This window comes from Mycolicibacterium cosmeticum (genome assembly GCF_000613185.1).
In the GTDB taxonomy this organism is placed as follows: domain Bacteria; phylum Actinomycetota; class Actinomycetes; order Mycobacteriales; family Mycobacteriaceae; genus Mycobacterium; species Mycobacterium cosmeticum.
Genome location: NZ_CCBB010000001.1, coordinates 2,338,177 through 2,451,376, shown reverse-complemented (window position 1 = coordinate 2,451,376; position 113,200 = coordinate 2,338,177). Strand labels below are relative to the sequence as shown.

Here is a 113,200-nt window from a genome sequence, read left to right as displayed (position 1 = left end):
GGTACCGCGTCGTCCAATCCTTCAGCAGCGCAAAGAAACTGGCATCACCGATGGCTTTCCGCAGGGCGTGCAGCGTCAGCGCGCCCCGTTTGTACACGCGGTCGTCGAACATGTCGGCCGGCCCCGGATCGGTCAACAGCAGGTTCTGCGGGGAGTGCTGCAGGCGTTTGTGATACGAGCGGGCCCGCTCGTCGGCGCTGGGGCCGCCGGACTCCTCGGACCACAACCACTCGGCGTAACAGGCGAATCCCTCGTGCAGCCAGATATCACGCCAGCGGCGGGCCGTCACCGAATTGCCGAACCACTGGTGGGCCATCTCGTGGGCGATCAACCGCTCGCAGCTGCGCCTGCCATCACAATGGTTTGCACCGAAGATCGAAAGACCTTGGGCCTCAAGGGGTATTTCCAGATCATCGTCGGTGACCACGACGGTGTAGCCGTCGGCCAGCGGGTAGGGGCCGAACAGCCTGATGAACAGCTTCATCATCTCCGGCTGACGGCTGAAGTCGTGATCGAAGTTGCGGCGCAACCGGTCCGGTAGCACCGCGTACATCGACACCGGGCTCTTCTGCAGCCGCAGCCGTTCGTACATCCCGATCTGCAGGGTGATCAGGTACGTGGAGGTCGGCTCGGCGAGCTCGTAGGTCCAGATGTTCAGGCTGGCCCGGTTCTGCCGGGACACCAAGTCGCCGTTGGCGATCGCATAGTAGGGGTTGTCGGTGGCGATCTTGATGCGGAAGCTCGCCTTGGCGGCCGGATGGTCGTCACACGGGAACCAGGACGCCGCCCCGTTGGGCTGGCCGGCCACCAATGCACCGTTGGTGAGTTCCTCGAAACCCACCTCGCCCCAGACACTTCGGATGGGACGAGGGTTCCCGCCGTAGCGGACGGTGATGGTCATCGCCGCGCCGGCGGGCAGTTTGGCGGGCAGCGTGATGTGCAACTTGCCGTTCGAACATCGGAACTGGTCGGGCCGGCGCCCGTTGACGCCGACCTTCGTCACGCTCAGCGCGTCGGCCAGGTCGAGGGTGAAGGTGCGCAGCTCGGCCAATGTCACCGCGGTGATGGTGGCCGACCCGGTGAGCCGGTTGCTGGACACCTTGTACTCCAGGTCCAGTTCGTAACGCGACACCCGGTACCCGAAGTTGCCGTTGCCCGGAAGGTACGGATCGATGACCGGCGGACTGGAAGCGGCCGCCCCCGCCGTCTTCTTCGCGGCCTTCCTGGCGTTCGCCCTCATCCGTTCTTCTTCTTGCGCGAGGGATCCCACACCGCGATCGGATTGCCCTGCCAGCGGGTGGACGCCGGAACCTCGTCACCGCGCATCACCAGCGATGCCGGGCCGACGGTGGCGCCCGCACCGATCCGGCTGGCCGGCAGTGCCACGCAATGCGGCCCCAGGGTGGCGCCGGCATCCAGGATCACGGTGTCCATCCGCATGATCCTGTCGTGGAACAGGTGCGTCTGCACGACACAGCCGCGGTTGACGGTGCTGCCGGTGTCCAGGCGCACCAGGTCGGCCTCGGGCAGCCAGTACGTTTCGCACCACACCCCGCGGCCGATCTTTGCGCCGAGCCCGCGCAACCAGATGTTCATCACCGGTGTGCCGGTGGCCGCCCGCGCGAACCAGGGCGCCGCGACCGTCTCCACGAAGGTGTCCGACACCTCGTTGCGCCACACGAACGACGACCACAGCGGATGCTCGACGGCCCGGATGCGGCCGATCACAAGCCATTTGGCGATCACCGCGATACCACCGGCGACCGCCCCGGCGATCAGCAGCACCAGGCCGCCGGCCAGCGCGGCGACGCCGAACCCGTAGGCACCGGCCAGCGCCTGCAGCGCGCCGAGTACCGCCACCCCGATCGCGAACGTCACGATGACCGGGATGATGCGGCAGGTCTCGACCACCGAACGCATGATCTTCAACCGTGCCGACGGGTGGAAGGTGCGCATTGCGTCCGCGTCGGTGGGGTTGCGGCGCAACCGGATCGGCGGACTGCCCAGCCATGACGAGCCGGCCTTGGCCTTGTGCGGCGCGGCGGACAGCACGGCCACCAGACCGTCGTCGGGCACTCGGCGCCCGGGCTGAGTGATGCCGGAGTTACCCAGGAACGCGCGCTTGCCGATGGTGGCCCGCGCGACGTGGATCCAGCCGCCGCCCAACTCGTAGGAGGCGACCATGGTGTCGTCGGCCAGGAAGGCGCCGTCCTCGACGACGGTGAATTTCGGGGTCAGCAGGGCCGTCGAGATCTCGGTGCCCTTGCCGACCTTGGCGCCCAGCACCCGTAACCACCACGGCGTCAGCAGGCTGGCGTAGATCGGGAACAGGTAGTTGCGGGCGGCGTCCATCAGGCGCTCGGTGGCCCACAGTTGCCAGCCCACCCGGCTGCGCACCGGGTGGTAGCCCTCGGTCAGGCCGATCGAGAGCACCCGCACCCCGACGACGGTCAGTGCGGCGTAGGCGGCCATCGCCGCCAGTGCGGCCACCGGCGTCCAGAGCAGCGCCGGCACGATCGCCGCGGTGGGTGTGGAGGTGCCGCGGACCGCCCAGGCCAGCACGGCCAGCCCCGCCGCGACACCCGCCAAGGGCAAGGCCCCCAACAACATCGAGGTCACCGCGTAGACGGCCATCCACACCGTGGAACGCGGCGGCCGTTCGTCGGGCCAGGGGTGGCGGGCCTTGCCGGATTTCGCCGCGGGCGAGCCCTTCCAGTACTGCCCGTTCTTCACCTTGCCGACCACACCGGAACCCGGCGCCACGTCGGCGTTCTTCCCGACGCCGGCGCCGGGGAACAGGGTGGTGCGCGCGCCGATGGTGGCGTCGTTGCCGACGCTGATCGGCCCGACGTGGAACAGGTCACCGTCGATCCAGTGTCCGGTGAGATCGACCTCGGGTTCGATCGAAGCGCGGTGCCCGATGGTGAGCATGCCCGTGACTGGCGGCGCCGAATGCAGGTCGACGCCTTTGCCAACCGAATTGCCAAGGGCACGCGCGTAATACACCAGCCACGGGGCGCCGGCCTGATTCTCCGCGCCGCTGGCGTCGGCGAGCCGTTCGGCGAACCACACCCGCAGGTGCTCGGATCCGCCGCGCCGGTAGGTGCCCGGCTGCAGATTCGACAGCAGGGTGCGGGCCCCCAGCACCGCGATACCCATCCGGCCCAGCGGGGTGATGAAGATCAGGAAACCGGCCAGGACGATCCACCAGTTCAGGTGTACGGCCCAGGGCACCAGGTGCGTCGCGGCGGCGATGTTGTCGAGCACGGCCAGCCACACCACCCACTGCAGGGCGCTGAGGGTGGCCAGCGGAACCGACAGCACCACCTGGGCGAGCTGGGTGAGCAGCGGGGTGGGCGCCACAGTGCGGGTCTGCACCTGCGGCGGGGGAGCCAACTCGTCGAGATAGCCGGCCAGCGAACCCAGCCGGGGATGGTCATAGAGGTCGGCGACGGTCACCTGCGGGTAGCGGGCCCGCACCGCGGTCACCAGCTGGGCGGCCGACAGCGATCCACCGCCGAGTGCGAAGAAATCGGCCTCCGGCCCGTCGATCGTCGCGCCCAGCACGTCGCGCCACAGCCCGGCCAGCCAGCCGGTGGTGCCGGTGCCCAGATCGGGTTCGTCCTCGGCGGCGGCGCCGGGCGGTGGCCAGGGCAGCGCGTTGCGGTCGACCTTGCCCGAGGTGCGGGTGGGCAGTTCGTCGAGCAGCACCAGCCGGGGCACCAGCGCCGCGGGCAGTGCGGCGGCCAGTGCGGTGCGCGCGGCGGCCAGGTCGAACGCCGGGTCGGCGCTGGCGATATAACCGACCAGCAGGGGGGTGCCGCTGGCGGTTTTGCGGACCGCCGCCGCACCGCCGCTGACGCCGGGCAGATGCACCAGGGCGGCGTCGACCTCACCGAGTTCGATCCGGCGACCGCCCACCTTGACCTGATCGTCGGCGCGGCCCTGGAAGTACAGGCCGTCGGCTTCCAGCCGGACCAGGTCGCCGCTGCGGTACGCCCGGTCCCAGCCGAGGGTGGGCATCGGCGCGTATTTCTCGGCGTCCTTGTCCGGGTCCAGGTAGCGGGCCAGGCCCACCCCGCCGATCACCAGTTCGCCGACGTCGCCGTAACCGACCGGGGCGCCGTCCTTGTCGACGACCACCAGGTCCCAGCCGGGCAGCGGCAGCCCGATGCTGACGGGACCCTTCCCGTCCAGCGGTGCTGCGCAGGCGACGACGGTGGCCTCGGTGGGGCCGTAGGTGTTCCACACCTCGCGGCCGTCGACCGCCAGCCGCTCGGCCAGCTCAGGTGGGCACGCCTCGCCCCCGAAGATCAGCAGCCGGACCGCCTCCAGGGCCTCGGCCGGCCACAGCGCGGCCAGCGTGGGGACCGTCGAGACGACCGTGATGTCGCGGGACACCAGCCACGGCCCCAGGTCCATGCCGCTGCGCACCAGCGACCGCGGCGCCGGTACCAGGCAGGCGCCGTGCCGCCAGGCCAGCCACATCTCCTCACACGAGGCGTCGAAGGCCACCGACAACCCGGCCAGCACCCGGTCCCCGGGCCCCAGCGGATTGGACTGCAGGAACATCCGCGCCTCGGCGTCGACGAACGCCGCCGCGTTGCGGTGCGTCACCGCCACCCCCTTGGGGGTGCCGGTCGAGCCGGAGGTGAAGATGATCCAGGCGTCGTCCCTGGTCAGCGGGGCCGCGGCGCGCCAGCCGCGCGACGACCCGGGCCCGCGCACCAGGCCTTTCTCGGTGATCACCGCGACCACGTCGGCCTCGCCGAACACCAGGGCGGCGCGCTCGTCGGGGTCGTCGGCGTCCACCGGGACGTAGGCGGCACCGCTGGCCAGGGTGGCCAGGATGGCGGTGTAGAGGGCATAGCTGCCCGAGGGCATCCGGATGCCGATCCGGTCGCCGCGGCCGATGCCGCGGGCGGCCAGCCAGGCCACGCTCTCCTCGATATCGCCGATCAGCTCGGCGTAGGTCAGCTGGATCTCGCCGTCGTCGATGGCGGGGGCGTCGGGGTGGCGGCGCGCGGTGTCGTAGAGGATGTCGATCAGCGTGCGGGGCTCCGGTGCCGAGGACGACAAGAGGTACTGAGGGGGAATCACCGGGACCGGTTCCGCTGTCACCCGTACAAACTACTAAGCGTCGGTGACGGGCCGGTGACGGCGCACGGGCCGGGCCCATTCCCATTCGGTCTCGCTGATCGCAACCATGTGCACACGCGCGTCCCGCGTCTAGCGTGGCGCCGTGCGGCTATTTCTGGCAGACGAAGCGTGGAGCGAATTGACCTCCGGTGCCGAACCGGCGGTGCGGGTGGCGGCCTCGGACCTGGGTCAGGCCCGGCGGGCGAGGGCGCGGCTGCGCGGCGGGCCGGAGCGGGTCGCGGTGATCCTCGATATCGAGGTGGCGGTCGCCGGTGACGTGCGCGCGGCGTATGCGTCGCTGGACGGCAGGACGGCGGGCGTGCGCTACGCCGGCACCGTCGACGGCCTGGCCGGTCTGATCGCCGATATCGAATCGGCCGAGGTGGCCGACGGGGTGACGTTGATCGCGTCCGCATCCCCGCAGGACCTGCGCGGTCTCGGCGAGGACGTGTTGCGCCGGCTGGCCGAGCGGGGCCGCATCTCGGCCTGACCCAGGCCCATGTCCATTCAATTCACGCATCAGTACGTGCCAAATCGGTCTTGGACATGAATTGATTGGGGTCCTAGCGTTGGACGCGTGACCACCCAACTGACCGCCCGCCCGACCGGCCAGATGATCATCGCCGGGGTGCCCGTCGCCGGAACCGGCACCGAGGTCCGCGGTTTCAACCCGGCCACCGGCGAGACGCTGGAGCCCGCCTTCCACTACGGCGACGAGTCGCACGTCGACGCCGCGTGCGCCGCGGCCGCCGAGGCGTTCGGTCCTTACCGGGCCACCACCGCCGAGCAGCGCGCCCAATTCCTGGAGACGGTCGCCGCCGGCATCGAGGCGATCAAGGCCGAACTGGTGGCGCGCGCCGTCGCCGAGAGCGGCCTGCCCGAGGCCCGCATCACCGGCGAGGTGGGCCGCACCACCGGTCAGCTGCGCCTGTTCGCGGCGGTGCTGCGCGAGGGCAGTTGGAACGGCGCCCGCATCGACCCCGCCCAGCCCGATCGCAGCCCCCTGCCGCGCCCCGACATCCGCCAGCGCGCGGTGCCGCTCGGCCCGGTCGCGGTATTCGGCGCGAGCAACTTCCCGCTGGCGTTCTCGGTCGCCGGCGGTGACACCGCGTCCGCGCTGGCGGCCGGGTGCCCCGTGGTGGTCAAGGCGCACGACGCGCACCCGGGCACCTCCGAACTGGTCGGGGCGGCCATCACGCGCGCGGTGGCCCAGACCGGGATGCCCGCGGGCACCTTCTCCCTGCTGTTCGGCTCCGGACCCGGCCTGGGTACCGCGCTGGTCACCGATCCGCGGATCAAGGCCGTCGGATTCACCGGATCTCGTTACGCGGGAACGGCATTGGTGGCCGCGGCCGCGGCGCGCCCGGAACCCATCCCGGTGTACGCCGAGATGAGCGCCGTCAACCCGGTCTTCCTGCTCGAGGGTGCGCTGCGGGCACGCGGCGCCGAGATCGGCACGGCGTTCGTCGGCTCGCTGACCATGGGATCCGGACAGTTCTGCACCAATCCCGGGTTGGTGCTGGCCGTGGACGGCCCGGGGCTGGCGGACTTCCTGACCGCCGCGGAGTCCGCGCTCGTCGGGGTGGCGGCCACCCCGATGCTCACCCCCGGCATCGCCGCCGGCTACGCCAAGGGTGTGGCCACCCTGCGGGCCGAGTCCACCCTCGTGGCTCAGGGTCGGCCCGCCGACAATGAAACCTCCTGCCAGGCAGCGCTGTTCAGCGCCGATGCCCAGACCTTCCTGGCTTCGGAGGCGTTGCAGGCCGAGGTGTTCGGTGCCGCCAGCGTGCTGGTGCGCTGCGCCGACATCGACGAGATGGTGCGGGTGGCTGCCGCGCTGGAGGGGCAACTGACGGCCACCGTGCACGCCGAGGAGTCCGACTACGGTGTCGCGGCGAAACTGCTGCCCGTGCTGGAACTCAGGGCCGGGCGCATCTTGTTCAACGGCTGGCCCACCGGTGTCGAGGTCGGCTACGCCATGGTGCACGGCGGGCCGTACCCCGCCACCTCGGACGCGCGCACCACCTCGGTCGGTGCCCGCGCCATCGAGCGTTTCCTGCGTCCGGTGTGTTACCAGGACGTCCCATCGGCGTTGCTGCCCAGCGCCATTGCCGACGGCAACCCGGACCGCATCTGGCGCCGGGTCGACGGCCAACTGTCCCGCGACTGACCTCCCAACCCGATTCCGCTAGGAGTACACCCATGCTTGACGGCGTCCTGTTCTTTCCCGTCACCCCCTTCACCGGCACCGGCGAGGTGAACCTGGAGGCGCTCGCCGCGCACGTCGCCAAGGGTGTGGACGCCGGCCCCGGCGGTGTGTTCGTCGCTTGTGGCACAGGCGAATTCCATGCCCTGGAGGCCCAGGAGTTCGGCGGGGTGGTGCGCACCGCGGTGGCTGCCACCGCCGGCCGGGTTCCGGTGTACGCCGGCGCGGGCGGGTCGGTGGCCCAGGCCAAGGTCTTCGCGAAGACGGCCGCCGCCGCCGGCGCCGACGGCCTGCTGCTGCTGCCGCCGTATCTGGTCACCATGCCGCAGCAGGGCCTGATCGACTACACCCGCGAGGTCGCGGCCGCCACCGACCTGCCGGTCATCGTCTACAACCGGGGTAATGCCCGCTACACCGAGGAGTCCGCCGCGGAGGTGGCCCAGATCCCGAACGTGGTCGGATTCAAGGACGGCACCGGCGATGTCGACCGGGTGTCGCGCATCGTGCGGGCCGTCACCGACGTCCTCGCCCCGTCCGGCAAGGCCTTCCAGTTCTTCAACGGTCTGCCCACCGCCGAGGTGTCCCAGCAGGCCTACCGCGCCATCGGGGTGACGCTGTACTCGTCGGCCACCTTCGCCTTCGCCCCTGAGCTGGCACTGGCCTACTACCGGGCGCTGGAAGCCGGCGACGAGGAGGCGCTCGGGGCGTTGCAGCGGGAGTTCTTCCACCCGCTGGTGCGGCTGCGGGACACCGTGCCGGGTTACGCCGTGTCGCTGATCAAGGCCGGCGTGACGATGGAGGGCATCGACGCCGGGCCGGTGCGCCCGCCGCTGGTGATGCCCTCGGCCGAACACCTCACCGAACTGACCCAGATCATCAAAGCCGGTCGCGCGGTGCTGTGATGGCGCCCGCAGCCATCCGGATCACCGGAGCCCGCATCACCCCGGTCGCCTTCGTCGACCCGCCGCTGCTCAACACCGTGGGGGTGCACCAGCCCTACGCGCTGCGGGCGATCATCGAACTGATCACCGACGTCGGCCTGGTCGGCCTCGGCGAGACCTACGCCGATACCCGCCACCTGGCCCGGCTGAACGCGGCGGCCGAGGCGATCACCGGACTGGATGTGTTCGCGCTCAACGCCATCCGGTCCGCCATCGCCGACCGGCTGCGCGGTGACGACGCCGCCGTCGGCACCGCGGGGATGATCACCTCCGCCAGCGCCGTCGACCAGGTGTTCTCGCCGTTCGAGGTGGCGTGCCTGGATGTGCAAGGTCATGCCAGCGGCCGGCCGGTGGCCGATCTGCTCGGCGGCGCGGTGCGCGAGGCCGTGCCGTTCAGCGCGTACCTGTTCTACAAGTGGGCTTCCCATCCGGACCAGGAGCCCGATTCCTGGGGTGCGGCGCTCGACCCGGCCGGCCTGGTGGCGCAGGCCCGCCGCATGGTCGACGAATACGGTTTCACCGCAATCAAACTCAAGGGCGGGGTATTCCCACCCGAGGAGGAGATGGCGGCCATCGAGGAGTTGCACGCGGCCTTCCCGAACCACCCGCTGCGGCTGGACCCCAACGCCGCCTGGACCCCGCAGACCTCGATCAAGGTGGCCTCCGGGCTGGCCGGCATCCTGGAATACCTGGAGGACCCCACCCCCGGCATCGCGGGCATGGCCGAGGTCGCGGCGCAGGCCCCGATGCCACTGGCGACCAACATGTGCGTGGTGGCCTTCGACCAGCTGGCGCCCGCCGTCGCCGCGGGTGCGGTGAAAGTGGTGCTCTCCGACCACCATTACTGGGGTGGCCTGCAACGCTCCCGGTTGCTCGCCGGCATCTGCGACACCTTCGGGCTCGGCCTGTCCATGCACTCCAACTCGCACCTGGGCATCAGCCTGGCCGCGATGGTGCACCTGGCCGCCGCCACCCCGAACTTGACCTATGCCTGTGACACGCACTGGCCTTGGAAGAGCGAAGACGTGGTCAAGCCCGGGGTGCTGAGCATCCGGGACGGCAGCGTCGCCGTCCCGGTCACCCCGGGACTCGGCGTCGAACTCGACCCCGACGCCCTGGCCGCGCTGCACGAGCAGTACCTGCGGTGCGGCATCCGCGACCGCGACGACACCGGTTACATGCGCAGCATCGCCCCGGCGTTCGAGGCGGTCAGTCCACGCTGGTAGTCGTCCGCACGGCGGCGAACAGGTCGACCAGTACGTCGACGAGGTGGGCGCGTTCCACCTGGACGTCGCCCAGCAGGACGGCACCCACCGTGCTGATCATCCCGCCGACCAGGAATTGCGCGATCAGCCGGATATCGGTGGGCAGGCTGTCGGGCTCGAGCCCGGGATCACCACCGCTGGCGGCCGACGATGCCAGCATGCCGGCGAACCGGCGGGACTCGGCCAGGCTGCGCCGGCCCAGCGCCGGGGAGGCGGTGGCCTCCAGCACCAGGATTCGGCCCTTGCGCGGGTCGGCCAGGATCAGGTCGACCATCTCCTCCAGCACCGCCCGGATACGGGCGCGGTCATCGGCGGGTGCGCTGGCCAGCGCCGCCACCGAGCGCTGGGCGCCCTCTTCGATCACCTCGCCGTACACCGCGAGGTGCAGCGCCTCGATATCGGCGAAGCTCTCGTAGAAGTATCGGGGTGCCACCCCGGACAGTTCCGTCACGCCGCGCACCGTCGTTCCCGCGACGCCGCGGGTGCCCATCAGTTCCAGGCCGGCGGCCAGCAACCGGCTGCGGCGCTCGGCCACCCGGTCCGCGGCCTCCTGGCCGCCATAGCGCCGGCGGACGCGGGGTGCGCTGTCGGGCTTGGGATCGGACACCGAATCATCTTGACACAGACGCCCATCCGATTGGCCTGCAGACATTGGCCCTGCCCGTGCGGCGGCGCGCATAGACTGCAGCGATGTTCTCGTTGGCCCGGCTGTCCTGCTTCATCGCCGTCGCCGAGGAACTGCATTTCGGCCGCGCCGCCGAACGCCTGCACATGACCCAGCCCCCGCTGAGCCGGCAGATCCAGCAGCTGGAGGCCGAACTGGGGGTGCAGCTGATCGACCGCACCACCCGCTCGGTCACCCTCACGCCCGCGGGGATCGCGTTCCTGCCCGACGCCCGCCGCATCCTGCAGCTGGCCGAGAGTGCGGCCCTGACCGTCAAGCGGGTGCCGGCCGGCGACCTGGGCACCGTGGTTGTCGGATTCACCGCGGCCTCGGCCCATGCGGTGCTGCCGCGGCTGCTCGAACGCACCAGGGCCAAGCTGCCGGATGTGAAACTGGAACTGCGCGAGATGGTTTCGGCCGCCCAGATCGAGGGCCTGATGACCGGCGAGATCGATCTGGGGATGGCGCGGCCGCCGCTGAAGCGCCCCGGCATCGTGTCCCGGCCACTGCTGCACGAGCAGCTGGTGGCCGCGCTGCCCGCCGAGCACCCGCTGGTGGCTCAGGCCCGTCAGCTCACCCTCAACGACCTGGACGGCCAAGACGTCGTCATGTACTCGCCGATCGAGGCGCGGTACTTCAACGAGCTGCTCATCAGTGCCTTCACCATCGCCGGCGCCACGCCGCGGTACGTGCAGTTCGTGACCCAGGTGCACACCATGCTGGTGCTGGTGCGCTCGGGCATCGGGATCGCCCTGGTGCCGGCCTCGGCCGCGACGCTGCATCCCGAGGGCGTGGTGTTCCGGTCCATCGGTGCGTTCCGCGAGCGGCCGGTCGAACTCGACGCCGCCTGGCGACAGGACAGCACCAACCCGGCGCTGCTGCGGCTGCTCCGTGATGTGCTTCCGGCCCGCGAGTGGACCACCGACGACCTGGTGGAGCTGCACCCCTGAGGCCGGGCGTCAGACCCGCGCGCCCGGCTGCAGCACCGGTGTCACCAACCGCCCGGTGGCCAGGAACTCGTCCAGGTTGCGCAGCGTGAGCGCCTCCATCGCGGCCCGGGTCTGCACGGTGCCGCTGCCGACATGGGGCAGCAGCACGACGTTGTCCATGCGCAGCAACTCGACGGGAACATTCGGTTCGTCGACGAAGACGTCCAGACCCGCCCCGGCCAGCCGGCCTTGCTGCAACGCGGTCACCAGCGCGGCCTCGTCGACGACGCTGCCGCGCGCGATGTTGATCAGATAGCCCTCGGGCCCGAGGGCGTCCAGCACATCGGCACTCACCAGGCCACGGGTTCCGTCGCCGCCGGCCGCGGCCACCACCAGCACGTCGACATCGCGGGCCAAATCCACCGGCGTCGCGGCGTAGCGGTACGGCGAATCCGGCACCCGATGGCGGTTGTGGTAGCCGATGGTGCAGCCGAAAGCGCTGAGCCGCTTGGCAATTGCCCCGCCGATCCGGCCCATGCCGATGATCCCGACCCGGGTGTTGCTGACCTGCCGGGTCAGCGGGTAGTTGCCGTCGACGGTCCAGCGGCCGGCCCGCAGATAGCGGTCGGCGTCGGTGAACCGGCGCAGCACGTCGATCAGCAGACCGACGGCGGTGTCGGCGACGCAGTCGGTGAGCACGTCGGGCGTGTTGCTCACGCCGATCCCTGCCGCGGCCGCCGCATCGACATCGGTGGTGTCGTAGCCGACCCCGAAGTTGATCACCGCGCCCAGCGCCGGCAGCGCCGCCATCAGCGCGGCGTCCACCCCGGTGCGGCCCGAGGTCACCACCGCGGTCACGTCGGCACCGTGGGTGGCCAGGAACCCGGCGCGCTCTGCACCATCCGCGGAGGGCAGGACCAGGGCGTCGTACTTGGCCTGCAAGGTCTCGGCGAGCGAGTCCTTCAGCGGGCCGACCTGCAGGACGCGCGGCGTGGCCGGGACGGCGCGCGGCGCGGAATCTGGCCTCGAATCGGGCCTCGAATCGGGCATGGTCACTCCTTCGTCGGTCATCACGCTAAGGATGCCCGCGAATACCTGTCCAACACGGAAATAGCATGGGTTGATGCCGAACCGGCATAACATCCCGATTGCGCGCTGGCGCTGGGTATCAAACGCCCGACCGCATCGGGAAAACCGCAGTTCAACGGCCAAAAATCGGGTGTCGGGTGCGGTGCCGATGGGTGCCGGAAACGCCCGAAATGGCCCGTTTGGGCGGGCTTGACGGCGTTCAGAGGCCGCTCCTACGGTGTGTCTACCGTCACAGATTCCGTCCACATACATGGACGTCACACGGAACAGCCCACTACGGAACAGCCCATTTCCGAACCGGAGGACCAGATGGCCGCACCAGTGACGCCTGCCGTCGCTTCCCTCGCCGCAGCCGGCGTCGTTCTGCTGACCGGCGGCTGCACGGTGGCCAACACCGGTCACGGCGGGTACGACCCGAACACCTTGCGCCTGGTGATCTCCCAGGAACCACCCACGCTGGAGCCCTGCGAGAGCTCACTGACCTCCACCGGCATCGTGGTCCGCTCCAACATCACCGAGCCGCTGATCGAGCGCGACCCCACCACCGGCGGCCTGCAGCCCCTGCTGTCCACCGGGTGGCGCCAGGACACGCCCAACCGGTGGACCTTCACCATCCGCTCCGGGGTCACCTTCTCCAATGGAGCACCGTTCACCGCGGCCGACGCGGCCTTCGCCATCGACCGCGCCGTCAACTCGGACCTGGGCTGCAACGTCGACGGGTACGTGTTCGGCGACGAGAAACTCGAACTCGCCACACCCGACGACGCGACCCTGACCGTCACCACCGAGAAGCCGGATCCGATTCTGCCGCTCCGTATCTCGTTCGTCGAGATCGTGCCGCGCGGCACCAGCACCACCGAGAAGGTGCGCGAACCCATCGGTACCGGGCCCTACGTCATCGCCGGCTGGGATTACGGCCAGAAGCTCACCCTGAGCCGCAACGAACGCTACTGGGGCCCCGCACCGGCCTTCGCCCGCGCCGAATACCAGTGGCGCAGCGAAGGCAGCGTCCGCGCCGCCATGGTCACCAACGACGAGACCGACATCGCCACCGGCCTCGGCCCCGAGGACGGCGCGGGGGAGTTGGGGGTGGAGTTCCCCAACAACGAGACCACCGCGCTGCGCATCACCTGTACCGACGCTCCGCTCGACGACATCCGGGTGCGGCAGGCCATCAACTACACCGTCAACCGCACCGGCATCGTCAAGGCGCTCTTCCGGGGCATGGGTCAACCCGCCGCGCAATTGATCCCCGACGGCGTGGTCGGTCACAACGCGGACCTGGCGCCGTGGCCGCACGACGTCGAGAAGGCCAAACAGCTGGTGGCCGAGGCGAAAGCCGCCGGCGTACCGGTCGACCGGCAGATCCGGCTGATCGGGCGCACCGCGCAGTTCCCCAACATCACCGAGACCATGGAGGTGATCCAGAGCGAACTGACCGAGATCGGCCTCAATCCCCGCATCGAGATGATGGACACCGCGGGTCAGCTGCAGTACCAGTTGCGGCCGTTCCCGGCCGGCGCCGGCCCGTTCGTCGCGATGATCCAGCACGGCAACCAGGCCGGGGACGCGGCCTTCAGCGTGGACCAGTACATGCGCACCGACGGTGCCCAGAACGGTTGCGGCACCGAGGAGTTCGATCGAAAGATCGAGACCGCCGGGGAACTGACCGGTCCGCAACGCCAGGATGCCTACGCCAAGCTGTTCGCCGAGGAACCGGCCGAGGTGGCCCAGTTCGCCTACATCGCCCACATGACCGGCATCCTCGGCAAATCCCCGCGCGTCGACTACGCACCCAACTCGGCCACCGGTGACGAGATGCGCCTGGCCGAGATGACCAAGGCCGGCAACGGCTCTGACCAGTCCGACAGGAGCTGAGCCGACATGTTCTCCTTCGTCCGGCGCCGGATGTACACCAGCACCATCCCGCTGATCGTCGTGTTGTTGGGGGTGTTCCTGCTCGCCCGCCTCACCGGCGCTCCCACCAACCTCTACCTGCCCGAATCGGCCACCCAGGCCCAGCGGGCCGCGTTCGCGCAGGCGCACGGCTTCGACCAACCGCTGATCGTGCAGCTGGTGGACTACTTCAAAGGCGTGCTGCACCTGGACTTCGGCACCTCGTTACGCACCGGCGAATCCGCGTCGGAGATGGCCCTGCGTGCCTTCCCCGCCACCCTGCAGCTGGCGGTGACGACGATGGTGCTGGCGATCGTCGGTGCCGTGATCGTCGGCTGCTGGGCCGCGTACCGGCCGAACTCACTGGCCGACCGGTTCTCCAGCCTGCTGTCCATGACCGCCGCCAGCATCCCCGACTTCTGGTTCGCCATCACCGGGGTGTGGCTGTTCGCGGTCCTGCTCGGTGTGCTGCCGACCTCGGGCACCGACGCCGGCATGCTGTCCTGGATCCTGCCGATCGCCACCTTGATGATCCGCCCGCTGGGCGTGCTCACCCAGGTGGTGCGCGGGGCCATGGTCGCGGCCCTGTCGGCGCCCTACATCAGGTTGGCCCGCAGCAAGGGTGCCGGTGACTTCCGCGTGGTCACCCACCACGCGCTGCGTAACGCCGCGGCACCCGCGCTGACGGTGGCCGGTGACCTGGCCGTCGGCCTGATCAACGGAGCGGTGGTGGTCGAGGCGATCTTCGGCTGGCCGGGCATCGGCAAACTGATGATCGACGCGATCCTGCAGCGCGATTTCGCGGTGCTGCAGGCGGCGGTGCTGCTCACCGCGGTCAGCATCTTCCTGCTCAACATCCTCATCGACGCCTGCTACGCGCTGCTGGACGCTCGCGTACGGGAACCCGCGAAAGTGTAGGTCCATCACCATGACTCAGATCGACCTCGTCCCGGTCAAACCCGCCACCGCCATCGTCGGGCAGCCGGAAACCGAGCCCCGTGCGGCGCGGTCGTCGTGGCTGCGCCTGCTGGTCAACGACCGGGTCGCCACCGCCGCCGCGGTGGTGCTGGGCCTGGTGGTGCTCACCGCCGTCTTCGGCCCGATGATGGTGGGCGGCTTGGCCACTCATATCGACCTGGACAACTCGAACCAGCCGCCGTTCACCCTGGCACATGGTTGGGCCAACGTCCTGGGCACCGACCCGCTGGGCCGCAGCATGCTCGCCCGGCTGGTGGTGGCCTGTCGCACCACGCTGTCGGTCGCGATTCCCGCCGTCGTCATCTCCGCCGTGGTCGGCTCGGTGATCGGCATGTGGGCCGGCTACCACCGCGGCTGGCGGGAAACGCTGGCGATGCGGGTGGCCGACGTCATCATGAGCTTCCCGTCGCTGCTGCTGGCCGTCGTGGTGCTCTACGTCTTCTCGCCCAGTGCGGCCAATATCGTTCTGGTGCTGGCGATCACCCGCATCCCGGTGTACCTGCGTACCGCCCGCGCCGAATCCGCCGAACTGTCCAGCCGTGTCTTCGTCGACGCCGCACGGACATTCGGCGCCAGCGGATCGTCGATCATCGTCCGGCACGTGCTGCCGATCGTGCTGCCGACCCTGCTCACCGTCGCCACCCTGGACTTCTGCTACGTGATGCTGGCCGAGAGCTCGCTGAGCTTCCTGGGTATCGGCATCCAGCCGCCCGACGTCAGCTGGGGCCTGATGGTCTCGCAGGGCCGCACCTACCTGCACACCGCCTGGTGGCTGTCCTTCTTCCCCGGCCTGGCCATCGTCATCACCACCGTATCGGCCACCATCCTGGCCGCCTGGGCGCGGATCGCCACCGACCCCGGCCAGCGCTGGCGACTCACCGTGCCGTCCCGCTTCACCAAGACCGGAAAGGCCATCCGATGACCGTGCATCTGGACAGGGAACTCGGCGAACCGACCACCGCCGACCGCCGGGGCGCCGACCCGGCCCTGGAGGTCGACGGCCTGACCGTCGACATCCGCACCATCGCCGGCACCGTCCGCGCCGTCGACCACGTGTCGTTCACCGCGCGCCGGGGCGAAACCCTGGCGCTGCTCGGCGAATCCGGCTGCGGCAAGTCGATGACCGCCACCGCGCTGGTCGGGCTGCTGGAACCGGTCGCCGAAGTCACCGAAGGATCGGCCCGGCTGGCCGGGGTCGACCTGCTGGCCGTCGACCGCAAGGCCCGGCGCAAGCTGGCCGGGCCCGAGCTGGCCATCGTGTTCCAGGACGCGCTCACCGCGCTCAACCCGCTCTACACCGTCGGCACCCAACTGGCCGAACCGTTCCGCATCCACCACGGGATGAAAGCCAAGGAGGCCAGGCGCAAGGCCGTCGAGCTGATGGCCCGGGTCGGCATCCCGCAACCGGAGGAGCGGGTGAACGCGTACCCGCACCAGTTCTCCGGCGGTATGCGGCAGCGGTTGCTCATCGCGATGGCCGTCGCCCTGAACCCGCGGGTGCTGATCGCCGACGAACCCACCACCGCGCTCGATGTCACCGTGCAGGCGCAGATCATGGCACTGCTGAAAAGTCTTCGCGCCGAGTACGACATGGCCGTCGTGCTGATCACCCACGACCTGGCACTGGTGGCCGAGGAAGCCGACCGCGTCGCGGTGATGTACGCCGGCAACGTCGTCGAGACCGGGCCGGTGGCCGAGGTGTTCGCCGACCCCCAACACCCCTACACCAAGGGCCTGCTGGAATCGGTTCCGGTGAGCGCCGAACGCGGCGCCGAGCTGAAGTCCATCGGCGGGGCGCCCCCGGACCTGCATTCCATTCCGAAAGGGTGTGTGTACCAGGATCGCTGCCCCAAGGCGGCGGACGTGTGCCGGCAGACCCGGCCCGAACTGGCGGCCGTCACGGCCACCCGCACAACCGCCTGCCACTTCCCGGGGGAGACCGACCATGAGCGATGAACTGTTGTGCGTGCGCGGGCTGGCCAAGAGCTTCCGGGTGGCCGGCGGTAAGAAACTGCACGCGCTGGACGGGATCGACCTGGATCTGCGGCGCGGTGAAACCCTGGGCCTGGTCGGCGAATCCGGCTGCGGCAAATCCACCCTGGCCCGCACCCTGATGATGCTGGAGCGGCCGGACGCGGGCACCGTCAGCTTCGACGGCATCGACCCGTACGGCCTGCGCGGCAAGGACCTGCTGAAGTTCCGTCGCCGCATGCAGATGGTGTTCCAGGATCCGTACGCCTCGCTGAACTCCCGGATGACGGCGGCCGAGATCATCGCCGAACCGTGGCGCACACACAAGACGCTGTACCCGTCGCGCAAGGACCGCGACATGCGGGTGCGCGGGCTGCTGGACATGGTCGGGTTGGGACCCAAGGCGTTCGGCAAGTACCCGCAGGAGTTCTCCGGCGGTCAGCGTCAGCGGATCGGCATCGCGCGGGCCCTGGCGCTGAACCCCGACGTCATCATCTGCGACGAGCCGGTCTCCGCGCTGGACCTCTCGGTGCAGGCGCAGGTGCTCAACCTGCTCAACGACCTGCAGCGGGAACTGCAGATCTCCTATGTGTTCATCTCACACGACCTGTCCGTGGTACGGCACGTCGCCGACCGGGTCGCCGTGATGTACCTGGGCCGAATCATCGAAACCGGGCCGACCGAAGCGGTATTCGACAGCCCCGAACACCCCTACACGGCCGCCCTGATGTCGGCCGCGCCCAAGCTGCACGCCGAGCAGCGCGGTGAACGCATCCTGCTCACCGGCGAGGTGCCCTCACCGCTGAACCCGCCGTCCGGGTGCCGGTTCCGCACCCGCTGCGCGCACGCCACCGACATCTGTGCACAGCAGCGGCCACCGGTGTCGGACCTGCAGGGCGCCGGGCACGCGGTGGAGTGCCACCACCCGCTCGGGGCGTCAACCCGGCTGTCACACAGCGCATGAGCGAAGTGAGCGTGTCCGGTTACGCGGCCATCGCGATCGCGGTGTTGATCGCGTCCTGCCTGCAGGCCTCGATCGGCTTCGGGCTCGGCATGCTGGCCGCTCCCGTCGTCGCGTTGGTGGACCCGGCACTCATCCCCGGCACCCTGATCATGTTGGCGGCCATCGTCACCCTGATGGTGGTGGTGCGCGAGCGGACGGCGATCGACGTGAAGGGCACCGGCTGGGCGCTGGCCGGCCGGGTACCGGGCACCGTCGCCGGTGCGCTGATCCTCACCGCCATACCGCAACAGGCCCTGGCGATGCTGATCGCGGGCGTCGTGCTCGGCGGTGTCGCACTGACCAGCCTGGGCTGGATACCCGCGCCCCGGCGCCGCAACCTCGTGCTGGCCGGCGCCACCTCGGGGATGCTGGGCACGGCCACCTCGATCGGCGGCCCGCCGATGGCGCTGGTGTGGCAGCGCAACACCGGACCGCGGCTGCGCGGGACGATGTCCGGGTTCTTCCTGATCGGCTCGCTCATGTCGTTGACGATGCTGACGGTCACCGGCGCGGTGGACCGGCACACCCTGGTCATGTGCGCCATGCTGATACCGGCCACCGTGGCGGGATATGTGTTGTCCCGCTACGCGAACCGGCTGCTGAACCCACGCCGGCAGCGGTGGACGGCGATCACCGCCTCGGCCGTCGGAGCCGTCATCCTCGTCGTCCAGCAGATGGGACTGCTATGACCGAACACGCCGTGCGCAGGATCGCCCCGACCGGCGTGAAATCCGCCGCCCGCACCGTCGAACTGCTCGAGTTCCTGGCCGCCCGCCACGATCAGCCGGCCCGCATCCGGGAGGTCAGTGCCGCGCTCGACATGCCCCGCAGCAGCGCCCACGCGCTGCTGCGCACCCTGATCGCGCAGGGCTGGGTGCGGTGCGACGAGTCGGGCACGTTGTACAGCATCGGGATTCGGGCCCTGCTGGTCGGCACCAGTTACCTGGACACCGACCCGTACCTGCCGAGCATCACGCCCTTCCTGGACGAGCTGCGCGGCAGCTGGGACGAGACCTTCCACCTGGCCCGCCTGGACGGCTACGACGTCGTCTACCTGGCCACCCGGGAGTCCCGGCAGTACCAGCGCACCACCAACCGGGTCGGCAGGCGGCTGCCCGCGTACACGACGGCGCTGGGCAAGGCGCTGCTCGCCGAACGGGTCGGCGCCGAGCGCGACGCGCACATCCCGGCCGAGCTGACCCCCCTCACGGAGCGGACGGTGACCGACCGCGCCGTGTTGGACGAGGCGCTGGAGACGGCGCGAATCCGCGGTTACGCCACCGACGACGAGGAGAACACCGTCGGCGTGCGATGTTTCGCGGTGCCGCTGCGCTACAGCCGACCGGCCCAGGACGCGATCAGTGTCTCGGTCCCGGTCGCCCGCTTGACGGCCGAGCGGGAAGCCGGCCTCATCGAGGCACTGTGCGCGGCAGGCGACAAGGTGAGCCGGGTACTCCGGCCATTGGCAGAGAAGGTGAATTCATGAGTACCCACAAGACTCCCCACCGGACACCCACCGTCACCGCGATGCGGGTGGTCCCCATCGCCGGACACGACAGCATGCTGCTCAACCTCAGCGGCGCCCACGGGCCGTACTTCACCCGGAACCTGCTGATCCTCAAGGACTCCGAAGGCAACACCGGGGTGGGCGAGGTGCCGGGCGGGGCGGCCATCCAGCGCACCTTGGAGGATGCCCGCCCGCTCGTCGAGGGCCGCAGCATCGGGGACCACCACGCCGTGCTCGGGGATGTCCGCCGCGAGTTCGCCGGCCGGGACGCCGGTGGCCGCGGTGCCCAGACCTTCGACCTGCGGGTCACCGTGCACGCCGTCACCGCGATCGAATCCGCGCTGCTGGACCTGCTCGGCCAGTATCTCGGGGTGCCCGTCGCGGCCCTGCTGGGCGATGGCCAAGAGCGCAGCCGGGTGCAGGCGCTGGGGTACCTGTTCTTCGTCGGGGACCGCACCAGAACCGATCTGGCGTACCGCTCGGCCGCCGACGAGGCGCCGGGAGCCGACGAGTGGCTGCGCATCCGGCACGACGAGGCGATGACACCCGAGGCTGTGGTGCGGTTGGCCGAGGCGGCCCGCGACCGTTACGGTTTCCGGGATTTCAAACTGAAAGGTGGCGTGCTGCCCGCGGCCGAGGAGGCCAAGGCCGTGATCGCGTTGGCCGACCGGTTCCCGGATGCCCGGATCACCCTGGATCCCAACGGCGGCTGGCTGCTCGACGATGCCGTCACCACGTGCCGGGAGCTCACCGGGGTGTTGGCCTACGCCGAGGACCCGGTGGGGCCGGAAGGCGGCTTCTCCGGCCGCGAGGTGATGGCCGAGTTCAAACGCGCGACCGGGCTGCCGACGGCGACGAACATGATCGCCACCGACTGGCGTGAGATGGGGCATGCGATCCGGTCCGGTGCCGTGGACATCCCGCTGGCCGATCCGCACTTCTGGACCATGAGCGGGTCGGTGCGGGTGGCACAGCTGTGCGATGCGTGGGGTCTGACGTGGGGGTCGCACTCCAACAACCACTTCGACGTGTCGCTGGCGATGTTCACCCACGTCGCGGCCGCCGCGCCCGGCGCCATCACCGCGATCGACACGCATTGGATCTGGCAGGACGGTCAGCGCATCACCAAGGCGCCCTTCCCGATCGTCGACGGTTACCTCGATGTCCCGGACGCGCCCGGCCTCGGTGTCGAACTGGACGAGGATCGGGTGGCCGCCGCGCACGAGCTGTACCTCGCCGAGGGGCTGGGTGCGCGCGACGACGCGGTGGCCATGCAGTACCTGATCCCCGGCTGGACCTTCGACAGCAAACGCCCTGCCCTGCAACGGGGTATCTGACATGCAGATCCTGGTCACCGACCGCAATCTGGTACCGCACCGCGCCCGCTTCGAGGCCGCGCTGCCGACCGATGCGCGGGTCGTCTGGGGTGACGAGCACGCCCTGCGCACCGCGGAGGTCTACGTCGGCGGCCGGTTCACCGCCGAGATGGCTCGGGTGGCCGAGATGCTGCGGCTCATCCATGTGGCGGGAGCCGGCACCGACCGGGTCGACTTCACCGCCCTGGGCCCGGACATCCAGGTGGCCAATACCTTTCATCACGAACGCTCGATCGCCGAATACGTGCTCAGTGCCGCTATCACCCTGCGCCGGGATTTCCTGGCACAGGACCGGGCACTGCGGCGCGGGGTGTGGGCCACCTCGGTGTATGACGACACCATCGCACAACCGCCCACCGTGGCGGGGGCGCGGATCGGCTTCGTCGGCTTCGGGCACATCGGCCGGCGATCGTGGGAGTTGTTGCGCGCGTTGGGCTGCACCGGTGCGGCCGTCACCGGGTCGGGTCGGGTCGACCCGGCGCACGGTCTGGCCTGGGCGGCCGACACCGCGTCGTCGCTGGACCGGCTGATGGCCGAATCCGACGTGGTGGTGGTCTCGGCCCCGCTCAGCGCCGCGACCACCGGCATGATCGGTGCGGCGCAGCTGGCGGCGTTGGGTGCCGACGGTGTGCTGATCAACGTCGGCCGCGGCCCGCTGGTCGACGAGCACGCACTCTATGACGCGTTGCTACACCGCAGTATTCGGGCCGCGGCCATCGACGTGTGGTACCGGTACCCCGCGCCGGGCACGGATGGGTGCCCACCCGCCGGGCTGCCGTTCCACGAGCTGACCAACATCCTGATGACTCCGCACTCCTCCGGGGTCACCGCGGACACCTTCGCCGGCCGGGCCGACGATATCGCCGCCAACATCGGGCGCCTGGGCCGGGGCGAACCACTGCGCAACCTGGTGGCTCAGAGCGCGTCGTAGACCAACCGGAAATACCGGTCCGTGCGCGCCGACCCTTCCACGCCTGGACCCATCTTGTTCATCACGTAGGCGACGGTCGCCCGCCGGTCGGGATTCATGGTCTCCCACGAGCCGCCCCAACCACCCCAGAAGCAGATCTTCTCGTCCGGCACATAGGGAATCGTCTCCGGCTGGGGCAGCCCGAAGCCGAGACCCCAGCGCAGCCGATGACCGGCCAGCACCAGATCGGGTCCGTCGAGCTGCACCTCGAAGATCTTCTCGACCGTTTCCGGGCGCAGCAGGGTGACCCCGCCGACGGTGCCGCCGAGCGAGACCGCCGACAGGATCCTGGCCAGGGCCCTGGCGTTGGTGTGCCCGTTGACCGCGCCGATGTCGGCGGCCCGCCACGCCGCGGTGTTGGCGATCCTGGGATCGGGCGCCGGGCCGGTGAAGGTCTTCAACATCGGGACTGGCCACTGATCCATCGGCGGCAGGTCGAAAGGCTCGGTGGCCGGGATGATCTCGGCGATCCGCCCGTCATCGTCCGGGGACGCGCCGATCTGGAAGTCCGCCCCGAGCGGCCCGGCGATCTCGGCACGCACGAACTCCTTGAGCGGGCTGCCGGTGACCCTGCGCACCACCTCACCGATCAGGTGGCCGTAGGTCAGGGCGTGATAGCCCGACGCGGTACCCGGCTCCCACCACGGTGCCTGCGCCGCCAGTGCCGCGGTGGACTTCGTCCAGTCCAGGATGTCCTCCGGTACCACGGGCTGCTCCCAGCCCGACACCCCGGACGAATGGGTGAGCAGGTGACGGATCCGCACCTCCTGTTTTCCGTTGGCGGCGAACTCCGGCCAATGGTCGGCCACCCGGTCGTCGGCGTCGATCAGCCCACGGTCGATGAGCATCAGCGCGGCCAGGCTGGTGACGGTCTTCGTCGACGACCACACGTTGACGATGGTGTCGCGGGTCCACGGCGTGGTCCTGGCCGCGTCGGCGTGGCCGGCCCACACGTCGACCACCAGCTCACCGTCGATGTCGACGGCGATGGCGGCACCGACCTCGGCGCCGGTCTGTACCTCCTCGGCCAGGGCGTCGACGAGGTGGGCGAAACGGTCGTCCCAATGTCCGTGCACGGTCATCGGGTCATCATCCGCCCGATTCAGGCGCTGGCCGCCCAGATCTGGCGAACCTGTTGGCGCCCAAGCTCGGTCAAGTGGCCGAAGAGCCGCAGCCGGGCCATCCCACCGTCCGGGTAGATGTCCAGCCGGGCCTCGGTGACCGAACGATCGTCCTCGAGCAGGAAGCGGTGCCGGGTGTCGGGCTGCAGATCGGTGCGCGGCAGCACCTCGAACCAATCGCCCTCACCGCTGCGCCCCGACAGCCGGGCCCAGCCCGGCGCGTTACCGACGAAATAGCTGGTGTCCAGTTCCGCGGCCGCGAGCAGCCCCTCCCCGGCCAGCCGCACCTGCACCCAGTCGTTGCCGGCATCGCGGCGGCGCGACGTCTCCCAGCCCTCGCCCATGTGCCGCGGGGTGCCGGGCAGCAACAAATTGTTCGGCGAACTGTAGAACATGTTGGAACACGCCGTGATCCGGCCGCCGTTCTCCAGGGCGGCCAGGTCCAGCGGCAGGGCGGCGGCGAAACCGGGATCGAGCACACCCTGGCCGTGCACCCGGAACCGAGCGATACCGCCGTCGGGGTACATCGAGAGGCGCACATGCGTCCAGCGCCGAGTCGACTTGACCGGGAAGGGATTCCGGGTGTCCCCGTTGACCGCGGCGCGCTCCACGATGGTCGTCCACTCGGTCTTGTGCACCAGCTCCTCGACCGAGGGATGACCCGCCACGTTGGCGGCCTCGACCGAGATGTGCGGCGGGTAGTTCCCGGTGAACCATGCGGTGTCGACGACGACGCCGTGCACCAGGGCCGGCGCCCCGAGCCTGATGATGGCCGAATCGCACGAATCCGGGGTGGCCCCGCGGCGCCTGCGCGTCTCCCAGCCGTCGTAGATCTGGCCCTTGTGGCCGAAGGTGGCCGGCCGGTGTTCGGCGGCGGCCGGGGTGATCAGGTTCTCCTTCTCGGCGAACACCTCGTCGTTGGCCCAGAGCACGGCACCGCCCGCGGCGCGCGACGCCAGATCGGGGAAGGCCAGGAAGTGGGGAGGGGTGGCACTGCTCACCGGGCGAGCCTAATGCTCTTCGCGCGAGCGCTCATGCCCGACTACCAGTTGTCGAAACCGCCCTCCGGCCCGAGCATCCGCTCCAGCCGGGTCCGGTTGATCTTGGCGAGTTCGTTGCGCACCACCTTGCGCTCGGTCTCCACGTCGTGGTGCATGCGATCGGCGATCGTGGTGAGCACGTCGGGGGCACACAGGCCCGCGACGTACATCACGTAGTCGAAGCCGAACTTGTCGCTGTAGCGCTGCTCGGCTGCCCGCAGCGCGGACCGCTCCGCGTCATCGCAGGGCCGCACCGAACACGGGTAGGCCTGCAGGATCGCGTCGACCGACTGCTCGGACAGGCTGAACAGCAACGCGTCGGCCCGGCGGAACAAGGCGTCGTGATTCGGGTAGGGCCGTCCGGCGACGAGGTCCCCGGCCAGCGTCACACAGTGCACGCACTCGTACACCGCGTGCATGGCACGCCGCGGCGGCATGGCATTGAACGCTTCGAGGCCGATCCCCTGATGCATCAACACGCCTCCCATGATCGAAGGCGCAGGACACACCGGCGTTACCGCGTGTTACGGCGGTGCAAAATCAAGCCCCAGCGGACTCAGTGCGTCTTGAACCGCTCGATCGAGCGCTGCAGCTCGGCCACCGCGGCATCCCGTCCGGCCCAGTCGGCGGCCTTGACGAACTTGCCCGGCTCCAGGTCCTTGTAGTGCACGAAGAAGTGCTTGATGGCCTCGAGCTCGAACGGCGGCACGTCGGCCAGGTCCTGGATGTGATCCCAGCGCGGATCACCGGCGGGCACGCACAACAGCTTGTCGTCGCCGCCGGCCTCGTCGGTCATCTGGAACATCGCGACGGGCCGGGCCTCGACGATGACACCGGGGAACACCGACTCGGTCAGCAGCACCAGCGCGTCCAGCGGGTCGCCGTCCTCGCCGAGGGTGTTCTCGAAGAACCCGTAGTCGGTCGGGTAGCCGAACGAGGTGTAGAGGTAGCGGTCCAGCTTGACCCGTCCGGTCTCGTGATCCACCTCGTACTTGTTGCGCGATCCCTTGGGGATCTCGATGACGACGTCGAACTGCTCGCTCAAAGCTCCTCCATGGGGACGGATGACGGCGCGGGCGCCGCTGTCGCGACGCGGGTCCACCCTAGAGGTAGCGATACCCTGCTCTATATGCGGCCCGCTCGGTGGCGCCGATCCACCCACCTGGTGATCGGCCTGGTGGTACTGGTACTCGTGGCCGCCGTCGTCGGCGTCGCCGCGCTGGTGGCCTCCGGCGACATCGCCGCCCGCAACACCGACGCGATCCGGCCCCAACCCGCCCCGGCGTCGGCCGCCCCCGGCGTGCAGGCGCTGGGCAACGACACCGACGAGCCGTCGGCGGCCGGGCTGGCCGCCGCCCTGGCCGGTCCGCTGGCCGATCCGAACCTGGGCATGCTCACCGGACGGGTGACCGACGCCGGCACCGGGGCCGAGCTGTGGGCCCAGGGTGCGACGGTGCCGATGCTGCCCGCCTCGACCAACAAGGTGCTCACCACCGTGGCCGCATTGGCCACCCTGGACCGCGCCGCGACGCTGAGCACCACGGTGCTGGCGGGGCCCACGCCCGGTCTGGTGGTGCTGCGCGGCGGCGGCGACCCGACCCTGTCGGCGGCCCCGGCCGGCAAGCCCACCTGGTACAAGGGCGCCGCCCGCATCAGTGACCTGGCCGACCAGGTCAAACGCAGCGGCATCACGGTGACTGCCGTACAGGTCGACCTGTCCGCGTACAGCGGGCCCACCATGGCGCCGGGCTGGGATCCCGCCGATATCGACGGCGGCGATATCGCCCCGATGGAGTCGGTGATGCTCGACGGCGGCCGCACCCAGCCGGTGTCGGTCGATTCGCGGCGGTCGCTGACGCCCGGCCTGGACGCCGGCCGCGCGCTGGCCACCGCACTCGGCGTGGATCCGGCCACCGTCACGGTGTCCTCGGCGCCGATCCCGGACGCCAGGCAGCTCGCCTCGGTGACGTCGCCGCCGCTGCTGGAGCGGCTGCGGCAGATGATGAACGAATCCGACAACGTGATGGCCGAATCGACCGGCCGTGAGGTCGCCGCGGCGCTGGGCCGCCCGCAAAGTTTCGACGGCGCCGTGCAGGCGGTGCTGACCCAGTTGCGCAAGGTGGGTGTCGACACCACCGGCGCGGTGCTGGTGGATTCCAGCGGGCTGTCCCTGGACGACCGGCTGACCGCCGACACGCTGGACGGGGCCGTGGCCGCCGCGGTGAGTGGGGATCACCCCGAGCTGCGCCCGCTGCTGGACGTGCTGCCGATCGCCGGCGGCAGCGGCACACTGTCCAACCGGTACCTCGACACCGACGCCGGCAAGGCCGCCGCGGGCTGGCTGCGGGCCAAGACCGGCTCGCTGACCGCGGTGAACACGCTGGCCGGCATCGTCACCGACGTGAGCGGGCGGGTGCTGACCTTCGCGCTGATGTCCAACAATGCCGGCCCGACGGGACGGACGTCGCTGGACGCGCTGGCCGCGGTGCTGCGGTCGTGCGGGTGCGGCGGATGAGCCCTGACGCACGGCTGACCGTCGGCGGCGCCGTCGACTGGGAATTCGCCGCCACGGTCGGCGCCAAGCTGAGCCGGCCCGGCCCGGCCACCACCGACTACACCCGCGACCAGGCCATCGCCCAGCTCTCCGAATTATCAAGGCGCGCAGAGCTTCCCGTGCGTGAGGTGACCGGGCTGAACGAGGGTGCCGACATCGCGGAGGCCCGGGTGGTGGACCGCCCGGAGTGGGTGCGCGCGGCCACCGGCTCGATGCGGCTGATGACCGGCGGCACCGGCACCCCCGGCGGGTTCCTGACGTCGAAGATCACCGGGGCGCAGACCGGTGCGGTACTGGCCTTCGTCTCCTCCGGCATCCTCGGCCAGTACGACCCTTTTGGGGCGAATGGCGGGGAGCTGCTGCTCGTGTACCCGAATATCATTGCCGTGGAACGGCAATTGCGGGTGGACCCGACCGACTTCCGGCTGTGGGTGTGCCTGCACGAGGTGACCCACCGGGTGCAGTTCCGGGCCAACCCGTGGCTGCCCGGGCACATGTCGTCCGCATTGGCCACGCTCACCCAGGACGCCGGTGAACAGGTCGGCGAAGTGGTCGGCCGGCTCGCCGAGTACGTCAAGGGGCGGCGCAACGGTGAAGCCGCCGAACCGCATTCGGGCGGCGTGGTGGGCCTGCTGCGCGCCGTGCAGGCCGAACCGCAGCGCCAGGCGCTGGACCGGCTGCTGGTGCTGGGCACCCTGCTGGAGGGCCACGCCGAGCACGTGATGGACGCCGTCGGGCCCGCGGTGGTGCCGTCGGTGGCCACCATCCGCCGCCGGTTCGACGACCGGCGGCACCGCAGACAACCTCCGCTGCAACGGATCATCCGGGCCGTGCTGGGTTTCGACGCCAAGATGAGCCAGTACACCCGGGGCAAGGCGTTCGTCGACGAGGTGGTGGGCCGGGTCGGCATGGCACGGTTCAACACCATCTGGACCAGCGCCGAGACCCTGCCGCTGCCCACGGAAATCGAAGAGCCGCAACGGTGGATCGACCGGGTGCTGTAACACTCCTGCGCACCGCCGTCGGTGCGTTCGCGGCCGCACACGATGGCGAGCGTTGGTGCGTCGCGCTGTCCGGCGGCGCGGACTCGCTGGCGCTGACCGCCGTCGCCGCGACGCTGCGGCCCACCGTCGCGCTGATCGTCGACCACGGCCTGCAGCCCGATTCGGCCGAGATCGCCTGCGCCGCGCAGCGGCAGGCATTGGAGCTGGGATGCGTTGCGGCACAAGTACTCACCGTGACGGTCGGCACCGACGGCGGCCCCGAGGCGGCGGCCAGGACCGCACGCTACCGGGCGCTCGACGAGGCCCGCGCCGGAGCGCCCGTGCTGCTGGGACACACGCTGGACGACCAGGCCGAAACGGTGTTGCTCGGCCTGGGCCGCGGCTCGGGCGCGCGCTCGATCGCCGGGATGCGCGACTACGACGCCCCGTGGGGCCGCCCGCTGCTGACCGTGCGGCGCACGGTCACCAGGGCGGCGTGCGCCGAGCTGGGCCTGCTTCCGTGGGAAGACCCGCACAACACCGACCCGCGCTTCACCAGGGTGCGGCTGCGCACCGAGGTGCTGCCCCTGTTGGAGGAGGTGCTCGGGGGCGGCGTGGCCGACGCGTTGGCCCGGACCGCCGCGGCGCTGCGTGAGGATGCCGAGGCGCTGGACGCGCTGGCCGCCCGGGCCCTGGTCGAGGTGCGGCGCGGCGACGGCCTGGACGTCACCGGGCTGGGCGGCCTGCCCTCCGCGGTGCGCCGCCGGGTGATCAGGAGCTGGCTGCTCGACGGCGGCGCGCGGGACCTCACCAGCGCCCAGATCCACCGCGTCGACGCGTTGGTCACCGACTGGCGCGGTCAGGGCGGGGTGGCCGTCACGTCGCCGCTGCGGCGCGTCCGGCTGTTCGCCGCCCGTCGGGACGGGATGCTGACGATGCACACCGAACCGGTCTGATCCCGAGCCGACATTGGAACCGGGCGGGTTCACGTGGCACGCTGTGGGCGTGCCTGCGCATTCCGCCACCGAGTTGTATTCCGGTGACATCAAGTCGGTGCTGTACACCGAGGAGCAGATCCAGACGCGCACCGCCGAATTGGCGGCCAGCATCGCCGAGCACTACCGCGACCTCGTCGCCGGCGAAGACGACCTGCTGCTGGTCACGGTGCTCAAGGGCGCGGTGATGTTCGTCACCGACCTGGCCCGCGCCATCCCGCTGCCCACCCAGCTCGAATTCATGGCGGTCAGCTCCTACGGGTCGTCCACCTCGTCGTCGGGCGTGGTGCGCATCCTCAAGGACCTCGACCGCGATATCAACGACCGGCACGTGCTGATCGTCGAGGACATCGTCGACTCCGGCCTGACCCTGTCGTGGCTGCTGCGCAACCTGGCCACCCGGCGCCCGCGTTCGCTGCAGGTCTGCGCGTTGCTGCGCAAACCGGAGGCGGTGCGCGCGGACGTGGACATCTCGTTCATCGGCTTCGACATCCCCAACGAGTTCGTCGTCGGCTACGGGCTGGACTACGCCGAGCGCTACCGCGACCTGCCGTTCATCGGCACGCTGGAACCCAAGGTGTACGAGCACCCGTAACCGGCGCAGAATGCGGTGATGACCGAAACAGCCCAACGGATCTGCCCGCTCTGCGAAGCGACCTGCGGTCTGGTGCTGACCATCGAGGCAGGCCGCGTCACCCACGCCCGCGGCGACGCCGACGACGTGTTCAGCGCCGGATTCATCTGCCCCAAGGGGGCCAGCCTGCCCGGCCTGGACAACGATCCGGACCGGTTGAGCCGCCCGCTGATCCGCCGCGACGGCGAACTGGTCGAGGTCACCTGGGCCGAGGCGTTCGACGCGGTCGCCGCCGGGCTCGGCGATGTGCTGGCCGCGTACGGCGGGGCGTCGGTCGGGGTGTACCTGGGCAACCCGAACGCGCATACCGTCGCCGGAGCGCTGTACGCGCCGGTGATCGCGAAGGCGCTCGGCACCAAACAGGTGTTCTCCGCCAGCACGCTGGACCAGATGCCCAAACACGTCGCCCTCGGCTACCTGTTCGGCAGCCCCGTCGCCTTCACCGTGCCCGATATCGACCGCACCGACCACCTGGTGATCATCGGTGCCAACCCGATGGTGTCCAACGGTTCACTGGCCACCGCGGCGGACTTCCCCGGCAAGCTGCGCGCGCTGCGTAAACGCGGCGGCCGGCTCACCGTGATCGACCCGGCCCGCACCCGGACCGCCGCACTGGCCGACCGGCACATCGCGCCGCGCCCCGGCACCGATGCCGCGCTGCTGTTCGCGGTGGTGCACGTGTTGTTCGACGAGGGGCTCACCGATCTCGGCGCGATCGCGGATCTGGTCGACGGCGTCGACGAGGTGCGCAGCCTGGCCGCGGGATTCGCGCCGGAGACGGTGGCCGAGCACTGCGGGGTGTCCGCCACCGAGATCCGTGAATTGGCCCGCGAGATCGCGGCGGCGCCGTCCGCGGCGGTGTACGGCCGAATCGGAACCTCCACAGTCGAATTCGGCACGCTGGGCAGCTGGCTGGTCGACGTGGTCAACATCCTGACCGGGAACCTGGATCGGCCCGGCGGGGCGATGTTCCCGCTCGGGGCGACCGCCCCGGCGCCGAAGAAGCCCGGGCCCGGACGCGGCTTCGTCACGGGCCGCTGGCGCAGCCGGGTGTCCGGGCATCCCGAGGTGCTGTCGGAACTGCCCGCCACGGCGCTGGCCGAGGAGATCGACACCCCCGGCGACGGTCAACTCAAGGCGCTGATCACCGTCGCCGGAAACCCGGTGCTGTCCGCGCCCGACGGCGCGCGGCTGGACCGCGCGCTGGCCGGCATCGGGTTCATGGTGTCGATCGACCCCTACCTCAACGAGACCACCCGGCACGCCGACGTGATCCTGCCCCCGCCCCCACCGTCGGCCAGCCCGCATTTCGACTTCGCGCTGAACAACCTGGCGGTGCGCAACAACGTGCGCTACACCCCGCCGGTGTTGCCCGCGGCGGACGACAGGCCCGACGAGGCCGAGATCCTGTCCCGGATCGCCCTGATCGTGTTCGGGGTCGGCCCGCACGGTGACCCCGGCCTGGTCGACGACCAGGTCATCGCCGCAACGTTGGCCAAGGCCACCGCCGACCCGAACTCGCCCGTGCACGGCAGGCCGGTGGCGGAACTGACCGCCGCGCTGACCGGTTCCCGGGGTTACGAGCGCCGGCTGGACATGATGCTGCGCCTCGGACCCTACGGCGACGGTTTCGGAGCCGACCCGGACGGGCTGACGCTGACCCGGCTGCTGCAGGCGCCGCACGGTATCGACCTGGGTCCGCTGAAACCCCGGCTGGCACAAGTCATTTCGACCCCGTCGGGCAAGGTGGAGCTGGCGCCGGCGCCGCTGGTCGCCGACAGCGCCCGGCTGCGCGATTCGATCGGCCGGACCGCCGAGGCGTACGTGCTGATCGGCCGCAGGCATCTGCGCTCCAACAACAGCTGGATGCACAACGTGGCGACGCTGACCGGCGGCACCAACACCTGCACGCTGCAGGTACACCCCGACGACGCCGCCGAACTCGGCCTGACCGACGCGGCCAAGGTGCGCGGGCCCGGAGGGGAACTGATCGCCCCGGTCGAGCTGACCGCGGACATGCGCCGCGGCGTGGTGTCCCTGCCGCACGGCTGGGGCCACGACCGCGAGGGCACCCGGCTCGGTGTCGCCGCGGCCGCGCCCGGCGTGAACGTCAATCAGCTCAACGACGGTGCCGCGCTGGACCCGCTGTCGGGAACCGCCGTGCTCAACGGCATCCCGGTCGATATCGCGCCCGCCGGTTAGGTCAGCTCCCAGACCACCGTCACCGAGAACCCGACGGTCTGCTGCCCGGGCTCCAGCGGCACCGCCTCGGCCATCGCCGCGCGCGGCATCGGGGTGGGTGGCGGCGGTGGGGTGCCACCGGCCGGGACTTCGGAGATCGAAATGACCTTGCCCAGCGTGAGCCCGGACAGCTGCGCGTACTGATCGGCGCGGTCCTTGGCGTCGTTGAAGGCGCGTGCCCTGGCGTCCTTCACCAGCTGTGAGTCGTCCTCGATCGAGTAGTTGATCGAGTTGATCCGGGTGGCCTCACCGCCGGTATTGGCGATGAGCGCCAACACGTTCGACGCGGTGTCGATCTTGCGGATCTTGACGTCGATGGAGTTGCCGGCCCGATAGCCGGAGATGGTGGAGCCGTCGATGTTGTACTGCGGCTGCAGCGACACCTGCGACGTGCTGATGTCCTTCTTGTCGACACCGGCCCCGCCCAGCGCGGTGATCACCGCCTGCTGGCGCTGACTGGTCTGGTTCAGCGCCGCGGTGATATCGGGCGCGGTGGCCTCCATGGACGCCGATACGGTCAGCGTGTCGGGGGTGCCCTGCACCTTCCCGCTGCCGATCACCGTCACCTGCCGCGGCGCGTTCTCGCCCGCCTGCGGGGAGGCGGGTTTCGAGTCGCAGGCGGCGGCGCCGATGGCGAGAGCCGCGGCGATCGCGGTGAGACCGATCCGGACCTTTGCACGTCGTGCGAGGGGCATGTTCGCACCCTAGCGGCTGAAAGCAACTGTCCAGGTGAGGATTGCGCGGGGGCTCAGCGCACGCCGGCGAGGAACTCCAGCAGCACGGTGTTGACCTCGGCGGGGCGTTCCTGCTGCAGCCAGTGTCCGGCCCCGTCGAGCAGCACCTCGCGGTAGTCGCCGGCCACCACGTCGTGCACTCGGTGGCGCGGCGTGAAGCCGAGCACCGGATCGCCGCTGCCGGCCAGGAACAGCACCGGCACGGTGATGGTGGGTGCCGGGGTGGTCTCGGTCAGCTCCCAGTTGCGGTCGAAGTTGCGGTACCAGTTCAGCGGCCCGGTGAACCCGGTTCGCTCGAAGGCCGTCACATACCGGTCGAATTCGTCGGCGCCGATCCACTCGGGCAGCGGCGGCAGGGGGTCGGCCGCGAGGTCGGTGGCGGGCGCGGTGAAGCCCTGCATCGCGAACATGCGGGTCATGGTGTCGCGGATGTCGCGGCCCAGCTGCGCGTCGGCGACGCCCGGCTCCTGGAAATGCAGGATGTAGAAGAAGCCGTCGCCCACCAGCCTGCGCCAGATCCGGGTGGGCGGCTCCGTCGCCCGTGGCACCGGCGGCACACTCAGCGCGGCAACCGCCGTCACCCGCTCCGGGTGCAGCAGCGCGAAATTGCACACGACCGGTGAACCCCAGTCGTGGCCCACCATGACCGCCCGCTCGGCGCCGACGTCGTCGAGCAGACCCGCCAGATCTCCGGTCAGCGCCGCGATGTCGTAGTCGCCGACCGCGGGCGGGCGCGACGACCCGCCGTAGCCGCGCTGGTCGGGGGCGATGACGTGATAGCCGGCGGCGGCCAGGGCCGGTATCTGATGCCGCCACGAGTACGCCAGCTCGGGGAAGCCGTGGGCCAGCAGCACCACCGGCGCACCCCGCTCGCCGGCCTCGGTGATCCGCAGCGTCACACCATTGGTGTCCACTGACCGCTCGATCGGTGTCAGCACGCAGCCAGCCAAGCACACGGGTGGCCGAAAAGGTGCGTTTGATCCCACGGCGGGAACTGCCGATCGTTGGTCTAGCGGTAGCCTGAAAGTTCTCAACTGCGCACATTGGAAGGACCGGGCCGGCCATCGCGCCGGCGGAAGACATCGATGAACCGTAAAAACGTGATCCGCACAGTCACCGCGATCGCGGTCGTGCTGCTGCTGGGTTGGTCCTTCTTCTACTTCAGCGATGACACCCGCGGATACAAACCCGTCGACACCTCGGTGGCGATGGCGCAGATCAGTGCAGACAATGTCAAGAGCGCCCAGATCGACGACCGTGAGCAGCAGCTGCGCCTCGAGTTGAAATCCGGCAACGGTGACACCGAGAACAGCGACAAGATCATCACCAAGTACCCGACCGGGTACGGGGTCGACCTGTTCAATGCGCTGACCGCCAAGAATGCCAAGACCAACACCGTGGTCAACCAGGGCAGTGTGCTGGGCTCCCTGCTCATCTACCTGCTGCCGCTGTTGCTACTGGTCGGCCTGTTCGTGATGTTCTCCCGCATGCAGACCGGCGGCCGGATGGGCTTCGGTTTCGGCAAGTCGAAAGCCAAGCAGTTGGGCAAGGACATGCCCAAGACCACGTTCGCCGACGTCGCGGGCGCCGACGAGGCGGTCGAAGAGCTCTACGAGATCAAGGACTTCCTGCAGAACCCGAGCCGCTATCAGGCGCTCGGCGCCAAGATCCCGCGGGGCGTGCTGCTGTTCGGCCCGCCGGGCACCGGTAAGACCCTGCTGGCCCGGGCCGTGGCCGGCGAGGCCGGTGTGCCCTTCTTCACGATCTCGGGCTCGGATTTCGTCGAGATGTTCGTCGGCGTCGGCGCCTCCCGGGTCCGTGACCTCTTCGAGCAGGCCAAGCAGAACAGCCCGTGCATCATCTTCGTCGACGAGATCGACGCCGTCGGCCGGCAGCGTGGCGCCGGCATGGGCGGTGGCCACGACGAACGCGAGCAGACGCTCAACCAGCTGCTCGTCGAGATGGACGGCTTCGGTGACCGCCAGGGCGTCATCCTGATCGCCGCCACCAACCGGCCCGACATCCTGGACCCGGCGCTGCTGCGTCCCGGCCGCTTCGACCGCCAGATCCCGGTCACCAATCCGGACCTGGCCGGCCGGCGCGCCGTGCTCCGGGTGCACTCGGCGGGCAAGCCGATCGCCCCCGACGCCGACCTGGACGGCCTGGCCAAGCGCACCGTCGGATTCTCCGGCGCCGACCTGGCCAACGTCATCAACGAGGCCGCGCTGCTGACCGCCCGGGAGAACGGCACCATCATCACCGGACCGGCCCTGGAAGAGGCCGTCGACCGGGTGATCGGTGGACCGCGCCGCAAGGGCCGCATCATCAGCGAGCTGGAGAAGAAGATCACCGCCTACCACGAGGCCGGGCACACCCTGGCCGGCTGGGCGATGCCGCACCTGGATCCGGTGTACAAGGTCACCATCCTGGCCCGCGGCCGCACCGGCGGGCACGCGGTCGCCGTCCCCGAGGACGACAAGGGGTTGCAGACCCGGTCCGAGCTGATCGCCCGGCTGGTGATGGCCATCGGCGGCCGGGCCGCCGAGGAACTGATCTTCCGCGAACCGACCACGGGTGCGGTGTCCGATATCGAGAACGCCACCAAGGTCGCTCGGGCGATGGTCACCGAGCACGGCATGAGCCCGAAGTTGGGTGCGGTGCGCTACGGCACCGAGCACGGCGACCCGTTCCTGGGTCGCACCATGGGCACCCAGGCCGATTTCGGTCACGAGGTGGCCCGCGACATCGACGACGAGGTGCGCAAGCTGATCGAGGCGGCCCACACCGAGGCGTGGGAGGTGCTCACCGAATACCGGGACACCCTCGACGTGCTCGCCGGTGAGCTGCTGGAGAAGGAAACCCTGCACCGCCCCGATCTCGAGCGCATCCTCAAGGATGTGAAGAAGCGGCCGCGGCTGACCATGTTCGACGACTTCGGCGGGCGCATCCCCTCGGACAAGCCGCCCATCAAGACGCCCGGCGAGATCGCCATCGAGCGTGGCGAACCGTGGCCGCCGCCGGTGCCCGAACCGGCGTTCAAGGCCGCGATGGCCAAGGCGAACGCGGCCGCCGAGGCCGCCGCGGGCAAGAACGGCAACGGCGTCGGTGGACACGCAAACGGCAGCAACGGCGCACCCAACGGTGCCCAGCCCGCGCAGCCCGACTACGGCGCGCCGGCCGGCTGGCACGCCCCGGGCTGGCCACCGCGCCAGCCCGGCGGACAGCCGCCGCAGGGCTACTGGTACCCACCGGCGCAACAACAGCCACCGCAGCAGCCTGGGTATCCGCCGCAGCAACAGCGGCCATATCCGCCCTACCCGCCGGCCCACGGCGAGCCGGCACCGGAGGAGCGTCGATGACGGCGAGCCAGGCCAACGCGGCACTGCGCGATTTCGATCAACCGCGGGCCGAGGCCGCCGTGCGGGAGCTGCTGCTCGCGGTCGGCGAGGATCCGGATCGGCACGGCCTGGTGGACACCCCGGCCCGGGTCGCGCGCGCCTACCGGGAGATCTTCGCCGGCCTGTACACCGACCCGGATGCGGTGCTCAACACCACCTTCGACGAACAGCACGACGAGCTGGTGCTGGTCAAGGAAATCCCGATGTACTCCACCTGCGAGCACCACCTGGTGTCCTTCCACGGGGTCGCGCACGTCGGGTACATCCCCGGACTGGACGGCCGGGTGACCGGGCTGTCCAAGATCGCCCGGCTGGTCGACCTGTATGCCAAGCGCCCGCAGGTGCAGGAACGGCTGACCGCGCAGATCGCCGACGCCCTGATGCGCAAGCTCGACCCGCGTGGGGTGATCGTCGTCGTCGAGGCCGAGCATCTGTGCATGGCGATGCGCGGGGTGCGCAAACCCGGCGCCGTGACAACCACCTCGGCCGTGCGCGGGCAGTTCAAGACGGACAAGGCGTCCCGGTCCGAGGCACTGGAACTGATCCTGCGGAAGTGAGCGAGAGCACGCTTGCGCCCGGCCCGGTGGTGATGGGCGTCGTCAACGTCACCGACGACTCCTTCTCCGACGGCGGACAGTTCCTGGATCGTGACCGCGCCGTGGCGCACGCCCTGCAGCTGGTCTCCGACGGGGCCGCGATCGTCGACGTCGGTGGGGAATCCACCCGGCCCGGGGCCACCCGGGTGGACGCCGCGGTGGAGACCGGCCGGGTGGTGCCGGTCATCGAAGAGCTTGCCGCTCATGGCCTCACCCTCAGCATCGACACCATGCACGCCGCGGTCGCCGAGGCGGCGCTGGCGGCCGGCGCGCGGATCGTCAACGACGTGTCGGGCGGGCGGGCCGACCCGGCGATGGCCGGTGTGGTCGCCCAGGCCGGCGTGCCGTGGATCCTGATGCACTGGCGTTCGGTCGGCGCGGACCGGCCGCACGAGGTGCCCCGGTACACCGATGTGGTGACCGAGGTGCGCGAGGAACTGCTGCGCAGCGTGGACGCCGCGGTGGCGGCCGGGGTGTCCGCCGACAACCTGATCATCGATCCCGGCCTGGGATTCGCCAAGACCGGGCAACACAATTGGGCGCTGCTGCGGGCCTTGCCGGAATTCGTCGGCACCGGCCTGCCGGTCCTGGTGGGGGCCTCCCGCAAACGGTTCCTCGGCACGTTGCTGGCCGGCGCCGACGGGCGGCCGCGCCCGCCGGCGGGCCGGGAGACCGCGACCGCCGTGATCTCCGCGCTCGCCGCCCGGGACGGCGCATGGGGAGTGCGCGTGCACGACGTGCGGGCGTCGGTCGACGCGCTGGCGGTGGTGGGAGCATGGCAGCATGGCTGATCGAATCGAATTGCGCGGCTTGACCGTTCGCGGTCATCACGGGGTCTTCGAGCATGAGCGTCGGGATGGTCAGGACTTCGTCGTCGACCTGACGGTGTGGGTGGACCTGGCCGCGGCCGCCGCCAGCGACGACCTGGCCGACACCCTGGATTACGGCGCGCTGGCCCAGCGGGCCGCCGATATCGTCGCCGGCCCGCCGCGCAACCTGATCGAGACGGTGTCGGCAGAGATCGCCGACGCCGTGATGACCGATCCCCGGGTGCACGCCGTCGAGGTCGTCGTGCACAAACCCAGTGCGCCGATCCCGTTGACGTTCACCGATGTTGCGGTGGTGGCGCGACGGTCACGACGCGGGATGCGGGAGCGAGCATGACCCGCACCGTACTGTCCATCGGTTCCAACCTGGGCGACCGGCTGGCTCACCTGCAGTCGGTGGTCGACGGTCTCGACGGCTGCGTGCGGGCGGTCTCGCCGGTCTATGAGACCGACGCCTGGGGTGGGGTGGAGCAGGGTCCATTCCTCAACGCCGTCGTCATCGCCGAGCATCCGGACCGCAGCCCGGCCGACTGGCTGCGGATCGGCCAGGAGTTCGAGGATGCCTCGGGCCGGGTGCGCGAAATCCACTGGGGACCAAGAACACTGGATGTCGACATCATCACCTGTCAGGACGGGGCCGGGCAGATCCACAGCGACGACCCGCGGCTGACACTGCCGCACCCGTACGCGCATCTGCGCGCCTTCGTGCTGATCCCCTGGCTGGCCGCCGACGCCGACGCGCGGCTGTGGGTGACCGGCACCGAACAGCCGGTGTCCGCCCTGCTCGCCGAGCTGGACGCCAAGGAGCGCACCGGTGTCCGGCCGACCGACCTGGTGCTGAGTCACTGATGGGCCCGACCCGCAAACGCGATCTGGTGGTGGCTGCGGTGATCGCCGCCGTGCTGAGCTATCTGCTGGTGGTCGGCTTGTACAAATGGTTTCCGCCGATCACGTTGTTGACCGGGGTGTCGCTGCTCGCGGTCGCCGGCGCGGAAGCCGGCTGGGGACATTACGTGCGGGGCAAGATCCGTGACGGGCGCATCGGGGTGGGCGGTGGCAGGCTGCACCCGCTGGCGGTGGCCCGCTCGGTGGTCACCGCCAAGGCGTCCGCCTGGGTGGGTGCGCTGGTCTTCGGCTGGTGGGTGGGCGTTCTCGGCTATCTGCTGCCGCGCCGGGGCGAGTTACGCGTTGCCGGGGAGGACACCGCGGGCGCGGTGGTGGCCGCGGTGTGCGCGCTGGCCCTGGTGATCGCGGCCCTGTGGTTACAGCATTGCTGCAAGTCGCCCGACGAGCCGGAGGAGCCGCGGGATGCGGCACCCGAGTAGCGCAGCGGTGCCGAATCCCGCTCGAATCGCCGGAGCGGTCGACACGCGATGTGACCTGTGAACGGTACAGTCGGCCCATGACCGATCCGTCCCGCGGCATGCGTGTTCGGCGCGTGTCCCGCAGGCCGGGATGGATGCTGCTGTCGGTGTTGCTGGTGCTGGCCATCGTGGCCAGTTCGGTGCTCGTGTTCACCAACCGGGTGGAATTGCTGAAACTCGCGGTGGTACTGGCGTTGTGGGCGGCGGTGGTGGCCGCCTTCGTCTCGGTCATCTACCGCAGGCAGAGCGATGTCGACCAAGCGAAGGTGCGCGATCTGAAGCTGGTCTACGACCTCCAACTCGACCGTGAGATCTCGGCGCGGCGTGAATACGAACTCGCGGTCGAGGCGCAACTGCGCCGCGAGTTGACCGCCGAACTTCGCGCCCAGGCCGCCGACGAGGTCGCGGCCCTGCGGGCCGAACTGGCGGCGCTGCGCAACAACCTGGAGATCCTGTTCGACACCGACCTCGACCAGCGGCCCGCGCTGGAAACCGATCGCCCGGCCGGCCGGGTGATCGCCAGCCGCATCGACGAGGGGGAGCGGGCCGAGCCGTTCGTGCCGTCGTTCACGCCGCCCCGGCCGGCCGCGGAGCCGCGCACCGAGGAGAGCCCGATCATCGACGTGCCGGCCGAACCGCCGGTACCGGAGCCGCAGTGGGCGCCGTGGCAGCCCGCCGGCGGGGCACACCGCCGTGCCGGTGAAGCCGAGCAGCCGCCGCCGTGGAGCGAGCCACCCCAGCCGCCCGTCGCACCGCCGGTCCGGGAATCGGTGTGGCAGGCCCCGGCACCGCCCCAACCGGAACCCCAGCAGCCGGAACCCCAACCGGCGCCACCACCACCGGTGTGGACGCCGCCGCCGGCCCCGCCGCACCAGCCGGCCGCCGGTTGGCAGCCCGCTCCGGCGGAAGGACGGTTCATTCCGGCCGGCGCCCCCGGGAGCAACTGGGTGTCCGCCCCGGCCAACGGCACCCCGCCGGTGCATCCCGAACCGGCCATGACCCCGCCGCCGGTGGAAACCCGGCGCGGGCGGCACTCCAGCACCGGCGAGCCTGACGCGCCGCCGCGTTCGCGGCACGCCGCACCGTCGGAAAGCCCCGCCCCGCCCACGCTGGCCACGCCGCCACTGCCGCAGGAACCCGTCCGGGCAAGCGAGACGACGGCGGAGAGCGCCGGCCGTCCGGCCCGGCACCGCAGCCCCGGCGAGTCCCAGCCGGCTACCGACATCCCGGAGGAAAGCGCAGGTCAGCACGCGGGTGGCCAACCCGTTTCGGAGCTCCTGTCGCGGTTGCAGGCCGGTCAGACCGGAGGTGGGCGGCGTCGCCGCCGCGAGGAGTGAGCTACGCTCTTGGCGACCGTCCGGTACCTGCAGGGCAGGACCGGAACGACCGAATCTCAAGAAAAGTGCGAGGTCACTGCGATGGTGCAGTCCCCTTCGGCTTCGTGGTCCGCATGGGGTGGGCCCGACGGCCTGCGTCCGGCCCGACTGTCCGTCGGCGTGGTGTCGGCCGGGCGGGTCGGGTCCGCGCTGGGAGTGGCGCTGGAGCGGGCCGGCCACGTGGTGGTGGCCTGTAGCGCGATCTCCCGGGCATCCCGCGACCGCGCGGCCCGGCGACTGCCGGACACCGCGGTCCTGCCGGTCCATGACGTCGCCGCCCGCGCCGAACTCCTGGTGCTGGCCGTCCCGGACTCCGAGCTGGGCGCGCTGGTGTCCGGCCTGGCGGCGACGTCGGCGGTCCGGCCCGGCACGATCGTCGCGCACACCTCCGGCGCCAACGGTGTCGGCGTGCTGGCCCCGCTGACCGAGCAGGGCTGTATCCCGCTGGCCATCCATCCGGCGATGACCTTCACCGGATCCGATGAGGACATCAGCCGGTTACCCGACACCTGTTTCGGTGTCACCGCCGCCGACGAGGTCGGCTACGCCATCGCCCAGGCCTTGGTGCTGGAGATCGGCGGTGAGCCGTTCCGGGTCCGCGAGGACGCCCGCACGCTGTATCACGCGGCCCTGGCGCACGCCAGCAATCATCTGGTCACCGTGGTGCTCGACTCGCTGACCGCGCTGCGGCATGCCTTGCGCGGCAACGAGTTGCTCGGCCAGGAACTGGTCGGCGAGGCACCGGGCGGACTGGCCGAACGGATCGTCGGCCCGCTGGCCCGGGCGTCGCTGGACAATGCGCTGCAACGCGGGCAGTCCGCGCTCACCGGTCCGGTGGCGCGCGGTGACGCGGCCGCGGTCGCCGGGCATCTGCTCGCCCTCACCGAATCCGATCCCGAACTGGCACAAGCCTATCGGGCCAATTCACTGCGTACCGCCCAGCGGGCGCACGCACCCAAGGAAGTGTTCGACGTGCTCGCACGGAAGGTGACCGATCAGCAGTGAACGCGACCAGACCGCCCAGCTTCACCGCCGGTGAGCTCAACGTCTACACCCGCCCGTCGGATGTCGCCGACCTGACGCGGGCACTGCGGGCCACCGGCCGCCGGGTGACGCTGGTGCCGACCATGGGCGCCTTGCACGACGGGCACCTGAGCCTGGTCCGCACCGCCAAGCAGGTGCCGGGTTCGGTGGTGGTGGTGTCGATCTTCGTCAACCCGTTGCAGTTCGGTGCCGGGGAGGACCTGGACGCCTACCCGCGCACCCTGGAGGCCGACCTGGCGGCGCTGCGCTCCGAAGGGGTGGACGTGGTGTTCACACCGAGCGTGGCCGACATGTACCCGAACGGGCCGCGGACCAGCGTGCACCCGGGCGCGCTCGGCGCCGAGCTCGAAGGTGCTTCGCGGCCGACACATTTCGCCGGAATGCTGACCGTCGTACTGAAGCTGCTGCAGATCGTCCGGCCGGACCACGCCTATTTCGGCGAGAAGGACTACCAGCAGCTGGTGCTGATCCGGCAGATGGCCGACGATCTGAACCTGGACACCCGCATCGTCGGGGTGCCGACGGTGCGGGAGGCCGACGGCCTTGCCATGTCGTCGCGCAACCGCTACCTCAGCGACAGTGACCGGGAGCAGGCGAGCGCGCTGTCGGCGGCGCTGCTGGCCGGGATGTACGGCGCCGGCGAGGGCGTGCAGTCCGCACTGGACGCGGCGCGGGCGGTGCTCGACGAGGTGCCGGCCATCGAGGTGGACTACCTGGTGGTGCGCGACACCTGGCTGGGCCCGGCGCCCGAGCAGGGCCGGGCGCGAATGCTGGTGGCGGCCAGGCTCGGCGGTACCCGGCTGCTGGACAACATCGCCATCGACATCGGCGTGCCATCCGGGCTCGGCCCGGACGTCGAATACGACGAGCACGAATTACCTTGGAGGAATTGATGTTACGCACCATGCTCAAATCGAAGATCCACCGCGCCACGGTGACCCAGGCCGACTTGCACTATGTCGGATCGGTGACCATCGACGCGGACCTGATGGACGCCGCCGACCTGCTCGAGGGTGAACAGGTCACCATCGTCGACATCGACAACGGCAACCGACTGGTCACCTACGCCATCACCGGTGAACGGGGCAGCGGCATCATCGGGATCAACGGTGCGGCAGCACATCTGGTACATCCGGGCGACCTGGTCATCTTGATCGCCTACGCCACCTTGGAGGACGCACAGGCCCGCGAATATCAGCCCAGGATCGTCTTCGTGGACGCCGACAATCGGCAGATCGACCTCGGGTCAGACCCGGCCTTCGTGCCGGCCGACGCGTCCGGCTTGATGTCGCCGCGCTGATGCTGCTCGCCATCGACGTCCGCAACACCCACACCGTGGTGGGGCTGATCTCCGGTTCCGGTGATCACGCCAAGGTGACCCAGAACTGGCGCATCCGAACCGAATCCGAGATCACCGCCGACGAGCTGGCGCTCACCATCGACGGGCTGATCGGCGATGCGACCGAGCAGCTGACCGGTGCCACCGCGCTGTCCACGGTGCCGTCCGTGCTGCACGAGATCCGGCTCATGCTGGACCAGTACTGGCCGTCGGTGCCGCATGTGCTGATCGAACCCGGGGTTCGCACCGGCATCCCGCTGCTCGTCGACAACCCCAAGGAAGTCGGCGCCGACCGGATCGTGAACTGCCTGTCCACCTTTCACAAGTACGGCTCGGCGGCCATCGTGGTCGACTTCGGATCGTCGATCTGCGTCGATGTGGTGTCGGCCAAGGGCGAATTCCTCGGTGGTGCCATCGCCCCCGGTGTGCAGGTGTCTTCCGACGCCGCAGCCGCGCGGTCGGCCGCGCTGCGCCGGGTGGAATTGACCCGGCCGCGCTCGGTGATCGGCAAGAACACGGTGGAGTGCATGCAGGCCGGGGCGGTGTTCGGGTTCGCCGGCCTGGTGGACGGGCTGGTCAGCCGGATCCGTTCGGATGTCGACGGTTTCGCGGGCAGTGAGGTGGCCGTGGTGGCGACCGGGCATTCGGCCCCGCTGGTGCTGCCGGATCTGCGCACCGTCGAACACTACGAACCGAACCTGACGCTGGACGGTTTGCGGCTGGTATACGAGCGCAACCGGGACAACCAGCGCCTGCGCCGCTCCAACTAGAAGAACGTCCGCACCAGGTCCACCACCCGGTCCGCGTCGTCGAGCACCGGGATCAGCTGCCATTTGTCGAATGTCGTGCAGGGGTGCGAGATTCCGAATCCGAGGCGGTCGCCGACCGCGACGGTGTGCCCGGCGAGCTCAAGGTAGGCGTGCTGGTCGTTGAGTTTGGTCACCGTGGCCCCCGGCAGGCTCAGCGGGACGGGCAGGCCGGCGTCGAAGGAGACGTCGCGCCGGCCCATGCCGACCAGCGCCAGGCCCGGCTCGGGACGGGACAACACCGGGGCCCACACCTGCATCGCGGGGCGCATCGGCAGGGGCGAGGTCGCCGCATACAAGCCATGGTCGTGGGTCAGATAGCAGCCGCTGCGCAGGATCACCCGCGGGGCCGCGCCCGTGAGTTCGTCGGCGACGACGTCCGGGTAGGTGCTGCCGCCGGCGGTCACGATCACCTCGTCGGTCTCGAACAGCGGGGCCAGCCGGCTCAGCGCCGCGCGCATCTCGGCGAGATAGGCGCGCACCGCAGCGGTGGCCCCGGGGCCCACGTCCTGCGAGCGCGCTGCTTCGTAACCGGCCACCCCGACCAGCCGCAACCGCGGTGACGCCGCGGCCGCCCTGGCCACCTCGTCCACCTCGGCCGCGGTACGACAGCCGGTCCGGCCGCCGGGCATGCCCACCTCGACGCACACGTCCAGGCTGCGCGTGGCTCCGGCGAGCGCCTCGGTCATCAGCTCGACCCCACGCACCGAGTCCACCCAGCACACCGCGCGCAGACCCGGGTCGGCGTCCAGCTCGCCGGCCAACCAGGCCAACCCGGCCGGTTCGACGAGTTCGTTGGCCAGCACGATGGCGTCCGCCCCGAACGCCCGATACACCCGGGCCTGCCCGATGGTGGCCACCGTGACAGCGCACGCACCGGCGGCCGACTGCCTGGCGAACAGCTGCGGAGACATGTGGGTCTTGCCGTGCGGCGCCAGCAGCACGCCCCGATCCCGGCACCACGTGGCCATGACCGCGAGGTTGTGGGCGAGCGCGGCCTCCCGCAGCACGCACACCGGACCGCTCGGGCCCGCCTCGAACAGCACCGGCGCCGCGGCCAGGACCTCGGCCACCGGGGTGTCCTGCCAGCCCGGCGGGAGGCCCTTGAAACGCCAGTCCAGGAGCTCACCGGCCAGGGCGGCGAAGGCAGCGTGCGGCGGCGGGTTCACGTGTTCATTTAAGCTGGCACGTCGTGAGTTCTTCTGATGCGTCCGCCCAGCCCGCCGCGAACTCGGCCGACTCCGACGACATTCCGGAGCAGTACCGCATTCGCCAGGCCAAGCGGGAGCGCCTGCTCGCCGAGGGGCGTGATCCGTACCCGGTGCAGGTGGCCCGCACCCACTCGCTGGCCGAGCTGCGCTCGGCCTACCCGGACCTGGAGGTCGACACCCAGACCGGCGATATCGTCGGGGTGGCCGCGCGGGTCGTCTTCGCGCGAAACTCGGGCAAGCTGTGCTTCGCCACGCTGCAGGACGGTGACGGCACCCAGCTGCAGGCGATGATCAGCCTGGCCGAGGTGGGGCAGGATTCGCTGGACGCCTGGAAGGCCGACGTCGATCTCGGCGACATCGTCTTCGTGCACGGCCAGGTGATCAGCTCACGGCGCGGTGAATTGTCTGTGCTTGCCGATTCCTGGCAAATCGTTTCCAAGGCGCTGCGACCGCTGCCGGTGGCTCACAAGGAGATGAGCGAGGAGAGCCGGGTCCGGCAGCGCTACGTCGACCTGATCGTCCGTCCGGAGGCGCGCACCATCGCGCGGCAGCGCATTGCGGTGGTGCGTGCGGTCCGGTCCGCGTTGGAGCGCCGGGGTTTCCTCGAGGTCGAGACGCCCATGTTGCAGACGCTGCCCGGCGGCGCGGCGGCCCGGCCTTTCGTCACCCACTCGAATGCCCTCGATGCCGATCTGTACCTGCGTATCGCCCCGGAGTTGTTCCTCAAGCGTTGTCTGGTCGGCGGTTTCGAGAAGGTCTTCGAGCTGAATCGCAACTTTCGGAACGAGGGCGCGGATTCCACGCATTCGCCCGAATTCGCGATGTTGGAGACATATCAGGCTTATGGCACCTACGACGATTCGGCCCGGGTCACCCGCGAAATTGTTCAGGAGGTAGCCGACGAGGCGATCGGCACCAGGCAGGTACCGCTGCCGGACGGCAGTACGTACGACCTGGACGGTGAATGGCCGTCACTGCAAATGTATCCATCGCTGTCGGAGGCGCTGGGGGAGGAGATCACACCGGAAACCGGTGTCGAGACCTTGCGCGCAATTGCCGATCGGCTCGGGCTGGAGATACCGACCGATCGCGGCTACGGGCACGGGAAACTGGTCGAGGAACTGTGGGAGCACACTGTGGGCGACCACCTGTGGGCCCCCACGTTCGTGCGGGATTTCCCGGTCGAGACGACCCCCCTGACCCGTGCTCACCGCAGCATTCCCGGCGTCACGGAGAAATGGGACCTGTATGTCCGTAAATTCGAATTGGCCACGGGTTATTCCGAACTCATCGACCCGGTGATCCAGCGCGCACGGTTCGAGGACCAGGCCCGTGCGGCGGCCGCCGGCGATGACGAGGCAATGCGTCTGGACGAGGATTTTCTCGCTGCGCTGGAGTATGCGATGCCGCCCACAACGGGCACCGGAATGGGTATTGACCGGCTGTTGATGGCATTGACGGGGCTGTCGATTCGGGAGACTGTTTTGTTCCCCATTGTGCGGCGGCACGGTAACTGATTGTGCGTAGACAAGGTAACTGATCTCGGCCTTGCCGGCGTTGTTGAATGAATTCCGATCCTATGCAAATATTGGTTTGGGGTTCGGGATACAACCACGGCGGCCACAGAAGGGTCAGTGTGAGCTAATGGCGAAGAAAGTAACCGTCACGTTGGTCGACGATTTCGACGGCGAAGCGGCTGCGGATGAGACCGTTGAATTCGCTCTCGACGGCGTGAGCTACGAGATCGACCTTTCTTCGAAGAACGCCGCCAAGCTTCGTAACGACCTCAAGCAGTGGGTGGAGGCCGGCCGGCGCGTCGGCGGCCGGCGTCGCGGCCGTTCGGCCGGGTCGGGCCGCGGTCGCGCCGCGATCGACCGCGAACAGAGCGCCGCCATCCGGGAGTGGGCACGCCGCAACGGCCACAATGTGTCGACCCGCGGCCGCATCCCCGCCGAAGTCATCGACGCCTTCCACGCGGCAACCTAACGGGTCGTTGCCGGGCGGTTCGCGGGCCGATCCCGATCCCGGTCGCCCTCGGCGCCGCCCGCGCGGAAACTCTTTCGCTACCGGCGAACCGAAATCGATATCGCGCAGGAAACGCTGGGTACTCCCTGCGCGTTACAGATGTGCACTACGGATGTGAGCCGCCGGCGTTCTGCTCCAAGCACAACCAAGGCAACGCACCCGTCGGCACCGCCCATTAGAGTGGACGGCAGGCGCCATGTGTCGAGCAGCGCAAGCCGCGCCCCTCGTAGATAAGGCCCCAGCAGGAAGAGCAGGTAGCCACCGATGTTTGAGAGATTTACCGACCGTGCCCGCAGGGTCGTCGTCCTGGCGCAGGAAGAAGCCCGGATGCTCAACCACAACTACATCGGCACCGAGCACATCCTCCTGGGCCTCATCCACGAGGGTGAAGGCGTCGCGGCCAAGTCGCTGGAGTCGCTGGGCATTTCCCTGGAAGGGGTGCGCAGCCAGGTCGAGGAGATCATCGGACAGGGCCAGCAGGCACCGTCCGGGCACATCCCGTTCACCCCGCGCGCCAAGAAGGTGCTGGAGCTGTCCCTGCGTGAGGCGCTGCAGCTGGGCCACAACTACATCGGCACCGAGCACATCCTGCTCGGCCTGATCCGCGAGGGCGAGGGTGTCGCCGCGCAGGTGCTGGTGAAGCTCGGCGCCGAACTGACCCGGGTGCGTCAGCAGGTCATCCAGCTGCTGAGCGGCTACCAGGGCAAGGAAGCCGCCGAGGCGGGCACCGGAGGCCGGGGTGGCGAGTCGGGCAACCCGTCCACCTCGCTGGTGCTCGACCAGTTCGGCCGCAACCTGACCGCCGCCGCGATGGAGGGCAAGCTCGATCCGGTCATCGGCCGCGAGAAGGAAATCGAGCGGGTCATGCAGGTGCTGAGCCGCCGCACCAAGAACAACCCGGTGCTGATCGGTGAGCCCGGTGTCGGCAAGACTGCCGTCGTGGAGGGCCTGGCACAGGCCATCGTGCACGGCGAGGTCCCCGAGACGCTCAAGGACAAGCAGCTCTACACGCTTGACCTCGGTTCGCTGGTCGCCGGCAGCCGCTACCGCGGCGATTTCGAGGAGCGCCTGAAGAAGGTGCTCAAGGAGATCAACACCCGCGGCGACATCATCCTGTTCATCGACGAGCTGCACACCCTCGTGGGTGCCGGTGCGGCCGAGGGCGCGATCGACGCGGCCAGCATCCTGAAGCCGAAGCTGGCCCGCGGTGAGCTGCAGACCATCGGTGCCACCACCCTCGACGAGTACCGCAAGTACATCGAGAAGGACGCCGCCCTGGAGCGCCGCTTCCAGCCCGTCCAGGTGGGTGAGCCGACAGTCGAGCACACCATCGAGATCCTCAAGGGTCTGCGCGACCGGTACGAGGCGCACCACCGCGTCTCCATCACCGACGGTGCCCTGGTGGCCGCGGCGACGCTGGCCGACCGCTACATCAACGACCGGTTCCTGCCGGACAAGGCGATCGACCTGATCGACGAGGCGGGCGCGCGCATGCGCATCCGCCGGATGACCGCGCCGCCGGACCTGCGCGAGTTCGACGAGAAGATCGCCGACGCGCGCCGGGAGAAGGAATCCGCGATCGACGCGCAGGACTTCGAGAAGGCAGCCCGGCTGCGCGACTCGGAGAAGCAGCTCGTCGCCCAGCGGGCCGAGCGTGAGAAGCAGTGGCGCTCGGGTGATCTCGACGTGGTCGCCGAGGTCGACGACGAGCAGATCGCCGAGGTCCTGGGCAACTGGACCGGCATCCCGGTGTTCAAGCTGACCGAGGCCGAGACCACGCGCCTGCTGCGCATGGAAGACGAGCTGCACAAGCGGATCATCGGCCAGGTCGACGCGGTCAAGGCAGTCTCCAAGGCGATCCGCCGGACCCGCGCCGGTCTCAAGGACCCGAAGCGCCCGTCGGGCTCGTTCATCTTCGCCGGCCCGTCCGGTGTCGGTAAGACCGAGCTGTCCAAGGCGCTGGCGGAGTTCCTGTTCGGCGACGACGACGCGCTCATCCAGATCGACATGGGCGAGTTCCACGACCGCTTCACCGCGTCGCGGCTGTTCGGTGCCCCTCCGGGCTACGTCGGCTACGAAGAGGGCGGGCAGCTCACCGAGAAGGTGCGTCGCAAGCCGTTCAGCGTGGTGCTGTTCGACGAAATCGAGAAGGCGCACCAGGAGATCTACAACACCCTGCTGCAGGTGCTCGAAGACGGTCGACTCACCGACGGCCAGGGCCGCACGGTCGACTTCAAGAACACCGTGCTGATCTTCACGTCGAACCTGGGTACCTCCGACATCTCCAAGGCGGTGGGGCTGGGCTTCTCCTCGGGAGGCGGCGAGAACAACTACGAGCGGATGAAGCTCAAGGTCAACGACGAGCTGAAGAAGCACTTCCGGCCGGAGTTCCTCAACCGCATCGACGACATCATCGTGTTCCACCAGCTGACGCAGGACGAGATCATCCAGATGGTCGACCTCATGGTCGGCCGGGTGTCCAAGCAGCTGGCGGCCAAGGACATGACGATGGAGCTGACCGACAACGCCAAGGCCCTGCTGGCCAAGCGCGGATTCGACCCGGTGCTGGGTGCCCGGCCGCTGCGCCGCACCATCCAGCGCGAGATCGAGGACGCCTTGAGCGAGAAGATCCTCTTCGACGAGGTGGGTCCGGGTCAGCTGGTCACCGTCGACGTCGAGGGCTGGGACGGCGAAGGCCAGGGCGAGAACGCCAAGTTCACGTTCTCGGGCAAGCCGAGGGCCTCTGCCGACGCCGACCTGGCTGCCACGGCAGCCGCCGAGTAACCCAACGAGAATGGCCCCCGCCACGGCGGGGGCCATTGTCGTTGCCGGGTGTCGGGTCAGCGGACCCCGAGGGCCGGGCCGACGGTGGTGTTCCAGGACTCCTGCATCTCGGACTCGAACAGCCCCCAGGTGTGCGATCCGTCGGGCCGGACCACGTAGGTGACCGGCACGCCCGCCGCCTTCGCGGCATCGGCGAAGGCCCGGGTGCTGTCGGCGACGATGCGTTCGATCAGACCGCCGGTGAAGTTCGGCCCGAATCCCTCGGGCAGCCGGTCCACGCTGCCGACATTGCCGGAGCCCGATGCGGCGACATAGACGGCGGTGCCCTTCAGTGCGGCCGCGTTGCGCGTCGGATCGTGCTGGATCCACAGCGGCCCGCCGCCGGGGCCCCACATGTTGTCCGCACTCAGGCCGCCGCCCATCAGGGTGATGCCGACCTGGCCCGGATCGGCGGACGGGTTGAGCATGCCGCTGTAGGAGGCGACCGCACGGAACAGGCCCGGGGCCTGCACGGCGTAGTCCACCGCGGTGCCGCCGGTGCTGGACAGGCCGCCGACGGCGTTGCGGCCGTTGGTGTTGTACTGCTTGTTGATCAGCGGCGGCAGTTCGGAGGTCATGTAGGTCTGGTACTGCTTGTCGGCGTCGTTGACCCAGTTGGTCCACCAGCTGAACTGACCACCCAGCGGGGACACCACGTTCACATTCTTGTTGGCGAAGAAGCCCTGGATATCGGTCATGCCGAACCATGACTTGGACCCGGGCGCGAAGTTGCCACCGGGGTCGAGGTTGTCGCCGCCGTCGATGCCGGGCAGTAGGTAGAAGGTCGGGGCACCCGAGGACCGCGCCTTGAACACGTCGTTGACGATCACCTTGTTCATCGCGGGTGAGTACACCGAGACCTTGTCCCAGCGGTCGTTGACATGCTGGATATCGGTGATGTGCGGAGCATCGGCTGCCGCGGTGGGTGCGGCGACGAAAGGCAGGACGACCAGAAGTGCGAAGGCGCACACGCGGAAACGGCGTATGAGTTGGGTCACGGGCGTGAGACTAATGCATAGGTAACGCTAAGGTTTGCCACGTTGACCAGGTATTTGCGTGCTCAAGGAGTCGGTGTTGCCGCCGGCCGGCACGAATTTCCCGTAGTGAGTGCGCCGAGCAGGGCTGATGTGCTTACTATGCGTGTTGTACTCGACGGACGAGGAATCTGGTGTAAGTCCAGAACGGTCGCGCCACTGTGAAAGTCAGACCCGACTCCGTCACCAGCTAGGCGACTGGGACGCGAGATCCCGAAAGGACTGGACATGACTTCTGCAGAGGCACCCAAGACGCGGGTTCCCGCGATCGACCTCTCGGCGGCCCGCGCCGTGGTGTGGCTGACGGCGACGGCCTTCCTGGCACTGCTGGTGCTGTACTTCGTCGGGATGGACCAGGGCGCGACCTCGGTGTTCGGCAACAACACCTACGTGCACGAGTTCGTGCACGACGCGCGCCATCTGCTCGGCTTCCCCTGCCACTGAGCCATGGAAAAACACATCATCGGGCGCGGCCTGCTGGCCGGCGCCCTGGCCGGTGTGCTCGCCTTCGTCTTCGCGAAGATCTTCATCGAGCCGGTGATCGGCCGCGCCATCGACTTCGAGGACGGTGCCGGCGCCGCCCATGAGGCCATGGCGGGGCATGCGCACGGCGGCCACGAGCACGGTGCCGAACTGTTCACCCGCGGGGTGCAGTCGAATATCGGTATGGGCTTCGGCGTGTTGGCGTTCAGCGTCGCGATGGGCGCCCTGTTGGCCGTCGTGTTCTGTGTGCTCTATGGCCGGCTGAACCTGTCGGCTCGGGCCACCTCGGCCCTGATTGCGGGCGGCATGCTGGTGGCCCTGTGGGTGGTGCCGGCGCTGAAGTATCCGCCGAGCCCGCCGGCGACCAGCCTGGACGAGACGATCAAACAGCGCACCCTGCTGTACCTGTTGGTGGTGGTGCTCTCGGCGGCGCTGTTCGTCGGCTCGGTGGTGCTGGGCCGACGGCTGGCGCCCCGCTTCGGGGCCTGGAATGCCAGCTTGTTCGGCGCCGCCGGCTACCTCGTCTCGATGACGGTGGTGTTCCTCGTCCTGCCCGCCATCCACGAGGTGCCCGGACCGATCACCGATGCCAACGGCACGATCGTGTTCCCCGGTTTCGCCGCGGAAGACCTGTACCAGTTCCGGCTGTACTCGTTGGGGACGCAGGTGGTCATGTGGGTCACCATCGGGCTGGTGTTCGGGACGTTGGCCTCGCGGTTGCTGGAAGGCGAGCGCGCGCAGCGCACCGTCGCGGTGTGAGTGAGATCGTCCGGCTGACCCTGGTGTCGCATGCCATGACCGACGCCATGGCAGCCGGGCGATTCCCCACCGACGAACCGCTCAACGCCCTGGGGCAGCGTCAGGCGACCGATACCACGATCGATGTCGGTCCGGCCGATATCGCACTGAGCGGCCCGGAACAACGCGCGCTGCGGACCGCCGAACTGCTCGGTCTACGGCCCCGAACCGAGCCGGCGCTGGCCGACCTGGATCACGGTCGGTGGCGGGGCACGGTCCTCGACGGTGTCGATCCCGCGGAACTTGCGGTCTGGCTCACCGATCCGGCCAGGGCGCCGCACGGCGGCGAGACGATCGTGGAACTGATCGGCCGGGTTCGCAGCTGGCTGGGCACCCTCCCCGATCGGCCGGCCAGAGTGGTCGCCGTGACGCACCCGGCGGTGATCCGCGCGGCCGTGCTGACCGCCTTGGATGCGCCGCCGAAGTCGTTCTGGCGCATCGATATCGGGCCGGTGAGCCGCACCGTGATGCACTTCCGCGGGCAGGCCTGGACGGTGCGCCGGCTCTAACTGCGGTGCGCCAGCGCCCACATCTGCTTGATCACCGTCATCAGCCAACCGGCGGTCCGGACACTGTAGAAGCGCGGCCAGTTGGTCTGCAGGCTCAGCACCCAGGCTTGGCCGGCGCGGTCCACCGCGTACCAGCTGAAGGTGAGCTCTCCTGGCAGGTTTCCGGCTTTGGCGGCGATATAGGGCCATTCGTCGCGGTCCAGGTCGATCCCGGGGATGGCCGACACGATGTCGCGTACCGGCGCGGCCGGCCCCACGGCGGTCGTCTGCAGCGCCGCGTGCACCCGGCAGATGTCCTCGGCGCTGCCGTACCACTCGGCGCCGTAGGCCGACGCGGGGGAGTGGGTGCGCAGCGGATCCGGTTCGTACGGACGGGCGCTGGTCTGCTTGAGCAGTTCGATCCGGCCGGCGGCGTCGGCATGCTGCCATTGCGTGCGCAGGTCCGGTTCACCCCAGCCGATCGAGAACATCTCGTGCATCGTCGGGAACGGTGTCATGCTGGCCGGGTCGTGATGTCCGGCCTCGGCCAGCGCACGTTCCACCGCGCCGGGCCCGAGTCGCTCGATCAGCAGATCGGTGGCCATGTTGTCGCTGGTGGCGATCATCTTGTCGGCCGCCTGCCGCACCGAGATATGGGCGCCTGGGGGCAGCTTGTCGAATCCCGAGGACCCCAGCTTCTTGCCTTCGGTGGTGATGGTCAGCTGGTCGTCCCATCGCACGGTGCCCGCCTTGACGGCATCGGCCACCGCGTAGAGCACGTACAGCTTGAAAATCGAAGCCAGCGGCAGGGATTCGGTGGTGTTGGTGCCGGCCACCTTCACGCATCTGCCGTTGTCGACTCTCGACAACTGGTAGGCGTACCGGGCGCCGGTCTTCGCCAGCACCGCATCGACGTCGGCCCAACTATGCAGTGCCAGAGGCTGATTCGTCACCGTCATGCGGTCGACCAAGGTGGTGGTGTCGTCGGTGCGCAGCTCGATGTCCTGGCGTGCACCGTAGGACGTCACCACGTGCAGGGTGGCCGCCCCGGCGCCGATGTCCACGCCGGCCAGGGTGTAGGGCCGATCCCACCACATCATGTCCATCGTGGTGCCGATGTCGTCGACCTGGGCAGGCGCGGCGAGGGTCTTGACTCCGACCGGACCGATCGGCCAGTCCGAGTTGAGCATGTCCATCAGCTGTTTGGCCCGCACACCCGGCGGGGTGTTGGTGCTGATGACAGCGCCGCCCGCATTGGCGGGCGGCGTACTGCTGGGCGCGCAGCCACCCAGCGCCGCGGTGGCCAGGGCGAGGGTGCCGATCAGTGCCGTGATCCGGCGAACCGCCCCGGCACCGTCAGGACTGGGTGCCGGTCCCCGCAACGTCCAACACAACCTCGAATTCCAGCAGCGACGCTCCGGTGGCGACCGGGTTCTTCTGCTGGCCGGCGTGCGCTTCGACGGCCGGCCCGCTGGCCCAGGCCTGGAACGCCTCCTCGGACTCCCACTGGGTCACCACGAAGTAGCGATTCTCGCCCTTCACCGGGCGCAGCAGCTGGAAGCCGAGAAAGCCGGGCTGGTTGTCCACGGCGTGTGCGCGGTGCGCGAACCGCTTCTCCAGTTCCGGGCCTGCGTCGGGCGGGACCTCGATGGCATTGATCTTCACGACGGGCATGGCATGAGGTTACCCGTGTCCGGCACGGGCAGGATGTCGGCATGCGGACCGAACTTCTGACGGCACGCGGTGGCACCGGCGCCCCGCTGGTTCTGGTGCACGGCCTGATGGGACGCGGCAGCACATGGTCCCGGCAGCTGCCGTGGCTGACCCGGTTGGGCGCGGTGTACACCTACGACGCGCCGTGGCACCGGGGCCGCGACGTGGCCGACCCGTACCCGATCAGCACCGAGCGGTTCGTCGCGGACCTGGCAGCGGCGGTGGCCGAGCTGGGCCGGCCGGCCACCCTGGTGGGCCATTCGATGGGCGCGCTGCACTCCTGGTGTCTGGCCGCGGCCCGCCCGGATTTGGTGAACGCGGTGGTGGTCGAGGACATGGCGCCGGACTTCAAGGGCCGCACCACCGGGGCCTGGGAGCCCTGGCTGCATGCGCTTCCGGTCGAATTCGCCTCGGCGCAGCAGGTTTTCGACGAGTTCGGGCCGGTGGCGGGGCAGTACTTCCTGGATGCCTTCGACCGGACCGAGACCGGATGGCGCCTGCACGGGCACCCCGCGCGGTGGATCGAGATCGCGGGGCAGTGGGGTCTGCGGGACTACTGGGAGCAGTGGCAGGCGGTCCGGGTCCCGACGCTGCTGATCGAGGCCGGTGGCACGGTGGCCCCGCCGGGCCAGATGGAACGGATGGCCGAAACCGGTTACCGCACAACGTATGTGCGGGTCCCCGGCGCCGGCCACCTGATCCACGACGACGCTCCGGTGGAATACCGCGCCGCCGTGGAAGCCTTCCTAGCGACGTTCGCCCAGCACGCCTGAGGTGGGCCAGGACGGGGCCTGCTCGAACCGGGTGCGGATCGCGTCCAGGTCGTGATGCATCCGGCTCGCGTCGGGGTCGGCGTCGAAGAGCCGGTCCCATGTCGAGGTCGGAACCCGGAACTGGTCGAGGTGCAGTCGCAGGACGTGCGACCGGTTGGCCAGCCAGCCGAGTGCGATGGCGAGCGCGAACGGAGCCAGCAGGATGAGGATGGCGAGTGCAACGGTCATGGCAGTAATTCTTCGACAGTCGATATCCAGCCGAACAGTGGCAGCACTGCCCCAGTTGGATAAGATGCTGCCATGATTAAAAGCGTATCGGCGATGGTGCTGGACGGTCTAGCGATTTTCGAGTTCGGCGTCATCTGCGAGGTCTTCGGGATCGACCGCTCCGCCGACGGTGTGCCCAATTTCGACTTCAAGATCTGCGGGCCGGTGGCCGGTCAGCCGGTGCGCACGTCGGTGGGCGCGCAGGTCACGCCGGACCATGACTTCTCCGCGCTGGTCGGCGCCGACCTGGTGGCCGTCCCCGCGGTCAGCACCCAGTACGGCCCCTACCCGGAGGTGGCGCTGGAGGCGCTGCGCGCCGCAGCGGCGGCCGGGTCGATCATCCTGACCGTCTGTTCCGGCGCGTTCGTCGTCGGGGCAGCCGGGTTGTTGGACGGGCGGCCGTGCACCACCCACTGGATGCATGCCGATGAACTCGCCATGATGTATCCCACCGCGCGGGTGGACCGCAACGTGCTCTTCGTCGACGACGGCAACCTGATCACCAGCGCGGGGACCGCCGCCGGGATCGACGCCTGCCTGCATCTGGTCCGGCGCGAACTCGGCAGCGAGGTGACCAACAAGATCGCCCGCCGGATGGTGGTACCACCGCAGCGCGACGGGGGTCAGCGTCAGTACATCGACCAACCCATCCCGATCCGATGTTCGGAAGGTTTTGCTCCGCAACTGGATTGGATTCTGGCCAATCTGAAGGAACCGCACACGGTGGCCACCCTGGCCGCCCGCGCCAGCATGTCAGCGCGCACCTTTGCCCGGCGCTTCGTCGAGGAGACCGGGACCACGCCCATGCAATGGGTCACCGACCAGCGGGTGCTCTACGCGCGGCGCCTGCTCGAGGAAACCGATCTGGACATCGACCGGGTCGCCGACCGGTCGGGCTTCGGCACCGCCACCTTGTTGCGCCACCACTTCCGCCGGGTCATCGGCGTGACCCCGTCGGACTACCGGCGCCGGTTCGCGCGGGCGTCCTGAGTCTCGCCCTCGCCCGCAAGGGCGAACAGCCCGGCCGGGGTCTGCTCCACCAGTCCGTCGACCAGCAGCGAGTGCAGGGCGCGGTCCCGCTGCGCGGTATCCGACAACCACGCGACGTCCAGGGCCGCGCGGGTCACCGGTGTCGCGCTGGCCCGCAGCACATCGAGCAGCCGGCCCCGCACCTGGCGATCGGTGCCCGCATACTTCTGCACCTTGCGGGCCGGCGCATCGGCGGGGTCTCTGGTGGGGTAGCCCGCCGCGCGCCACCCGCAACCGGTCAGCGGGCACAGCCCGCACTTGGGTCCGCGGGCCGTGCACACGATCGCGCCCAGCTCCATCAGGGCAGCGGAAAAGCGTTGTGCCACGACATCGTCATCCGGCAGCAGGGCCGCCACATCGTCGAGGTCGCGGGCCCTGGCGGGGGCCTCGTCGCGGCCGTGCACGGCCCGGGAGAGCACCCGCCGCACATTGGTGTCCACCACCGGGACCCGCTTGCCGTAGGCGAAGCACGCGACCGCTCGCGCGGTGTAGGCGCCGACCCCGGGCAGGGTCAACAGCGTGTCCACGTCGTCGGGCACCACGTCGTCGTGCTCGGCGGCGATGGTCACCGCGCACTCGTGCAACCGCTTGGCCCGCCGCGGGTACCCCAGCTTGCCCCACGCCCGCAGCACGTCGGCGGCACCGGCGGCCGCGGTGGCCGACGGGGTGGGCCAGCGGGCAACCCAGTCCAGCCAGATCGGCTCGACCCGCGATACCGGCGTCTGCTGCAGCATGAACTCGCTGACCAGGATCTGCCACGCCGAAACCCCTGGTCGGCGCCATGGCAGCGGCCGCTGGGCGGCGCCGAACCAGGCGACGAGTTCGCCGGAGTCGATCGCGGAGCGGGCGGCCGCCCCGACGATGTTCGCAGGCTCGGGCAGAATGTCGGTCATGCCCAACTCGAACCCGATATCCGCATGGAAGGCACTCAAAGAGGGTAACGAGCGCTTCGTCGCCGGTAAGCCCGAGCATCCCAGCCAAGGCATCGACCACCGCGCCAGCCTGACCGCCGCGCAGAAGCCGACCGCCGTCGTGTTCGGCTGCGGTGACAGCCGGGTGGCCGCCGAACTGATCTTCGACCAGGGCCTCGGCGACATGTTCGTGGTCCGCACCGCCGGGCACGTCATCGACTCGGCCGTGCTCGGGTCGATCGAATACGCGGTGGCGGTGCTCAACGTTCCGCTGATCGCCGTGCTCGGGCACGACAGCTGCGGCGCGGTCAAGGCGACGCTGTCCGCCCTCGACGAGGGTGCCGTCCCGGGTGGCTACATCCGCGACATCGTGGAACGCGTCACCCCGTCGATCCTGCTGGGCCGCCGCGACGGGCTGACCAGGGTCGACGAGTTCGAGGCCCGTCACGTCACCGAGACCGGCGCCCAGTTGATGGCGCGCTCGACCGCCATCTCCGAGCGGGTGAACGCCGGCTCGCTGGCCATCGTCGGTCTTACCTACCACCTGGCCGACGGCCGCGTGGTGTTGCGCGACCACCTGGGCGACATCGGCGAAGCCTGAGAGCAAGCCGCAGACCGACACGCCGGGCCGCCTCGGACGGCACGGCGTGACACCGGCTTACCGTTGAGTTCGTGCTAGACGTAGAACCGCATGGTGGCCCCACGCCGAGCCAGATCTACCGGCGCCGCCGGGTCGCGGCGCTCGGGATCGCGGTCGTCGTGGTCGCCCTGATCGCCGGCATCATCGCGATCGTGGTGGCCAACAGCACCAGCTCTGGAACGCCGACTCCGGACAAGACGGCGGCGACCGGCAACAGCCCTGCCGCCGCCCCGCCGCCGCTGCCCGGCGAGACGCCCGGTGTGAAGACGCCCGTCGTGCCCGCGCAGCCGCCGGCCCCGACGCCCACGCCGACCGCTGCGGTCACCCCGCCGCCGGTGCTCAAGGAGGGTGACGACTGCCCCGACTCCACGCTGGCGGTCAAGGGCATCACCAGCGCCCCCGACTACGTGATGGGCGACCAGCCCAAGTTCACCATGGTCGTCACCAACATCGGTCTGGTGGCGTGCAAGCGTGACGTCGGCGCGGCCGTGCTCTCGGCCTACGTCTACTCGCTGGACAACAAGCGGCTGTGGTCCAACCTGGACTGCGCCCCCTCCAACGAGACTCTGGTGAAGACCTTCAACCCGGGTGAGCAGGTGACCACCGAGGTCACCTGGACCGGGATGGGGTCGGCCGCGAACTGCCCGCTGCCGCGGGAACCGATCGGCCCGGGCACCTACAACCTGATCGTGCAACTGGGCAATCTGCGTTCGGCGCCGGTGCCGTTCATCCTGGCCGAGTCCAAGCCTGCCGATCCCGCCGCGCCGCCGGCTGATCCGGCGGCGCCCCCGGCCGAGCCCGCGCCCGCCGGCGAGCCGGCACCCGCACCGGCCGGATGACTCAGGCCAGCTGGTCGGCGATCGTCGACTCGGCCAGCTGGGACAGGCCTTCACGGATGTGCCGGGCCCACATCGACCCGATCCCGTCCACCGACTGCAGATCGCTGGCGCTGGCCGCCAGCACGCCCTGCAGCGACCCGAAGGACCGCACCAGCAGGTCGACGTGGGCGAACTGCAGCCGCGGGATGCCGGCCATCGCCCGGTACCCCCGTGAGCTCATCGCGGAATCCTGTGCCTCGACCGTCGAGGGATAGCCGAAAACCCTTGCCAGCGCGGTGAAGTCGAGCAGCTCGTTGTCCGACAGCGCGTCCAGTTCCTCCAGTGTCGCGGTGACCTGGGCGGCGCTCGGCGGGTCCGGGTTGGCGTGGTAGTCCCGCACGATCAGCTCCCGCGCGGTGTCGTTGTCACCGACCAGTTCTTCCAGCTGCAATTGCAGCTGTCTGCCGTCGGTGCCCAGTTCCACCACGTCGGCGTCGATCTCCAGGCTGATGCGGCGCACCATCTCCAGGCGCTGCACCACCGTCATGACATCGCGCAGCGTGACGAAGTCCTCGATCTCGGCCGTCGACAGCTGCCGGTTCACCTCGTCGAGGCGGGACTTGTAGCGCTCCAGGGTTGCGATGGTCTGGTTGGCCCGCGACAGGATGGTCGGGGTGTCCGGGACGACGTGCCGTTCCCCCGCGACGTACACGGTGACGATGCTCATCGAGTGGCTGACCGAGATCACCGGGTAGCCGGTCTGCACGGCGGTGCGCTCGGCCGAGCGGTGCCGGGTGCCGGACTCCTCGGTGGGGATGGACGGATCGGGCACCAGCTGGACGTTGGCGCGCAGGATGCGGGTGCCGTCACTGGACAGCACGACGGCACCGTCCATCTTCGACAGCTCGCGCAGCCGGGTCGGCGCATACCGGACGTCCAGGGAGAATCCGCCGTCGCAGATCGCCTCGACGCTGTCGTCGTAACCCAGCACGATCAGGGCGCCGGTACGCCCACGCAGGATGCGTTCCAGGCCGTCACGCAGGTCGGTGCCCGGCGCCAGCCGACCCAGGGTTTCGCGCAGCGTGGGCCGCGCCAGATGCACCACCGTGCGGCCGGCCCTGGATTTCACCGCCATCGCGCCTCCTTGGACTGGCCGCCATTGTCCGTGATGGACTTCAGAACCTGCAATGCCTCCCCGATGTTGCCCGCGGTGGTGATGCGCAGGCCGGCGGGCACGTCGGTGACCCCGGGCGGCACCACGGCATGCCGGAAGCCCAGCCGGGCCGCCTCGGCCAGTCGGCGTTCCATGCCGGTGACCCGGCGCAGATCTCCGGCCAGGCCCACCTCGCCGATGGCCACCACGGTGGCCGGGACAGGCAGGTTGGTCTGGGCCGAGGCGACGGCCAGCGCCACGGCCAGGTCCGAGGACGGGTCGGTCAGCCGCATCCCGCCGACGGTGGACAGGTAGATGTCGTTGCCGGCCAGCCGCAGCCCGGCGCGCTTCTCCAGGACCGCGGTGATCATCGCCGCCCGCGCCGAGTCGATACCGCTGACGGCGCGCCGCGGGGTGCCCTGCGCGGCGTTGCCGATCAACGCCTGCACCTCGCCGAGCAGGGGGCGTTTGCCGTCCATCGTCACCGTCACGGCGGTGCCCGGCACCGGGGCCGGCCGCTCATCCCGGAACAGCCCCGACGGGTCGGCGACGCATTCGATCCCGTTGTCGCGCAACAGGAAACAGCCCACCTCGTCGGAGGCGCCGAACCGGTTCTTGACGCCGCGCACCATCCGCAGCGAGGACGCGCGGTCGCCCTCGAAGTGCAGCACGACATCCACCAGGTGCTCCAGCGAGCGCGGCCCGGCAATGGCGCCGTCCTTGGTGACGTGGCCGACCAGCAGCAGCGACAGGCCCCCAGGCCCGGCGGCCTTGGCGTAGGACGTCAACGCCGTGGTGACGGCGCGGACCTGGGTGACACCGCCGGTCACACCGTCGACCTCGGTGGTCGACATGGTCTGCACCGAATCGACCACGACCAGACTGGGCCGCACCGCTTCGATATGCCCCAGTGAGGTCTGCAGGTCGGATTCCGACGCCAGGTACATCTCGTCGTGCGTGCAGCCGGTGCGCTCGGCGCGCAGCCGGATCTGGCCGGCCGACTCCTCACCGGACAGGTAGAGCGCGCGTTTGCCGGTGCGGGCCCAGCGATGGGCGACCTCCAGCAGCAATGTCGACTTCCCGACGCCGGGATCACCGGCCAGCAGGGTGACCGAGCCGGGCACCAGACCGCCGCCGAGGACGCGGTCCAGCTCGCTGACCCCGGTCGGGAGATGCCGTGTCACCCCGGGGTCGATGGCGGTGATGGGTACTGCCGGTGAGGTCGGTGCGACGGCCCGCCGGATGGATTTCCCGTCGAGGGCGGTCAGCGTGGCCACCTCGTCGACGGTGCCCCACGTTCCGCAATCCGGGCAGCGTCCGACCCACTTCGGAGTGACGTGGTTGCACTCGGAACAACGGTATTGCGAACGTACTTTCGAAGCCACGCTCAAACGGTAACTGCCGGGGGCGACAGAACCGTCAGATCGTCAGTGGGCGCCGTCCGTGTCGCTTTCGGCCTTCTCGACGCCCGCGTTCGGCTCGCCGTCGCGGCGCGGGGTCTCGCCCGCCGAGATCGGCACGTTGACCGTGGTCTGGCCGGACTTCTCGAAGTTGAACGTGAACGGGTACGTCAGCCCGTTGGTGATCGGCTTGGTCAACGCGACCTCGGCCTTGACTGCGTCGGCGCGTTCGGCGGCGTCGAGGGCCTTCAGTTGGCCGTCGGGCTCTCCGACCACGAGCACGCCACCGGCCGGGACGGTGCCGTCACCGGTCAGGGTGACGTTGCCGATATCGGAGGTGATCGACACCAGCTTGTCGTTGGCGTCGGCCGAGTTGTTGGCGGCGACCAGCAGCAGTTCGGCGGCCGAGCCGGGCTGCACGTAGTCGGTGACCTGCGGGGCGCGCAGGTGCACGTTGCGCAGCGCGATGTTGCCCGCGGTCGCGGCCGCGCCGTTGACCGCCGGCTCCTGGTTGGCCGTCTGGGACACCTGGCCGGCGCCGCAACCCGTCAGGGCGACGCTGACGACCGCCGCACAAGCGGCGAGTCCGATGACGGACGCCTTGAAAGCTTTTGCAGCCACTGGAGCCTCCTGCTCGCCTTTGCGGTTCAGCCGTGCAATTCAACTATGCACAGTAGTAGGTCGCCATCGGGGGCGGTAGCGGAGGGCCTGGGACGGTCGACGGGAGGCCCGCGCGAGGCCGACAAAACGTTGCTGTGTTGCACGTAATGGTCGCCGTGTCAACCCCTAGTATTCACCTGCTATGCCCCTGACCTGCATTGTTGGTGCACGCACGTAGGCGCCCCGTGCTAAGATTGAGAAGTGAAAGGGGCTCTAATCTGATGATTTTCAAGGTCGGAGACACCGTCGTCTATCCACACCACGGTGCTGCGTTGATCGAGGCGATCGAAACCCGGACCATCAAAGGCGAGCAGAAAGAGTACCTCGTCTTGAAGGTCGCCCAGGGAGATCTCACAGTTCGAGTCCCCGCCGAGAACGCCGAATATGTGGGTGTGCGCGACGTTGTGGGCCAGGAAGGTCTTGACAAGGTGTTCCAGGTGCTGCGCGCCCCGCACACCGAGGAGCCGACCAACTGGTCGCGCCGGTACAAGGCAAACCTGGAGAAGCTTGCATCGGGGGATGTGAACAAGGTCGCCGAGGTCGTTCGCGATCTGTGGCGCCGGGATCAGGAACGCGGACTGTCCGCCGGTGAGAAGCGAATGCTCGCCAAGGCGCGTCAGATCCTCGTCGGTGAGCTCGCGCTCGCCGAGAACACCGATGACGAGAAGGCCGAGACCATTCTCGACGAGGTGTTGGCCGCAGCTTCCTAGCTGTCGATCTCGATGTCGTTGACTTCGATCGACAACTAGACGTGGAGTTGCCGCGCGTCGGTATCGGTACCGACGTACATCCCATTCAGACCGGACGGCCGTGTTGGCTTTTGGGTTTGTTGTTCGAAGGCGCCGACGGCTGCGCCGGTCATTCCGACGGTGACGTCGCTGCTCATGCCTTGTGCGACGCGCTGCTCAGTGCCGCCGGTCTCGGCGATCTGGGCAGCGTGTTCGGCACCGATCAGCCCCAGTGGCGCGGGGTCACCGGGGGCGACATGCTGCGTCATGTGCATGGCCTGGTGCGGGCCGAGGGATTCCGGGTGGGTAATGCGGTGGTCCAGGTGGTCGGAAACCGGCCCAAGATCGGGCCCCGACGGGCCGAGGCCCAGGAGTTGCTGTCGGTTCTGCTCGACGCGCCGGTGTCGGTCTCGGCGACCACCACCGACGGGCTGGGCTTGACGGGCCGGGGCGAGGGGCTGGCGGCGATTGCGACGGCGTTGCTCGTTCCGGTCGAATAGGCCGGTAAGCTGGCCCGTCGTGAATGGAGCGAACGGTCGGCCGAAGTGACTGGATTGCGGCTATACGACACTCTCTCGGGTGGCGTTCGTGACTTCGTACCGCTGCGTCCCGGCCACGCGTCCATTTACCTGTGCGGTGCGACGGTCCAGGGGCTGCCCCATATCGGGCACGTGCGCAGCGGTGTCGCCTTCGACGTGTTGCGGCGCTGGCTGACCGCAAAAGGTTTCGACGTGGCGTTCATCCGCAACGTCACCGATATCGACGACAAGATCCTGAACAAGGCCGCCGACGCCGGCCGGCCGTGGTGGGAGTGGGCGGCCACCTTCGAGCGGGCGTTCACCGCGGCCTACGACGCGCTCGGCGTACTGCCGCCGTCGGCCGAACCGCGGGCCACCGGGCATATCACCCAGATGGTGGAGCTGATCGAGCGGCTCATCGAGCGCGGGCACGCGTACGCCTCCGGAGGCGACGTGTACTTCGACGTGCTGAGCTACGCCGAGTACGGGGCCCTGTCGGGGCACCGGATCGACGACGTGCACCAGGGTGAGGGCGCGGCGACCGGCAAGCGCGATCAGCGGGACTTCACGCTGTGGAAGGGCGCCAAGCCCGGTGAGCCGTCCTGGCCGACGCCGTGGGGCCGTGGCCGGCCCGGCTGGCACACCGAATGTGTGGCGATGTGCGAGTCCTATCTGGGACCGCAGTTCGACATCCATGCCGGCGGTATGGATCTGGTGTTCCCGCACCACGAGAACGAGATCGCGCAGGCCAAGGCCGCCGGTGACGGTTTCGCGCAGTACTGGCTGCACAACGGCTGGGTCACCATGGGTGGCGAGAAGATGAGCAAGTCGCTGGGCAACGTTCTCGCGATTCCCGCTGTGCTGCAACGGGTTCGGGCCGCCGAGCTGCGCTACTACCTGGGCAGCGCGCACTACCGGTCGATGCTGGAGTTCTCCGAGAACGCGCTGACCGACGCCGCCAAGGCCTACACCGGTGTGGAGGATTTCCTGCACCGGGTCCGCAACCGGGTCGGCGCCGTGGTGCCCGGCACCTGGACCGAGAAGTTCGGCGCCGCGCTCGACGACGACCTGTCGGTGCCGATCGCGCTGGCCGAGGTGCATTCGGCCAGGGCCGAGGGCAATCGCGCGCTGGACAGCGGGGACCACGACACCGCGATGGCAACCGCGCAGTCGATCAGGGCCATGATGGGCATCCTGGGCTGCGACCCACTCGACGAGCGCTGGGAATCCCGGGACGAGACGTCGGCCGCGCTGGCTGCCGTCGACGTGTTGGTGCACTGGGCGCTGGCCGGCCGCGCCGAGGCCAGGGAGAATAAGGACTGGGCGGCCGCGGACGCGATCCGGGACCGCCTCAAGGCGGCCGGTATCGAGGTGACCGACACCGCCGACGGACCGCAGTGGTCACTGCTGGAGGGGAACAACTGATGGCCGGCAACTCGCAGCGCCGCGGCGCGGTCCGCAAGGCCGGCACCAAGAAGGGGCCGACGGTCGGCTCCGGCGGTGTCCGCAGACGCGGCCTGGAAGGCAAGGGCGCCACCCCGCCCGCGCACATGCGGCCGCACCATCCGGCCGGTAAGAAGGCGGCCAAGGCGGCGCGGCAGGCGCAGGGCAGACAGCGCAAGACCGATGAGGTCGAGGTGGTCCTCGGCCGTAACCCGGTGGTGGAGTGCCTGCGCGCGGGCGTGCCGGCGACCGCGCTGTACGTGATGCTCGGGGTGGATTCCGATGAGCGCATCACCGAATCGGTGCAGCGCGCAGCAGATTCCGGCATCGCGATCATGGAGGTGCAGAAGCACGATCTGGACCGGATCGCCAGCAACGGGCTGCATCAGGGTCTGGCGCTGCAGGTGCCGCCGTATGCCTACGCCCATCCGGACGACCTGCTCAAGTCGGCCCAAAGTGACAGCCTGCCGGCACTTTTGGTGGCGCTGGACAATATCTCCGACCCGCGCAACCTGGGCGCCATCGTGCGGTCGGTGGCCGCGTTCGGCGGCCACGGTGTGGTGATCCCGCAACGGCGTTCGGCGTCGGTGAGCGCGGTGGCGTGGCGTACCAGTGCCGGTGCCGCGGCCCGGTTGCCGGTGGCCAGGGCGACCAATCTCAACCGCACACTCAAGAGTTGGGCCGACGCCGGGCTGCAGATCGTCGGTTTGGACGCCGGTGGTGACACCCAACTCGACGAATGGGACGCCTCCGGGCCCACGGTCGTGGTGGTGGGCTCCGAGGGCAAGGGCCTGTCGCGACTGGTCCGGGAGAACTGCGACGCCATCGTCTCCATCCCGATGGCCGGTCCGACGGAGTCGCTGAATGCGTCGGTTGCGGCCGGGGTGGTGCTCGCCGAGATCGCCCGCCAGCGCCGGGTTTAGAGTCCCAGCACCCGGGCCGCGGCCCACAGCGCCAGCACCCCGGCCACCAGGCACAGCGGGGTGGTCAGCGCACCGACGCGGCTGAACTCCAGGAAGCTCGCCGACATGCCCTCCCGGCGAATGATGTTGCGCCACAGCAGGTTGGCCAGTGAGCCCGGATATGTGGCATTGGGTCCGATGTTGACGCCGAGCAGCACCGCCAGCACCGCAACCGGCCCGGCCGCCGGACTGGCGGCGACCACCGGCAGCAGCACCAGCACCGCGGGCAGGTTGTTCACCACGTTGGCCAGCACCGCCGCCACGGTGGCGATCACCAGCAGGGCGGGCAACGACGTTCCCAGCGGCATATGGGCTTTCATGAAATCACCGAGGCCTTGCCGCATCACGGCGTCGACCACGACACCCAGGCACAGCACGAAAACCAGGAACGGCACGTCCAGGGCTTTCACGATGCCGGCCACGCTGGTGTGTCCGCGGGCCAGGCTGCGCACGCCGAGCACGACGGCGCCGGCCAGCGCCGCCCAGGCGGGCGCGATATCGAGGGCGGAGGTGGCGGCGAACCCGGCCAGCGTGAGCCCGAGGACGACGAGCGCGAACACCGGAATCTCGGCGGCCTGCGGCGGATCTTCGGGGGGCGGTGGTGCGGCAAGTTCGCGCCGGAAGAGCAGGCGCAGCAGCAGATATTCGACGGCGATGACGGCCAGCCAGGGCAGCACCATGACGGCCGCGAACATGCCGAACGAGATGCCGGCGGCGCCGAAGGCCAGCAGATTGGTCAGATTCGACACCGGCAGCAGCAGCGACGCGGTGTTGGACAGATGCGCCGTAGCGTAGGCGTGCGGTTTCGGTGACACCGACATGGTGCGCGCGGTGGCCAGCACCACCGGTGTCAGCAGCACCACCGTCGCGTCCAGGCTCAGCACCGCCGTCGTTGCGGCGGCCAGCACGAACACCCCACCCAGCAGTCGGCGCGGGTCACCGCGGCTGAGCCGCGCCATCACGGCACCGGCGGCGCGGAACAATCCCTCGTCGTCGCACAGCTTGCCGAGTACCAGCACCGCGGCCAGAAATCCGGTGACCGGCAACAACTCCCGGACCTCGGTGGTCGCCGACTCGGTCGTCGTCACCCCGGTCAACAGCAGCACACCGGCGGCCGGCGCGGCCACGGCCACCTCGGGCCAGCGGTGCGGTCGCACCATGGTGAAGATCAGGACGAGCGCGAGCAGCGCGGCAGCGAACAGCAAGGGGAGGTTCAACGCGCGGTCAGTTCCAGGGATCCGTCGGCTGCCACAGCGTCGGCAGGTGCAGACCGACACCGTCCTGTTCGGCCAGCCCGCGCAGCACTCGCATGGACACGTCCAGGTCGTCACCGGCGTAGGGCAGCGCACGCAGCGGCACGTCGAGCGGACGGAAAAAGTCGTCCCAGTGGATCAGCACCACCCTGCGCGCCCCGACGGTGCGCACCGTCTCGGTCCAGTAGTCCACCAGATACCGCTCGGGTTGCAGGCCCAACTGCCCGACGCCGAGGTACGCGACGTCGGCGCGCTGCCCGGCCAGGGCGCCCGGGACGAAGCCGGCGCTGCCGACGATCAGCAGTCGGCGGTCCGACGCCCGGTGATGCACCAGCGTGGACCAGGCCTCACCGCACCGGTAGGCCGACGCGCGGACCGGCGGGTGCACGGGTGCGGTGATGGGCCCGGGGAACCGGTCCGGCGGGCAGTGTTCGCCCACGACGAGCGTGACGTCAAAGGCGCCCAACGCAATCGGTGATCCCGGCGTGGCGACCACGGTGCGACCGGGCGCAAGACCGTGGCCCAGGTGTGTCACCGACGTACCACCGACCAACGCCGCCCCGGTGCGTTCGGCCACCACCGCGGAGTCCATCGCGTGGTCGAAATGCGTGTGCACCGGCAGGACGGCGGCCAGTGTGCGCACTCCCAGTCTGGCCAGGCAGCCGTCGATGCGCGGGGCCGACGGGGCGATGCGGCCCAAGCCGACCCGCAGCAGCGACGGCCTGCTGAAGAATCCGTCGGTCATGATCGCGGATGTGCCGTCGTCGACCAGCAGCGTGGTGACGCCGGCCCAGGTGACGGTCAAAGGCGCCCGGCCGGCCGCGGGCAGATCGAAGAACCGCGCGTAGTCCGCGAGGTCCGGGCGGCCGGGTTTGAGGCGCATGCCCCCACCCTAGGGGGTGGCGCGGACCCCGTAGCGGCGGCGGAACTTCTCGACCTGGCCGGCGGTGTCGATGTGCCGGCTCGAACCGGTCCAGAACGGGTGTGAATCGGCGCTGACGTCGACGACGATCAGCGGATAGGTGCCACCCTGGAAATCGACTGTGCGATCACTGGTTGCCGTCGAGCGGGTCAGGAACATGGCACCCGTGTTGGCGTCGGCGAACACCACGGGGTGGTAGTCCGGATGGATATCAGGTTTCATTGCGTGCCTCCTCGCTTGTGTCGGCGTCGGCCGTCTCGCGCCAGTCGCCGAACGGATCCGGGTAGTCCGGCCAGTCCTGCGGGCTGGCCAGTTCGTCGTCGGTCAGTAGTGCCCGGTTCAGTGCGCCGGTGATGACCTCTGGGTCGGCCCCGCACACCAGGGCGGTCATCGCGATATGCCGGTCGCCGAACCGGTCGTCCCAGATCGAGGCGGCCAGCGCGATGCGCTCCGGGTCCACGTAGGCGCGTTCGCCGGGTTCCATATCGGCCAGCCAGGTGCCGCAGTGCCCCACCCCGAGGCCGCCGCCCGCCGATTCGATCCAGACGACGGCATCGGGCTGGCTGGCCAGCCACGCTCGGCCGCGGATGCGCACCACGCCGTCGAGCAGCTCATCGATGGCGTGGTGCAACCGCAACGGGTGAAAAGGCTTGCGGGAGTTGAATTCCAGCAGGTGGACCGCGCCGTCGGGGCGCAACGGCGGTTGGCCGGCCAGCAGCGGGTCGTGTGGGTCGTCGGAGCGGCCGCGCCGGGCCGTGGAATCCAGGTTGGCCAGCGCCAACTCGACGTTGTCGGTGCCGACCGTGATGCGGGCCCGCGGGGCCAGTCGGCGTAGCACCGCGAGGGTCTGGGCATCGGGCGCGGTGAGCACCAGCACGTCGGCGAACTCGGCCTGGCCCACCACCACCTGCGCCACCGTGCGGTCGTCGTCGAGGTCGTCATCAGCCAGGGCGTCAGTCAGCCAGCTGCCGGTGTCGATTCCGGTCACCACGGCGGTGACGACCACGTCGCGAGCGGCGGGCCCGTCGATATAGCCGGGACCGAGGTGCAGCGGGGTGTGTTCGATCGCGTTGCACAGTGATTCGGGGTCGGCCCATTTCGGCAGCTGGACGGCGATTCGGGTGACCTCCTCGCGGCGGTGCAGGCGGCGCAGCAGCGGCAGCAGGTCGGCGCGGATGGCGCAGTTGAGGCAGCCGGTCACCTCGATCGGCCACACCGAGATGAGCCGGCGCTGCGAGCGCATCTCGGTGATCTGCCGGATCGCGACGTGCCCTTCGATCGCGTAGCTGACGCTGATCGTGCCCGGTGTCCGGATCAACGTGGCGGCCACCTCGTCCGCCGTCCCTCGACCCGTCACCAGCACCACTGGGGTCCGCATCACGCCTCCGTACTATTGAAAATGATTGCCATTAACGTGCCCCGTACGTTACCGTGCCGGAGTCGACTTGTCGAAAATCATTTTCAATAGCCATAGGAGGTTGAGGTGTCGGCGCACTGCCAAGTCACCGGCCGCGCACCGGGTTTCGGTAACCGGGTGTCCCACTCGAACCGGCGTACCCGCCGGCGCTGGAATCCGAATATCCAGCTCAAGACCTACTACCTACCCTCCGAGGACCGCCGCATCCGGCTGCGGGTCAGCGCCAAGGGGATCAAGGTGATCGACCGGGACGGCATCGAGGCCGTGGTCGAACGGCTGCGTCGCAACGGAGAGAAAATCTGATGGCCCGCAACGAGATCCCGCCGATCGTCAAACTGCGGTCCACCGCGGGAACCGGCTATACCTATGTCACCCGCAAGAACCGCCGCAATGATCCGGACCGGCTGGTGCTGCGCAAGTACGACCCGGTCGTGCGCCGCCATGTCGACTTCAGGGAGGAACGCTGATGGCCAAGACCGCCAAGATCGTGCGCAACGAGCAGCGCCGGGTGCTGGTGCAGCGTCATGCGGAACGTCGCGCCGAACTCAAGGAGATCATCCGGCGGCCGTCCAGCAGTCCGCTGGAACGGGCGCAGGCCCAGGCGGCGTTGCAGCGGATGCCGCGGGATGCCAGCCCGGTGCGGGTGCGCAACCGGGATTCCGTCGACGGCAGGCCGCGTGGACATCTGCGGAAGTTCGGGCTGTCGCGGGTCAGGGTGCGCGAGCTGGCGCACCGCGGTGAACTGCCCGGTGTGCGCAAGGCGAGCTGGTGATGGCGAACAAGCGCAAGCGGACGGCCGCCCCGGAGATCAAGCGGCCCAAAGAGAACCGACTGAAGGCGCTGGGTATCACTCACGTCGACTACAAGGACGTGTCGGTGCTGCGCACGTTCCTCTCCGAACGCGGCAAGATCCGGTCGCGCCGGGTCACCGGGCTCACCCCGCAACAGCAACGCCAGGTGGCCACCGCCATCAAGAACGCCCGCGAGATGGCGCTACTGCCCTAATCGGTGAAGGCAGCCAGCGCGGTACCGTCGGCGCGCAGCCGGTCGCGTACCGCCGCGGCGATGCGCACCGCGTCCGGCGAATCACCATGCACGCAGACCGATTCCACGGTGATCGGGATGGTCGACCCGTCGACGGCGGTGACCTGCCCGCGCTGCACCATCGAGGCCACCCGGTCGGCGATCCGGTCCGGGTCGTGCAGCACCGCGTTGGGTAACCGGCGCGACACCAGCTGACCGTCGGCGCGATAAGCGCGGTCGGCGAACGCCTCCGGCACCGTGCGCAGGCCCAGCTCGGCGGCCGCGGCGAAGAACGCCGAGCCGGCCAGGCCGAGCACCGGCAAGCCCGGATCGACGGCGTGCACCGCCGCGGCCACCGCGGCCGCCTGCTCGCGATGCGTGACGATCGAGTTGTACAGCGCGCCATGCGGTTTCACATAGGACACCGTGGTGCCGACGCTGTGTGCGATGGCCGCCAAGGCGCCGATCTGATAGATCACCTCGGCGCGCAGCTCCTCGGGCTCGGCGTCGATGAAGCGGCGACCGAACCCGGCCAGGTCGCGGTAGCTGACCTGCGCACCGATGCGCACCCCCCGTTCGGCGGCGGCCCGGCAGGTCTGCACCAGCCGGGCCGGGTCGCCGGCGTGGAAGCCGCAAGCCACGTTCGCGCTGGTGACGATGTCCAGCATGGCGTCGTCATCGCCGAGGTGCCAGACCCCGAAGCCTTCGCCGAGATCGGCGTTGAGATCAACGCTCATGTCAGGAGTCCCGCTCGGCCCCAACGGTTCTCCGAGACGAACTCGGGCAGCGGCCGCCCGTAGGCCCAGTCGTCGATTTCCAGGGACGGCCGCGGCGGGAAGTCGGGCACGGGACCAAGGCACAGGATGGCCACCGGCTCGGCATCGGCAGGCATGTCCAGCAGCGCGGCCAACCGCACCGGATCGAAGAGCGACACCCACCCCATGCCCAGGCCTTCGGCGCGGGCGGCCAGCCACAGATTCTGGATCGCGCAGGACACCGAGGCCAGATCCATGTGCGGCATGGTGCGACGGCCGAAGACGTGCGCCTGCCTGCCTTCGCCGAGGGCCACCACGAACAGCTCCGCGCACTCCAGGATGCCTTCGACCTTGAGTTCGAGGAACTCCTCGCCGCGGGTGCCCAGTGCGGCCGCGGTCTCCCGGCGCTCCTCGTCCACCAGGTCGTGCAGCTGCCCGCGCAGCGTTCGATCGGTGATCCGGATGAAGCGCCACGGCTGCATCAATCCGACGCTGGGTGCGGCGTGGGCGGCGGCCAGCAGCCGCGCCAGCACGTCGGCGGGAACCTCGGTGCCCGGGACGAACCGGCGCATGTCCCGCCGCTCGGCGATGGCCCGGTATACGGCCTGACGTTCGGTGTCGCTGAACGCGTGATCGGTCACCACCGCAGCCTAGGCTGGTCGGGTGAGCACGCGTGCGCAGGTTCTGATATCCGCTGCCGAACTAGCCGAAATGATTGAATCCGGTTGCCCGGTGACCCTTCTGGACGTCCGCTGGGAGCTGGCCGAGCCCGACGGTCGCGCGGCCTTCGAGCGGGGCCATCTGCCGGGGGCGGTATACGTATCGCTGGAGGACGAGCTGTCCGACCACGGGGTGGCCGGCCGCGGCAGGCACCCGTTGCCCTCCGGCGCGGCCGTGCAGGCCGCCGCGCGTCGCTGGGGTGTGCGCACCGGGGTGCCGGTGGTCGTCTACGACGACTGGAACCGGGCGGGTTCGGCGCGGGCATGGTGGGTGCTGACCGCCGCGGGCATCGGTGACGTCCGGATCCTCGACGGCGGTCTTGCCGCATGGCGCGGGGAAGTGGTCACCGGGCCGTCGTCGGCCGAACCGGGTGACGTGACCGTGGTGCACGAGGACCTCTATGCCGGTGCGCTCCCGACGCTGACCGCCGGACAGGCCGCCGCTGCCGCGGTTCTGCTCGACGCCCGGGCGCCGGAACGGTTCCGCGGCGAGGTGGAGCCGGTCGACCCGGTGGCCGGTCACATCCCGGGCGCCCGCAATCTGCCGAGCACCGCGCTGCTGGCCCCCGACGGCACCTTCGCGCTGGACGCGCTGCCGCGTTTCGACGAGCCGGTCGGTGCGTACTGCGGATCCGGGGTGACGGCCGCGGTACTGGTCGCGGCGCTGGCGGCGACGGGCGTCGACGCCGCACTGTTCCCGGGTTCGTGGTCGCAGTGGAGCGCCGACCCGGCGCTGCCGGTCCAAACGGGGGACTGATCAGTGCGTATGCGTGACACCCCAGGCCGGCAGCGGATCGGGGAAGCGCAGCCAGCTCGGCTCACCGGCGGCCACCTCGTCGTCGGTCAACAGCGCCGAATCGAGTAGCTCACCGATGCGGCCGCGGTCCAGCCGCACGCCGATGAACACGATCTCCTGGCCCGGGGTGATATCGGTGGACGCCCAGTACTGCGCCGGCTCGATCACCAGATTGGGGCCGGCCTGGGACCAGATGGCGGCGATGGCCGGCCGGCTGGCGATCCAGCAGAAACCCTTGCTGCGCAACAGCCCCCGCATGTTTTCCAGCGCCGCGGCCAGCCGGTCGGGGTGAAAAGGACGGTCGGCGCGGAAGGTCATCGACCCGATGCCGTATTCGTCGGTTTCCGGGGTGTGGCCGTTGGCGATCTCCTCGTCCCAACCGGGTACCTTCGCGGCCGCGTCGGGGTCGAAACGCCCGGTGCCGAGCACCTCGGCGAGTGCCACCACGCCGTGATCGGTGTGCAGCAGCCGCGCGGTGGGGTTGAGCCTGCGCACCACGGCTTCGACGGCGCCCAGCTGCTGGGCGGTGACCAGGTCGGTCTTGTTGAGCAGGATGACGTCCGCGAACTCCACCTGGTCGGTGAGCAGGTCGGCGATGTTGCGGCCGTCGCCCGGGCAGGCGACCATATCGCGGTCGGCCAGCGACTGGCCGCGGGCCAGTTCGGGCAGGAAGGTGGACGCGTCCACCACGGTCACCATGGTGTCCAGCCGGGCCAGCCGGGCCAGGCTGAAGCCATCCTCAAATTCCCAGCCGAACGTCGCCGCGACGGGCATGGGCTCGGAGATGCCGGTGGATTCGATGACCAGGTGATCGAATCGGTTCTGCCCGGCCAGCTCGGCCACCGCCTCGACCAGGTCCTCGCGCAGGGTGCAGCAGATGCAGCCATTGGTGAGCTCGACCAGTTTCTCCTGCGTCCTGTCCAGGTGACCCTGGCCGGCGATGAGGGCGGCGTCAATGTTCACCTCGCTCATGTCGTTGACGATGACGGCGACCCGGCGGCCCTCGCGGTTGGCCAGGATGTGGTTGAGCAGGGTGGTCTTGCCGGCGCCGAGGAAGCCGGACAGCACCGTGACGGGCAGCAGCATGTGACTCCTTAATGAAAATGATTTTCAAAAAATATGATCCGGTTGCGCGGCGGTTAATGCAAACGGTTATCGTTATCGCCATGACCGCGCCGAAGACCCTCCGCACCCTGGCCACCGGCCTGGTGCTCGCCGTTCCGTTCGCCCTGGCCGCCTGCTCGGGCGGCGGCGACAGCACGGCGACCTCGAGCACCGCCGCCTCCGGGGACTGCCCGACCACCCCGGTGAACGTCGTCGTCAGCGTCGACCAGTGGGGGCAGATCGTGAACAGCCTCGGCGGGGCCTGCGCCAAGGTGACGACAATCCTGGCCGGGTCGTCGGTGGACCCACACGATTTCGAGCCGTCCCCGTCGGACGCCGCCACCTTCACCGGCGCCCAACTCGTCGTCGTCAACGGTGGTCACTACGACGAATGGGCCAGCAAGCTGGCGGCCAGCTCCGCGCCCAACGCGCCGGTGATCAACGCCCTGCAGGCCAGCGGCATCGAGCACGACGAGCACCCCGAGGACGGGGGCCACGACGACCACGACGGTCACGACCATGGCGACGGGGTGAATCCGCATGCCTGGTACAGCCCGGCCGCCGTGACCGCGGTCGCCGACGCGGTGACCGCCAAGCTCGGCGAGCTGGCTCCGCAGGCCAAGGGCTACTTCGCGACCCAGCGCAGCGCGTTCACCACCTCGCTGCAGCCCTACGACGAGCTGATCGCGAAGATCAAGGCCGGTGCGGCAGGCAAGACCTACGGCGCCACCGAATCCGTCTTCGACGACATGGCCGCGGCGGTCGGGTTGCAGAACAAGACGCCGGCGGGCTTCCAGGCGGCCGCCAGCAATGAGACGGACCCCTCCCCGGCCGACCTGGACGCCTTCCTGAAGCTGTTGAATGGCAAGGGTGTCGACGTTCTCATCTACAACACCCAGACCGAGGGATCGGTGCCCGAGCAGATCCGCACCGCGGCGCAGAACGCCGGGATTCCGGTGGTGAACGTGACCGAAACGGTGGCGCCGGGCGCGAAATCGTTCGAGGCTTGGCAGGTGGACCAACTCACCGCACTCGCCAAGGCCCTTGGTGTCCAGCCCTGACCCGTCCGAATCCGAACCACCCGCACTCTCGTTCCAGGACGTCAGCGTCGTTCGGGGCGGCCGGCTGATCTGGTCGGAGGGCACGTTCGACGTGCCGGCCGGTGGCATCGTCGCCGTCATCGGCTCCAGCGGGTCGGGTAAGACCACCCTGCTGCACGCCGTGCTGGGCACGATCCCGGTCGGCTCGGGCACCATCCGGGTACTCGGCAAGCCGCCGGGCGCCGCCACCGGATTGATCGGGTATGTGCCGCAGAACTACGCCGTCGCCGCGGGTAACGCGATCAGGGCCTGTGACGCGGTGCTGCTCGGGCTGACCGGCAATCGGTGGGGGTTCGGGCGGGCCAGCGCCGCCGAACGCGCCAGGGTCGCCGACGTGCTCGCCGCCGTCGACGCCTCGGAGTTCGCGCACCGCAGGCTGTCCCAGCTGTCCGGCGGGCAGCGGCAGCGCATCGCGATCGCCGAGGCGCTGGTGGCCAGGCCCCGGCTGCTCATCCTGGACGAGCCGCTGACCGCGCTGGACGTCCGCAACCAGCGCGACATCGTGCGGCTGCTGGCCAAGATCCGCGACGAACTCGGGGTGACCATCCTGGTGGTCGCGCACGACCTGAACCCGCTGCTGGCCGTGTTGGACGGCGCTATCTACCTGCTCGACGGGCACGCGCATTTCGACACCACCGACGAGGTCGTCGACGCCGACCTGCTGAGCCACCTGTACGGCACCTCCATCCAGGTGGTGCACACCCCGCAGGGCGACATGTACGTCCGGAGTATCTGATGCAGACGACCGTGCTGGCGCTGGGCTATCAGGAGAACTGGTGGCAGATCCTGACGTCGGCGTTCATGCGCAATGCCCTGATCGGCGGCACGCTGGTGGCCCTGGCTGCCGGGCTGATCGGCTATTTCATCGTGGTGCGTAACAGCGCCTTCGCCGCACATGCGTTGGCGCACATCGGCTTTCCCGGTGCCACCGGGGCGGTGCTGCTGGGCCTGCCGGTCACCGTCGGGTTGGCGACGTTCTGCATCGGGGGTGCACTGGTGATCGGCGCGCTGGGCAAACGCGCCGACGAACGGGAGGTGGCCACCGGCACGGTGCTGGCCGCCGCCACCGGGCTGGGGCTGTTCTTCAGCTCGCAGGCCACCAAGAGCAGCAGCACCGTCACCAACGTGCTGTTCGGGAACCTGCTCGCGGTGACCCATGAGCAGCTGGTGTCGTTCGGGGTGGCGGTGCTGGTGCTGGCCGTCGTCGTCGCGTTCGTCTACCGGCCGCTGTTGTTCGCCTCGATCAACGCCGAGGTCGCCGAGGCCAAGGGCGTCCCGGTGCGGGTGCTGTCGGTGGTGTTCATGGCGCTGCTCGGGCTGGCGGTGACGATGGCGGTCCAAGCGGTCGGCACACTGCTGCTGTTCGCCCTTGTCGTGACGCCCGCGGCCACGGCGATCATGTTGGTGGCCCGGCCCGGACTGGCCATGCTGGCCTCCACGCTGCTGGCGGTGTTCTCGGTGTGGGCAGGGCTGGCGCTGTCGGCGATGTTCAACGTTCCGCCCAGCTTCGTCATCGTCACGATCGTCTGCGGCATCTGGCTGGTGGTGTGGGCAATAGCGCAACGGACCGGAACGGATCGGCGAATCGCGCCGCCACACGGCGCTTCCGGGCTGCACGTCCACTAATCTCGGAGAGCATGTCCAGAAGCCCGGCGCCCAGGCGACGGGCCACCCTGGCCTCGTTGGCCGCCGAACTCAAGGTTTCGCGCACCACGATCTCCAATGCGTACAACCGTCCCGACCAGCTGTCCACCGAACTCCGGGAGCGGGTGCTGGCCGCCGCCAAGGAGATGGGCTACCCCGGGCCGGACCCGGTGGCGCGGTCGCTGCGCACCCGCAGGGCCGGTGCCGTCGGGCTGATGATCACCGAACCGCTGCACTATTCGTTCAGCGATCCGGCCGCCCTGGATTTCGTTGCCGGGCTTGCCGAGTCATGTGAAGAGGCCGGGCAAGGCCTGCTGCTGGTGGCGGCCGGTCCCAACCGCAGCGTCGCCGACGGCACCGCCGCCGTGCTGTCGGCGGGTGTGGACGGCTTCGTGATCTACTCGGCCTCCGACGACGACCCCTATCTACCGGTGGTACTGCAGCGGCACCTGCCCGTCGTCGTCGTCGACCAACCCAAGGATGTGCCGGGCAGTTCGCGGGTGTGCATCGACGACCGCGCCGCCATGCGCCAGCTCGCCGAACACGTTGTGGGACTTGGCCACCGCGAGATCGGCCTGCTGACCATGCGGCTGGGCCGGGACTGGCCGCACGAGCATCCCAGCCCCGCGGTGGCCCAACCGGAGCGGCTGAACTCCCCGCATTTCCACGTGCAGCGCGAACGTGCGCACGGCGTCTTCGACGCGATGAGGGCGGCCGGGCTGGACCCGGCGTCGGTCACCGTGGTGGAAAGCTACGACCACGGGCCCGCGTCCGGCGGGCAGGCCGCCGAGGTGGCGCTGGCCCGCAATCCGCGCATCACGGCGTTGATGTGCACCGCCGACGTGCTGGCGCTGTCGGCGATGGATGCCCTTCGGGCGCGCGGCATCTATGTGCCCGGTCAGATGACGGTGACGGGCTTCGACGGGGTGCCGGAGGCGTTGCGCCGCGGCCTGACCACGGTGGCTCAGCCCAGCATGGAGAAGGGCCGGCGCGCGGGCCGGTTGTTGCACAACCCGCCGCGTTCGGGCCTGCCGGTCATCGACATGCTGGCCACCGAACTGATGCGCGGGCGCACCGCGGGCCCGCCCGCCTGATCAGCGGCGCGCGGCGAGCAGAAAGCGCAGCACCTCGGCGACGTCCGCCGGAGCCGAGACCCGGTAGCGGGCCAGGGTGTCACCCGGGCCGACCTTGACCCCGACATCGGTCTCGCGCAGGCGGCGGAACGCCTTCTCGTCGGTGACGTCGTCACCGAGGAACACCACGGCGGTGGCACCGTGTCGTCGGCGCAATTCGTCGACGGCCTCGCCCTTGTCGGTGACGATCACCGCGAACTCCAATACCGCCTTGCCGGTGGTGAGGTGCGCGTCCCAGGACGTGGCGGCGGCCCGCGCTGCGGCGAACGCCGCGTCGCCGTCGGCCGGGTCGGCATTGCGGACATGCAGCGCCACGCTGGCCGGTTTCGTCTCGACGGTCACCCCGGGCCGGCCGGCGGCGATGCCGCGCAGCGTGGCCGTGATGGTGGCCAGCAGGTCGGTGTCGATCTCGCGGACGAAGCCGGTGTCGAATTCCGCGCCGTGGCTGCCGACGAGTGCCACGCTGTCCGGCATACCCGACAATTCCTTCAGCACGCCGCGGGCGCGCCCGGAGATCAGCGCGGCGGTGGTGTCGGGCAGCGCCGCCAGGGCGACCAGGGCCTCGGCAGCCGCGGGGAGCGGCCGGGCATCGGCGGGGTTGTTCACGATCGGCGCCAGCGTGCCGTCGAAATCGGAGGTGACCAGCAGGCGTGGGGTCTGGGCAATGGCAGTCAGCGCGTGCTGCAGGTCATCCACCCGTCAAACCTTAGATTGTTCTCCGTCGCCGATGAGCAACCGGACCGCCAGGTCCAGGCGTTTGCTGACGTCGGTCGCCGAGGCGCGCCGGGTCAGCCAGGCCAGCAGGTTCGACAGCCACACATCGGAGATGACGCGGGCGATGTGGTACTGGTCTTCGGTCGGTTCGCCGTCGCTCATGGCGCGGGCGAACATCGAGTCCATCAGCTTGCCGACGTGATCGACTTCACCCGCGGCCGACGCGTCGGCGAACACGAACGCGCGCGTCATGGCCTCGGTGAGCAACGGGTTGCGCTGCATGGACCGGTTGAGCCGGCCGACCATCATGTTCAGCCGCTGGTACGGCGTGCCGCCGGTGAGCGAAGCCCGGTCGGTCTTGGCATCGATGCGCTCGAACTCCCGGCCGAGCGCGGAGACCAGCAGATGCACCTTGGACGGGAAGTACCGGTACAGGGTTCCGACGGCGACATCGGCGCGTTCGGCGACGGCACGCATCTGAACGGCCTCGTAACCGCCCTTGGAGGCGATGGCCAGGGTGGCGTCGAGGATGCGCTTGCGGCGCTCGCGCTGCGCTTCGGATCCCAGTTCGGATTCGGCGAGGACGGCCACCGTCGTCACCTGACGTGGTGAGTCAGAACCCGATCCGGGCTGTGCTGGTGACGACATTCGGTGAGCTGCTCCTTGGTAGTGCGATCTTGACAAAAAAGATACGCATGTCGACAGCTAATTTCCCACCTCCGAGCACCCTGCACAAGCGGCGTGTCCTGCCGTGATGGCGGTCGACTTGACGTTCGAACGCTGGCACTATTAGAACACGTTCTAGTGGGAAGCGTGGCCTTCTCACCCAATGTGAGGAGTTGCCGGTGTCCGTGTTGTCGTCGAGGGCCGACACATCCGAACAGTTTGCCGCCCGTGAACTGGTCCGGAGCTGGGCGGCCAGTTCCAACTCCATCACCGCGGTGCGCAACGTCGAGCTGGGCGACCCGGACGCGTGGCGGGCCCCCTACGACGGTTTCGCGCAACTAGGGGCCTTCGGTGTCGCGATCCCCGAGGAGCACGGCGGCGCCGGCAGCGGTATCGAGGACCTGCTCGGCATGATCGACGAGGCGGCCGCCGCCCTGGTGCCCGGACCGGTCGCGACGACGGCGCTGGCCACCTTGGTGGTCGACGACCCGGCGGTGCTGGAGACGCTCGCCGCCGGCGAACGCAGCGCCGGCCTGGCCCTGGAATCCGACATCGTGTTCGACGGCAGCACCGCGTCCGGATCGGCGAAGTGGGTGCTCGGCGCGGACACCTCTGGTGTGTTGGTGCTGCCGGCCGGTGCGGTGTGGATCCTGGTCGACGCCGCCGCCGACGGGGTCCGCGTCGACGCGCTCGAGGCCACCGACTTCTCCCGTCCGCTGGCCCGCGTCACGCTGACCGGCGCTCCCGCACAGCAGCTGTCCGCCCCGGCGCAGCGCGTGCAGGACCTGGCGGCCACCGTGCTGGCCGCCGAGGCGGCCGGCCTGGCCCGCCGGCTGTTGGACACCGCCACCGAGTACGCCAAGGTGCGCGAGCAGTTCGGCAAGCCGATCGGCAGTTTCCAGGCCGTCAAGCACATGTGCGCCGAGATGCTGCTGCGCAGCCAGCAGGCCGCTGTCGCCGCTGCCGACGCGGCCGCCGCGGCCGCCGACCCTGATGGCAGCCAGCTCTCGATCGCCGCCGCTGTCGCCGCCGCGGTGGGCATCGACGCCGCCAAGGAGAACGCCCGCGACTGCATCCAGGTGCTCGGCGGGATCGGCATCACGTGGGAACACGACGCGCACCTGTATCTGCGCCGCGCCTATGCGCTGTCCCAGTTCCTGGGTGGCCGGTCGCGCTGGTTGCGCCGCACCGCCGAGCTGACCCGGGCCGGTGTCCGGCGCCACCTGCACGTCGACGTGACCGAAGCCGAGGCGGTGCGCGCTGAGATCGCCGCCGCCGCGGCCGATATCGCGGCGCTGCCCGAGGATCAGCGCCAGCGCGCGCTGGCCGAGTCCGGCTTGCTGGCCCCGCACTGGCCCAAGCCGTACGGCCGCAACGCCACGCCGGCAGAGCAATTGGTCATCGACCAGGAACTGGCCGCGGCCCACGTGGCGCGTCCCGACATCTCCATCGGCTGGTGGGCGGCGCCGACCATCCTGGCGCACGGCACACCGGAGCAGATCGAGAAGTTCATCCCCGGCACCCTGACCGGTGACATCTACTGGTGCCAGCTGTTCTCCGAGCCGGGTGCGGGCTCTGACCTGGCTGCCTTGCGCACCAAAGCCGTTCGCGCAGAGGTCGACGGCAAAAGCGGCTGGAAGCTCACCGGGCAGAAGGTGTGGACCTCCAACGCGCACCGTTCCAACTGGGGTATCTGCCTGGCGCGCACCAACCCGGATGCGCCGAAACACAAGGGCATCACCTACTTCCTGGTGGACATGAGCGCCCCCGGCATCGATATCCGGCCGCTGCGCGAGATCACCGGCGAGGCCCTGTTCAACGAGGTGTTCTTCGACGACCTCTTCGTCCCCGACGAGCAGGTTGTCGGCCCGGTCGACGGGGGCTGGCCGCTGGCCCGCACCACGCTGGCCAACGAGCGGGTGGCCATCGCCACCGGCGGCGCGCTGGACAAGGGCATGGAACATCTGCTCGCCGTGATCGGTGACCGCGAGCTCGACGGCGCCGAGGCGGACCGGCTGGGCACGTTGATCGTTGCGGCCCAGGTGGGTTCGCTGCTGGACCAACTCATCGCCCGGATGGCGGTCGGCGGGCACGATCCGGGTGCGCCGTCCAGCGTGCGCAAGCTGATCGGGGTGCGCTACCGGCAGGGCCTGTCCGAGACCATCATGGATTCACTCGACGGCGCGGGCATCGTGGACAGCCCCGATGTGCGGTACTTCCTCAACACCCGCTGCCTGTCCATCGCCGGCGGCACCGAGCAGATCCTGCTCACCCTGGCCGGCGAGCGGCTGCTGGGGTTGCCGCGTTAGGTACGCCGCCAACAGCCCGACGATCTCGTCCTCCAGTTGCGCGGGATCCACGGGTTGGGTGATGAGCCGGTGCACCAGCGACTCGATGGTTGCGACCGTCATCCTGGCGGCCAACACCGGATCGGCGACGGTCACCTCAGGGTGGTTGCGTAGCAGCTCGGCGGTGACCACCACCGCACTCTGCTCGGCCTCGCGCAGCCGGGTCAGCAGCGCGGGGGAGCGCGGCGCCTCCTCGAACAACACCCGGTGCAGCGCGGGGTCGCCGCGATGGTTGTCGATGGTGGCCCGGACAACGAGCCGCAGCGTGTCCGACAGCCCGGCCGGCAGTCCGGCGGCCGCCCGCTGCGCCAGTAGCGCCGCGCCGGCGTCGATATGGGCATCGGTCAGTGCAGCCAGGATGGCGTCCTTGTTCGGGAAGTACTGATACAGCGATCCGATCGACATATCCGCAGCGGCGGCAATGCGATTGGTGGTGCCCGCGGCATACCCGTGCGTGCTGAAAACATGAGCAGCCGCGTCCAGCACCCGCTGCCGGGTCTCGACCGAGCGGGCCTGTCGTGGCTGCTTACGCGCCCGAAAGCGATCGGTCGGGGCCACCACCACCTCCGTGGCAAAAGCGAGTAGTCAGGCGCTGCAGCGGCTTCCGAGAATGGAGGCATGCAGCGCGTACATATCGAGACCATTCTGCCCACCGATGCCGATTCAGTGTGGCGGGCGATGCAATACCCGGTGACATTCCTCTACGTGTGCCGGGGTCTGTTCGGCATGCCGGCCCTGGCCGGGCGCGGTACCCCGTTGCACGTCGGCGAGCGCGGCACCGGCTGGTTGTTCGCTTTTCACGTGCTGCCTGCCTACCGGCATACGTTGGAGATCCTGAGCGTGGATGAGGACAGCCGTACCATCACCACCCGCGAATTCGGTGGGGTGCTGAAAGTCTGGAACCACACCCTGCACGTCGAACCTGTGCAAGAAAACCGCTGCCGCTATACCGATACCGTCGACATCGATGCCGGTGTCCTGACGCCGGTAGTGGTGCACGCAGCGCGCGGGCTGTTCGCCTATCGGCAGCGGCGCTGGCACCGGCTGGTGGCCCGGCACCTGACCCCAGAACGGCTCAGCTGAAGGTGGTCTGGGCGCAGGCGCTCGGCGTGGTCACGTTCACCCCGCCGAACACCACCTGGATGTCCGAGCAGGCGATGAAGCCACCCTTGAGGTTCGGCTGACCGGTGCTCCAATCGGTCTGCACCGAATCACCGTCCACCGCAAACCGTTCCATCGGTCCGCCACCGAAATAGGTCACCGACACCTGGTAGTCGGAGATGGACTTGTACGCCTTGGACAGCACGTTGTCGTGGTTGGCGCCCTTGAGTTCCCGCGGCATCCCGGCCGGGGCGCTGTACCAGGCGTTCTGGTACACATCGCGGTTGGTGCTGCGGATGGTGATGGTCTGGCGGGCCCAGGTGTCCCCGGGCAGCCCGATCGGTCCGTCCGGCGTCAGCAGATTGGCCTGGGTGTTGAAGAAGCACCGGCCTTCCGGCCCCGCACAGTTGGCCGTGACGTGCATTTCGACGGTCCCGTTCGGCGTCGGTATCGACGTCGTGGCGGTGTTCACCCCGGCTGCTGCCGTCGGGGCCTCGAGTACGCCGAGCGCGGCCACCGAGCATGCGGCCGCGAGCACTCCCAGAAACTTCTTCACGGCTCTCCCTCCGGTCCGCCGAATGTTAGCCCGGGCGTTATTCGTCGTAGGTGACTTCCACGGAATCGGAGGTGGGCAGCGCCTGGCAGGCCAGGATCAGCCCCTCCTCCAGATCCGAGGGTTCCAGCACGTCGTTGATCTCCATCTCGACATCACCGGACTTCTTGACCACCGCGCAGGCGCCGCAATGGCCCTCCCGGCAGGAGAACGGTGCATCCAGGCCCTTGTCCAGCAGCACGTCGAGCAGCTTTGCCCGGCGCGGCCACGTCACCTCCTGGGTGGTGCCGTCGAGGGTCACGATGGCGGTGGCCGGTCCTTCATCGCTGTCGTCTTCTTCGATCACGACCGCAGCGAACGGATCGGAGTCCAGCGACTTGAACACCTCGATGTGGATGCGATCGGCGCCGGCGGTCTTGAGGGCTTCCTCGGCGGCCGCCATGAACGGTCCCGGCCCGCAGATGTAGGCGTCGTGTCCGGCGTAGGGGCCCACCAGTCCGGCCAGCGTCGCGGCGCTGGGCAGGCCCTGCACCGTTTCCAGCCAATGGATGACGGTCAACCGGTCCGGGTATTTGGCGGACAGTTCGCGCAGGGTGGCGGCGAAGATCACCGAGTTCTCGTCCCGATTGGCGTACACCAGCACCACCCGCCCGTTGCCCTCGGACAGCGCGGATTTGCAGATGGCCAGCATCGGGGTGATACCGCTGCCGGCGGCCAGCAGCAGGAAATCGGTGTCCAGCGTCTTGGGTACGAAGGTGCCCGAGGGTGCCAGCACGTGCATGCGCATGCCGGGATGGACGTTGTCGCACAACCAGTTCGACGCGTAGCCGTCGGCGGTGCGTTTGACGGTGACGGTCAGCTGGTCGCCGGTGAACGGCGAACTGGACAGCGAGTAGCAGCGGGCGACCGAACCGGTGCGGTCACTGGGCACGCGCAGGGTCAGGAACTGGCCGGGCGAGTAGCGCAACCGGTCGGCCGGGATGGTGCTGCCTTCGGGCACCGCAAATACCAGCGAACGCGCGTCCGCGGTCTCCTCGACGACCCGGGCCACCTGCAGTTCGAGTACGTGGCTGCCGAGCGGCTCATCGGTCACCCTGGGACCCCTTCCGTCGCCCAATAACTAGAACATGTTACAAAAACGAACTTACGCAGGTCCAGCCGCTGAAAGAATGCCCTGCTCGACACAAATCGTAACGTGTTCTAATCTCTGTCTAGTGGTGGATCTCGATCCGGGAGGCATTTCAGTGACGTCCATTGAACAGCGTGACGTGCAGGCGGTCCTCGCCGGCATCGATGATCTGCTGCCGAAGCTGCGCGAACGCGCCCAACTGGCCGAGGATCAGCGTCAGGTGCCGTACGAAACCGTCAACGAACTGGACGAGATCGGCTTCTTCAAACTGCTGCAGCCCGAGCAGTGGGGCGGCCTGCAGGCCGATCCGACGTACTTCTACGAGGCGGTCCGCCGGCTGGCCAGCGCGTGCGGCTCGACCGGCTGGATCAGCTCGATCATCGGCGTGCACAACTGGCATCTGGCGCTGTTCGACCAGAAGGCCCAAGACGAGGTGTGGGGCGACGATCCGACCGTCCGGGTGTCCTCGTCGTATGCCCCGATGGGCGCCGGCACCGTCGTTGACGGCGGCTACCTGGTCAGCGGCGCGTGGCAGTGGTCCTCCGGCAGTGAGCACGCCACGTGGGCGTTCCTCGGCGGACCGGTGATCAAGGACGGCCGCCCCGTCGATTTCGGCAGCTTCCTCATCCCGCGCACCGAATACACGATCGACGACGTATGGCACGTCGTGGGCCTGAAGGGCACCGGCAGCAACACCGTCGTCGTCAAGGATGTGTTCGTTCCGACGCACCGCTTCCTGTCCTACAAGGCGATGAACGATGGCACCGCCGGTGGTTATCAGAACAACACCGCGCCGGTGTACAAGATGCCCTGGGGCACCATGCATCCCACCACCATCTCCGCGCCGATCGTCGGGATGGCCTACGGCGCCTACGCCGCCCATGTCGAGCATCAAGGCAAGCGGGTGCGCGCGGCGTTCGCCGGCGAGAAGTCCAAGGACGACCCGTTCGCCAAGGTGCGCATCGCCGAGGCGGCCAGCGATATCGACGCCGCGTGGCGCCAGCTGATCGGCAACGTCGGTGACGAGTACGCACTCTTGCAGGCCGGCAAGGAGATTCCGTTCGAGCTGCGGGCCCGCGCCCGCCGCGACCAGGTGCGCGCCACCGCGCGGTCCATCGCCTCGATCGATCTGCTCTTCGAATCGGCCGGCGCCACGGCACTGGTCACCGGCGCTCCGCTGCAGCGGTTCTGGCGCGATGCCCACGCCGGCCGGGTGCACGCCGCCAACGAGCCCGAGCGCGCCTATCTGATCTTCGGTAACAACGAGTTCGGTCTGCCGCCCGCGGACACGATGGTTTAACGGGAACCGCCGATGACGTCTTTCGCCGCCGAAACTGCCCAGCAGCAAGAGATCACGTTCGAGTCGACCTCGCGGTACGCCCAAGTCCGGGCCGATATGCGGCTGCACTACCACGAAGCCGGTGATCCGGCCGCCGAGACTGTGGTGCTGCTGCACGGCGGCGGGCCGGGCGCTTCCAGCTGGTCGAACTTCTCGAAGAACATCCCGGTGCTGGCCGAACAGTTCCATGTGCTGGCCGTCGACCAGCCGGGGTACGGGCATTCCGACAAGCACACCGAACACGAGCAGTACAACCGTTACAGCGCCACCGCGCTGCTCAACCTGTTCGACCATCTCGGTATCGAACGGGCTGCGCTGGTGGGCAATTCGCTCGGCGGCGGCACCGCGGTGCGCTTCGCGCTGGACAACCCCAAGCGTGCCGGGCGCTTGGTGTTGATGGGCCCCGGCGGGCTCAGCGTGAATTTGTTCGCACCGGACCCCACCGAGGGCGTGAAACTGCTCGGCCGGTTCGCCGCCGATCCCACCCGGGAGAACATCGAGAAGTTCCTGCGCATCATGGTGTTCGACCAGAGCCTGATCACTCCCGAGCTCGTCGAGGAACGCTTCCAGATCGCCAGCACCCCGGAATCGCTGGCCGCCACCAAGGCCATGGGGAAGTCCTTTGCCGGAGCGGATTTCGAGCTCGGCATGATGTGGCGCGATGTGTACAAGCTGCGGCAGCGGGTACTGCTGATCTGGGGTCGCGAGGACCGGGTCAACCCGCTCGACGGCGCGCTGGTGGCGCTCAAGCAGATCCCGCGCGTGCAGCTGCACGTGTTCGGTCAGTGCGGGCACTGGGCGCAGCTGGAGAAGTTCGACGAGTTCAACAAGCTGACCATGGATTTTCTGGGAGCTGACTCATGACCATCAAATCGCTCGGCTATCTGCGCATCGAGACCACCGATATCGCCGCGTGGCGCGAGTACGGTCTCAAGGTCCTCGGCATGGTGGAAGGCTCCGGGGTCACCGAGGGTGCGCTGTATCTGCGGATGGACGAGTTCCCCGCGCGGTTGGTCATCGTGCCCGGTGAGCACGACAGGTTGCTGGTGTCGGGGTGGGAAACCGCCAATGCCGCACAGCTGCAGGACATCCGCAGCCGGCTGGACGCCGCGGGCACGCCGTACAAGGAGGCGACGGCCACCGAACTGGCCGACCGCCGCGTCGACGAGATGATCGTGTTCGACGACCCCTCGGGTAACACGCTCGAGGTGTTCCACGGTGTCGCGCTGGAGCATCGCCGCGTCGTCAGCCCCTACGGGCACAAGTTCGTCACCGAGGAGCAGGGCCTCGGCCATGTCGTGCTGACCACCCGCGACGACGCGGAGACGTTGCACTTCTACCGTGACGTGCTGGGCTTCAGCCTGCGTGACTCCATGCGGCTGCCACCGCAGCTGGTCGGCCGCCCCGCCGACGGTCCGCCGGCATGGTTGCGTTTCCTCGGGGTGAATCCACGGCACCACAGCCTGGCCTTCATGCCCGGTGAAACTCCCAGCGGCATCGTGCATCTGATGGTCGAGGTGGAGAGCGCCGATGACGTCGGCCTGTGCCTGGACCGCGCGCTGCGCCGCAAGGTGAAGATGTCGGCCACCCTGGGGCGGCACGTCAACGACAAGATGTTGTCCTTCTACATGAAGACCCCCGGTGGGTTCGACATCGAATTCGGTTGTGAGGGGCTCGAAGTCGAGGACGAGAGCTGGGTTGCCAGGGAGAGCACCGCGGTGTCGCTGTGGGGCCACGACTTCAGCGTCGGGTTCAAGTAGCGCTGCGATGGCCCAGCCGATCGATCCGCGCACATTCCGTAATGTGCTCGGCCAGTTCTGTACCGGCGTCACGGTAATCACGACCACGCTCGACGACGTGCCGATCGGGTTCGCCTGTCAGTCGTTCGCGGCGTTGTCGCTCGATCCGCCCCTGGTGCTGTTCTGCCCCACCAAGCAGTCCCGGGCCTGGAAGGCGATCGAGACCAGCGGCCGGTTCTGCGTCAACATGCTGCACGAGAACCAACAGCACGTATCGGCGCAGTTCGGGTCCAAGGCGCCGGACAAGTTCGCCGGAATCGACTGGCACCCCTCCGAACTCGGCTCTCCGGTGATCGATGGCTCGCTGGCGCACATCGATTGCACGGTCGCTTCTGTGCATGACGGCGGCGACCATTTCGTGGTGTTCGGTGCGGTCCAGGCGATGTCGGAACCGGCCGACGAGCGCTCGCGCGAGGAGCATGGGTCGCGCATCAAACCACGCCCTCTCCTGTTCTACCGCGGTGAATACACCGGTATCGAACCGGACAAGAACACCCCGGCGCAGTGGCGTGACGATCTGGAGGCGTTCCTCACCACCACGACCTCGGACACCTGGTTGTGACGGACTCGCTCTAGTCCCCGGTGCGCTGCAGTGTGACGTCCAGCTCCACCTTCGCCGGGCAGTCGCCGGTGTAGTCCTGATACGACTTGCCCCGCAGGCCCAGTAGCGGATCCTGCGGCCCCTGCGGCAGCGGAAGATCGTCACGCGAGGACTGGCGCACCTTGCCGACCCCGTCGGTGCAGTGGGCGTCACCGTCGGGGAAGTTGGCGGTGAAACGCCCGTCGCCGTAGATCATCACGAACAGGTTGTGGGTGTCGGGGCTCGCCATCAGCGAGATGCACCGGTCCCCGGTGCGCAGGCAGAACGTCGTCGCATCGTAGGTGTGTGACGGGAAGACCTCACCGGTCTCGGGGTAGGTCTGGGTGTAGACGTAGGTACCTCGCAGGGCCGCACCGCGCGAGGTCTTCAGCGGCGGCTGGGTCGCCGGGTCCGGCGGCTGGGTGCTGTTGTCGGTGCCCCGGGTGGGCGTCAGGTTGATGGCCCGTTTGTTGGCGCACAGTGCCGGCGCGGTGGCCCAGGTGTACTCGCCGCCGAGCGAACCATCGATCCGGGACTGCAGTTTCATGATGGTCCAGCCCTGTACATCGACGTCGGCGTCGCCTACCTTGCACGTGTCCGGCGCCTCGCGGACCATCAGCCAGTCGCCGCCGACATAGTCGAACACCAGGGTGTCCCGTGCCGGTTCGCCGGGCTTACGGGGATCGACGACGGCCACCGTGGCGACACAGCCGCCCCCGTCTTGACATGCCGACCGCGCCACCCACGTCTCGGTGCGCGCGGTGCCGGGGACCGGTTTTCCGTCCGGCGTGGCGGTCGGGCCGATGTCGACCTTGAACGTGCCGTCGAGCACCGGTCCGGTTTTCGGCGCGGTGGCCTGCTTACCCGGCATGCCCACCGTGAACAGACACGCGGCGAAACCGCCGAGCACGGTGGCGACCAAGGCCGCGGCAGCCAACAACTTCACCAACGTGCGTTGCGCACTCTTGCTCAATGCCATCGCGCTACAGGATGCCATCCCGGAACGCCGTCAGTTGCCGATATGTGTTCCCACGAAGTCGATGACGGTGGCCGCCACCTCACGGTGCACCGTTTCGTTGAGCACGTCGTGGTGCGCCCCGGTGAACTCGGCGATGCTCAACGCATCGATCTGTTCGGCGTAGGCCCGCACCGGGCCCACCGGGGCGATCGGATCGGCGGTGCCGTGCACGGCCAGGGTGGGCACCGTCAACGTGGGAAGCTCGGTGCCGAACCGGTCCCAGGCCGCGTCCAGCGCCCGGGCCAGCGGCGCCCCGTCGGCATCGGTGAAGGCCAGGGGGTCATTCTCCAGCGCATCCACATAGAACGGATCCCCGGACAACCAACTCGGGTCGAGGTCGAATTCGGAGTCGGTGTCCAGCAATTCGGGGATCGGGATCAGCGGTGCACCGGAAATTACCGCGGCCCGGTAGCGGTCCGGCTGTTCGAGTACCCGGAGCAGGGTCACCACCGCACCGAACGAATGCCCGGCCGCGATCAACGGCAGCCCGGGCCGTTCCCGCTCCACGATCGCGGTCAATTGCTCACCGAGTGCGGAGCTGTCGGCCAGCGTGCCGAAGTTCCCGCGCGGCCCCGGGCTCAGCCCGTGCCCGCGCTGATCGACCGCCCACAGGTCGATACCCGCCGCGTTCAGCGTGAAGCCGTACCGGTGGTACAGGCCGGTGTGCTCACCGAACCCGTGCAGGAAGACGACGGCCGCGCGCGGATCGCTTGCGGCCCAGTGCCGGTAGTAGGCCCGGGTGTCGCCGGACTGGAGGAATGGCATTGCGATACTGCACCATCCGCGGGCCGGAGCGGCAAGTGTTTCGCTCACCCCGCACCCAGCAGGACGTCACGCTGGGCGGCCACCTGCTCGCGCAGCGCCTCCACCACCGCGGACACCTCGGGCCTGCGCAGGGTTTCGGCCCTGGTGACCAGCCAATAGGTCAGGCGTGCGGAGATCGTGTCGGGCAGCACCCGCACCAGGTCGGCCCAGCGGTCGGCCATGAAGCATGGCAGCAGGCCCAACCCGGCGGCCGCCCGCGTCGCCTCGACGTGGACGAAGACGTTCGTCGAGGAGACCGATTCGCGCATGGCCGGCGCGAAGTCGGCGGCCAGGTCGAGGTCGTCGACCTGCAGCATCGAATCGATGAAATAGACCAGTGGGTGTTCGGCCAGTTCGTCGACGGAGGCCGGCGTGCCGTGGGTGGCGAGGTAGGACCGCGAACCGTACAGACCCAGGCAGTAGTCGCCGAGCCGGATCGGCAGCGCGCGGCGGACGGTGGGCTCGCCGACCACGATCTCGATGTCGACGCTGGAGCGCTGAAGGCTGGCCCGCCGGGTGGTGGCGACGATCTCGACGGCGATGTCGGGATGCCGGCGCTGCACCTGCGCCGCGGCCGGCGCCGCGATATAGGCGCTGAATCCGTCGGTCGCCGAGATGCGCACCACGCCGGCGAGGCTGGGTGAGCGGCCCGGGTCGCCGCCGACCGAGTGCACTGCCGCCTCGACGGCTTCGGCGGCGGCGAGGACCTCACGGCCGCGGTCGGTGAGTTCCCAGGTGCTGCCCACCCGCACCAGCACCCGCGCTCCGATGGCTTGTTCGAGCGCGGCGATGCGCCGGGAGATGGTGGTGTGGTTGATGCCCAACTGCTCGGCGGCGGTGACATAGCGCCCGGTCCGGCCGACCGCCAGCAGGATCAGCATGTCGTCGGCGCTCGGTGCGGTCATATCTGCATATTTGCAGACCCGTCCTGCGGATCTAGCCATTGTGCCCATCTGTGCGTGCATGAATACTCACCACCATGTGTGCTGCCGATCACAATCCGTATACGCCGACCGGGCTCAAACGTGTCGTCACCGCTTCCATGGCGGGCACCGTCGTGGAGTGGTACGAGTTCTTCCTGTACGGCACCGCCGCCACCCTGGTGTTCAACAAGTTGTTCTTTCCCCAGGGCGGTAACGACCTGGACGCGATCATGGCGGCGTTCGCCACGTACGCCATCGGCTTCCTGGCCCGGCCGCTCGGCGGCGTCGTGTTCGGCCATTACGGCGACAAGTTCGGCCGCAAGAAGTTGCTGCAGTTCAGTCTGATCCTGGTCGGTCTGTCCACTTTCTTGATGGGATGCCTACCGACCTTCGCCCAGATCGGATACGGCGCACCGATCCTGCTGGTGACGCTGCGCTTCATCCAAGGTTTCGCGGTCGGCGGTGAATGGGGTGGCGCGGTGCTGCTGGTCGCTGAGCACAGCCCCGACCGCAGCCGCGGATTCTGGGCCAGCTGGCCCCAGGCCGGCGTGCCGGTGGGCAACATGCTCGCCACCATCGTGCTGCTGGTGCTCTACGGCACGCTGACCGACACGGCCTTCCTGTCGTGGGGCTGGCGGGTGGCGTTCTGGTTATCGGCCGTGGTGGTGCTGGTCGGTTACTACATCCGCACCAAGGTCACCGACGCCCCGATCTTCCTTGCGGCGCAACAGGAGGCCGAGGAGATCAAGGCCAGCTCGTTCAGCGCCATCGAGGTACTCAAGCGGTATCCGCGCGGGGTGTTCACCGCGATGGGGCTGCGATTCGGCGAGAACATCATGTACTACCTGGTGGTCACCTTCTCGATCACCTATCTGAAGGAACATGTACATGCCAACACCAGCGACATCCTGTGGTGGCTGCTGGTCGCCCACGCCGTGCACTTCGCCGTGATCCCCACCGTGGGCGCGCTCTCGGATCGGTACGGGCGGCGCCCGGTGTACTTCGCCGGCGGCGTCGGTGCGGCCTGCTGGGGCTTCTTCGCCTACCCGATGATGGACAGCGGCAGGTTCCTGCCCGTGGTCACGGCGATCACGCTGGGCCTGGTGATCCACGCCTTCATGTACGCCCCGCAACCCGCGATCATGTCCGAGATGTTCCCGACCCGGATGCGGTACTCCGGTGTCTCCCTGGGCTATCAGGTCACCTCGATCGTCGCCGGCTCGCTGGCCCCGATCATCGCGGTGTGGCTGCTCAAGACCTACGGATCCTCGGTGCCGATCGCGATCTACCTGGCCGGCGCCGCCGCGATCACCCTGGTGGCCGTGTACTTCGCCAGGGAAACCAAGGGCATCGACCTGGCCGACGTCGACCGCGCCGACGCGAAAGCGGTTGCCGCGTGAGCGATCTGACCGGACGCACCGCACTGGTCACCGGCGGCGCGAGCGGTATCGGCGCGGCCTGCGCCCGTGCGCTCGCCGCGCGTGGGGCGCATGTCACCGTCGCCGACCGCGACGGTGCGGGCGCCGCCGAACTGGCCCGTGAGATCGGCGGGACTGCCTGGGGAGTGGACCTGCTGGACGTGGCCGCGCTGGAAGACCTGCGGCTGCAGACCGACATCCTGGTCAACAATGCCGGGGTGCAACGGGTTGCGCCGATCCAGGAATTCGCACCGGTGGATTTCCGCACCATCCTCACCCTGATGGCCGAGGTCCCGTTCCTGCTCATCCGCGCCGCGTTGCCGCACATGTACGCCAACGGATTCGGCAGGGTGATCAACCTGTCGTCGGTGCACGGACTGCGCGCCTCGGAGTACAAGGTGGCCTATGTGACGGCCAAACACGCCTTGGAGGGGCTGTCCAAGGTCACCGCGCTGGAGGGTGGCCCGCACGGCGTCACGAGCAACTGCGTCAACCCCGGCTACGTGCGTACCGCATTGGTGGACAAGCAGATCGCCGATCAGGCTCGCACGCACGGTGTGGACGAACAGCAGGTGCTCGAGCAGATCCTGTTGAAGGAGAGCGCCATCAAACGCCTGGTGGAACCGGCGGAGGTGGCCGACCTGGTGGGTTGGCTGGCCTCGCCGAGCGCCGGCATGGTGACCGGGGCGTCCTACACCATGGACGGCGGATGGAGCGCGCGCTGAGTGGTCAGCTCCGGCGCCGGAGTCGTTGAGTCAGCGCATGGGCCGCGCGTAACAGCGTCTCGCCGAGGGCCTCGGTGCGGCCCTCGGCGAACCGGGCGGCGACGCCGGTCAGGCTCACCGCCCACTGGGGCTGGTCGAGCGCGTTGAACACCGCCGCGCCGATACCCCAGCTGCCTTCCACCACCAGGCCGGGGTTCACCGAATAGCCGGTGATCCGGGTCTGCCGGATCCTCTCCTCGACGGCCGCACGCGAATGCTCACTGCCCCAAGCCCTTTCCAGGTCGGTGCGGTCCAGATAGTCCTGGACCTCGGTGTCGGGCAGGTGGGCCAGCATGACCAGGCCGGCCGACGCCACGCCGAGCGGGAATCGCTTGCCCGGGTACAGCACATGCGAGCGCAGCGGGAAGCTGCCCTCGGCCTCGGATACGCACACCGATTCGTCGCCGCGGCGGGTCGAGAGAAACGCGCTTTCACCCGTGTCGCGGGCCAGGGCGCGCAGGATGTCATCGGCGACCGGCACGGCGTCGTAGCGGCTGCTGGCCACCGAGCCGAGCAGGTAGATCTCCGGGCCGAGGTACCACCGGCCGGTGCCGGTGGCCCGGTCCACCAATCCCTGGTCGGCCAGCGCCGTGAGCATCCGGTGTGCCGTCGCGCGCGGGATGTCGGTGGCGCGGGCCAGTGCCGTCGTCGTCACGCCGTCCGCGGCGGACCCGACCGCGCGCAGGATGGCGGCGACCCGGGTGATCACCGGGGTGCCCGCGTCCGTCACGCTCCGAGCATAGCGTCCATTGAGTGGACGCGAAAAGGGTGTGATGTTCCGTCAGACGAACAATCTGTTGTGTCCAACATGGATCGATGCTGTCCTTATCGGGAGTTTCGTGCGTTCGTTGAGCGAACGCACCTGAGTTGAAAGTGGTCAGGCGTTGTCCGGAAAAGTAGTCAAGGACGTGCACCGCGCGGTGGCCGACATCCCGCGCGGCGCGACGCTCGCGGTCGGTGGTTTCGGCCTGTGCGGCATCCCCGACAAGCTCATCGAGGCGGTCGCCGAATCCGGCGTCGACGATCTGGAGGTGTACTCCAACAACTGCGGTGTGGACGGGGTCGGGCTCGGGGTCCTGCTCGGCCTGGGCCGGATTCGCCGCGTCACCGCGTCCTACGTCGGCGAGAACAAGGAGTTCGCCCGCCAGTACCTGGCCGGCGAACTGGAGGTCGAGCTGACCCCGCAGGGCACCCTGGCCGAACGGTTGCGGGCCGGCGGCGCGGGCATCCCGGCCTTCTACACGCCGGCCGGCGTCGGCACCCCGGTGGCCGACGGCGGGCTACCGTGGCGGTACGACACCGACGGCTCGGTGGCCGTGGCGTCCCCTCCGAAGGAGACGCGCGATTTCGATGGCAAGCGCTACGTACTCGAGACCGGTATCCAGGCCGACTTCGCGTTGGTGCACGCGGCGATCGGTGACACCGAGGGCAACCTGGTGTTCGACAAGACCGCCAAGAACTTCAACCCGTTGGCGGCCATGGCCGGTCGCGTCACCATCGCCCAGGTCGAGAAGCTCGTGCAGCCAGGCGAACTCGACCCCGACACGGTGCACCTGCCCGGCGTGTTCGTGCAACGCGTCGTCGAGACGGGTGCACAGGACGTTCGCATCGAGAAGCGCACCACCAGGGAGGCCACCGCATGACCGACACCCAGACCAGCCGCGGCTGGAGCAGGCCCGAGATGGCCGCCCGGGTGGCCGCCGAACTGCGCGACGGCGAGTACGTGAACCTCGGGATCGGGCTGCCGACGCTGGTGCCCGGCTTCCTCGACCCGTCCGTGCGGGTCACGTTGCACTCGGAGAACGGCATCCTGGGCACCGGGCCCTACCCCGTCGAGGACGAGGTGGACGGGAATCTGATCAACGCCGGCAAGGAAACGGTGACCGTGCTGCCCGGCGCCTCGTACTTCGATTCGTCGTTGTCCTTCGGGATGATTCGCGGCGGGCACATCGACGTCGCCGTGCTCGGCGGGATGGAGGTGTCCCGGTTCGGAGACCTGGCCAACTGGATGGTGCCCGGCAAGATGGTCAAGGGCATGGGGGGTGCGATGGACCTGGTGCACGGGGCATCCCGGGTCATCGTGCTGATGGAACACACCGACAAGCAGGGCAACCCGAAGATCGTCGACCGGTGCAGCCTGCCGCTCACCGGTGAACGGGTGGTGCACCGCATCGTCACCGACCTCGCCGTCATCGACGTGGTGGGCGACGGAACGCTGGTCCTGGTCGAGACCGCACCGGGAGTGTCGGCCGACGATGTGCGAGCGGTCACCGGGGCGACCCTCACGTGACATAGGCTCGCCCATGTGACGACGCCGCAGTGGGAACCGACTCCGGCCGGGATCGAGGCCGCACGCATCACCGACTTCGCGCGGTTCGCCGGCCGGCCCCGCGACTATCCCGCGCTGTGGCAGTGGTCGGTCGACGAGCCCGCCGAGTTCTGGGGCACGCTCTGGCGCTACTTCGGCCTGGGCGATATCGCCGGCGATGTGTTGGCCAGCTCGGATATGCCCGGCGCGCAATGGTTCCCGGGTACGACGGTGAACTACGTCGATCAGATCGCTCGGCAGGCGCGCACGGACCGGCCGGCCATCCTGTGCATCGGCGAGGGCGTTCCCGATACCGAATTGTCGTGGACCGAGCTGTTGGGCCGCACCGCCGCCTTCGCGGCCACCCTGCGCGGCCTGGGTGTCCGCCCCGGCGACCGGGTGGTCGGGTACCTGCCCAACATCGTCGAGGCCGTCATCGCCTTCTTGGGGGCGTCCAGCATCGGGGCGGTATGGAGTGCGTGCGGCCAGGACTACTCGGCCAAGGCCGCACTGGACCGGCTGGGCCAGCTGGAGCCGGTGGTGCTGGTGACGGCCGACGGTTACCGGTTCGGCGGCAAGGTGCACGACAAGAGTGCCGATGTGGCCGAGCTGCGGGCCGGCCTGCCCGGTCTCAAGGCGACCGTGGCCGTATCGCGGTTGGCCCCGGTGCCCGCCGGGTGCCTGGACTGGGCGCAGGCCAGCGCGCCGGGCGCCGACGAGCTGGAGACCACCGCCGTGGACTTCGACCATCCGCTGTGGATCCTGTTCTCCTCCGGGACGACCGGCTTGCCCAAGGGCATCATCCACGGGCACGGTGGGGTGCTCGTCGAGCATCTCAAAGCCGTTGCCCTGCAGAGTGATATCGGCCCGAACGACACCTTCCTCTGGTTCACCAGCCCCAGCTGGATGATGTGGAACTTCCAGGTCGCCGGCCTGTTGGCCGGCGCCACCATCGTCTGTTATGACGGCAGTCCGGCGCATCCTGCACCGGATGCGTTGTGGCAGATCGCCGCCCGGCTCGGGGTCACCGTGCTGGGCACCAGCCCCGGGTATGTGCTCGGCTGCGCCAAGGCCGGGGCGGTACCGCGCACCGATCATGATCTGTCCGCGTTGCGCACCGTGGGCATCACCGGTTCTTCCCTGCCGCCGTCGACGTCATTGTGGTTGCGCGACAACGTGGGTGAGCGGGTGCAGGTGGCCTCGATCAGCGGCGGCACCGACGTGGTGTCGGCGTTCGCCGGTGGCGTCCCGACGGTGCCGGTGTGGCCGGGCGAGCTGTCCGCGCCGTATCTGGGGGTGGCGCTGGACGCGTGGGACGAAGCCGGCCGGCCGGTGCGCGGGGAGGTGGGGGAGTTGGTGGTCACCAAACCCCTGCCGTCCATGCCGGTGGCGTTCTGGAACGACCCGGACGGCAGCCGGTACCGCGACGCCTATTTCACGATGTATCCCGGGGTGTGGCGACACGGCGACTGGATCACCATCACCGACCACGGCAGCGTCATCGTGCACGGCCGGTCGGATTCCACGCTCAATCGGCACGGCATCCGGATGGGCAGTGCCGACATCTATCAGTCGGTGGAGCGGCTGCCCGAGATCGCCGAAGCCCTGGTGATCGGTGTGGAGCAACCCGATGGCGGCTACTGGATGCCGCTGTTCGTGGTGCTCGCCGAGGGTGCCGAACTCGACGATGCCCTGGTGCGCAAGGTGAACGAGACCATCCGCTCGGAGGTGTCGCCCCGGCATGTACCCGACGAGATCATCGTGGCTCCCGGTATTCCACACACCCGGACCGGCAAGAAACTCGAAGTGCCCGTCAAGAAGCTGTTCCAGGGGGCGGACGCGGCTCGGGTGGTGGAACGCAGCGCCGTCGACAATCCCGATCTGCTGGATTGGTATGTCACGCAGCGTCGAACATGACCAGATCGATACTGAGCCGGCCCTCGGTGATGCTGATCCGTCTTCGGATCGGTGGCCCCGGTAGTGGCGGGGCGATCGACCGGTAGACGGCTCCGGTCGGAGTGGTGAAGTCCGCTCGGTGGCGACCGTCTCGCTCCGTCGTCCGGACCCGCCAGCCAGGGGCTTCCTTGGCATAGTTGCAGGCCTCGCATTCACCGAGTCCGTTGAGCGCGCTCGTGCGGCCGGACTCACGGTGAGGTTGCGCGTGATCGTGGTGACGGATCGGGGCGTCGCAATACGGGGTGCGGCAGGTCTGATCACGCAGCCCGATGAGGGTGGCCAGCCCTTTGGGGAAGATCCGCGAGCGCGATTCCATCGCGACGAGCTGCCCACTGTCGGGGTGCCGGTAGAGGCGCCGCAGGGTGGTCTTGACGGTTTCGTCCATCGCCGCGTCGCCGACGATCTTGCACGCGAATCCGGCTGGCACCGGGCCGTAGCCGTCCAACCAACCGGGCTCGTCGTCGTCCCCGGCCAAGGTGGTATCCGCCATCACCAGATTGAGGGCAACCGGAACGGGCGCATCGGCGGGGCGCCCGGTGACGCGCTCGACCACCGTGTCGGCCATCACCTGGCCGCGGGAGCGCCCGTCGAACGTGGTATCCGCCTCTCGTTTGAGGCTGGCGTACACCGCCACTCCTTGCGCGACGGGCAACAACACCGTCACATAGGTCATCGTGTCGGGTGCGGGACGGATCCACACGCAGCGCTCCTCGGCCGCCTTGGCATTGCGTTCGACCACGGCTTCCGTGTCCAGCCGCACGGTGATCTTCTTCGCCTCGGCCGCGATCCGCTTGTCGCCCCAGCCTTCGAGCTTGGATGCATCACTGCACAACTCGGCGTCGAGCTGTCTGCGGTGCTCGACGGACAGACACGCAGATTCACGCACGATCAGCGTCGCACGCCATTCGGTGAGCACCCCGCGTTCCAGTGCCGCCAAGGTATGCGGCATCTCGCGCACCAGCGCCGTCGCCAGACCGAGATGCTGGCCACCACGTTTGGGAGCGACGCGGCGGGCCAGGGCCACTTCGCTCGCCAGCCCGCGACCGCGCTTCTTCTTCGGTATGCCCGCGGCCATCTCCGCCGCATGGCGCTTCGTTGCCCAGGCCTCCGTTGCGCGTGCCTGCGCCGCGGCGGCGGCCGCTTTCAGCCGTTCGAACTGCTCGACGAGCCCGCGCAGCGTCGCCTCGTCGGCGTCGGCGTATGCATCGACATCGGTATCAACACCGGCACCGATACCGAAATCGAACACCCTTTCGAACATGGTTTGACTGTACGCCCACCGTCCGACAAGTCAGGTCAGCCAGGACCCCATCCGGGTCAGGGCCTCGGTGATCTCGTCGGCAGCCCCTGCAAAGGACAGCCGGACGAACGACCCGCCGTGCACGGTGTCGAAATCGACCCCTGGGGCGATGGCGACCCCGGTGTCGGCCAGCAACCGCGCGCAGAAGTCCAGTGAGTCGTGCGAGTACCGCGAGATGTCGGCGTACACATAGAACGCGCCATCGGCGGGGGCCAACCGGTCCAGCCCGATCTCGGGCAACCCGCGCAACAACAGGTCCCGGTTCACCGCGTAGTCCTGGACCAGGGCGTCGGCGGTGGCCAGCGACTCGGGATCGAACGCGGCAACGGCGGCCAACTGCGGCAGGGTGGGTGGGCAGATGGAGAAGTTCCCGGTCAGACAGTCGACGGCGCGGCGCAGCGGTTCGGGCACCAGCAGCCAACCCAAGCGCCAGCCCGTCATCGCGAAGTACTTCGAAAAGCTGTTCACCACAATGGCATTGCGCGAGGTCTCCCACGCGCAGCTGGTGGTCGGGGCGCCGGGGTAGACCAGGCCGTGGTAGATCTCGTCGCTGACCAGTTGCACCCGGTTGGCGTCACACCAGCGGGCGATCGCCGCGAGATCGGCCGGGGCGATGACGGTCCCGGTTGGATTCGCCGGGCTGGCGATGATCAGCCCCTTCGCCGGCGGGTCCAGCGCCTCGAGCATGGCCACCGTCGGCTGGAACCGGGTCTCCGGTCCGCACGGCACCTCGACCACCTCGCAGCCCAGCGCCGACAGGATGTTGCGATAGCAGGGGTAGCCGGGACTGGTGACCGCCACCCGGTCGCCGACGTCGAAGCACGACAGGAATGCCAGCAGGAAACTGCCGGTGGAGCCGGTGGTCACCACCACCGCATCGGGTTCCACATGCAGGCCGTACCGGTGCTCGTACGACGCGGCGATGGCCGCGCGCAGCTCCGGAATGCCCAGGGCGACCGTGTATCCGAGATTGTGGTGGGTCAGCGCCTCGGCGGCGGCCGCACGCACCGGTGCCGGCGCCTGCGCGCTGGGCTGACCCGCCGACAAATTCACCAAGTCCCCGTGCGTGCGCTGCCGCTCGGCGGCCGCCAGCCACACGTCCATCACATAGAACGGCGGGATACCGGCGCGCAGTGCCACGGGGTTGGTCATCTGAGCCAGGCTAGAACACCTGGCCCCATATCGGCCGGCCGGTCGGTGGTGCATGCACAATCATCGGATGGTTCAGGTTGTGGTGGGTGTCGGCCCCGTCAGTGCCGACGACGTCGTGCGGGTGGCGCGTGATGATGCGGCTACGGTGCTCGCCGACGATGCGGTGGCCGCGATCGCCGCGAGTCGGGCGCGCATCGAAGCGCTGGCGAACAATCCCGTCCCGGCGTACGGCATCTCCACCGGCTTCGGGGCGCTGGCCACCCGGCACATCCCACCAGAATTGCGAACGAAGCTGCAGCGCAGCCTGATTCGCTCGCATGCCGCAGGATCGGGGCCGGAAGTCGAACGCGAGGTCATCAGGGCGATGATGTTGCTGCGGCTCTCGACGCTGGCCACCGGTCGCACCGGGGTCCGACCGCATGTCGCCCAGACGTACGCCGCGCTGTTGTCCGCCGGGCTGACGCCGGTGGTCTACGAATACGGCAGCCTCGGCTGCTCCGGTGACCTGGCGCCGCTGTCGCACGTCGCGCTCGCGGTCATGGGTGAGGGTCATGTCCGCACCCGTGACGGTGCGCTGCTGCCGGCCGCGGACGCCCTGCGTGCGCACGGGCTGGAACCGGTCACCTTCGCCGAGAAGGAAGGCCTGGCCCTGATCAACGGGACCGACGGGATGCTGGGGCAGCTGGTGCTGGCGCTGGCCGATCTCGACCGGCTGCTGGTGCTGGCCGATATCGCCGCGGCGATGAGCGTCGAGGGCCTGCTGGGCACCGACCGAGTGTTCGCGGCACATCTGCAGGCCTTGCGGCCCCAGGCCGGCCAGGCCGTCGCGGCCGCGAACATGACGCGGATACTGGCCGGATCACCCATCGTCGCCAGTCACAGCGGACCGGACTGCCCGCTGGTGCAGGATGCCTACTCGTTGCGGTGTGCACCCCAGGTCGCCGGCGCCGCGCGTGACACCGTGGCGCATGCCCGCAGCGTCGCCGACCGGGAATTGGCCAGCGTCGTCGACAATCCCGTGATCACCGACGCCGGCACCGTCGAGTCCAACGGGAACTTCCACGGCGCCCCGGTCGCCTATGTGCTGGATTTCCTCGCGATCGCCGTGGCCGACCTGGCCAGCATCAGCGAGCGGCGCACCGACCGCTTCCTGGACGCGGCGCGCAACCGCGGCCTCAACGCGTTCCTGGCCGACGACCCGGGTGTCGACAGCGGACACATGATCGCGCAGTACACCCAGGCCGCCATCGTCTCCGAACTCAAACGTCTGGCCCAGCCCGCGAGCGTCGACTCGATCCCGTCGTCGGCCATGCAGGAGGACCACGTCTCCATGGGATGGTCGGCGGCCCGCAAACTGCGCAAGGCCATCGACGGGCTCACCCGCGTCTTGGCCATCGAAGTGCTCACCGCCGCAAGGGGAATCGAGATGCGGGCACCGTTGCGGCCGGCGCCGGCCACCGCGGCGGTGATCGCCGCGGTGCGTGACCGGGTACCGGGCCTCGGGCCGGATCGCCACCTGGCGCCGGAGATCGAAGCGGTCCTCGAATTGGCAAGGGAGGCAAGCTTGGTGACCGCCGCCGAGGCGGTCGTCGGGCCTCTCAGCTGAGCGGATCACCGGCGGGCACGAGGCGTCCGAGGTCATCCAGCAGAGCCTCGGCCGCCGCGAGGTCCCCGCGCAGGTCCCGGTCCGCGTCATCCCAGGGCAGATCCGCAACGAGGGTCAGAGCCTGCCCGGCAACACCGGTGAACCGGCGGTGCAGACCGCGCTGCCGCAGCAGCCGCAACGCCCCGACCAACTCGCAGCACAACAGCACCCGGTAGGCGGCCACCGACCGCTCCAGCTGAAGGGCGCTCTGGGAGGCGAACGTCGCATCCTCCTCCATGCCCCGCGACAGCACGAGTGTCCCGACGGAGGCGGGCTGCGCGGCGGCCCGGATCTCCGCGATGGCCCCGGCGGCGACGTATTCGACCATCATCACTCCGGACGAACCGTCCTCGGCGACGGCCAGAAAAGCGTTGCGGCCATTGGTCTCCGGGTCGTTGAGCATTCTGATCCGGGAGTGCGTGATCGGCGCGGTCAACGCCAGCGCGAGCGTGGTGCCGTCGAGTTCCAGGGACAGCGCTGCCTGGTAGAACGCCCCGTGATGGACCACCTGGTCGCCGTCGATGTCGAACAGCGGATTCTCCTGGGCCGTGTTGAGCGTCCTTTCCAGCTGTCCGACAAGAGCTTTCAGCGTCGCCACCACGCTGGCCTGGGCGACGGGGTAGACGCGCAGCCCGTATGGATCCTGGATGCGGGCCGGCCGATGGTCGGGGTGCCCGGCGCCGGTGAACAACGACCGCAGGCGGGCGGCCAGCGCGTCCACCTCGGGTGCGGCGGCCGCGCGTGCGGCCGGGGCGGCAAACGCTGACGGGTTGCCGTCCAGGGCAAGGAAACTCAGCATGTAGATGACACTCGATGCGCGTTCCAGCCGGATCAGTTCGTCGGCGGCCAGGCAGCTGCGGCCGACGGTCAGTGCGCTGCTGCTCATGAACGGCAGCGCGCTGTCCGCGCCCCACGGCGGCATCGCGACCAGCGGTCCGGTGGCCGGCCGCTCACCCATCAAGGTCAGCGCGGTACCGGCCAATGCGGCCAGATCGCCGGTTCCGATCGAAGCGTAGTGCCGCAGTTCGGGCAGGGCGTCGTCGTTGAGCATGCGCTCGAGGCCGCCCAGGATGTGCGGATCCAGCCCGGCTCCCGGGATGCACAGCTGGATCAGGCGGACGGCCAGCATGGCACGCACGGTCCGGTCATCCAGCGGATCACCCGCGTCTGCGGCGTGACTGCGCAGCAGGCGCAGCCCGTAGTCGTCATCGTCGGGTGCCACCGGTGTGCTGCGATTCGCCCCGACGCCGGTGGTGCGGCCATAGGTGGCGAAGCGCGAACTCAGCTCGGCCGCCTGGCGATGCGCCCGGGTCACCGCGTCGAGCACGGCCGGCGCCACGCAGACCTGATCGCGACGGTCCGCCAGCGTCACGACGTCGGCAATCGTGCCCGCTCCGGTCAGCACAATCATGTAATTCTCCTCGTTCTCTACCGCAGGCGGGCGATCGGTCCTATCATCGCCGAAGCTCCAATATTTCCGCTAGATGGAAATCAAATTTTACTTAGTGGCAACAGCGGGTGTCCTGATCGAAACGTCGAGGCCCTAGTTTTCGGTGTCGAGGACAGCGCATCGAGGAGAGGAGGTCACGGTGGCCGAAGCATCCACGCGGACCGTCGAACGGGCGCTGGCACTGCTCGCAACCGTGTGTGAGACCGGCGGCACGAACCTTGTGGACAGCGCGCGGGAATGCGAGTTGGCGCCCAGCACCGCGCTCCGGTTGTTGCGGACGCTCGAAACGACCGGCTTCGTCAGCAAGGACGAGTCCGGCAACTATCGGCCGGGCGGGCGCATCATCCAGCTCGGCGCCCAGGCGTTGAGCAACGAGTCGTTGATCGATCTCGCCAAACCCACCATGGACGCCCTGGTTGCCGAGACCGGCGAGTCCGCCTACCTGTCGGTGCGGGGACACGGCCACACCGCGCTCTACCTCAACATCGTCGAAGGCACCCACTCGGTCCGGCACGCCAATTGGGTGGGCAGGACCGTACCCCTGGACGCCTCGGCCGCCGGGCACGCACTGCGCGGCGACGTCCCCGCCGACGGCTACGTCGTGGTGGAGCGCGGCGTCGAAGCCGATGTCACCGCGATCGCATGTCCCGTGCGCTCGGAGGCTCGGATCGTCGGGGCGCTCAGCCTCGTCATCCCGAGCTATCGGCTGACCGCACCGGAAACGGTGCGGTACGGCCAGATGCTGGTCTCGGCCGCCGCGGAGGTCTCCGCCCGGCTGAGCGGACCCACCAAATCAGGCCCCCCGGAAAGACAGTCATGATCACATTCGACACCGTCTCCAAGGTGTACCCGGACGGCACCGTCGCCGTCGACAAGCTGACGCTCACCGCGCCCAACGGCAAGATCACCGCACTGGTCGGCCCGTCCGGCTGCGGCAAGACGACCTCGATGCGGTTGATCAACCGGCTCATCGAACCCACCTCCGGCACCATCGAACTCGACGGCGTCGACACCCAGTCCCTGGACCGGGTGGCGCTGCGGCGCAAGATCGGCTACGTCATCCAGAACGCCGGGCTGTTCCCGCATCGCACCGTGGTCGACAACGTCGCCGCGCTGCCCCGGCTGCTCGGCGGCGGAAAGAAGGAAACCCGTTCGGCCGCAATGGAACTGTTGGAGCGGGTCGGCCTCGACGCCAAATTCGCCCGACGGTATCCCTGGCAGCTGTCCGGCGGGCAGCAGCAGCGCGTGGGCGTGGCCCGGGCGCTGGCGACCGATCCCCCGTTCCTGTTGATGGACGAGCCGTTCAGTGCCGTCGATCCGATTGTCCGCAACCAACTGCAGGACGAATTCCTGCGTCTGCAGGCCGACATCTCCAAGACCATCGTGATGGTCACCCACGATATCGACGAGGCGCTCAAGCTCGGCGACCAAGTGGTCGTGCTTCGCGAAGGCGGCACCCTCGCGCAGGCGGCGTCCCCAGCCGAGCTGCTGGCCGCCCCCAAGGACGCCTTCGTCGCCGACTTCGTCGGCTCCGCCCGGGGCTATCGGGCGCTCGGTTTCCACACCGGCGACGACCGGCTGCCACTGCAGCAGGAGCCGACCATCACCGTGGGGCAGTCCATTTCGACGATTCCAGCCGGTTCGGGACGGTGGGTCCTCGCGGTCGACGCGCACCGGTCACCGATCGGTTGGGTCGACACCGTCGCGGTGTCCGGCGACACCGTGCTCGACAGCGACGTCAACCTGTGCGCCACCACCGCACGCCGTGGTGACCCGCTGCGTGACCTGCTCAACGCCGCCTTGTCCAGCCCGAGCGGACGTGGTGTCGTCACCGACGACGCGGGTGTGCTGCTCGGCACGGCCACCGATCACGACATCGTCGACGCGATCCGACGGGCCAAGGAAGCCAGGTCAGTCTCGGCATGAACTGGATCTCGTCGAACATCGACCGCATCATCGCGCTGACCGTCAGCCACACCTGGCTCACGCTGGTCCCGACGGTGCTCGGGCTGCTGCTGGCCCTGCCGCTGGGCTGGTGGGCGCACCGCTCGGGCCGCGGCTACGCCGCCATCGTGGGCACCGCCGGCCTGCTGTACACCATTCCGTCGCTGGCACTGTTCATCATCCTGCCGGTGATCCTCGGAACCAAGATCCTGGATCCGGTGAACATCGTTGTCGCACTGACCTTGTACACCCTGGCGCTGTTGGTCCGTGTGGTGGCCGACGGTCTCGGTTCGGTACCGCACGACACGGTCGCCGCCGCCGAGGCGATGGGCTACCGCGGTTGGCAGCGCCTGCTGCTCGTGGAACTCCCCGTCGCGGTACCGGTGATCGCCGCCGGGTTGCGGGTCGCGGTGGTGTCCAACGTCAGCATCGTCACGATGGCCGCCCTGCTGGGCATCCCGCAGCTCGGATCGCTGTTCACCCAAGGCTTTCAGCTGCGGCTGTACGCTCCGCTGATCACCGGTGTGGTGCTCTGCGTGGTGCTCGCCGTCGTCTTCGACGGGCTGATCATCTGGCTGAACAAACTGCTCACCCCCTGGCGGCAGCGGACGGTGACGTCATGAACATCGTCGGCTGGTTCACCGATCCGGCCAACTGGACCGGCGCGGGCGGCATCCCGATGCAGATCGGATACCACCTGCTGTACTCGGCCATCGCACTGCTGGTGGCGCTGGCCATCGCGGTTCCACTCGGCATCATGATCGGCTACACCGGCCGTGGTGAAGCGGTGGTGGCCGGGTTCGCTAATGCCTTGCGCGCGTTGCCCTCCCTCGGCCTGCTGGTGTTGCTGTTCCTGGTCATCTCACCGGTGGTGGCCGGCAAGCTGGTGTACGTCCTGCCCACCATCGTGGTGCTGGTGCTGCTGGCCGTTCCGCCGATCCTCACCGGAACGTACGCCGGCATCCAGGGCGCCGATCCGCACGCGGTGGACGCCGCCCGCGGCATGGGCTTCACCAGGATCCAGATCCTGCTGCGCGTGCAGTTGCCGTGCGCGCTGCCGCTCATGGTGTCCGGTGTCAGAAGCGCCACGCTGCAGATCGTTTCGACGGCCACCATCGCGGCGTATCTGGGCCTGCAGGGCCTGGGCAGGTTCATCCTGGACGGCCGGGCAACGGCCAGCTTCAGCGAAATGGCCGGCGGCGCCATCTTGGTCGCCGTGCTCGCCATCGTGCTCGAATTCACCTTCGCCTGGATCGGCCGGCTCATCGTCTCACCCGGCCTGCGCCGGGTCAGCACCGAATCCACGTCACCCGTCGAAACCTCAGTAACCACCGTCACCTTGGAGAAGGCATCATGAACAAGCGCAGCATCCTCTCGATCGTCGCCGCCACCGCAGTGCTCGCGCTCAGCGCCTGCGGAGGCGGTGGGGGCGACCCCCTCTCCGGTGACGGGAACAACACCGGATCAGCCGGCTCGCAGATCATCGTCGGGTCCGCCGACTTCACCGAGAGCCAACTCATCGCCAGCATCTACTCACAGGCATTGCAGGCCAAGGGCGTCAGCGTCAAGGAACAGTTCAACATCGGCAGCCGCGAGGTGTACATCCAGGCCCTCAAGGACGGATCGATCGACCTGGTGCCTGAGTACTCGGGAGCGCTGCTCAGCTACCTGGACCCCAAGTCCACCGCCGCGACCAAGGACGCCGTCACCACCGAACTCAAGAGCAAGCTGCCCGCCGGAATCGCCATGCTGACCCCGTCGAACGCCGAGGATAAGGACGTCGTCGCCGTCACACAGGCCACCGCGGACAAGTACAAGCTGAAAACCATCTCCGACCTGGCGCCGGTCGCCGGGGAGCTGGTACTGGGCGGTCCGGCGGAATGGAAGACGCGCCAGCAGGGTGTGGTCGGCCTGCGCGACGTGTACGGACTGAACTTCAAGGACTTCGTCAGTCTGGACGCGGGCGGAACGTTGACCATGACGGCCCTGACCAACGGTCAGATCCAGGCCGGTGACCTGTTCAGCACCGATCCCGGTCTGAAATCGAATCACCTTGTCGCCCTTGAGGACGACAAGAACCTGTTCGCCGCGGAGAACGTGGTGCCGGTGATCAAGGCGGGCAAGCAGAACGACACCGTGACCAAGACCCTCGACGCGGTGTCGGCGAAACTCACCACCGACGACCTCATCTCGATGAACGCCGAGGCCGCCACCGGCGCCAACCTCTCCGACATCGCCAAGAAGTGGCTGGCCGGCGCCGGTATCAGCGCACAGTGAACGACTCTCTCGTCAAAGGAACTGCAGTGACCGATTCCAAGCCCCATTCCGTGACCGGACCACGCCCCGTCCGCGCCCCGCGTGGAACCGAAATATCCTGTCGGGGTTGGCAACAGGAAGCCGCCCTGCGCATGCTGATGAACAACCTCGACCCCGAGGTGGCCGAGCACCCCGAGGACCTCGTCGTCTACGGCGGCACCGGCCGCGCGGCGCGCAACTGGGACGCCTTCGACGCCATCGTGCACACACTGCGCTCACTGGCCGATGACGAGACCATGCTCATCCAATCCGGCAAACCCGTTGGCGTCTTCCGTACCAACGTCTGGGCGCCGCGGGTGTTGCTGGCGAACTCGAACCTGGTCGGCGACTGGGCCACCTGGGAGCAGTTCCGCAAGCTGGAGGCCGAGGGATTGATGATGTACGGCCAGATGACCGCTGGTTCGTGGATCTACATCGGCACCCAGGGCATCCTGCAGGGCACGTTCGAGACGTTCGGGGCGGTGGCCCGCAAGTTCGCGGCCTCTGGCCGCTATGAGCACAGCGGTGGAACTCTGGCCGGCACCATCACACTGACGGCCGGGGTGGGCGGGATGGGTGGCGCCCAGCCGCTGGCGGTCACCATGAACGAGGGCGTGGCGATCTGCGTCGACTGCGACGAGAGCCGGATCGACCGGCGCATCGCCCACCGCTACCTGGACACCAAGGCCGCCGATATCGACGAAGCCCTCGCGATGGCGATCGAAGCCCGGGATGCCAAGCGGCCGTTGTCGATCGGCCTGGTGGGTAACGCGGCGGCGGTGTTCCCCGAACTCCTGGAACGCGACGCCCCGATCGATATCGTCACCGATCAGACCTCCGCCCACGACCCACTGTCCTACCTGCCGCTGGGCATCGACTTCGAGGACATGAAGAAGATGGCCGACAAGGATCCCGCCTACTTCACCGAGCAGGCGGAGCTGTCCATGGCCAAGCACGTCGCGGCCATGGTCGGCTTCATGGACAAGGGTGCCGAGGTGTTCGACTACGGCAACTCGATCCGCGACGAGGCGCGTAAGGCCGGCTACGACCGCGCCTTCGCCTTCCCGGGTTTCGTGCCGGCGTACATCCGCCCGCAGTTCGAGGAGGGCCTGGGACCGTTCCGTTGGGCCGCTTTGTCCGGGGACCCCGCCGATATCGCCGCGACGGACCGGGCGATCCTGGAGCTGTTCCCGGACAACGCCCACCTGCGGCGCTGGATCACCATGGCCGGTGAGAAGGTGGCGTTCGAGGGCCTGCCCGCCCGGATCTGCTGGCTCGGATACGGCGAGCGGCACCGGGCCGGGCTGCGGTTCAACGAGATGGTGGCCTCCGGTGAGCTGTCCGCGCCACTGGTCATCGGCCGTGACCACCTGGACTCAGGATCGGTGGCCTCGCCGTACCGCGAGACCGAATCCATGCTCGACGGTTCCGACGCCATCGCCGACTGGCCGCTGCTGAATGCGTTGGTCAACACCGCCTCCGGGGCCTCTTGGGTGTCCATCCATCACGGTGGTGGTGTCGGCATCGGGCGCTCGATCCACGCCGGCCAGGTGTGTGTGGCCGACGGAACCGAGCTGGCCGCGCAGAAACTCGAGCGGGTGCTCACCAACGATCCGGGGATGGGCGTCATCAGGCACGTCGATGCCGGCTATCAGCACGCCGCCGACGTGGCACGCGAACGGGGCGTGCGCATTCCGATGTGGGAGGACGCGTGACATCGTCCGGCACCTCGTTCGACACGCTTTGGGCCGCCATCCTCGACGTCGGTCGCAACCCGGCCAACGGCGGCTATCGCCGGTTCGCTTGGACGGAAGCCGATTTGACCCTGCGGGAGTGGTTCACCGGCGAGGCCGCGCGGCGCGGCATGGATGTCGAGGTCGACCGCAACGGCAACCTGTGGGCCTGGTGGCTGCCGCCGGGCTGGTCCGGTGATCCGCGCGACGCGTTCGTGACCGGCTCGCACCTGGACTCGGTGCCCGACGGCGGCGCGTTCGACGGGCCGCTCGGCATCGTGTCAGCCTTCGCCGCAATCGATATCGTGCGCGAGCGCGGTGTGGTGCCGGCCATCCCGGTCGGGGTGGCGGCGTTCTCGGACGAGGAAGGCGCCCGGTTCGGGGTGGCGTGCGTCGGATCACAACTGTCCACCGGCGCGCTGAGCGCCGACCGGGCGCGCGGTCTGCGCGACATCGACGGAGTCACGTTGGCGGAGGCCCTGACCCGGGTGGGGCGCGATCCCGCGCACCTGGGCCCGGATCCCCGACTGGTCGAGCGGGTGGGCGTGTTCGTCGAACTGCATGTCGAGCAGGGCAGGGCGCTGGATCTGGTCGACGCCCCGATAGCGGTGGCCTCGTCGATCTGGCCGCACGGCCGGTGGGAGTTCACCTTCGACGGTGAGGCCAACCATGCCGGCGCCACCCGGCTGGTCGATCGCCGTGACCCGATGCTGGCGTTTGCCTCCTCGGTGCACACCGCGCGGGCCCAGGCCGCCGCGCATCATGCGGTGGCCACCTTCGGCAAGGTGATCGTGGCCCCCAACGGGGCCAACGCGATCCCGTCGCAGATACGCGCGTGGCTGGACGCCAGGGCCGCGGACGAGACCACCCTCGGCGCGCTGGTCGAGGCCATCTCGGCGGAAGCGCAGCGGCACGCCGTGCGGGAATCGGTCACCCTGGACGTGATCGCCGAATCGATCACGCCTATCGTCGAATTCCCGGACGGCCCGCGCACCCGGCTGACCAAGGCGCTGCACCACCTGGGCGATATCCCGGTCCTGCCGACGGCGGCCGGCCACGACGCCGGCATCCTGTCCGCCCAGGTGCCCACCGCCATGCTGTTCGTCCGAAACCCGACCGGAGTGTCGCACTCACCCGCCGAGTACGCCGAGCCGGCGGACTGCAACCGCGGCGCGATCGCACTGGCCGACGTGATGGCCGACTGGGTCACGCGGTGACGGTCACCTGGTGGTGTGAGCACGCCTGGCTGGACGATACGGTGCAGCCGGACGTGCTCATCACGGTGGCCGACGGGCGGATCACCGCGATCGCGGCGGGCGCGCCGCCACCGGACGGATCGAAACGGTTGGCCGGCTTGGTGATTCCCGGCATGGCCAACGCCCATTCTCATGCCTTCCACCGCGCGCTGCGGGCGCGCACCCAACGCGACCGCGGATCGTTCTGGACCTGGCGTGACCTCATGTACCGGGTGGCCGATCGCCTGGATCCCGATCGGTACCGGGCCCTGGCCCGCGCCGCGTATGCCGAAATGGCGCTGGCCGGCATCACCGCGGTAGGGGAGTTCCACTACCTGCATCACGACACCGGCGGCCGGCGCTACGACGATCCGAACGCGATGGGACACGCGCTGATCGAGGCCGCCGCCGACGCGGGGGTGCGGTTGACCCTGCTCGACACCTGCTATCTGAGCTCTGCACCGGACGGCACCGCGTTGCAGGACGGGCCCCAGCAGCGGTTCGGCGACGGCAGCGGGGCGGGTTGGACCGACCGGGTGCAAACGCTGCACGACCAAACCCGTTCCCGGCCCGGCGTTCTCGTCGGCGCGGCGCTGCACTCGGTGCGCGGCGTCCCGGTCGACCAGATGCCCGACGTGGTCGAGTGGGCAGCGACGCACCGCGCTCCGCTGCACGTGCACTCCTCGGAGCAGCGCGCCGAGATCGAGCAATGCCTGGCCGTGCATGGGCGCACTCCCACCGCGGTGCTGCGCGATGCCGGTGTGCTGGGCCCGCGGACCACCGCCGTTCATGCCACTCACCTGACCGCCCAAGACCTCACCGACATGAGCGCCTCGGCCACCGGTGTCTGCTTCTGCCCCACCACCGAGCGGGATCTCGGCGACGGGATCGGCCCGGCGCCGGCGCTGCTCGACATGCCCGGGCCGTTCAGCCTGGGATCCGACAGTCACGCCGTCATCGACATGTTCGAGGAGGCCCGCGCCGTCGAGCTGAACGAACGGTTGGTCCGGCAGGAGCGCGGCATCATCGGCGCACCGACCTTGCTGCGCGCCGCCACCGCCGACGGCCAGCACGCGATCGGCTGGACGGACGCGGGCGTGCTGCAGGTCGGGGCTCGCGCCGATCTGGTTGCGGTGGACCTGAACTCGGTGCGTGCGGCCGGTGGCGGCGCCACCGCGGAGACGATCGTGTTCGCCGCGTCGGCCGCCGACGTCACCGATGTGGTGGTCGACGGCCGGGTGGTGGTCGCCGACCGCAGACACGTCCGCGTCGACGTGGCCGCCGAGCTGAAGACGGCCATCACAGCACTGTTGGGTGACTCATGACCATCCTGTACGACGGCATCACCGAACTGGTCACCAATGACCCGGCCAAGGGGGACGGTGGTGCCCTCGGCGTGATCGCCGACGGGGCCGTCCTCGTCGACGGCGAGATGATCGAATGGGTCGGCCCGCGCGGCGATGCGCCGGCCGCGGATCGTCACGTCGACTGCGGCGGCGTCAGCGTGGTGCCCGGGTTCGTGGACAGCCACGCGCATCTGGTCTTCGCCGGTGAACGGTCCGCGGAGTTCGCGGCCCGGATGAGTGGGCGGCCCTACGCCGCAGGAGGTATCGCGACGACGGTGGCGGCGACCCGGACGGCCGACGACGCCACGCTGTCGGCGGGCGTGCGCCGGCTCGCCGGCGAACTGGCCGCCGCGGGGGTGACGACGTTCGAATGTAAGAGCGGGTACGGCCTCAACGTCGAGGACGAGGCGCGTTCGCTGCGCGTCGCCCGTGAATACACCGGCGAGACGACGTTTCTCGGGGCGCATGTGGTGCCCGTCGAATACCGCGACGATCGCGCCGGCTATGTCGACCTGGTCACCGGTCCGATGCTGGATGCCTGCGCGCCGCTGGCCCGCTGGATCGACGTGTTCTGTGACCGCGGCGCTTTCGACGTCGACGAATCCCGCGCCATTCTCACCGCGGGCATCGAGGCTGGGCTACAACCGCGGATGCACGCCGGTCAACTCGGTCCTAGCGCGGGGATCGCGCTGGCGGTGGAACTCGGCGCCGCCTCGGTCGATCACTGCACCTATGCCACCGACGCGGACATCGAGGCGCTGGCCGCCGGCAGCACCGTCGCGACGCTGTTGCCGGGTGCGGAGTTCTCCACCCGCGCACCGTGGCCGGATGCCCGCAGGATGATCGACGCAGGCGTGACCGTCGCCATCGCCACCGACTGCAACCCCGGGAGCTCCTTCACCACCAGCATGCCGTTCTGCATCGCGGTGGCGGTGCGCGACATGAATTTCACCCCAGCCGAGGCGCTGTGGGCGGCGACCGCCGGCGGCGCGGCCGCACTGCGCCGCGACGACGTCGGCATGCTGGCGCCCGGTAAGCGGGCCGACTTCGTGTGCCTGGACGCGCCGTCCTATATCCACCTCGCGTACCGGCCGGGGGTGCCGTTGATCCGGGATGTGGTGCGGGCCGGTCAGAAGATCTGAGCCTCCAGCCGGCGCAGGTGTTCACGCGGCGGCCCCAGCAGCTGCGCGCTGCCGTGGGCCCGCTTGAAGTACAGCTGGATGTCGTGCTCCCAGGTGATCGCGATACCGCCGTGCAGCTGGATCGCCTCGGCGGTGACCGTCGACAACGTCTCGCTGGCCATGAACCGGGCCAGCGCCGCGGCGGCCGGTGACGGTTCGGCGATCGCATCGTTGACGACGGCGCGCGTTGCCGACACCCGCACATACAGATCGGCCATTCGGTGTTTGAGCGCCTGGAAGCTGCCGATCGGCCGGCCGAACTGCACCCGATCCTTGGTGTAGGCCACCGTCAGATCCAGCGCCCGGCTCGCGGCACCGACCTGCTCGGCGGCCACCAGCAGGGCGGCGGTATCGGCCAGGCCAGGGTCGGCACCGAGCGGGCTGGTCTCTCCGGGGGTGACGGCCGACAGCCGCCGGGTCAGGTCCATGGTGGTCTTGGCCTGAGCGGTGAAAGTGTTCCAGCGGGTCAGGTTCTCGCCGTCGGCGGCGATCACCACGTCGGCGATGTCCCCGTTGACCACGAACTCGGGATCGAACACCACGGCACCGATCGAGGCGCCTTCGGCGAGTCCCTCGAGCGGCTCGTGCGCACCGGCGGCCAGCAGGGCCAGCTCGGCCAGCGTGGTACCCAGCAGCGGGGTGGGCACCAACGCCTTGGCCAGTTCCTCCAGAACCACTGCCGCGTCGGCCAATTCACCGCCGGCGCCACCCAGGTCCTCCGGTACCACCAGCGCGGCTGCCCCGACCTGCTCGCACAGCAGCTGCCAGAGCTGTTCGTCGTAGCCGCGTTCGGATTCCATCGCCGCGCGCACGGCTTCCGGTGCCGCGTGCTTGTCGACCAGCGCGGCGACGGTGTCGCGCAGCAGCTCGCGTTCTTCGCTCATGGTTTAGAGGGCCTCCAGCAGTCGACGGCGGTGCAGGGTCGGATCACCCCAGGCCGAGCGCAGTGCCTGCACCCGCAACAGCAGCAGCGACAAATCGTGCTCCTGGGTGAAGCCGATGGCGCCGTGCGTCTGCAACGACGAGCGGGCGGCCAGCAGCGCGGCATCGGCGGCGGCCACCTTGGCGGCGCTGACATCGCGCGCGGTGTCCGGCGATGCGTCGGCCAGGGCCAGCGCCGCGCCGTACACCAGTGGGCGGGCCAACTCGACGGCGATGTGCACATCGGCAAGCTTGTGCTTGATGGCCTGATAGGAACCGATGATCCGGCCGAACTGGCTGCGCTGCTTGGCATATTCGACGGACTGGTCCAGCATGGCCTGCCCGGCGCCGATCAGCTGGGCTGCGGTGGCCAACACGCCGAACTCGTAGGCGCGGGCGGTGTCGGCCGGGTGCGCGGCGCCGGATGCGGTGACGTCGGACAGGGTGCGGGTCGGATCAACCGACTCGTGGCCGGCACCGGCGGTTGCCTCGCTGACCTGACCGTCGGCGGCCAGCAGGGTCAGCCCCGCCACGTCGGCGTTCACCGCGCGCGGCACTGCGGGTGGCATCGCGACGGTGGCGATCAGGTCACCCGAGGCCAGGGTCGCGGCACGGTCATGCTCGGCGAGCAGAATCGGGGCGACCGCGATGGATTCCGTCACCGGTCCGGGCACCGCCCAGTAGCCCAGCCGCTCCATCGCGACCACCAGGTCCACCGGATGCGCGTCGATGCCGTCGAACTTCTCGGGCACCAGCAGTGCGGTGACACCCAGGTCGGCCAACTGGGCCCACACCTTGCGGCCGTGGGTGGTGTCCCCGGACGCCCAGGCGCGTACCGCGGCGGGCACA

Annotated in this window: 113 protein-coding genes and 1 pseudogene (2 of these 114 running past the window's edge); 74 read left to right on the top strand and 40 right to left on the bottom strand. The window is 69.2% G+C overall.

Translation table 11 applies throughout. From position 1 onward, the window contains the following. Together BN977_RS11825 and BN977_RS11820 are read right to left on the bottom strand one after the other, a co-directional pair. Positions 1 to 1,240 carry the 5' portion of a M1 family metallopeptidase gene (locus BN977_RS11825; RefSeq protein WP_036397691.1) on the bottom strand. 116 nt of this gene lie to the left of the window's left edge, so the window shows 1,240 of its 1,356 coding nt (coding positions 1–1,240); the start codon lies at positions 1,238 to 1,240; its stop codon lies off the left edge, out of view. Next, positions 1,237 to 5,121: a Pls/PosA family non-ribosomal peptide synthetase gene (locus BN977_RS11820; RefSeq protein ID WP_036397690.1), complete on the bottom strand. Its 3,885-nt coding sequence runs from the start codon at positions 5,119 to 5,121 to the stop codon at positions 1,237 to 1,239. Before BN977_RS11820 ends, BN977_RS11825 begins: the two co-directional genes overlap by 4 nt. A gap of 121 nt (positions 5,122 to 5,242) precedes the next feature. On the opposite strand from BN977_RS11820, the gene BN977_RS11815 reads away from it, so the two are divergent. The 4 genes from BN977_RS11815 (at position 5,243) to BN977_RS11800 (ending at position 9,512) form a co-directional block, all read left to right on the top strand. Further along, a complete protein-coding gene (locus tag BN977_RS11815; protein ID WP_191262524.1) occupies positions 5,243 to 5,629 on the top strand; it encodes a hypothetical protein in 387 nt (128 codons plus the stop codon). 123 nt (positions 5,630 to 5,752) lie between these two features. Further along, positions 5,753 to 7,309 carry an aldehyde dehydrogenase (NADP(+)) gene (locus BN977_RS11810; protein WP_051561515.1) on the top strand — a complete coding sequence of 519 codons (1,557 nt, stop codon included), beginning with the start codon at positions 5,753 to 5,755 and terminating at the stop codon, positions 7,307 to 7,309. A gap of 32 nt (positions 7,310 to 7,341) precedes the next feature. Beyond that, entirely contained in the window at positions 7,342 to 8,247 is a 906-nt protein-coding gene (locus BN977_RS11805; RefSeq protein ID WP_036397688.1) for a 5-dehydro-4-deoxyglucarate dehydratase, read from the top strand. Then, complete coding sequence (locus BN977_RS11800; RefSeq protein WP_036397687.1) at positions 8,247 to 9,512, top strand: glucarate dehydratase family protein; 1,266 nt, start codon at positions 8,247 to 8,249, stop codon at positions 9,510 to 9,512. The genes BN977_RS11805 and BN977_RS11800 overlap by 1 nt, the downstream gene beginning before the upstream one ends. Here the strand turns inward: BN977_RS11800 and BN977_RS11795 are convergent. Next, a complete protein-coding gene (locus tag BN977_RS11795; protein ID WP_036397686.1) occupies positions 9,496 to 10,158 on the bottom strand; it encodes a TetR/AcrR family transcriptional regulator in 663 nt (220 codons plus the stop codon). The genes BN977_RS11800 and BN977_RS11795 overlap by 17 nt on opposite strands. Positions 10,159 to 10,241: 83 nt before the next feature. Between BN977_RS11795 and BN977_RS11790 the strand changes: the two genes are divergently transcribed. Beyond that, positions 10,242 to 11,165, top strand: a complete 924-nt coding sequence (locus BN977_RS11790) for a LysR family transcriptional regulator (RefSeq protein WP_036397684.1) — start codon at positions 10,242 to 10,244, stop codon at positions 11,163 to 11,165. Between the two features lie 9 nt (positions 11,166 to 11,174). Here BN977_RS11790 and BN977_RS11785 read toward each other — a convergent pair whose 3' ends face one another. Then, positions 11,175 to 12,194 (bottom strand): 2-hydroxyacid dehydrogenase, encoded by a 1,020-nt coding sequence (locus tag BN977_RS11785; RefSeq protein WP_084172557.1) that lies wholly within the window; start codon positions 12,192 to 12,194, stop codon positions 11,175 to 11,177. A 348-nt stretch (positions 12,195 to 12,542) separates the two neighbouring features. Here BN977_RS11785 and BN977_RS11780 point away from each other — a divergent pair, with 348 nt between their 5' ends. Genes BN977_RS11780 through BN977_RS11740 form a run of 9 tightly spaced genes read left to right on the top strand, consistent with a single transcriptional unit; the run spans position 12,543 to position 21,895 of the window. Beyond that, a complete protein-coding gene (locus BN977_RS11780; RefSeq protein ID WP_051561300.1) occupies positions 12,543 to 14,111 on the top strand; it encodes an ABC transporter substrate-binding protein in 1,569 nt (522 codons plus the stop codon). 6 nt (positions 14,112 to 14,117) lie between these two features. Continuing rightward, on the top strand, positions 14,118 to 15,047 hold the full coding sequence (locus tag BN977_RS11775) for an ABC transporter permease (RefSeq protein ID WP_036397682.1): 930 nt from the start codon (positions 14,118 to 14,120) through the stop codon (positions 15,045 to 15,047). 10 nt (positions 15,048 to 15,057) lie between these two features. Then, on the top strand, positions 15,058 to 16,029 hold the full coding sequence (locus BN977_RS11770; protein ID WP_024450527.1) for an ABC transporter permease: 972 nt from the start codon (positions 15,058 to 15,060) through the stop codon (positions 16,027 to 16,029). Then, positions 16,026 to 17,063 (top strand): ABC transporter ATP-binding protein, encoded by a 1,038-nt coding sequence (locus BN977_RS11765; RefSeq protein ID WP_036397681.1) that lies wholly within the window; start codon positions 16,026 to 16,028, stop codon positions 17,061 to 17,063. Before BN977_RS11770 ends, BN977_RS11765 begins: the two co-directional genes overlap by 4 nt. Next, positions 17,053 to 18,042 carry an ABC transporter ATP-binding protein gene (locus tag BN977_RS11760; protein ID WP_036397680.1) on the top strand — a complete coding sequence of 330 codons (990 nt, stop codon included), beginning with the start codon at positions 17,053 to 17,055 and terminating at the stop codon, positions 18,040 to 18,042. Before BN977_RS11765 ends, BN977_RS11760 begins: the two co-directional genes overlap by 11 nt. Positions 18,043 to 18,047: 5 nt before the next feature. Continuing rightward, complete coding sequence (locus BN977_RS11755; protein ID WP_024450524.1) at positions 18,048 to 18,770, top strand: sulfite exporter TauE/SafE family protein; 723 nt, start codon at positions 18,048 to 18,050, stop codon at positions 18,768 to 18,770. After that, positions 18,767 to 19,567: an IclR family transcriptional regulator gene (locus BN977_RS11750; RefSeq protein WP_024450523.1), complete on the top strand. Its 801-nt coding sequence runs from the start codon at positions 18,767 to 18,769 to the stop codon at positions 19,565 to 19,567. Before BN977_RS11755 ends, BN977_RS11750 begins: the two co-directional genes overlap by 4 nt. Further along, positions 19,564 to 20,925 carry an enolase C-terminal domain-like protein gene (locus BN977_RS11745; protein WP_036397678.1) on the top strand — a complete coding sequence of 454 codons (1,362 nt, stop codon included), beginning with the start codon at positions 19,564 to 19,566 and terminating at the stop codon, positions 20,923 to 20,925. The genes BN977_RS11750 and BN977_RS11745 overlap by 4 nt, the downstream gene beginning before the upstream one ends. 1 nt (position 20,926) lies before the next feature. Further along, positions 20,927 to 21,895 (top strand): 2-hydroxyacid dehydrogenase, encoded by a 969-nt coding sequence (locus BN977_RS11740; RefSeq protein ID WP_036397677.1) that lies wholly within the window; start codon positions 20,927 to 20,929, stop codon positions 21,893 to 21,895. Here the strand turns inward: BN977_RS11740 and BN977_RS11735 are convergent. The 4 genes from BN977_RS11735 to BN977_RS11720 all read right to left on the bottom strand — a co-directional run bounded on the left by BN977_RS11735 (position 21,880) and on the right by BN977_RS11720 (position 25,140). After that, positions 21,880 to 23,016, bottom strand: coding sequence for an EstA family serine hydrolase (locus BN977_RS11735; protein ID WP_036397676.1), 1,137 nt, complete (start codon positions 23,014 to 23,016; stop codon positions 21,880 to 21,882). The two genes, BN977_RS11740 and BN977_RS11735, sit on opposite strands and share 16 nt — an antisense overlap. Positions 23,017 to 23,036: 20 nt before the next feature. Then, the gene (gene alc, locus BN977_RS11730; protein WP_024450519.1) at positions 23,037 to 24,056 is read right to left on the bottom strand and encodes an allantoicase; all 1,020 of its coding nucleotides are present in this window, start codon (positions 24,054 to 24,056) and stop codon (positions 23,037 to 23,039) included. A gap of 41 nt (positions 24,057 to 24,097) precedes the next feature. Then, positions 24,098 to 24,574 (bottom strand): 2-oxo-4-hydroxy-4-carboxy-5-ureidoimidazoline decarboxylase, encoded by a 477-nt coding sequence (locus BN977_RS11725; protein ID WP_024450518.1) that lies wholly within the window; start codon positions 24,572 to 24,574, stop codon positions 24,098 to 24,100. Between the two features lie 77 nt (positions 24,575 to 24,651). Continuing rightward, entirely contained in the window at positions 24,652 to 25,140 is a 489-nt protein-coding gene (locus tag BN977_RS11720; RefSeq protein WP_024450517.1) for an inorganic diphosphatase, read from the bottom strand. A gap of 84 nt (positions 25,141 to 25,224) precedes the next feature. Between BN977_RS11720 and dacB the strand changes: the two genes are divergently transcribed. Genes dacB through BN977_RS11695 form a run of 5 tightly spaced genes read left to right on the top strand, consistent with a single transcriptional unit; the run spans position 25,225 to position 31,463 of the window. Then, positions 25,225 to 26,610 carry a D-alanyl-D-alanine carboxypeptidase/D-alanyl-D-alanine endopeptidase gene (gene dacB, locus BN977_RS11715; RefSeq protein WP_036397675.1) on the top strand — a complete coding sequence of 462 codons (1,386 nt, stop codon included), beginning with the start codon at positions 25,225 to 25,227 and terminating at the stop codon, positions 26,608 to 26,610. Continuing rightward, entirely contained in the window at positions 26,607 to 27,653 is a 1,047-nt protein-coding gene (locus tag BN977_RS11710) for an Rv3626c family coenzyme F420 biosynthesis-associated protein (RefSeq protein WP_036398947.1), read from the top strand. Before dacB ends, BN977_RS11710 begins: the two co-directional genes overlap by 4 nt. After that, entirely contained in the window at positions 27,632 to 28,588 is a 957-nt protein-coding gene (tilS, locus tag BN977_RS11705; protein ID WP_036397674.1) for a tRNA lysidine(34) synthetase TilS, read from the top strand. The genes BN977_RS11710 and tilS overlap by 22 nt, the downstream gene beginning before the upstream one ends. A gap of 49 nt (positions 28,589 to 28,637) precedes the next feature. Then, complete coding sequence (hpt, locus tag BN977_RS11700; protein WP_109790200.1) at positions 28,638 to 29,222, top strand: hypoxanthine phosphoribosyltransferase; 585 nt, start codon at positions 28,638 to 28,640, stop codon at positions 29,220 to 29,222. A gap of 18 nt (positions 29,223 to 29,240) precedes the next feature. Continuing rightward, positions 29,241 to 31,463, top strand: a complete 2,223-nt coding sequence (locus BN977_RS11695) for a molybdopterin-dependent oxidoreductase (RefSeq protein ID WP_036397672.1) — start codon at positions 29,241 to 29,243, stop codon at positions 31,461 to 31,463. Here the strand turns inward: BN977_RS11695 and BN977_RS11690 are convergent. Further along, positions 31,460 to 32,197: an SIMPL domain-containing protein gene (locus tag BN977_RS11690; protein WP_024450511.1), complete on the bottom strand. Its 738-nt coding sequence runs from the start codon at positions 32,195 to 32,197 to the stop codon at positions 31,460 to 31,462. The two genes, BN977_RS11695 and BN977_RS11690, sit on opposite strands and share 4 nt — an antisense overlap. Positions 32,198 to 32,250: 53 nt before the next feature. After that, positions 32,251 to 33,174, bottom strand: coding sequence for an alpha/beta fold hydrolase (locus BN977_RS11685; RefSeq protein ID WP_036397671.1), 924 nt, complete (start codon positions 33,172 to 33,174; stop codon positions 32,251 to 32,253). 147 nt (positions 33,175 to 33,321) lie between these two features. Between BN977_RS11685 and ftsH the strand changes: the two genes are divergently transcribed. The 11 genes from ftsH to BN977_RS11630 all read left to right on the top strand — a co-directional run bounded on the left by ftsH (position 33,322) and on the right by BN977_RS11630 (position 42,950). After that, positions 33,322 to 35,595 carry an ATP-dependent zinc metalloprotease FtsH gene (ftsH, locus tag BN977_RS11680; RefSeq protein WP_051561298.1) on the top strand — a complete coding sequence of 758 codons (2,274 nt, stop codon included), beginning with the start codon at positions 33,322 to 33,324 and terminating at the stop codon, positions 35,593 to 35,595. Further along, positions 35,592 to 36,191 carry a GTP cyclohydrolase I FolE gene (gene folE, locus BN977_RS11675; protein WP_036398945.1) on the top strand — a complete coding sequence of 200 codons (600 nt, stop codon included), beginning with the start codon at positions 35,592 to 35,594 and terminating at the stop codon, positions 36,189 to 36,191. The genes ftsH and folE overlap by 4 nt, the downstream gene beginning before the upstream one ends. 32 nt (positions 36,192 to 36,223) lie before the next feature. Further along, positions 36,224 to 37,021 carry a dihydropteroate synthase gene (gene folP / locus BN977_RS11670; protein WP_036398943.1) on the top strand — a complete coding sequence of 266 codons (798 nt, stop codon included), beginning with the start codon at positions 36,224 to 36,226 and terminating at the stop codon, positions 37,019 to 37,021. Beyond that, positions 37,014 to 37,394: a dihydroneopterin aldolase gene (gene folB, locus BN977_RS11665; protein ID WP_036397670.1), complete on the top strand. Its 381-nt coding sequence runs from the start codon at positions 37,014 to 37,016 to the stop codon at positions 37,392 to 37,394. The genes folP and folB overlap by 8 nt, the downstream gene beginning before the upstream one ends. Beyond that, positions 37,391 to 37,906, top strand: a complete 516-nt coding sequence (folK, locus tag BN977_RS11660; RefSeq protein ID WP_036397669.1) for a 2-amino-4-hydroxy-6-hydroxymethyldihydropteridine diphosphokinase — start codon at positions 37,391 to 37,393, stop codon at positions 37,904 to 37,906. The genes folB and folK overlap by 4 nt, the downstream gene beginning before the upstream one ends. Next, positions 37,906 to 38,382: a DUF3180 domain-containing protein gene (locus BN977_RS11655; RefSeq protein WP_036397667.1), complete on the top strand. Its 477-nt coding sequence runs from the start codon at positions 37,906 to 37,908 to the stop codon at positions 38,380 to 38,382. The genes folK and BN977_RS11655 overlap by 1 nt, the downstream gene beginning before the upstream one ends. A gap of 77 nt (positions 38,383 to 38,459) precedes the next feature. After that, positions 38,460 to 39,758 carry a DUF6779 domain-containing protein gene (locus BN977_RS11650; RefSeq protein WP_191262520.1) on the top strand — a complete coding sequence of 433 codons (1,299 nt, stop codon included), beginning with the start codon at positions 38,460 to 38,462 and terminating at the stop codon, positions 39,756 to 39,758. Between the two features lie 81 nt (positions 39,759 to 39,839). After that, the gene (locus tag BN977_RS11645) at positions 39,840 to 40,802 is read left to right on the top strand and encodes a Rossmann-like and DUF2520 domain-containing protein (RefSeq protein ID WP_024455711.1); all 963 of its coding nucleotides are present in this window, start codon (positions 39,840 to 39,842) and stop codon (positions 40,800 to 40,802) included. Further along, positions 40,799 to 41,734, top strand: coding sequence for a pantoate--beta-alanine ligase (panC, locus tag BN977_RS11640; RefSeq protein WP_036397665.1), 936 nt, complete (start codon positions 40,799 to 40,801; stop codon positions 41,732 to 41,734). The genes BN977_RS11645 and panC overlap by 4 nt, the downstream gene beginning before the upstream one ends. Next, on the top strand, positions 41,734 to 42,141 hold the full coding sequence (panD, locus tag BN977_RS11635; protein ID WP_024455713.1) for an aspartate 1-decarboxylase: 408 nt from the start codon (positions 41,734 to 41,736) through the stop codon (positions 42,139 to 42,141). Before panC ends, panD begins: the two co-directional genes overlap by 1 nt. Next, on the top strand, positions 42,141 to 42,950 hold the full coding sequence (locus BN977_RS11630) for a type III pantothenate kinase (protein ID WP_036397664.1): 810 nt from the start codon (positions 42,141 to 42,143) through the stop codon (positions 42,948 to 42,950). Before panD ends, BN977_RS11630 begins: the two co-directional genes overlap by 1 nt. Here BN977_RS11630 and BN977_RS11625 read toward each other — a convergent pair. Next, positions 42,947 to 44,155 carry an alanine racemase gene (locus BN977_RS11625; RefSeq protein ID WP_036397663.1) on the bottom strand — a complete coding sequence of 403 codons (1,209 nt, stop codon included), beginning with the start codon at positions 44,153 to 44,155 and terminating at the stop codon, positions 42,947 to 42,949. The genes BN977_RS11630 and BN977_RS11625 overlap by 4 nt on opposite strands. A gap of 23 nt (positions 44,156 to 44,178) precedes the next feature. On the opposite strand from BN977_RS11625, the gene lysS reads away from it, so the two are divergent. The 3 genes from lysS to clpC1 all read left to right on the top strand — a co-directional run bounded on the left by lysS (position 44,179) and on the right by clpC1 (position 49,006). After that, positions 44,179 to 45,714 carry a lysine--tRNA ligase gene (lysS, locus tag BN977_RS11620; protein ID WP_051561296.1) on the top strand — a complete coding sequence of 512 codons (1,536 nt, stop codon included), beginning with the start codon at positions 44,179 to 44,181 and terminating at the stop codon, positions 45,712 to 45,714. Between the two features lie 127 nt (positions 45,715 to 45,841). Then, a complete protein-coding gene (gene lsr2, locus BN977_RS11615; RefSeq protein WP_024455717.1) occupies positions 45,842 to 46,183 on the top strand; it encodes a histone-like nucleoid-structuring protein Lsr2 in 342 nt (113 codons plus the stop codon). A 303-nt stretch (positions 46,184 to 46,486) separates the two neighbouring features. After that, complete coding sequence (gene clpC1, locus BN977_RS11610) at positions 46,487 to 49,006, top strand: ATP-dependent protease ATP-binding subunit ClpC (RefSeq protein WP_024455718.1); 2,520 nt, start codon at positions 46,487 to 46,489, stop codon at positions 49,004 to 49,006. 56 nt (positions 49,007 to 49,062) lie between these two features. Here clpC1 and BN977_RS11605 read toward each other — a convergent pair whose 3' ends face one another. After that, on the bottom strand, positions 49,063 to 50,043 hold the full coding sequence (locus BN977_RS11605; protein ID WP_131590085.1) for an alpha/beta hydrolase: 981 nt from the start codon (positions 50,041 to 50,043) through the stop codon (positions 49,063 to 49,065). A 264-nt stretch (positions 50,044 to 50,307) separates the two neighbouring features. Between BN977_RS11605 and BN977_RS11600 the strand changes: the two genes are divergently transcribed. From BN977_RS11600 to BN977_RS11590, 3 genes are read left to right on the top strand one after another with little or no spacing between them, the layout of a single operon-like run. Further along, positions 50,308 to 50,523, top strand: a complete 216-nt coding sequence (locus BN977_RS11600) for a CbtB domain-containing protein (RefSeq protein WP_024451616.1) — start codon at positions 50,308 to 50,310, stop codon at positions 50,521 to 50,523. Between the two features lie 3 nt (positions 50,524 to 50,526). Further along, entirely contained in the window at positions 50,527 to 51,321 is a 795-nt protein-coding gene (locus BN977_RS11595; RefSeq protein WP_036397662.1) for a CbtA family protein, read from the top strand. Next, entirely contained in the window at positions 51,318 to 51,869 is a 552-nt protein-coding gene (locus BN977_RS11590; protein ID WP_036397661.1) for a histidine phosphatase family protein, read from the top strand. The genes BN977_RS11595 and BN977_RS11590 overlap by 4 nt, the downstream gene beginning before the upstream one ends. Here BN977_RS11590 and BN977_RS11585 read toward each other — a convergent pair. Both BN977_RS11585 and mhuD read right to left on the bottom strand, forming a co-directional pair. Continuing rightward, positions 51,866 to 53,230: a serine hydrolase gene (locus BN977_RS11585; protein ID WP_051561293.1), complete on the bottom strand. Its 1,365-nt coding sequence runs from the start codon at positions 53,228 to 53,230 to the stop codon at positions 51,866 to 51,868. The genes BN977_RS11590 and BN977_RS11585 overlap by 4 nt on opposite strands. Next, positions 53,205 to 53,522 (bottom strand): mycobilin-forming heme oxygenase MhuD, encoded by a 318-nt coding sequence (mhuD, locus tag BN977_RS11580; RefSeq protein WP_024451612.1) that lies wholly within the window; start codon positions 53,520 to 53,522, stop codon positions 53,205 to 53,207. Before mhuD ends, BN977_RS11585 begins: the two co-directional genes overlap by 26 nt. Positions 53,523 to 53,563: 41 nt before the next feature. Here mhuD and BN977_RS11575 point away from each other — a divergent pair, with 41 nt between their 5' ends. Beyond that, on the top strand, positions 53,564 to 54,334 hold the full coding sequence (locus BN977_RS11575) for an alpha/beta fold hydrolase (RefSeq protein WP_036397660.1): 771 nt from the start codon (positions 53,564 to 53,566) through the stop codon (positions 54,332 to 54,334). Here BN977_RS11575 and BN977_RS11570 read toward each other — a convergent pair. Continuing rightward, the gene (locus BN977_RS11570) at positions 54,308 to 54,562 is read right to left on the bottom strand and encodes a hypothetical protein (protein ID WP_036397659.1); all 255 of its coding nucleotides are present in this window, start codon (positions 54,560 to 54,562) and stop codon (positions 54,308 to 54,310) included. The genes BN977_RS11575 and BN977_RS11570 overlap by 27 nt on opposite strands. A gap of 72 nt (positions 54,563 to 54,634) precedes the next feature. Between BN977_RS11570 and BN977_RS11565 the strand changes: the two genes are divergently transcribed. After that, positions 54,635 to 55,591, top strand: coding sequence for a GlxA family transcriptional regulator (locus BN977_RS11565; RefSeq protein WP_036397658.1), 957 nt, complete (start codon positions 54,635 to 54,637; stop codon positions 55,589 to 55,591). Here BN977_RS11565 and BN977_RS11560 read toward each other — a convergent pair. Continuing rightward, complete coding sequence (locus tag BN977_RS11560) at positions 55,561 to 56,523, bottom strand: HhH-GPD family protein (RefSeq protein ID WP_051561292.1); 963 nt, start codon at positions 56,521 to 56,523, stop codon at positions 55,561 to 55,563. The two genes, BN977_RS11565 and BN977_RS11560, sit on opposite strands and share 31 nt — an antisense overlap. Here BN977_RS11560 and BN977_RS11555 point away from each other — a divergent pair. Further along, positions 56,522 to 57,142 carry a carbonic anhydrase gene (locus tag BN977_RS11555; protein WP_036398933.1) on the top strand — a complete coding sequence of 207 codons (621 nt, stop codon included), beginning with the start codon at positions 56,522 to 56,524 and terminating at the stop codon, positions 57,140 to 57,142. The two genes, BN977_RS11560 and BN977_RS11555, sit on opposite strands and share 2 nt — an antisense overlap. Positions 57,143 to 57,213: 71 nt before the next feature. Beyond that, positions 57,214 to 58,020 (top strand): hypothetical protein, encoded by an 807-nt coding sequence (locus BN977_RS11550; RefSeq protein WP_024451606.1) that lies wholly within the window; start codon positions 57,214 to 57,216, stop codon positions 58,018 to 58,020. Position 58,021: 1 nt separating this feature from the next. Here the strand turns inward: BN977_RS11550 and disA are convergent, their stop codons facing one another. The 3 genes from disA to BN977_RS11535 are packed head-to-tail and all read right to left on the bottom strand — an operon-like array spanning position 58,022 to position 61,173. Next, positions 58,022 to 59,134 (bottom strand): DNA integrity scanning diadenylate cyclase DisA, encoded by a 1,113-nt coding sequence (disA, locus tag BN977_RS11545; protein WP_024451605.1) that lies wholly within the window; start codon positions 59,132 to 59,134, stop codon positions 58,022 to 58,024. Beyond that, entirely contained in the window at positions 59,125 to 60,537 is a 1,413-nt protein-coding gene (gene radA / locus BN977_RS11540) for a DNA repair protein RadA (protein WP_191262518.1), read from the bottom strand. The genes disA and radA overlap by 10 nt, the downstream gene beginning before the upstream one ends. Before the next feature lie 42 nt (positions 60,538 to 60,579). Further along, positions 60,580 to 61,173, bottom strand: a complete 594-nt coding sequence (locus tag BN977_RS11535) for a copper chaperone PCu(A)C domain-containing protein (RefSeq protein WP_036397656.1) — start codon at positions 61,171 to 61,173, stop codon at positions 60,580 to 60,582. 260 nt (positions 61,174 to 61,433) lie between these two features. Between BN977_RS11535 and carD the strand changes: the two genes are divergently transcribed. From carD to rlmB, 4 genes are read left to right on the top strand one after another with little or no spacing between them, the layout of a single operon-like run. Then, the gene (gene carD / locus BN977_RS11530; protein ID WP_024451602.1) at positions 61,434 to 61,922 is read left to right on the top strand and encodes an RNA polymerase-binding transcription factor CarD; all 489 of its coding nucleotides are present in this window, start codon (positions 61,434 to 61,436) and stop codon (positions 61,920 to 61,922) included. 41 nt (positions 61,923 to 61,963) lie between these two features. Further along, entirely contained in the window at positions 61,964 to 62,440 is a 477-nt protein-coding gene (gene ispF, locus BN977_RS11525; RefSeq protein WP_036397655.1) for a 2-C-methyl-D-erythritol 2,4-cyclodiphosphate synthase, read from the top strand. Between the two features lie 9 nt (positions 62,441 to 62,449). Then, complete coding sequence (gene cysS / locus BN977_RS11520; RefSeq protein WP_109790109.1) at positions 62,450 to 63,883, top strand: cysteine--tRNA ligase; 1,434 nt, start codon at positions 62,450 to 62,452, stop codon at positions 63,881 to 63,883. Further along, complete coding sequence (gene rlmB, locus BN977_RS11515; RefSeq protein WP_036397654.1) at positions 63,883 to 64,824, top strand: 23S rRNA (guanosine(2251)-2'-O)-methyltransferase RlmB; 942 nt, start codon at positions 63,883 to 63,885, stop codon at positions 64,822 to 64,824. The genes cysS and rlmB overlap by 1 nt, the downstream gene beginning before the upstream one ends. Here the strand turns inward: rlmB and BN977_RS11510 are convergent. The 4 genes from BN977_RS11510 to mrf are packed head-to-tail and all read right to left on the bottom strand — an operon-like array spanning position 64,821 to position 68,416. After that, positions 64,821 to 66,080: an SLC13 family permease gene (locus tag BN977_RS11510; protein WP_407661177.1), complete on the bottom strand. Its 1,260-nt coding sequence runs from the start codon at positions 66,078 to 66,080 to the stop codon at positions 64,821 to 64,823. The two genes, rlmB and BN977_RS11510, sit on opposite strands and share 4 nt — an antisense overlap. 7 nt (positions 66,081 to 66,087) lie before the next feature. After that, a complete protein-coding gene (locus BN977_RS11505; RefSeq protein ID WP_036397652.1) occupies positions 66,088 to 66,999 on the bottom strand; it encodes an MBL fold metallo-hydrolase in 912 nt (303 codons plus the stop codon). A gap of 9 nt (positions 67,000 to 67,008) precedes the next feature. Then, a complete protein-coding gene (locus tag BN977_RS11500) occupies positions 67,009 to 67,260 on the bottom strand; it encodes a type B 50S ribosomal protein L31 (protein ID WP_024451596.1) in 252 nt (83 codons plus the stop codon). After that, a complete protein-coding gene (mrf, locus tag BN977_RS11495) occupies positions 67,250 to 68,416 on the bottom strand; it encodes a ribosome hibernation factor-recruiting GTPase MRF (protein WP_036397651.1) in 1,167 nt (388 codons plus the stop codon). The genes BN977_RS11500 and mrf overlap by 11 nt, the downstream gene beginning before the upstream one ends. A 105-nt stretch (positions 68,417 to 68,521) precedes the next feature. Here mrf and rpmB point away from each other — a divergent pair, with 105 nt between their 5' ends. From rpmB to rpsR, 4 genes are read left to right on the top strand one after another with little or no spacing between them, the layout of a single operon-like run. Next, the gene (gene rpmB, locus BN977_RS11490; protein WP_036397650.1) at positions 68,522 to 68,758 is read left to right on the top strand and encodes a 50S ribosomal protein L28; all 237 of its coding nucleotides are present in this window, start codon (positions 68,522 to 68,524) and stop codon (positions 68,756 to 68,758) included. Then, the gene (gene rpmG, locus BN977_RS11485; protein ID WP_036397649.1) at positions 68,758 to 68,922 is read left to right on the top strand and encodes a 50S ribosomal protein L33; all 165 of its coding nucleotides are present in this window, start codon (positions 68,758 to 68,760) and stop codon (positions 68,920 to 68,922) included. Before rpmB ends, rpmG begins: the two co-directional genes overlap by 1 nt. Then, complete coding sequence (gene rpsN / locus BN977_RS11480; protein ID WP_036397648.1) at positions 68,922 to 69,227, top strand: 30S ribosomal protein S14; 306 nt, start codon at positions 68,922 to 68,924, stop codon at positions 69,225 to 69,227. Before rpmG ends, rpsN begins: the two co-directional genes overlap by 1 nt. Further along, positions 69,227 to 69,460, top strand: a complete 234-nt coding sequence (gene rpsR, locus BN977_RS11475) for a 30S ribosomal protein S18 (RefSeq protein WP_036397647.1) — start codon at positions 69,227 to 69,229, stop codon at positions 69,458 to 69,460. Before rpsN ends, rpsR begins: the two co-directional genes overlap by 1 nt. On the opposite strand, the gene BN977_RS11470 is transcribed toward rpsR, so the two are convergent. Then, positions 69,457 to 70,215: a LamB/YcsF family protein gene (locus BN977_RS11470; RefSeq protein ID WP_036397646.1), complete on the bottom strand. Its 759-nt coding sequence runs from the start codon at positions 70,213 to 70,215 to the stop codon at positions 69,457 to 69,459. The genes rpsR and BN977_RS11470 overlap by 4 nt on opposite strands. Then, on the bottom strand, positions 70,212 to 70,874 hold the full coding sequence (bluB, locus tag BN977_RS11465) for a 5,6-dimethylbenzimidazole synthase (RefSeq protein ID WP_036398931.1): 663 nt from the start codon (positions 70,872 to 70,874) through the stop codon (positions 70,212 to 70,214). Before bluB ends, BN977_RS11470 begins: the two co-directional genes overlap by 4 nt. Positions 70,875 to 70,896: 22 nt before the next feature. On the opposite strand from bluB, the gene BN977_RS11460 reads away from it, so the two are divergent. Further along, entirely contained in the window at positions 70,897 to 71,709 is an 813-nt protein-coding gene (locus BN977_RS11460; RefSeq protein ID WP_036397645.1) for a sulfurtransferase, read from the top strand. On the opposite strand, the gene BN977_RS11455 is transcribed toward BN977_RS11460, so the two are convergent. Continuing rightward, positions 71,710 to 72,834, bottom strand: a complete 1,125-nt coding sequence (locus BN977_RS11455) for a GTP-binding protein (RefSeq protein WP_036397644.1) — start codon at positions 72,832 to 72,834, stop codon at positions 71,710 to 71,712. A gap of 56 nt (positions 72,835 to 72,890) precedes the next feature. Here BN977_RS11455 and BN977_RS11450 point away from each other — a divergent pair, with 56 nt between their 5' ends. From BN977_RS11450 to BN977_RS11435, 4 genes are read left to right on the top strand one after another with little or no spacing between them, the layout of a single operon-like run. Beyond that, on the top strand, positions 72,891 to 73,913 hold the full coding sequence (locus tag BN977_RS11450) for a metal ABC transporter solute-binding protein, Zn/Mn family (protein ID WP_036397642.1): 1,023 nt from the start codon (positions 72,891 to 72,893) through the stop codon (positions 73,911 to 73,913). Continuing rightward, positions 73,900 to 74,688 (top strand): metal ABC transporter ATP-binding protein, encoded by a 789-nt coding sequence (locus tag BN977_RS11445; RefSeq protein WP_036397640.1) that lies wholly within the window; start codon positions 73,900 to 73,902, stop codon positions 74,686 to 74,688. Before BN977_RS11450 ends, BN977_RS11445 begins: the two co-directional genes overlap by 14 nt. Further along, positions 74,688 to 75,578, top strand: a complete 891-nt coding sequence (locus BN977_RS11440; RefSeq protein ID WP_036397639.1) for a metal ABC transporter permease — start codon at positions 74,688 to 74,690, stop codon at positions 75,576 to 75,578. Before BN977_RS11445 ends, BN977_RS11440 begins: the two co-directional genes overlap by 1 nt. An 11-nt stretch (positions 75,579 to 75,589) precedes the next feature. Beyond that, a complete protein-coding gene (locus BN977_RS11435) occupies positions 75,590 to 76,690 on the top strand; it encodes an Rv3575c family transcriptional regulator (protein WP_036397638.1) in 1,101 nt (366 codons plus the stop codon). On the opposite strand, the gene otsB is transcribed toward BN977_RS11435, so the two are convergent. Next, a complete protein-coding gene (otsB, locus tag BN977_RS11430) occupies positions 76,691 to 77,425 on the bottom strand; it encodes a trehalose-phosphatase (RefSeq protein WP_036397637.1) in 735 nt (244 codons plus the stop codon). It lies immediately after the preceding gene. A gap of 3 nt (positions 77,426 to 77,428) precedes the next feature. Then, positions 77,429 to 78,091, bottom strand: a complete 663-nt coding sequence (gene kstR / locus BN977_RS11425) for a cholesterol catabolism transcriptional regulator KstR (protein WP_024451583.1) — start codon at positions 78,089 to 78,091, stop codon at positions 77,429 to 77,431. Between the two features lie 191 nt (positions 78,092 to 78,282). Here kstR and BN977_RS11420 point away from each other — a divergent pair, with 191 nt between their 5' ends. Continuing rightward, positions 78,283 to 80,418, top strand: coding sequence for an acyl-CoA dehydrogenase family protein (locus BN977_RS11420; protein ID WP_165576312.1), 2,136 nt, complete (start codon positions 78,283 to 78,285; stop codon positions 80,416 to 80,418). Here BN977_RS11420 and BN977_RS33235 read toward each other — a convergent pair. Beyond that, positions 80,413 to 81,021 (bottom strand): annotated as a pseudogene (locus BN977_RS33235) (TetR/AcrR family transcriptional regulator); the annotation flags it as partial. The gene BN977_RS11420 and the pseudogene BN977_RS33235 overlap by 6 nt on opposite strands. Before the next feature lie 54 nt (positions 81,022 to 81,075). Here BN977_RS33235 and BN977_RS11415 point away from each other — a divergent pair. Beyond that, positions 81,076 to 81,540: an Rv1443c family protein gene (locus BN977_RS11415; RefSeq protein ID WP_024451580.1), complete on the top strand. Its 465-nt coding sequence runs from the start codon at positions 81,076 to 81,078 to the stop codon at positions 81,538 to 81,540. Here BN977_RS11415 and BN977_RS11410 read toward each other — a convergent pair. Together BN977_RS11410 and BN977_RS11405 are read right to left on the bottom strand one after the other, a co-directional pair. Further along, positions 81,533 to 82,114 carry a hypothetical protein gene (locus BN977_RS11410; RefSeq protein WP_024451579.1) on the bottom strand — a complete coding sequence of 194 codons (582 nt, stop codon included), beginning with the start codon at positions 82,112 to 82,114 and terminating at the stop codon, positions 81,533 to 81,535. The genes BN977_RS11415 and BN977_RS11410 overlap by 8 nt on opposite strands. Before the next feature lie 37 nt (positions 82,115 to 82,151). Continuing rightward, complete coding sequence (locus tag BN977_RS11405; protein WP_036397635.1) at positions 82,152 to 83,204, bottom strand: ferredoxin--NADP reductase; 1,053 nt, start codon at positions 83,202 to 83,204, stop codon at positions 82,152 to 82,154. Between the two features lie 151 nt (positions 83,205 to 83,355). Here BN977_RS11405 and hsaA point away from each other — a divergent pair, with 151 nt between their 5' ends. Genes hsaA through hsaB form a run of 4 tightly spaced genes read left to right on the top strand, consistent with a single transcriptional unit; the run spans position 83,356 to position 86,940 of the window. After that, positions 83,356 to 84,540, top strand: coding sequence for a 3-hydroxy-9,10-secoandrosta-1,3,5(10)-triene-9,17-dione monooxygenase oxygenase subunit (gene hsaA / locus BN977_RS11400; RefSeq protein WP_024451577.1), 1,185 nt, complete (start codon positions 83,356 to 83,358; stop codon positions 84,538 to 84,540). A gap of 12 nt (positions 84,541 to 84,552) precedes the next feature. Then, complete coding sequence (hsaD, locus tag BN977_RS11395; RefSeq protein WP_024451576.1) at positions 84,553 to 85,443, top strand: 4,5:9,10-diseco-3-hydroxy-5,9,17-trioxoandrosta-1(10),2-diene-4-oate hydrolase; 891 nt, start codon at positions 84,553 to 84,555, stop codon at positions 85,441 to 85,443. Next, positions 85,440 to 86,339, top strand: coding sequence for an iron-dependent extradiol dioxygenase HsaC (hsaC, locus tag BN977_RS11390; protein WP_024451575.1), 900 nt, complete (start codon positions 85,440 to 85,442; stop codon positions 86,337 to 86,339). Before hsaD ends, hsaC begins: the two co-directional genes overlap by 4 nt. 7 nt (positions 86,340 to 86,346) lie before the next feature. Next, a complete protein-coding gene (hsaB, locus tag BN977_RS11385; protein ID WP_024451574.1) occupies positions 86,347 to 86,940 on the top strand; it encodes a 3-hydroxy-9,10-secoandrosta-1,3,5(10)-triene-9,17-dione monooxygenase reductase subunit in 594 nt (197 codons plus the stop codon). A gap of 10 nt (positions 86,941 to 86,950) precedes the next feature. Here the strand turns inward: hsaB and BN977_RS11380 are convergent, their stop codons facing one another. The 3 genes from BN977_RS11380 to BN977_RS11370 are packed head-to-tail and all read right to left on the bottom strand — an operon-like array spanning position 86,951 to position 89,724. Beyond that, the gene (locus tag BN977_RS11380; RefSeq protein ID WP_024451573.1) at positions 86,951 to 87,937 is read right to left on the bottom strand and encodes a hypothetical protein; all 987 of its coding nucleotides are present in this window, start codon (positions 87,935 to 87,937) and stop codon (positions 86,951 to 86,953) included. A gap of 30 nt (positions 87,938 to 87,967) precedes the next feature. After that, positions 87,968 to 88,741 (bottom strand): alpha/beta fold hydrolase, encoded by a 774-nt coding sequence (locus BN977_RS11375; protein ID WP_024451572.1) that lies wholly within the window; start codon positions 88,739 to 88,741, stop codon positions 87,968 to 87,970. A 44-nt stretch (positions 88,742 to 88,785) separates the two neighbouring features. Continuing rightward, positions 88,786 to 89,724, bottom strand: coding sequence for a LysR family transcriptional regulator (locus BN977_RS11370; RefSeq protein WP_024451571.1), 939 nt, complete (start codon positions 89,722 to 89,724; stop codon positions 88,786 to 88,788). Between the two features lie 35 nt (positions 89,725 to 89,759). On the opposite strand from BN977_RS11370, the gene BN977_RS11365 reads away from it, so the two are divergent. Both BN977_RS11365 and BN977_RS11360 read left to right on the top strand, forming a co-directional pair. Continuing rightward, the gene (locus BN977_RS11365; RefSeq protein ID WP_036397634.1) at positions 89,760 to 91,103 is read left to right on the top strand and encodes an MFS transporter; all 1,344 of its coding nucleotides are present in this window, start codon (positions 89,760 to 89,762) and stop codon (positions 91,101 to 91,103) included. Then, a complete protein-coding gene (locus BN977_RS11360; RefSeq protein ID WP_036397633.1) occupies positions 91,100 to 91,846 on the top strand; it encodes a 3-hydroxybutyrate dehydrogenase in 747 nt (248 codons plus the stop codon). Before BN977_RS11365 ends, BN977_RS11360 begins: the two co-directional genes overlap by 4 nt. Positions 91,847 to 91,850: 4 nt before the next feature. Here BN977_RS11360 and BN977_RS11355 read toward each other — a convergent pair whose 3' ends face one another. Further along, complete coding sequence (locus BN977_RS11355) at positions 91,851 to 92,615, bottom strand: IclR family transcriptional regulator (protein ID WP_036397632.1); 765 nt, start codon at positions 92,613 to 92,615, stop codon at positions 91,851 to 91,853. A gap of 154 nt (positions 92,616 to 92,769) precedes the next feature. Between BN977_RS11355 and BN977_RS11350 the strand changes: the two genes are divergently transcribed. Genes BN977_RS11350 through BN977_RS11340 form a run of 3 tightly spaced genes read left to right on the top strand, consistent with a single transcriptional unit; the run spans position 92,770 to position 96,110 of the window. After that, positions 92,770 to 93,528 (top strand): CoA transferase subunit A, encoded by a 759-nt coding sequence (locus BN977_RS11350; RefSeq protein ID WP_036397631.1) that lies wholly within the window; start codon positions 92,770 to 92,772, stop codon positions 93,526 to 93,528. After that, a complete protein-coding gene (locus BN977_RS11345; protein WP_036397630.1) occupies positions 93,525 to 94,175 on the top strand; it encodes a CoA transferase subunit B in 651 nt (216 codons plus the stop codon). Before BN977_RS11350 ends, BN977_RS11345 begins: the two co-directional genes overlap by 4 nt. A gap of 15 nt (positions 94,176 to 94,190) precedes the next feature. After that, the gene (locus tag BN977_RS11340; protein ID WP_036397629.1) at positions 94,191 to 96,110 is read left to right on the top strand and encodes an acetoacetate--CoA ligase; all 1,920 of its coding nucleotides are present in this window, start codon (positions 94,191 to 94,193) and stop codon (positions 96,108 to 96,110) included. On the opposite strand, the gene BN977_RS11335 is transcribed toward BN977_RS11340, so the two are convergent. After that, positions 96,091 to 97,410: a DUF222 domain-containing protein gene (locus tag BN977_RS11335; protein WP_036397628.1), complete on the bottom strand. Its 1,320-nt coding sequence runs from the start codon at positions 97,408 to 97,410 to the stop codon at positions 96,091 to 96,093. The genes BN977_RS11340 and BN977_RS11335 overlap by 20 nt on opposite strands. Before the next feature lie 30 nt (positions 97,411 to 97,440). Beyond that, on the bottom strand, positions 97,441 to 98,601 hold the full coding sequence (locus tag BN977_RS11330) for a pyridoxal phosphate-dependent aminotransferase (protein ID WP_036397627.1): 1,161 nt from the start codon (positions 98,599 to 98,601) through the stop codon (positions 97,441 to 97,443). Between the two features lie 67 nt (positions 98,602 to 98,668). On the opposite strand from BN977_RS11330, the gene hutH reads away from it, so the two are divergent. Then, a complete protein-coding gene (hutH, locus tag BN977_RS11325; protein WP_109790197.1) occupies positions 98,669 to 100,207 on the top strand; it encodes a histidine ammonia-lyase in 1,539 nt (512 codons plus the stop codon). On the opposite strand, the gene BN977_RS11320 is transcribed toward hutH, so the two are convergent. Continuing rightward, positions 100,200 to 101,657, bottom strand: coding sequence for an aromatic amino acid lyase (locus BN977_RS11320; protein WP_036397625.1), 1,458 nt, complete (start codon positions 101,655 to 101,657; stop codon positions 100,200 to 100,202). The two genes, hutH and BN977_RS11320, sit on opposite strands and share 8 nt — an antisense overlap. Positions 101,658 to 101,835: 178 nt before the next feature. Here BN977_RS11320 and BN977_RS11315 point away from each other — a divergent pair, with 178 nt between their 5' ends. Genes BN977_RS11315 through hutI form a run of 9 tightly spaced genes read left to right on the top strand, consistent with a single transcriptional unit; the run spans position 101,836 to position 111,391 of the window. Next, entirely contained in the window at positions 101,836 to 102,516 is a 681-nt protein-coding gene (locus BN977_RS11315) for an IclR family transcriptional regulator (protein WP_036397624.1), read from the top strand. Next, positions 102,513 to 103,622 carry an ABC transporter ATP-binding protein gene (locus BN977_RS11310; protein ID WP_036397623.1) on the top strand — a complete coding sequence of 370 codons (1,110 nt, stop codon included), beginning with the start codon at positions 102,513 to 102,515 and terminating at the stop codon, positions 103,620 to 103,622. The genes BN977_RS11315 and BN977_RS11310 overlap by 4 nt, the downstream gene beginning before the upstream one ends. Next, entirely contained in the window at positions 103,619 to 104,263 is a 645-nt protein-coding gene (locus BN977_RS11305; RefSeq protein ID WP_036397622.1) for an ABC transporter permease, read from the top strand. Before BN977_RS11310 ends, BN977_RS11305 begins: the two co-directional genes overlap by 4 nt. Beyond that, positions 104,260 to 104,997 carry an ABC transporter permease gene (locus tag BN977_RS11300; RefSeq protein ID WP_051561289.1) on the top strand — a complete coding sequence of 246 codons (738 nt, stop codon included), beginning with the start codon at positions 104,260 to 104,262 and terminating at the stop codon, positions 104,995 to 104,997. The genes BN977_RS11305 and BN977_RS11300 overlap by 4 nt, the downstream gene beginning before the upstream one ends. After that, positions 104,994 to 105,917 (top strand): ABC transporter substrate-binding protein, encoded by a 924-nt coding sequence (locus BN977_RS11295; protein ID WP_036397621.1) that lies wholly within the window; start codon positions 104,994 to 104,996, stop codon positions 105,915 to 105,917. Before BN977_RS11300 ends, BN977_RS11295 begins: the two co-directional genes overlap by 4 nt. A gap of 50 nt (positions 105,918 to 105,967) precedes the next feature. Beyond that, on the top strand, positions 105,968 to 107,650 hold the full coding sequence (gene hutU / locus BN977_RS11290; RefSeq protein WP_407661192.1) for a urocanate hydratase: 1,683 nt from the start codon (positions 105,968 to 105,970) through the stop codon (positions 107,648 to 107,650). Continuing rightward, complete coding sequence (locus tag BN977_RS11285; RefSeq protein WP_036397619.1) at positions 107,647 to 108,885, top strand: allantoate amidohydrolase; 1,239 nt, start codon at positions 107,647 to 107,649, stop codon at positions 108,883 to 108,885. Before hutU ends, BN977_RS11285 begins: the two co-directional genes overlap by 4 nt. Next, positions 108,882 to 110,228 carry a formimidoylglutamate deiminase gene (locus BN977_RS11280; RefSeq protein WP_036397618.1) on the top strand — a complete coding sequence of 449 codons (1,347 nt, stop codon included), beginning with the start codon at positions 108,882 to 108,884 and terminating at the stop codon, positions 110,226 to 110,228. Before BN977_RS11285 ends, BN977_RS11280 begins: the two co-directional genes overlap by 4 nt. Continuing rightward, positions 110,225 to 111,391 (top strand): imidazolonepropionase, encoded by a 1,167-nt coding sequence (hutI, locus tag BN977_RS11275; protein WP_036397617.1) that lies wholly within the window; start codon positions 110,225 to 110,227, stop codon positions 111,389 to 111,391. Before BN977_RS11280 ends, hutI begins: the two co-directional genes overlap by 4 nt. Here hutI and ipdE2 read toward each other — a convergent pair. Continuing rightward, positions 111,379 to 112,314 (bottom strand): acyl-CoA dehydrogenase IpdE2, encoded by a 936-nt coding sequence (ipdE2, locus tag BN977_RS11270; protein ID WP_036397616.1) that lies wholly within the window; start codon positions 112,312 to 112,314, stop codon positions 111,379 to 111,381. The two genes, hutI and ipdE2, sit on opposite strands and share 13 nt — an antisense overlap. A gap of 3 nt (positions 112,315 to 112,317) precedes the next feature. Beyond that, on the bottom strand, positions 112,318 to 113,200 hold the 3' portion of the coding sequence (locus tag BN977_RS11265; RefSeq protein ID WP_036397615.1) for an acyl-CoA dehydrogenase family protein. 71 nt of this gene lie beyond the right edge of the window; the window shows 883 of its 954 coding nt (coding positions 72–954); its start codon lies beyond the right edge, outside the window; the stop codon is at positions 112,318 to 112,320.

Coding starts and splice junctions, on each gene's coding strand:
- rlmB (WP_036397654.1), top strand. CDS start 63,883: ATGGCCGGCAACTCGCAGCGCCGCGGCGCGGTCCGCAAGGCCGGCACC.
- BN977_RS11805 (WP_036397688.1), top strand. CDS start 7,342: ATGCTTGACGGCGTCCTGTTCTTTCCCGTCACCCCCTTCACCGGCACC.
- dacB (WP_036397675.1), top strand. CDS start 25,225: ATGCGGCCCGCTCGGTGGCGCCGATCCACCCACCTGGTGATCGGCCTG.
- BN977_RS11300 (WP_051561289.1), top strand. CDS start 104,260: ATGAACATCGTCGGCTGGTTCACCGATCCGGCCAACTGGACCGGCGCG.
- BN977_RS11695 (WP_036397672.1), top strand. CDS start 29,241: ATGACCGAAACAGCCCAACGGATCTGCCCGCTCTGCGAAGCGACCTGC.
- BN977_RS11450 (WP_036397642.1), top strand. CDS start 72,891: ATGCAAACGGTTATCGTTATCGCCATGACCGCGCCGAAGACCCTCCGC.
- BN977_RS11345 (WP_036397630.1), top strand. CDS start 93,525: ATGACCGACACCCAGACCAGCCGCGGCTGGAGCAGGCCCGAGATGGCC.
- BN977_RS11415 (WP_024451580.1), top strand. CDS start 81,076: ATGCAGCGCGTACATATCGAGACCATTCTGCCCACCGATGCCGATTCA.
- BN977_RS11630 (WP_036397664.1), top strand. CDS start 42,141: ATGCTGCTCGCCATCGACGTCCGCAACACCCACACCGTGGTGGGGCTG.
- BN977_RS11765 (WP_036397681.1), top strand. CDS start 16,026: ATGACCGTGCATCTGGACAGGGAACTCGGCGAACCGACCACCGCCGAC.
- BN977_RS11645 (WP_024455711.1), top strand. CDS start 39,840: ATGGTGCAGTCCCCTTCGGCTTCGTGGTCCGCATGGGGTGGGCCCGAC.
- BN977_RS11320 (WP_036397625.1), bottom strand. CDS start 101,657: ATGATTGTGCTGACCGGAGCGGGCACGATTGCCGACGTCGTGACGCTG.
- BN977_RS11565 (WP_036397658.1), top strand. CDS start 54,635: ATGATTAAAAGCGTATCGGCGATGGTGCTGGACGGTCTAGCGATTTTC.
- BN977_RS11780 (WP_051561300.1), top strand. CDS start 12,543: ATGGCCGCACCAGTGACGCCTGCCGTCGCTTCCCTCGCCGCAGCCGGC.
- mrf (WP_036397651.1), bottom strand. CDS start 68,416: ATGCGGACCCCAGTGGTGCTGGTGACGGGTCGAGGGACGGCGGACGAG.
- disA (WP_024451605.1), bottom strand. CDS start 59,134: ATGGCGGTGAAATCCAGGGCCGGCCGCACGGTGGTGCATCTGGCGCGG.
- rpsR (WP_036397647.1), top strand. CDS start 69,227: ATGGCGAACAAGCGCAAGCGGACGGCCGCCCCGGAGATCAAGCGGCCC.
- BN977_RS11810 (WP_051561515.1), top strand. CDS start 5,753: ATGATCATCGCCGGGGTGCCCGTCGCCGGAACCGGCACCGAGGTCCGC.
- BN977_RS11690 (WP_024450511.1), bottom strand. CDS start 32,197: ATGCCCCTCGCACGACGTGCAAAGGTCCGGATCGGTCTCACCGCGATC.
- BN977_RS11365 (WP_036397634.1), top strand. CDS start 89,760: ATGTGTGCTGCCGATCACAATCCGTATACGCCGACCGGGCTCAAACGT.
- BN977_RS11740 (WP_036397677.1), top strand. CDS start 20,927: ATGCAGATCCTGGTCACCGACCGCAATCTGGTACCGCACCGCGCCCGC.
- BN977_RS11750 (WP_024450523.1), top strand. CDS start 18,767: ATGACCGAACACGCCGTGCGCAGGATCGCCCCGACCGGCGTGAAATCC.
- BN977_RS11455 (WP_036397644.1), bottom strand. CDS start 72,834: ATGCTGCTGCCCGTCACGGTGCTGTCCGGCTTCCTCGGCGCCGGCAAG.
- BN977_RS11745 (WP_036397678.1), top strand. CDS start 19,564: ATGAGTACCCACAAGACTCCCCACCGGACACCCACCGTCACCGCGATG.
- BN977_RS11370 (WP_024451571.1), bottom strand. CDS start 89,724: ATGGCTAGATCCGCAGGACGGGTCTGCAAATATGCAGATATGACCGCA.
- mhuD (WP_024451612.1), bottom strand. CDS start 53,522: ATGCCCGTCGTGAAGATCAATGCCATCGAGGTCCCGCCCGACGCAGGC.
- hsaC (WP_024451575.1), top strand. CDS start 85,440: ATGACCATCAAATCGCTCGGCTATCTGCGCATCGAGACCACCGATATC.
- hsaD (WP_024451576.1), top strand. CDS start 84,553: ATGACGTCTTTCGCCGCCGAAACTGCCCAGCAGCAAGAGATCACGTTC.
- BN977_RS11785 (WP_084172557.1), bottom strand. CDS start 12,194: ATGCCCGATTCGAGGCCCGATTCGAGGCCAGATTCCGCGCCGCGCGCC.
- lsr2 (WP_024455717.1), top strand. CDS start 45,842: ATGGCGAAGAAAGTAACCGTCACGTTGGTCGACGATTTCGACGGCGAA.
- hutI (WP_036397617.1), top strand. CDS start 110,225: ATGACCATCCTGTACGACGGCATCACCGAACTGGTCACCAATGACCCG.
- BN977_RS11800 (WP_036397687.1), top strand. CDS start 8,247: ATGGCGCCCGCAGCCATCCGGATCACCGGAGCCCGCATCACCCCGGTC.
- BN977_RS11775 (WP_036397682.1), top strand. CDS start 14,118: ATGTTCTCCTTCGTCCGGCGCCGGATGTACACCAGCACCATCCCGCTG.
- folP (WP_036398943.1), top strand. CDS start 36,224: ATGGGCGTCGTCAACGTCACCGACGACTCCTTCTCCGACGGCGGACAG.
- BN977_RS11560 (WP_051561292.1), bottom strand. CDS start 56,523: ATGACCGACATTCTGCCCGAGCCTGCGAACATCGTCGGGGCGGCCGCC.
- BN977_RS11500 (WP_024451596.1), bottom strand. CDS start 67,260: ATGAAACCTGATATCCATCCGGACTACCACCCCGTGGTGTTCGCCGAC.
- BN977_RS11440 (WP_036397639.1), top strand. CDS start 74,688: ATGCAGACGACCGTGCTGGCGCTGGGCTATCAGGAGAACTGGTGGCAG.
- ipdE2 (WP_036397616.1), bottom strand. CDS start 112,314: ATGAGCGAAGAACGCGAGCTGCTGCGCGACACCGTCGCCGCGCTGGTC.
- BN977_RS11505 (WP_036397652.1), bottom strand. CDS start 66,999: ATGCGCCTCAAACCCGGCCGCCCGGACCTCGCGGACTACGCGCGGTTC.
- BN977_RS11375 (WP_024451572.1), bottom strand. CDS start 88,741: ATGCCATTCCTCCAGTCCGGCGACACCCGGGCCTACTACCGGCACTGG.
- rpsN (WP_036397648.1), top strand. CDS start 68,922: ATGGCCAAGACCGCCAAGATCGTGCGCAACGAGCAGCGCCGGGTGCTG.
- BN977_RS11790 (WP_036397684.1), top strand. CDS start 10,242: ATGTTCTCGTTGGCCCGGCTGTCCTGCTTCATCGCCGTCGCCGAGGAA.
- BN977_RS11555 (WP_036398933.1), top strand. CDS start 56,522: ATGCCCAACTCGAACCCGATATCCGCATGGAAGGCACTCAAAGAGGGT.
- BN977_RS11295 (WP_036397621.1), top strand. CDS start 104,994: ATGAACAAGCGCAGCATCCTCTCGATCGTCGCCGCCACCGCAGTGCTC.
- folE (WP_036398945.1), top strand. CDS start 35,592: ATGACGGCGAGCCAGGCCAACGCGGCACTGCGCGATTTCGATCAACCG.
- BN977_RS11770 (WP_024450527.1), top strand. CDS start 15,058: ATGACTCAGATCGACCTCGTCCCGGTCAAACCCGCCACCGCCATCGTC.
- BN977_RS11310 (WP_036397623.1), top strand. CDS start 102,513: ATGATCACATTCGACACCGTCTCCAAGGTGTACCCGGACGGCACCGTC.
- panD (WP_024455713.1), top strand. CDS start 41,734: ATGTTACGCACCATGCTCAAATCGAAGATCCACCGCGCCACGGTGACC.
- clpC1 (WP_024455718.1), top strand. CDS start 46,487: ATGTTTGAGAGATTTACCGACCGTGCCCGCAGGGTCGTCGTCCTGGCG.
- BN977_RS11710 (WP_036398947.1), top strand. CDS start 26,607: ATGAGCCCTGACGCACGGCTGACCGTCGGCGGCGCCGTCGACTGGGAA.
- BN977_RS11570 (WP_036397659.1), bottom strand. CDS start 54,562: ATGACCGTTGCACTCGCCATCCTCATCCTGCTGGCTCCGTTCGCGCTC.
- BN977_RS11760 (WP_036397680.1), top strand. CDS start 17,053: ATGAGCGATGAACTGTTGTGCGTGCGCGGGCTGGCCAAGAGCTTCCGG.
- BN977_RS11575 (WP_036397660.1), top strand. CDS start 53,564: ATGCGGACCGAACTTCTGACGGCACGCGGTGGCACCGGCGCCCCGCTG.
- BN977_RS11600 (WP_024451616.1), top strand. CDS start 50,308: ATGACTTCTGCAGAGGCACCCAAGACGCGGGTTCCCGCGATCGACCTC.
- BN977_RS11595 (WP_036397662.1), top strand. CDS start 50,527: ATGGAAAAACACATCATCGGGCGCGGCCTGCTGGCCGGCGCCCTGGCC.
- rpmG (WP_036397649.1), top strand. CDS start 68,758: ATGGCCCGCAACGAGATCCCGCCGATCGTCAAACTGCGGTCCACCGCG.
- kstR (WP_024451583.1), bottom strand. CDS start 78,091: ATGTCGTCACCAGCACAGCCCGGATCGGGTTCTGACTCACCACGTCAG.
- BN977_RS11470 (WP_036397646.1), bottom strand. CDS start 70,215: ATGAGCGTTGATCTCAACGCCGATCTCGGCGAAGGCTTCGGGGTCTGG.
- ftsH (WP_051561298.1), top strand. CDS start 33,322: ATGAACCGTAAAAACGTGATCCGCACAGTCACCGCGATCGCGGTCGTG.
- BN977_RS11335 (WP_036397628.1), bottom strand. CDS start 97,410: ATGTTCGAAAGGGTGTTCGATTTCGGTATCGGTGCCGGTGTTGATACC.
- BN977_RS11650 (WP_191262520.1), top strand. CDS start 38,460: ATGACCGATCCGTCCCGCGGCATGCGTGTTCGGCGCGTGTCCCGCAGG.
- carD (WP_024451602.1), top strand. CDS start 61,434: ATGATTTTCAAGGTCGGAGACACCGTCGTCTATCCACACCACGGTGCT.
- BN977_RS11655 (WP_036397667.1), top strand. CDS start 37,906: ATGGGCCCGACCCGCAAACGCGATCTGGTGGTGGCTGCGGTGATCGCC.
- hutH (WP_109790197.1), top strand. CDS start 98,669: ATGGTTCAGGTTGTGGTGGGTGTCGGCCCCGTCAGTGCCGACGACGTC.
- BN977_RS11435 (WP_036397638.1), top strand. CDS start 75,590: ATGTCCAGAAGCCCGGCGCCCAGGCGACGGGCCACCCTGGCCTCGTTG.
- BN977_RS11380 (WP_024451573.1), bottom strand. CDS start 87,937: ATGGCATTGAGCAAGAGTGCGCAACGCACGTTGGTGAAGTTGTTGGCT.
- folK (WP_036397669.1), top strand. CDS start 37,391: ATGACCCGCACCGTACTGTCCATCGGTTCCAACCTGGGCGACCGGCTG.
- hsaB (WP_024451574.1), top strand. CDS start 86,347: ATGGCCCAGCCGATCGATCCGCGCACATTCCGTAATGTGCTCGGCCAG.
- BN977_RS11330 (WP_036397627.1), bottom strand. CDS start 98,601: ATGACCAACCCCGTGGCACTGCGCGCCGGTATCCCGCCGTTCTATGTG.
- folB (WP_036397670.1), top strand. CDS start 37,014: ATGGCTGATCGAATCGAATTGCGCGGCTTGACCGTTCGCGGTCATCAC.
- BN977_RS11305 (WP_036397622.1), top strand. CDS start 103,619: ATGAACTGGATCTCGTCGAACATCGACCGCATCATCGCGCTGACCGTC.
- BN977_RS11735 (WP_036397676.1), bottom strand. CDS start 23,016: ATGACCGTGCACGGACATTGGGACGACCGTTTCGCCCACCTCGTCGAC.